Annotated in this window: 94 protein-coding genes and 2 pseudogenes; 47 read left to right on the top strand and 49 right to left on the bottom strand. The window is 57.3% G+C overall.

Annotation, left to right across the window (positions count from 1 at the left end):
- The 12 genes from B347_RS25040 to B347_RS0114050 all read left to right on the top strand — a co-directional run.
- Positions 1–387, top strand: a 387-nt coding sequence (locus B347_RS25040) for an SrfA family protein (protein WP_237719134.1), incomplete at its 5' end; no start/stop codon positions are given.
- 18 nt (positions 388–405) lie between these two features.
- A complete protein-coding gene (locus B347_RS0114100) occupies positions 406–3,453 on the top strand; it encodes a virulence factor SrfB (protein WP_019410340.1) in 3,048 nt (1,015 codons plus the stop codon).
- A complete protein-coding gene (locus B347_RS0114095) occupies positions 3,450–6,200 on the top strand; it encodes a virulence factor SrfC family protein (RefSeq protein WP_019410339.1) in 2,751 nt (916 codons plus the stop codon). The genes B347_RS0114100 and B347_RS0114095 overlap by 4 nt, the downstream gene beginning before the upstream one ends.
- 3 nt (positions 6,201–6,203) lie before the next feature.
- The gene (locus B347_RS0114090; RefSeq protein ID WP_019410338.1) at positions 6,204–7,268 is read left to right on the top strand and encodes a hypothetical protein; all 1,065 of its coding nucleotides are present in this window, start codon (positions 6,204–6,206) and stop codon (positions 7,266–7,268) included.
- Positions 7,269–7,309: 41 nt separating this feature from the next.
- On the top strand, positions 7,310–9,250 hold the full coding sequence (locus B347_RS0114085; protein ID WP_192812378.1) for a vWA domain-containing protein: 1,941 nt from the start codon (positions 7,310–7,312) through the stop codon (positions 9,248–9,250).
- Positions 9,251–9,260: 10 nt separating this feature from the next.
- Entirely contained in the window at positions 9,261–9,980 is a 720-nt protein-coding gene (locus B347_RS0114080; RefSeq protein WP_019410336.1) for an ABC transporter ATP-binding protein, read from the top strand.
- Positions 9,964–11,187: an FtsX-like permease family protein gene (locus tag B347_RS0114075; protein WP_019410335.1), complete on the top strand. Its 1,224-nt coding sequence runs from the start codon at positions 9,964–9,966 to the stop codon at positions 11,185–11,187. Before B347_RS0114080 ends, B347_RS0114075 begins: the two co-directional genes overlap by 17 nt.
- Positions 11,177–12,712: a formylglycine-generating enzyme family protein gene (locus B347_RS0114070; protein WP_019410334.1), complete on the top strand. Its 1,536-nt coding sequence runs from the start codon at positions 11,177–11,179 to the stop codon at positions 12,710–12,712. The genes B347_RS0114075 and B347_RS0114070 overlap by 11 nt, the downstream gene beginning before the upstream one ends.
- A 32-nt stretch (positions 12,713–12,744) precedes the next feature.
- The gene (locus tag B347_RS0114065; protein WP_019410333.1) at positions 12,745–13,479 is read left to right on the top strand and encodes a hypothetical protein; all 735 of its coding nucleotides are present in this window, start codon (positions 12,745–12,747) and stop codon (positions 13,477–13,479) included.
- Positions 13,480–13,483: 4 nt separating this feature from the next.
- Positions 13,484–13,987 (top strand): hypothetical protein, encoded by a 504-nt coding sequence (locus tag B347_RS0114060; protein ID WP_026014192.1) that lies wholly within the window; start codon positions 13,484–13,486, stop codon positions 13,985–13,987.
- A 62-nt stretch (positions 13,988–14,049) separates the two neighbouring features.
- Entirely contained in the window at positions 14,050–15,279 is a 1,230-nt protein-coding gene (locus B347_RS0114055; protein ID WP_019410331.1) for a VWA domain-containing protein, read from the top strand.
- A gap of 104 nt (positions 15,280–15,383) precedes the next feature.
- On the top strand, positions 15,384–16,877 hold the full coding sequence (locus B347_RS0114050; RefSeq protein ID WP_019410330.1) for a YifB family Mg chelatase-like AAA ATPase: 1,494 nt from the start codon (positions 15,384–15,386) through the stop codon (positions 16,875–16,877).
- Positions 16,878–19,226: 2,349 nt separating this feature from the next.
- On the opposite strand, the gene B347_RS0114030 is transcribed toward B347_RS0114050, so the two are convergent.
- The 3 genes from B347_RS0114030 to B347_RS0114020 form a co-directional block, all read right to left on the bottom strand.
- Positions 19,227–19,919 (bottom strand): DUF4225 domain-containing protein, encoded by a 693-nt coding sequence (locus B347_RS0114030; protein ID WP_019410326.1) that lies wholly within the window; start codon positions 19,917–19,919, stop codon positions 19,227–19,229.
- Complete coding sequence (locus B347_RS0114025) at positions 19,916–20,413, bottom strand: Hcp family type VI secretion system effector (protein WP_019410325.1); 498 nt, start codon at positions 20,411–20,413, stop codon at positions 19,916–19,918. Before B347_RS0114025 ends, B347_RS0114030 begins: the two co-directional genes overlap by 4 nt.
- Before the next feature lie 107 nt (positions 20,414–20,520).
- Entirely contained in the window at positions 20,521–21,441 is a 921-nt protein-coding gene (locus B347_RS0114020) for a LysR substrate-binding domain-containing protein (protein ID WP_026014191.1), read from the bottom strand.
- Between the two features lie 149 nt (positions 21,442–21,590).
- On the opposite strand from B347_RS0114020, the gene B347_RS0114015 reads away from it, so the two are divergent.
- Positions 21,591–22,991: a NorM family multidrug efflux MATE transporter gene (locus B347_RS0114015; protein ID WP_019410323.1), complete on the top strand. Its 1,401-nt coding sequence runs from the start codon at positions 21,591–21,593 to the stop codon at positions 22,989–22,991.
- Between the two features lie 164 nt (positions 22,992–23,155).
- Here the strand turns inward: B347_RS0114015 and B347_RS0114010 are convergent, their stop codons facing one another.
- Positions 23,156–24,826, bottom strand: coding sequence for a putative bifunctional diguanylate cyclase/phosphodiesterase (locus B347_RS0114010; RefSeq protein WP_019410322.1), 1,671 nt, complete (start codon positions 24,824–24,826; stop codon positions 23,156–23,158).
- A 262-nt stretch (positions 24,827–25,088) separates the two neighbouring features.
- Between B347_RS0114010 and rep the strand changes: the two genes are divergently transcribed.
- Both rep and B347_RS0114000 read left to right on the top strand, forming a co-directional pair.
- Positions 25,089–27,098 carry a DNA helicase Rep gene (gene rep, locus B347_RS0114005; protein WP_026014190.1) on the top strand — a complete coding sequence of 670 codons (2,010 nt, stop codon included), beginning with the start codon at positions 25,089–25,091 and terminating at the stop codon, positions 27,096–27,098.
- Between the two features lie 56 nt (positions 27,099–27,154).
- Positions 27,155–27,727 (top strand): xanthine phosphoribosyltransferase, encoded by a 573-nt coding sequence (locus tag B347_RS0114000; RefSeq protein WP_019410320.1) that lies wholly within the window; start codon positions 27,155–27,157, stop codon positions 27,725–27,727.
- Between the two features lie 226 nt (positions 27,728–27,953).
- Here B347_RS0114000 and B347_RS0113995 read toward each other — a convergent pair whose 3' ends face one another.
- The 6 genes from B347_RS0113995 to dadA form a co-directional block, all read right to left on the bottom strand.
- A complete protein-coding gene (locus tag B347_RS0113995; RefSeq protein ID WP_019410319.1) occupies positions 27,954–29,876 on the bottom strand; it encodes an acetyl-CoA hydrolase/transferase C-terminal domain-containing protein in 1,923 nt (640 codons plus the stop codon).
- Between the two features lie 168 nt (positions 29,877–30,044).
- Positions 30,045–30,467: a c-type cytochrome gene (locus tag B347_RS0113990; protein WP_026014189.1), complete on the bottom strand. Its 423-nt coding sequence runs from the start codon at positions 30,465–30,467 to the stop codon at positions 30,045–30,047.
- A 168-nt stretch (positions 30,468–30,635) separates the two neighbouring features.
- Positions 30,636–31,184: a cupin domain-containing protein gene (locus B347_RS0113985; RefSeq protein ID WP_019410317.1), complete on the bottom strand. Its 549-nt coding sequence runs from the start codon at positions 31,182–31,184 to the stop codon at positions 30,636–30,638.
- A 127-nt stretch (positions 31,185–31,311) separates the two neighbouring features.
- A complete protein-coding gene (alr, locus tag B347_RS0113980; protein ID WP_019410316.1) occupies positions 31,312–32,385 on the bottom strand; it encodes an alanine racemase in 1,074 nt (357 codons plus the stop codon).
- Between the two features lie 101 nt (positions 32,386–32,486).
- The gene (locus B347_RS0113975; RefSeq protein ID WP_019410315.1) at positions 32,487–32,840 is read right to left on the bottom strand and encodes a RidA family protein; all 354 of its coding nucleotides are present in this window, start codon (positions 32,838–32,840) and stop codon (positions 32,487–32,489) included.
- Positions 32,812–34,113: a D-amino acid dehydrogenase gene (gene dadA / locus B347_RS0113970; RefSeq protein ID WP_019410314.1), complete on the bottom strand. Its 1,302-nt coding sequence runs from the start codon at positions 34,111–34,113 to the stop codon at positions 32,812–32,814. The genes B347_RS0113975 and dadA overlap by 29 nt, the downstream gene beginning before the upstream one ends.
- 156 nt (positions 34,114–34,269) lie before the next feature.
- Here dadA and B347_RS0113965 point away from each other — a divergent pair, with 156 nt between their 5' ends.
- A complete protein-coding gene (locus B347_RS0113965) occupies positions 34,270–34,758 on the top strand; it encodes an Lrp/AsnC ligand binding domain-containing protein (protein WP_003437842.1) in 489 nt (162 codons plus the stop codon).
- Positions 34,759–34,813: 55 nt separating this feature from the next.
- Here B347_RS0113965 and B347_RS0113960 read toward each other — a convergent pair whose 3' ends face one another.
- Complete coding sequence (locus tag B347_RS0113960; RefSeq protein ID WP_019410313.1) at positions 34,814–35,755, bottom strand: alpha/beta hydrolase; 942 nt, start codon at positions 35,753–35,755, stop codon at positions 34,814–34,816.
- A 110-nt stretch (positions 35,756–35,865) separates the two neighbouring features.
- Here B347_RS0113960 and B347_RS0113955 point away from each other — a divergent pair, with 110 nt between their 5' ends.
- Positions 35,866–36,450 (top strand): DUF6436 domain-containing protein, encoded by a 585-nt coding sequence (locus B347_RS0113955; protein WP_019410312.1) that lies wholly within the window; start codon positions 35,866–35,868, stop codon positions 36,448–36,450.
- A 38-nt stretch (positions 36,451–36,488) separates the two neighbouring features.
- Positions 36,489–38,873 carry a penicillin acylase family protein gene (locus B347_RS0113950; RefSeq protein WP_019410311.1) on the top strand — a complete coding sequence of 795 codons (2,385 nt, stop codon included), beginning with the start codon at positions 36,489–36,491 and terminating at the stop codon, positions 38,871–38,873.
- A gap of 85 nt (positions 38,874–38,958) precedes the next feature.
- On the opposite strand, the gene ubiA is transcribed toward B347_RS0113950, so the two are convergent.
- On the bottom strand, positions 38,959–39,849 hold the full coding sequence (gene ubiA, locus B347_RS0113945; RefSeq protein ID WP_019410310.1) for a 4-hydroxybenzoate octaprenyltransferase: 891 nt from the start codon (positions 39,847–39,849) through the stop codon (positions 38,959–38,961).
- Positions 39,849–40,412, bottom strand: coding sequence for a chorismate lyase (locus tag B347_RS0113940; protein ID WP_019410309.1), 564 nt, complete (start codon positions 40,410–40,412; stop codon positions 39,849–39,851). Before B347_RS0113940 ends, ubiA begins: the two co-directional genes overlap by 1 nt.
- A 202-nt stretch (positions 40,413–40,614) precedes the next feature.
- Between B347_RS0113940 and B347_RS0113935 the strand changes: the two genes are divergently transcribed.
- The 4 genes from B347_RS0113935 to B347_RS0113920 all read left to right on the top strand — a co-directional run bounded on the left by B347_RS0113935 (position 40,615) and on the right by B347_RS0113920 (position 43,017).
- Positions 40,615–40,782, top strand: a complete 168-nt coding sequence (locus B347_RS0113935) for a rubredoxin (protein ID WP_019410308.1) — start codon at positions 40,615–40,617, stop codon at positions 40,780–40,782.
- A gap of 38 nt (positions 40,783–40,820) precedes the next feature.
- Positions 40,821–41,969, top strand: coding sequence for an NAD(P)/FAD-dependent oxidoreductase (locus B347_RS0113930; RefSeq protein WP_019410307.1), 1,149 nt, complete (start codon positions 40,821–40,823; stop codon positions 41,967–41,969).
- A 189-nt stretch (positions 41,970–42,158) separates the two neighbouring features.
- The gene (locus tag B347_RS0113925) at positions 42,159–42,434 is read left to right on the top strand and encodes an HU family DNA-binding protein (RefSeq protein ID WP_019410306.1); all 276 of its coding nucleotides are present in this window, start codon (positions 42,159–42,161) and stop codon (positions 42,432–42,434) included.
- 199 nt (positions 42,435–42,633) lie between these two features.
- Positions 42,634–43,017, top strand: coding sequence for a hypothetical protein (locus B347_RS0113920; RefSeq protein ID WP_019410305.1), 384 nt, complete (start codon positions 42,634–42,636; stop codon positions 43,015–43,017).
- A 45-nt stretch (positions 43,018–43,062) separates the two neighbouring features.
- Here the strand turns inward: B347_RS0113920 and B347_RS0113915 are convergent, their stop codons facing one another.
- The 6 genes from B347_RS0113915 to exbB form a co-directional block, all read right to left on the bottom strand.
- Positions 43,063–44,463 carry an HDOD domain-containing protein gene (locus B347_RS0113915; protein ID WP_019410304.1) on the bottom strand — a complete coding sequence of 467 codons (1,401 nt, stop codon included), beginning with the start codon at positions 44,461–44,463 and terminating at the stop codon, positions 43,063–43,065.
- Between the two features lie 79 nt (positions 44,464–44,542).
- Complete coding sequence (recG, locus tag B347_RS0113910; RefSeq protein WP_019410303.1) at positions 44,543–46,618, bottom strand: ATP-dependent DNA helicase RecG; 2,076 nt, start codon at positions 46,616–46,618, stop codon at positions 44,543–44,545.
- Positions 46,619–46,627: 9 nt separating this feature from the next.
- Positions 46,628–47,548: a hydrogen peroxide-inducible genes activator gene (locus tag B347_RS0113905; RefSeq protein ID WP_019410302.1), complete on the bottom strand. Its 921-nt coding sequence runs from the start codon at positions 47,546–47,548 to the stop codon at positions 46,628–46,630.
- 312 nt (positions 47,549–47,860) lie between these two features.
- Positions 47,861–48,607 carry a TonB family protein gene (locus tag B347_RS0113900; RefSeq protein ID WP_019410301.1) on the bottom strand — a complete coding sequence of 249 codons (747 nt, stop codon included), beginning with the start codon at positions 48,605–48,607 and terminating at the stop codon, positions 47,861–47,863.
- On the bottom strand, positions 48,604–49,029 hold the full coding sequence (exbD, locus tag B347_RS0113895; protein ID WP_019410300.1) for a TonB system transport protein ExbD: 426 nt from the start codon (positions 49,027–49,029) through the stop codon (positions 48,604–48,606). The genes B347_RS0113900 and exbD overlap by 4 nt, the downstream gene beginning before the upstream one ends.
- A gap of 6 nt (positions 49,030–49,035) precedes the next feature.
- Positions 49,036–50,019: a tonB-system energizer ExbB gene (gene exbB, locus B347_RS0113890; RefSeq protein WP_019410299.1), complete on the bottom strand. Its 984-nt coding sequence runs from the start codon at positions 50,017–50,019 to the stop codon at positions 49,036–49,038.
- 187 nt (positions 50,020–50,206) lie between these two features.
- Here exbB and B347_RS0113885 point away from each other — a divergent pair, with 187 nt between their 5' ends.
- On the top strand, positions 50,207–51,058 hold the full coding sequence (locus B347_RS0113885) for an SDR family oxidoreductase (protein ID WP_019410298.1): 852 nt from the start codon (positions 50,207–50,209) through the stop codon (positions 51,056–51,058).
- Between the two features lie 89 nt (positions 51,059–51,147).
- Here the strand turns inward: B347_RS0113885 and B347_RS0113880 are convergent, their stop codons facing one another.
- The 6 genes from B347_RS0113880 to B347_RS0113855 all read right to left on the bottom strand — a co-directional run bounded on the left by B347_RS0113880 (position 51,148) and on the right by B347_RS0113855 (position 56,451).
- A complete protein-coding gene (locus B347_RS0113880) occupies positions 51,148–51,891 on the bottom strand; it encodes a hypothetical protein (protein ID WP_019410297.1) in 744 nt (247 codons plus the stop codon).
- Positions 51,892–51,950: 59 nt separating this feature from the next.
- Positions 51,951–52,331, bottom strand: a complete 381-nt coding sequence (locus B347_RS0113875; protein WP_019410296.1) for a RidA family protein — start codon at positions 52,329–52,331, stop codon at positions 51,951–51,953.
- A gap of 24 nt (positions 52,332–52,355) precedes the next feature.
- A complete protein-coding gene (gene spoT, locus B347_RS0113870; protein WP_019410295.1) occupies positions 52,356–54,461 on the bottom strand; it encodes a bifunctional GTP diphosphokinase/guanosine-3',5'-bis pyrophosphate 3'-pyrophosphohydrolase in 2,106 nt (701 codons plus the stop codon).
- Positions 54,462–54,521: 60 nt separating this feature from the next.
- Entirely contained in the window at positions 54,522–54,785 is a 264-nt protein-coding gene (rpoZ, locus tag B347_RS0113865; RefSeq protein ID WP_016782707.1) for a DNA-directed RNA polymerase subunit omega, read from the bottom strand.
- 168 nt (positions 54,786–54,953) lie between these two features.
- Positions 54,954–55,574, bottom strand: coding sequence for a guanylate kinase (gmk, locus tag B347_RS0113860; protein ID WP_019410294.1), 621 nt, complete (start codon positions 55,572–55,574; stop codon positions 54,954–54,956).
- 13 nt (positions 55,575–55,587) lie between these two features.
- Entirely contained in the window at positions 55,588–56,451 is an 864-nt protein-coding gene (locus tag B347_RS0113855; protein ID WP_026014188.1) for a YicC/YloC family endoribonuclease, read from the bottom strand.
- A 202-nt stretch (positions 56,452–56,653) separates the two neighbouring features.
- Between B347_RS0113855 and rph the strand changes: the two genes are divergently transcribed.
- Positions 56,654–57,376, top strand: coding sequence for a ribonuclease PH (rph, locus tag B347_RS0113850; RefSeq protein WP_019410292.1), 723 nt, complete (start codon positions 56,654–56,656; stop codon positions 57,374–57,376).
- A 16-nt stretch (positions 57,377–57,392) separates the two neighbouring features.
- Positions 57,393–57,761 carry a DUF4870 domain-containing protein gene (locus B347_RS0113845; RefSeq protein ID WP_019410291.1) on the top strand — a complete coding sequence of 123 codons (369 nt, stop codon included), beginning with the start codon at positions 57,393–57,395 and terminating at the stop codon, positions 57,759–57,761.
- Positions 57,762–57,831: 70 nt separating this feature from the next.
- Here B347_RS0113845 and B347_RS0113840 read toward each other — a convergent pair whose 3' ends face one another.
- Positions 57,832–58,632, bottom strand: a complete 801-nt coding sequence (locus tag B347_RS0113840; protein ID WP_019410290.1) for an SDR family NAD(P)-dependent oxidoreductase — start codon at positions 58,630–58,632, stop codon at positions 57,832–57,834.
- Positions 58,633–58,741: 109 nt separating this feature from the next.
- Here B347_RS0113840 and B347_RS0113835 point away from each other — a divergent pair, with 109 nt between their 5' ends.
- Positions 58,742–59,680 (top strand): GlxA family transcriptional regulator, encoded by a 939-nt coding sequence (locus tag B347_RS0113835; protein WP_019410289.1) that lies wholly within the window; start codon positions 58,742–58,744, stop codon positions 59,678–59,680.
- 63 nt (positions 59,681–59,743) lie between these two features.
- Here B347_RS0113835 and B347_RS0113830 read toward each other — a convergent pair whose 3' ends face one another.
- Positions 59,744–60,523: an exodeoxyribonuclease III gene (locus tag B347_RS0113830; RefSeq protein ID WP_019410288.1), complete on the bottom strand. Its 780-nt coding sequence runs from the start codon at positions 60,521–60,523 to the stop codon at positions 59,744–59,746.
- Between the two features lie 82 nt (positions 60,524–60,605).
- On the opposite strand from B347_RS0113830, the gene pyrE reads away from it, so the two are divergent.
- Positions 60,606–61,247: an orotate phosphoribosyltransferase gene (gene pyrE, locus B347_RS0113825; protein ID WP_019410287.1), complete on the top strand. Its 642-nt coding sequence runs from the start codon at positions 60,606–60,608 to the stop codon at positions 61,245–61,247.
- A gap of 72 nt (positions 61,248–61,319) precedes the next feature.
- Here pyrE and argB read toward each other — a convergent pair whose 3' ends face one another.
- The 4 genes and pseudogenes from argB to coaBC all read right to left on the bottom strand — a co-directional run bounded on the left by argB (position 61,320) and on the right by coaBC (position 65,624).
- Positions 61,320–62,228: an acetylglutamate kinase gene (argB, locus tag B347_RS0113820; RefSeq protein ID WP_019410286.1), complete on the bottom strand. Its 909-nt coding sequence runs from the start codon at positions 62,226–62,228 to the stop codon at positions 61,320–61,322.
- Between the two features lie 25 nt (positions 62,229–62,253).
- Positions 62,254–63,630 (bottom strand): annotated as a pseudogene (locus B347_RS0113815) (phosphomannomutase/phosphoglucomutase); the annotation flags it as partial.
- Positions 63,631–63,954: 324 nt separating this feature from the next.
- Positions 63,955–64,410 carry a dUTP diphosphatase gene (gene dut, locus B347_RS0113810; RefSeq protein ID WP_019410284.1) on the bottom strand — a complete coding sequence of 152 codons (456 nt, stop codon included), beginning with the start codon at positions 64,408–64,410 and terminating at the stop codon, positions 63,955–63,957.
- Between the two features lie 5 nt (positions 64,411–64,415).
- Positions 64,416–65,624, bottom strand: a complete 1,209-nt coding sequence (gene coaBC, locus B347_RS0113805; protein WP_019410283.1) for a bifunctional phosphopantothenoylcysteine decarboxylase/phosphopantothenate--cysteine ligase CoaBC — start codon at positions 65,622–65,624, stop codon at positions 64,416–64,418.
- Between the two features lie 122 nt (positions 65,625–65,746).
- Here coaBC and radC point away from each other — a divergent pair, with 122 nt between their 5' ends.
- On the top strand, positions 65,747–66,421 hold the full coding sequence (gene radC / locus B347_RS0113800; RefSeq protein ID WP_019410282.1) for a RadC family protein: 675 nt from the start codon (positions 65,747–65,749) through the stop codon (positions 66,419–66,421).
- 3 nt (positions 66,422–66,424) lie between these two features.
- Here the strand turns inward: radC and B347_RS0113795 are convergent, their stop codons facing one another.
- Positions 66,425–68,011 (bottom strand): ABC transporter substrate-binding protein, encoded by a 1,587-nt coding sequence (locus B347_RS0113795; RefSeq protein ID WP_019410281.1) that lies wholly within the window; start codon positions 68,009–68,011, stop codon positions 66,425–66,427.
- A 535-nt stretch (positions 68,012–68,546) separates the two neighbouring features.
- Between B347_RS0113795 and rpmB the strand changes: the two genes are divergently transcribed.
- Entirely contained in the window at positions 68,547–68,780 is a 234-nt protein-coding gene (rpmB, locus tag B347_RS0113790; protein WP_019410280.1) for a 50S ribosomal protein L28, read from the top strand.
- A gap of 11 nt (positions 68,781–68,791) precedes the next feature.
- Positions 68,792–68,947 carry a 50S ribosomal protein L33 gene (gene rpmG / locus B347_RS0113785; RefSeq protein WP_003437824.1) on the top strand — a complete coding sequence of 52 codons (156 nt, stop codon included), beginning with the start codon at positions 68,792–68,794 and terminating at the stop codon, positions 68,945–68,947.
- Positions 68,948–69,026: 79 nt separating this feature from the next.
- Here the strand turns inward: rpmG and B347_RS0113780 are convergent, their stop codons facing one another.
- Positions 69,027–69,323, bottom strand: coding sequence for an I78 family peptidase inhibitor (locus B347_RS0113780; RefSeq protein WP_019410279.1), 297 nt, complete (start codon positions 69,321–69,323; stop codon positions 69,027–69,029).
- Positions 69,324–69,540: 217 nt separating this feature from the next.
- On the bottom strand, positions 69,541–69,903 hold the full coding sequence (locus tag B347_RS0113775; protein ID WP_019410278.1) for a cupin domain-containing protein: 363 nt from the start codon (positions 69,901–69,903) through the stop codon (positions 69,541–69,543).
- A 243-nt stretch (positions 69,904–70,146) separates the two neighbouring features.
- On the opposite strand from B347_RS0113775, the gene B347_RS0113770 reads away from it, so the two are divergent.
- Both B347_RS0113770 and B347_RS0113765 read left to right on the top strand, forming a co-directional pair.
- On the top strand, positions 70,147–71,640 hold the full coding sequence (locus B347_RS0113770) for an aldehyde dehydrogenase (protein WP_019410277.1): 1,494 nt from the start codon (positions 70,147–70,149) through the stop codon (positions 71,638–71,640).
- Between the two features lie 154 nt (positions 71,641–71,794).
- A complete protein-coding gene (locus tag B347_RS0113765) occupies positions 71,795–72,940 on the top strand; it encodes an MFS transporter (protein WP_019410276.1) in 1,146 nt (381 codons plus the stop codon).
- Positions 72,941–72,996: 56 nt separating this feature from the next.
- Here B347_RS0113765 and B347_RS0113760 read toward each other — a convergent pair whose 3' ends face one another.
- Entirely contained in the window at positions 72,997–74,532 is a 1,536-nt protein-coding gene (locus B347_RS0113760) for a phospholipase D family protein (protein WP_019410275.1), read from the bottom strand.
- Positions 74,533–74,562: 30 nt separating this feature from the next.
- The gene (locus B347_RS0113755) at positions 74,563–75,990 is read right to left on the bottom strand and encodes a PLP-dependent aminotransferase family protein (RefSeq protein WP_019410274.1); all 1,428 of its coding nucleotides are present in this window, start codon (positions 75,988–75,990) and stop codon (positions 74,563–74,565) included.
- Between the two features lie 169 nt (positions 75,991–76,159).
- On the opposite strand from B347_RS0113755, the gene B347_RS0113750 reads away from it, so the two are divergent.
- Entirely contained in the window at positions 76,160–76,393 is a 234-nt protein-coding gene (locus tag B347_RS0113750) for a DUF1127 domain-containing protein (RefSeq protein ID WP_019410273.1), read from the top strand.
- Positions 76,394–76,504: 111 nt separating this feature from the next.
- On the opposite strand, the gene B347_RS0113745 is transcribed toward B347_RS0113750, so the two are convergent.
- Positions 76,505–77,806, bottom strand: a complete 1,302-nt coding sequence (locus B347_RS0113745; protein ID WP_019410272.1) for an NAD(P)/FAD-dependent oxidoreductase — start codon at positions 77,804–77,806, stop codon at positions 76,505–76,507.
- 147 nt (positions 77,807–77,953) lie between these two features.
- On the opposite strand from B347_RS0113745, the gene B347_RS0113740 reads away from it, so the two are divergent.
- The gene (locus B347_RS0113740) at positions 77,954–78,307 is read left to right on the top strand and encodes a YkgJ family cysteine cluster protein (protein ID WP_026014186.1); all 354 of its coding nucleotides are present in this window, start codon (positions 77,954–77,956) and stop codon (positions 78,305–78,307) included.
- An 8-nt stretch (positions 78,308–78,315) separates the two neighbouring features.
- Here the strand turns inward: B347_RS0113740 and B347_RS0113735 are convergent, their stop codons facing one another.
- On the bottom strand, positions 78,316–79,068 hold the full coding sequence (locus tag B347_RS0113735) for a DUF2059 domain-containing protein (protein WP_019410270.1): 753 nt from the start codon (positions 79,066–79,068) through the stop codon (positions 78,316–78,318).
- A 151-nt stretch (positions 79,069–79,219) separates the two neighbouring features.
- On the opposite strand from B347_RS0113735, the gene B347_RS0113730 reads away from it, so the two are divergent.
- From B347_RS0113730 to B347_RS0113720, 3 genes are all read left to right on the top strand, one after another.
- Entirely contained in the window at positions 79,220–79,855 is a 636-nt protein-coding gene (locus tag B347_RS0113730) for a 2OG-Fe(II) oxygenase (RefSeq protein WP_019410269.1), read from the top strand.
- Entirely contained in the window at positions 79,852–80,340 is a 489-nt protein-coding gene (locus B347_RS0113725) for a DUF523 domain-containing protein (RefSeq protein WP_019410268.1), read from the top strand. The genes B347_RS0113730 and B347_RS0113725 overlap by 4 nt, the downstream gene beginning before the upstream one ends.
- Positions 80,341–80,462: 122 nt before the next feature.
- A complete protein-coding gene (locus B347_RS0113720) occupies positions 80,463–81,194 on the top strand; it encodes a carbonic anhydrase (RefSeq protein WP_019410267.1) in 732 nt (243 codons plus the stop codon).
- Between the two features lie 117 nt (positions 81,195–81,311).
- Here B347_RS0113720 and B347_RS0113715 read toward each other — a convergent pair whose 3' ends face one another.
- Positions 81,312–81,947 carry a hypothetical protein gene (locus B347_RS0113715; protein ID WP_019410266.1) on the bottom strand — a complete coding sequence of 212 codons (636 nt, stop codon included), beginning with the start codon at positions 81,945–81,947 and terminating at the stop codon, positions 81,312–81,314.
- Between the two features lie 229 nt (positions 81,948–82,176).
- Between B347_RS0113715 and B347_RS0113710 the strand changes: the two genes are divergently transcribed.
- A complete protein-coding gene (locus tag B347_RS0113710) occupies positions 82,177–82,812 on the top strand; it encodes an SCO family protein (protein WP_019410265.1) in 636 nt (211 codons plus the stop codon).
- A gap of 116 nt (positions 82,813–82,928) precedes the next feature.
- Here B347_RS0113710 and B347_RS0113705 read toward each other — a convergent pair whose 3' ends face one another.
- The 3 genes from B347_RS0113705 to B347_RS0113695 form a co-directional block, all read right to left on the bottom strand.
- Positions 82,929–83,699, bottom strand: coding sequence for a MetQ/NlpA family ABC transporter substrate-binding protein (locus B347_RS0113705; protein ID WP_019410264.1), 771 nt, complete (start codon positions 83,697–83,699; stop codon positions 82,929–82,931).
- Between the two features lie 81 nt (positions 83,700–83,780).
- A complete protein-coding gene (locus tag B347_RS0113700; RefSeq protein ID WP_019410263.1) occupies positions 83,781–84,455 on the bottom strand; it encodes a methionine ABC transporter permease in 675 nt (224 codons plus the stop codon).
- Positions 84,455–85,462 carry a methionine ABC transporter ATP-binding protein gene (locus B347_RS0113695; RefSeq protein ID WP_019410262.1) on the bottom strand — a complete coding sequence of 336 codons (1,008 nt, stop codon included), beginning with the start codon at positions 85,460–85,462 and terminating at the stop codon, positions 84,455–84,457. Before B347_RS0113695 ends, B347_RS0113700 begins: the two co-directional genes overlap by 1 nt.
- 201 nt (positions 85,463–85,663) lie before the next feature.
- Here B347_RS0113695 and katE point away from each other — a divergent pair, with 201 nt between their 5' ends.
- Positions 85,664–87,856, top strand: coding sequence for a catalase HPII (katE, locus tag B347_RS0113690; protein ID WP_272942649.1), 2,193 nt, complete (start codon positions 85,664–85,666; stop codon positions 87,854–87,856).
- Between the two features lie 74 nt (positions 87,857–87,930).
- On the opposite strand, the gene B347_RS0113685 is transcribed toward katE, so the two are convergent.
- From B347_RS0113685 to B347_RS0113670, 4 genes are read right to left on the bottom strand one after another with little or no spacing between them, the layout of a single operon-like run.
- Entirely contained in the window at positions 87,931–88,650 is a 720-nt protein-coding gene (locus B347_RS0113685; RefSeq protein WP_019410260.1) for a PA5502 family lipoprotein, read from the bottom strand.
- Positions 88,651–88,687: 37 nt separating this feature from the next.
- Entirely contained in the window at positions 88,688–89,476 is a 789-nt protein-coding gene (znuB, locus tag B347_RS0113680) for a zinc ABC transporter permease subunit ZnuB (RefSeq protein WP_019410259.1), read from the bottom strand.
- Complete coding sequence (znuC, locus tag B347_RS0113675; protein WP_019410258.1) at positions 89,469–90,257, bottom strand: zinc ABC transporter ATP-binding protein ZnuC; 789 nt, start codon at positions 90,255–90,257, stop codon at positions 89,469–89,471. Before znuC ends, znuB begins: the two co-directional genes overlap by 8 nt.
- A complete protein-coding gene (locus B347_RS0113670) occupies positions 90,257–90,739 on the bottom strand; it encodes a Fur family transcriptional regulator (RefSeq protein WP_026014185.1) in 483 nt (160 codons plus the stop codon). The genes znuC and B347_RS0113670 overlap by 1 nt, the downstream gene beginning before the upstream one ends.
- A gap of 57 nt (positions 90,740–90,796) precedes the next feature.
- Between B347_RS0113670 and znuA the strand changes: the two genes are divergently transcribed.
- Positions 90,797–91,729 (top strand): zinc ABC transporter substrate-binding protein ZnuA, encoded by a 933-nt coding sequence (gene znuA / locus B347_RS0113665; RefSeq protein ID WP_423812782.1) that lies wholly within the window; start codon positions 90,797–90,799, stop codon positions 91,727–91,729.
- A gap of 54 nt (positions 91,730–91,783) precedes the next feature.
- On the opposite strand, the gene B347_RS0113660 is transcribed toward znuA, so the two are convergent.
- Both B347_RS0113660 and B347_RS0113655 read right to left on the bottom strand, forming a co-directional pair.
- The gene (locus B347_RS0113660; RefSeq protein ID WP_019410255.1) at positions 91,784–92,734 is read right to left on the bottom strand and encodes a homoserine kinase; all 951 of its coding nucleotides are present in this window, start codon (positions 92,732–92,734) and stop codon (positions 91,784–91,786) included.
- 55 nt (positions 92,735–92,789) lie between these two features.
- On the bottom strand, positions 92,790–93,080 hold the full coding sequence (locus tag B347_RS0113655; RefSeq protein ID WP_019410254.1) for a DUF2782 domain-containing protein: 291 nt from the start codon (positions 93,078–93,080) through the stop codon (positions 92,790–92,792).
- 74 nt (positions 93,081–93,154) lie between these two features.
- Between B347_RS0113655 and polA the strand changes: the two genes are divergently transcribed.
- Complete coding sequence (gene polA, locus B347_RS0113650) at positions 93,155–95,923, top strand: DNA polymerase I (RefSeq protein ID WP_019410253.1); 2,769 nt, start codon at positions 93,155–93,157, stop codon at positions 95,921–95,923.
- Positions 95,924–96,307: 384 nt separating this feature from the next.
- Here the strand turns inward: polA and yihA are convergent, their stop codons facing one another.
- A complete protein-coding gene (yihA, locus tag B347_RS0113645) occupies positions 96,308–96,955 on the bottom strand; it encodes a ribosome biogenesis GTP-binding protein YihA/YsxC (RefSeq protein WP_019410252.1) in 648 nt (215 codons plus the stop codon).
- A gap of 197 nt (positions 96,956–97,152) precedes the next feature.
- Here yihA and B347_RS26950 point away from each other — a divergent pair.
- The 6 genes and pseudogenes from B347_RS26950 to B347_RS0113615 all read left to right on the top strand — a co-directional run bounded on the left by B347_RS26950 (position 97,153) and on the right by B347_RS0113615 (position 102,818).
- Positions 97,153–97,441, top strand: a pseudogene (locus B347_RS26950) (c-type cytochrome).
- Between the two features lie 18 nt (positions 97,442–97,459).
- Positions 97,460–98,080, top strand: a complete 621-nt coding sequence (locus B347_RS0113640) for a c-type cytochrome (protein ID WP_019410251.1) — start codon at positions 97,460–97,462, stop codon at positions 98,078–98,080.
- Between the two features lie 198 nt (positions 98,081–98,278).
- Positions 98,279–98,938 carry a thiol:disulfide interchange protein DsbA/DsbL gene (locus B347_RS0113635; RefSeq protein WP_019410250.1) on the top strand — a complete coding sequence of 220 codons (660 nt, stop codon included), beginning with the start codon at positions 98,279–98,281 and terminating at the stop codon, positions 98,936–98,938.
- Between the two features lie 15 nt (positions 98,939–98,953).
- The gene (locus B347_RS0113630) at positions 98,954–99,829 is read left to right on the top strand and encodes an endonuclease/exonuclease/phosphatase family protein (protein ID WP_019410249.1); all 876 of its coding nucleotides are present in this window, start codon (positions 98,954–98,956) and stop codon (positions 99,827–99,829) included.
- Positions 99,826–101,793 (top strand): diguanylate cyclase, encoded by a 1,968-nt coding sequence (locus tag B347_RS0113625; protein ID WP_019410248.1) that lies wholly within the window; start codon positions 99,826–99,828, stop codon positions 101,791–101,793. The genes B347_RS0113630 and B347_RS0113625 overlap by 4 nt, the downstream gene beginning before the upstream one ends.
- A gap of 245 nt (positions 101,794–102,038) precedes the next feature.
- The gene (locus tag B347_RS0113615) at positions 102,039–102,818 is read left to right on the top strand and encodes an N-acetylmuramoyl-L-alanine amidase (RefSeq protein ID WP_019410246.1); all 780 of its coding nucleotides are present in this window, start codon (positions 102,039–102,041) and stop codon (positions 102,816–102,818) included.
- The last annotated feature ends 18 nt before the right edge of the window (positions 102,819–102,836 follow it).

Below are 102,836 nucleotides of genomic sequence, written 5' to 3'. Positions count from 1 at the left end.
CCCGAGGTGCCCGGCCCGCCGTTGAGCATTCCGTCTGAAGCGGCTGACGGCCAGGCAGACTTCCTCAACGGCCGTTTCCGCGCCGGGGCTGGCATTCAGGATAAAACCACCGGCAAGCCGTTGCGCTTGGAGTACCAGTTCAAAGACGGTAAAGGCGAGGTTGTGGTGCGCAAGCCCGACGGCATCAGTTGCACAGGCCCGGTCACGGCGGCCATGCACGGCGGCAACCTGTCCATCAACAGTCTGGGCCAGGCGGCCTGCGGCGACGGTAGCCGTTACGAAATGCCAAAGGTTGATTGCCGTCAGGGTGCCAAGAGCATTGCTGACTGCAGCGGAATTTATGAAGACAAGCAATTTCCCATCTCCATGCGGCAGATGGGCGAATAAGCACGGGAAGATTTCGACATGTTGCCAGAAGTTACCCAGTTTGAAGACGTTGTAAAACTGGTCAGTGATACGGGCATCCAGTTTATGGATTTCGCCTTCCGTCAGGACCAGATAACGTCCCCCAACGGCGCATTTACGTTGATCGATGGCGACGTGTTGTGCCGTTTGCAGGTGCACACCGACGAGTCGTACTTCTACGAAATTGACCACGAGAAACGGCAACAAGCCGAGCCAGACTTTTGGCTGCCGATCAGCAAGAGCCTCGCCCTGCTGGACGGGGTTTGGCTGCCCTTGCCGTTCTTCCGCTACATGCCGCCCTACACCTTTGATCAAGGCCCGAGCAATTGGGCGCGAATGCGCTTCGTCAAGCTCGCGGAGCCAGACATTGATGGCAACACCTACCGCCTGACGCTGGCCCTCGACACGCGTGTAATCCGCAAAAAAGAAGGCATGGCCTACATGGCGCCCAATGACGAAGACGTCAGCTCCGGGGTGTCGTTTCGCGTCGCTTCCAAACTGGCGCAAATGCGCTGGTTCCAGGATTTGCCGTGGGTCAAGGAGTGGCTGTTGGAAGCGTTCCGTGACGCCAGCATTCGGGTTGACCGCGACTTGCTGCAAGACCAAGAAGATGAAAAGCACCCGCAAGCGCATTACCTGAATCTGCTGAGCCTGCTTGAGCGGGTCGAGCAATTTGGGCCGAACCCGGCACAGCCGGTGATTGTGATGCCAGAGCTGGTGGTGATCGCCAACGGCGAAAAGAGTCAGAACAAACCGATTCCGGTCGACTTGATTCTGGACGTGGGTAACTCCCGCACCTGCGGGATCTTGATTGAGAACCAGGGCGTTGATCGCATGGGCCTCAATAATAATTACGTGCTGGAGTTGCGCGACCTGCTAGCCCCAGAGCATGTCTACAACCAGCCCTTTGAAAGCCGAGTTGAGTTCTCCAAGACCTCGTTTGGCAAAGATCATTGTTCGAGCAAAAGCGGGCGCCACTATGCGTTCCAATGGCCGACCATTGCCCGGGTTGGCAATGAGGCCGGGCGTTTGGCCAGCCTGCGACGTGGCACCGAAGGCTCAACCGGCCTGTCCAGCCCTAAACGCTACCTGTGGGATGAAAACGCCTATGAACATGGTTGGCGCTTCAGCAATACCTACATCAAAAATGACAGTGAGGCACCTGCGACGGCCGCCCCGTTTTCGCACCTGATCAACAACCTTGGTGAGGCGCTGTACAGCCTTCCTGAAGACGATCAAATGCCGGTGTTCAAGGCGCTCTATTCGCGCAGCTCGCTGATGACGTTCATGCTGGCCGAGGTCTTGACCCAAGCGCTGGGACAGATCAACAGCCCGGCCCAGCGTTCGCGCCAAGGCCGAACCGGCATCCCGCGCCAGCTCAACAGCATCACCCTGACCGTGCCGCCAGGCATGCCACAGGCTGAACGCAGCATCCTGGGCAAGCGTATGTCGCAAGCCATTGGCCTGGTCTGGAAAAGCATGGGCTGGCACAACAGCGACAAGGATCCGTACACCGATCAAACGGAGCCCCCAACCACCCCGCTGCCGCTCATCAACATCGACTGGGATGAGGCCTCGTGCGGGCAACTGGTGTACCTCTACACCGAAATTGCCGAGAACTTTGCCGGTCACCCGGAAGAGTTTTTTGCCACCCTGGCCCGCCCTGACAAAGTCGACCGCGATCGCATTACCGTGGCCAGCATTGATATCGGTGGCGGTACCACGGACCTGGTGATTACCGAGTACCGCATTGATCCGGGTGCCCTTGCGGTACACGGGATGAACGTGCACATCGTGCCCAAGCAACTGTTTCGCGACAGCTTCAAGATCGCGGGCGATGACATCCTCTTGGACATGATTCACCGCGTCGTACTGCCGAGCCTGGAGCGCGGCTTTCGCGAGGCCAAGGTCGAGTCGCCGGACTCGTTGCTGTCCCGCCTGTGCGGCAGCGAAACCATCGGCACCCAAAATGAGGTGTTGCGCCAACAACTTAACCTGCAAGTGCTTACCCCGCTGGGGCTAGCGTTGCTCAAGGCGTACGAGCAATTCGACCCGTTGGCACCGGCCGCACCCGTGACCTACACCTACCGGCAATTGCTGACCGAAAGCGACATTAACCCCAGCGTGCTGAACTACGTCAGTGGTGCGGTGCGCCGTGATACGGGTGGTGAAGTCTTCGACCTGCTGGACACCAAAATCACCTTCGACCTGCCCACCCTTCACGGCATGTTCCTGAATAACGGCGTGAACATTGTTAAGCCGCTCAGTGCGCTGTGTGAAGTGATCGGGCATTACCCGTGCGACGTCTTGCTGCTGACCGGTCGGCCTTCGCGCCTGCCCGGCGTGCAGGCGTTTATCCGGCAGAACCTGCCGTTGGTGCCGGGGCGCATCGTACCGATGCAGAGCTACCGCACGGGCGGCTGGTACCCTTTCCACAAAAACGGCTTGATTGACGACCCGAAAAGCACCGCAGCGGTCGGTGCGATGCTCTGCCTGTTGTGCGCCAACCACAGTGTTCACGGCTTTTACTTGCGGGTCGACAAGCTGGTGCCGTACTCGACCATCAAACACATCGGGGTCATCGACCTGGACAACAGCATCCGCGACCGCGGCGTGCTGTTCCGCGATATTCGCACCGAGCGCGGCTGCATCCAATTGGCCGGGGACAGCGAAGAAGAACAGGCGGTGACACCGGCCCTGGCCATGCCTTCGGCCATCCGCCTGGGCTTCCGTCAGTTGAGTGTTGAGCGCTGGGCGGCCTCGCCGCTGTACAGCTTGAGCTTCACCGATGAAGGCAAACGCAAAATGGCCACCGGCACCCGTGATGGCAGCAGCGCCGTGGCCAGCGTGCGCTTCAAGGTTGCGAAGAACCCGGAGACGGCCAACGCCGGCCTGGTCAGCGATCAGTTGGAGGTGCGCAGCGTGACCTCCAACACAGCGGAGCGCCTGGACAAAAATGACGTACACCTGCAGTTCAACACCCTGCTGGTGTCGAAGCTGGGGGACAACACCTATTGGCTCGACAGCGGAACAGTGAAGCACTCATGAACGAACTGACCCCGGAACAAAAAGCCCTGTCTGCTCGTTGGGCAGCCGTTCATGCCGGTGCGACCAGCGCCCTGGACTGGATTGAGCAAACCCGCCCGACAGCGCCGAGCCTGGACGGTCAGGCCGATGATCTGAGCTATGACCTGCACCGCGTGCGCAACGAGGCGGCGAACCATGAGCGTGCTGCCACCCGGCCGATGACCCTCGGCTTTTTTGGTGCCTCGCAAGCAGGCAAGTCGTACTTGATTCTGTCGCTGGCTGTGGGCCAGAACGAGCGCCTGGAAACCATGATGGGCGAGCACCGTGTCGACTTCCTTAAGCACGTCAATCCGCCCGGTGCGGGCAAGGAAGCGACGGGCTTGGTGACGCGCTTCAGTCGGCATGCCAAGCCCTCGGATGACGATCAGTACCCCGTCGAACTCAAGCTGTTGGGTGAAGCCGACCTGATCAAGATTTTGGGTAACTCCTGGTTCAAGGACTTTGATCAGTCGCGGGTCACGTTTCGCATCACCGATGAGGTGATCCAGGCCGCATTGAAACCGTTCGAGGGGCGTGAAAACGGGCCTGTGCTGCCGGGCATCAGCGCCGACGATGTGGTGTCGTTGTGGGACTACTTCCAAACCAGTTTTGCCAACGCTGTCAGCCTGCTCGACCACGCCTATTGGCCGCGCGTGCTCAAGCTCGCGCCACGCCTCACGGTGGCAGAGCGCACGCAGCTGTTTTCGCTGTTGTGGGGCAATGAGCAAGCGCTCAAAGACGTCTACACCTCGCTGGCCGGCAACCTGCACCAGTTGGGACTGCCGGCGACGGTGTTTGCACCGCTGCACGCGTTGTACCGCCGTGATGACAAAGGCCGTGATGCGCAGACCGACAGCATCATGAGCGTGGATATTCTGGCCCGCTTTGGCACCGCCCAAGACCACCCTATCGACGTGCGCCCATTGCTCAACGGGCAATTGCAAACACCGCGCAGCGTGCTGGTGTCGCACTTGGCGGCGCTGACCTCGGAGATGACCTTCCGGCTGGTTGAAACCCCCAAAGACCCGATTGTGAACGAGGTCGACCTGCTCGACTTCCCCGGCTATCGCGGGCGCATGTCGCTCACCGATTTTTCCAAGATCAGTGATCCGGATTTGAGGGAAGGCGACAACCCGGTGTCGCAGCTGATCTTGCGCGGCAAAGTGTCGTACTTGTTCGAGCGTTACACCGACAACCAGGAAATGAACGCTCTGGTGCTGTGCACCAACTCGAACAGAGGCATCGATATCAACGAAATTGGGCCGATCCTGACCCGCTGGATTGAAAACACTCAAGGCGCGACCCCCAAGGAACGCGCCACCCGCAGCAGTGGTTTGATCTGGGCCATGACCATGTTCGACATGCGCCTCAACACACTGATCAATATGGAACCGGGGCTGCGTCCCAAGAGTTGGGGCGGGATGATCCAGGCTGCGATGACCGAGCGTTTTGGCAGTCATGACTGGCTCCATAACTGGGCCGATGGTGTGCCGTTCAACAACACCTACTTGGTGCGTAAGCCCCACCAAGAGCTCATCTGTGTGGGCTACGACAGCAATCGCCTCGAAACCGGCCTACTGCCTGAATATCAACCAGTGCTGGATGACATCGGCAGCGCGTTTGAAGAAGTACCAGAGGCCCATAAGCACTTCAGCCAGCCAGCCGAAGCCTTGCAAGCGGTGCTGGGCGGGGACGGTGGCATGGCACGCATCATCTCGGGCATCCGGGCGGTTGCCAGCTTGGACTTCAAACTCCAGCGTCAGCGTGAACGGCTCGAAGAATTGCTGACTTCATTCACCACCCAAGGCGTGTCCGAATGGCACATGCCCGACGGCGAAGGCGCCATTGAAGCCAAGCGTGCCCAAGCGCAAATGATCTATTCGGGCCTGCGCCTGCACGGTCAGAAACTGGGTGATTTCATCAGCCATCTGCAATTGCCGGTGGCCGCGGTGCGTGAGTTGTACCTCAGCGGTGAGTACGACAACGAGGTGCTCGTCGCCTCGGCCGAGGTCGAGCCAGACGCGGCGCCCGTTGCGCCGATCAACAGTGGTTGGGCGTTCGATGACGGTCATGACGATGAGCCGGTCAGCGGTCAGGTAGTCCAGGCCGATACGCCTTTGGCCAGGCCCCAAGGTCCGCAAAACAGTGCCCAACGTTTCGCCCGTGCTGCGTTCAACATGTGGGTCTCGCACTTGCGCCACTTGAGCAACAACACCGGCTTGCTGGCGCTGCTGGGCTTCGACAAAAAATTGATGGATGCCGTGGTCGCGGAAGTGATCGTGGGGGCCTATCGCGCCCACGTGCTGGAGCAACTGAGCGCGGCTGTCTCCAAGTGCTCTGAAACCAACGCGCGCCGCGAAAGACTGGCCGAACGCCAAGTGCTCGAAGTGCAGATTGTGCTGCGCGACTTTGTGTCTTGGTTTGGTTATTTCACCCAACCGGTCACTGAGCGCCCCGCTAGCCGCGCCCGCCACGGCAACCCTGTATTTGGTTTTTACCCTCCGGTTAACAGCCTTACGCCGCAGGCGTTGTACGAGCCTGAGCCGGAACATTACCTGCCGACGCTGCCTGAAAAAGTCGGCGTGCCCGCCATGACCTTCCTTACAGACTGGATGTCGGCCCTGGCCGCCATGACCGAAGCGAATGCCGGGCATGGCGCTGGTAGTGAAATAACCCCTGAACAAAATGAACGGCTGGGCCAAGTGCTCAAGGCCTACAAGGCGATTTAAGCAATGTCGATTCGAGTCAATTTGCTCGCTTTAGAGCCACACGCCCACGGTTATGCCCGTCTGGTGATCAAAGGTTGGAAGGGCTCGCAGCAGCAGTTGGAGTTCGCCCTCCAGCGCAACAGCGACGACCAATACCTGCATGAAGGTCAGGTATGGAGCAACAACCCGTTCTGGTTCCAGGTGCCGGAGTTCCCGCTGGCTGCCGATGGCAAAAGCCTGGAAGTGCTGGTCGGCCCAAAAATCGTTGATACGCTGCTGGAAGGCAGCGTCGATACCGCGTTCAGTTTCGTGCTCAACGAGCCCGCGACGGGGATCAAGGATTACGGCGTGGTGCTGCCCGGCCGTGACGTGACCTCCAGAGCTGCAGGCGATGAAAAGGCGGCGCCGCCGGTATGGAAAGGCATCATTCTGGCCGATGTGGTGGGCAGCGTGCCCGCGCCCGCCGCGCCCGTTGAAACGCCACCGGTGGTGGTTGCCGACCCTGTCCCTGAGCCAGCCCCGATACCCAAGCCGGTGATCGAACCGGTGGTTGAGCCGGCGCGTGCTGCTCCAGCCCCGGCTGCGCCAAAGCCTGCGGCGGCGGGCAAAAAGAAGGCTTGGCTGATCCCGTTGATCATCGCCCTGCTGGCGATCATCGCCGCCGGGGTCTTTTTCTGGCTGAAGCACTCGGCCACTGATCCCGTGGCAACCTCGGCCCCAACGCCTCCCCCGCCGACGGGCGCCGAAGCCTGCACGCTGGAAAGCATGAGCACGTTGCCTGAGCTGACCTTTGTTCAGACCTGCATCAAAAAGTCGCCGGGCAGCGCTGAGTTGCTGGAAATCATTAACGTGGCCAAGGCCAATAACCATTGCGGCATTGCCCAGCGCCTGTACGCCAACCGTGCGCAAGCCGGGGACCTACTCATCGCGGCCGCCTACGCCCATGAATACGACCCGAAATTCCATAAGGCCAGCCAATGCTTTGCTGAGCCCGATCAAGCGACTGCCGCCTACTGGTACGAAACCATCCTCAGCCAAGACCCTGAAAATGCTGAAGCCAAGGCCCGTTTTGAGGAGTTGAAACCGTGAGCCGTTTTGCATTGGCTGCCAGCACCTTGCTGGCGTTGTTCATGGGCAGTTCGCTGGCCCTCGCGGACGACAAACCGTTGATTCAGGAAGGCAAGAAAACCCTGTTTCAGCGCGTGTTGACCACGCCGGGTTGCACACTCAGCAGCAGCGCTGGCGGTGCGCCGGGTGCCGCGCAGCCGACGTTCAGCCGTTTCTACGTGTACGAACGCGCCCAAGCGGCGAATGCCGAGTGGTTAAAGGTCGGCCCGGACAGCTTTGGTAAAACGGTAGGCTGGCTGCCCGCTGCGTGTACCACTGACTGGAAAATGCAGCTCACGCTGGCCTTCACCAACCCGGCGAACCGCGACCGGCTGATGTTCTTCAAAGACCGCGCCACCTTGGAAGGCATCCTCGATGCGCCAGACCCAGTGAGCAAGGTCGCGCCTCTGCGGGCCAAGCTCAAGCAAGGCACGCTGGCGCCCGGCGTTTTGGCCCAAGAGCCGGAATACTTTGTCGACCTGCACAAGCAGTTCTACTTGCTGCCGGTGCTGAGCGGCGAAGAAGTGATGACTGAAGAAGGCTTTCGCACGCGCCTGCTCAATGTCGCGTCGGTGAGCAAGGCGGACGACAAAGCGTTGCAAACAGGTGCCGCCGCGACGCCCGATGCGGGCGCGACCAAGGCCGGACAGTTGAAGGAATTTAGCGCAGCGGTGGTGTTCGTGATCGATTCCACGATCTCCATGGACCCGTACATCGAGCGCACCCGCGAAGCGATTCGCAAGGTCTACAAACAGATCGAGAGCGAGAACCTAGGCAATCAGGTCAAGTTTGGTCTGGTCGCGTTCCGCTCCAACACTAAGGCCGTGCCGGGCTTGGAGTACGTGAGCAAAATGTACGCTGACCCGAACAAGGTCACCGGCAGCGAAGACTTCCTGGCCAAGGTGGCGGATCTCAAGCAGGCCAAAGTCTCGAGCAAGAGTTTCGATGAGGACGCCTACGCGGGCGTGATGCACAGCATCGACAAAGTCGACTGGTCGCAATTTGGCGCTCGTTACGTGGTGCTGATCACCGACGCGAGTGCGCTGGACGGTGATGACACGCTCAGCAGCACCGGCATGAGCGCCGATCAAGTGCGGCTCGAAGCGGCCAACCCTGGCGTGGCGATTTACACCCTGCACTTGAAAACCCCGGCCGGGATCAAGGATCACGGCAAGGCTGAAGCGCAGTATCAGAATCTGTCGACCTATCCGGGCACCAACACGTCGCTGTACTACCCGGTCAACGCTGGTGACGTGCAGGCGTTTGGTCAAAAAGTAGACGCCTTGGCGAGTGCGATTACCTCGCAGGTCAAAGCCGCCTACATGGGTGAAGACGCCATTGGCAGCGCGCTAAACGCCAAGCAGGACGTGACGCCCAAAGACCCGGCTCAGCAAAAAATGCTCGATGACGCCGCCTTGATCGGCCATGCCATGCAACTGGCGTACTTGGGCGAAAAAACCAACAGCCAGGCGCCTCCGGTGTTTCAGGCATGGATCACCGACCGCGACCTGATCAAGCAAAACATCCCCACTACGGATGTGCGGGTGCTGCTGACTAAGTCGCAACTCAGCGACTTGAGTGACGTGATGAAGCAGATTCTGGATGCCGCCAACGAAGGCCTCATCTCACCGACCGAGATGTTTGATCGCCTGCGTTCGGTGGCCGCGACGATGGGCGCCGATCCCAATCAGTTGAAGCAGAACGGCAACGCCAAACTGGCGCAAATGGGTGTGCTCGGTGAGTACCTCGAAGACCTGCCGTACCAAAGCGAAGTGCTCAACCTGGACGAAGAAACCTGGAAGAGCTGGGACGGTCTGGCGCAAGAGAAATTCATTCGTAACCTGAGCACCAAGCTGCGCCACTACCAGCGTTACAACGCTGACGTGGACCGTTGGGTAGCCTTGGCCAACGACAGCGATGCGCGGGACAACGTGTACCCGGTGCCGCTGGAAATGATGCCTTAACGAGACGCCCATGCTCGATATTCAGGACATGCTCGTGCGCCGTGGCAGCGGCGCTCAGGCGCACAGCGTGCGTTTGCCCGCGTTGCAGGTAAAAGCGGGAGAGATCCTGGCCATTACCGGCGAAAGCGGGTGTGGCAAAAGCACCTTGCTTGAAGCCATCGGTCTGTTATTACAGCCTGTTGAGTTGCGCCAGTTCAGTCTCGGCCCAGGTCGCCATGAACCCCACGCTGCGCCGCTGGATATTGCCCGGTTACTGGCCCGCAATGACCAGCCGGGCTTGTCGGCGGTGCGCTCGCGGCACTTGGGTTTCATTTTGCAAAGTGGTGGCCTGCTGCCGTTTTTGAGCGTGCGCGACAACATCAGTCTGCCCCGGCGTTTGCTCGGGATGCCCGCTGCCAGCGAGCAGGTAGACCGTGCTGTCGACGCGCTGCGCCTCACGGGGTTACTCGGCAAATTACCGCAGGCTTTGTCGATCGGCGAGCGCCAGCGCGTGGCCTGTGTGCGGGCCATCGCCCATGAGCCGCAATTGCTGCTGGCCGATGAGCCCACGGCATCCCTCGACCCGCACAGCGCCAGGCGTTTGTTTGAATTGCTGCTGAGCCTGGTCAACGAATTGGGCTTGAGCGCACTGGTGGTGTCCCACGACTGGGCGCTGGTGCGCGACTTTGGTTTACCGCGACTGGGGGCGATCAGTCGTCAGGGAGAAACACGCTTTGAAGCCATGGATTAGTCGCCTCGGCCTGCTCGGTTCGCTGGCGGTGGAAGACCTCTGGCATGACCGCAAGGTTTCTTTTTGCATCGCCGCGTCGCTGGTGGCGGTGATCGCCCCGCTGTTGCTGCTGTTCGGGCTCAAGCACGGGGTAGTCAGCCAGTTGCAAAACGAGCTGCTCAGCGACCCGCGCAACCTTGAAGTGAAAATGCTCAGCAGCGGCAATTACGACACCGACTGGATCGAGCGCTTGCGCCAACAGCCCGAGGTTGGTTTTGCCATTGGGCAAACCCGTTCGCTGAACACCCAGGCCGACTTGTTAATGGGCCTGCAACGCTTTGTCGAAAACGCCGAAATCATCCCCACGGACGCCCACGATCCGCTGCTGAACCTGGCGCAAAGCCGCCTGAGTGGCAACCAAGTGATCCTCAGCGCCCGCGCTGCGCAACGCTTGCAGGCCGCCGTCGGGGACAGCGTGCGCTTGCGCGCGCCGCGTCGGCTGGACGGCATTAATGAGCGCGGCGAGTTGAATCTGGAGGTGGTGGCGGTACTTGACGCGGCCCGCTTTGGCCGCGCTGCCGGGTTTGTCGCGCCCGCGTTGCTGCTTGAGTTGGAGCGCTTTCGTGATGGTTATCAGGTGCCCGCATTTGGCCTAGACAGCGGTAAACCGCAGGTTGACCTCAAACCGCTGTACGCCCGAGCCCGGGTGTATGCCCGTGACATTGACAGCGTGGCGCCGCTGGAGCGCTGGCTGAACCAGCAGAACATCGAAACCTCTAGCCGTCTGGCGGAGATCGACAACGTGAAAGCCATCAATCATGTGCTGGGGCTGATTTTCGGCGTGATTGCCGGGGCGGCCTTAATCGGTTGCATCGCCTCGATGATCGGCGCGTTTCTGGCCAACATCGACCGCAAGCGCAAAAGCCTCGCGGTGCTGCGCCTGTTGGGCTTCAGCAGCCCGGCTGTGGCCGGTTTTGTCATCGCCCAAGCCATGCTCTTGAGCCTGGTTAGCTATGTCGGCGGGCTGGGATTTTATGGCGTGGGCAGCCTGCTGTTTGATCACCTGCTGGGCAGCAGCCAGGCCACCGGCACTTTTGTCTGTCACATCACGATCTGGCACGGGCTGGCAGCCCTGCTGATCGCCTTGTTGGTCGCTGCATTGGTCGCCGTGATCGGCGCACTGCGGGCCATCAGCATCCAACCTGCGGAGAGTTTGCGTGAGCTATAAACGTGTGCTGTTGCTCGCATCCCTGAGCTGTGGTTTTTGGCTCAACGCGTCTGCGGCGAGCTGGGACGAGAAGTATTACAACCCGGCCCCCGACGCCAATGACGTGGTGCTGCCGATGCCCTGCGATGGCGCGATGGTGTTTCGCAAGGTGTTCATCCCGGTCACCGGGCCGCTGGATGACTACCCGATCAACATCGGCCAGGACAGCGCCGAGTGGGGCTATGTCGAGCAGAAGCGGCCGACGTTTATCGCCGGTAGCTTCACGGGTGCCAAGGGCGACAAGTCGCGTTACTACCTGATGGCCAAGTACGAGATGAGCCAGTTGCAGTATCAGGCGCTGACTGACGAAACCTGCCCTGCGCCGTCGAACAAGTTGCGCTTGCCGCAGGTGGCGATCAGTTGGGTGCAGGCCATCGAGGCGGGCGATAAGTACAACCTGTGGCTGCGCAAAAACGCTGCTGCCAAACTGCCTAAGGAAGACGGCGCGCTGGGCTTTTTGCGCCTGCCGACTGAAACCGAATGGGAGTTCGCCGCCCGTGGCGGGCTGGAAGTGGGCGCGGCGGAATTCAGTGACACGCGCTATCCGATGCCAGAAGGCTTGAACGCCTATGAGTGGTTTGGTGGCGCCCAGTCGTCCAACGGAAAATTGCAACTGAGCGGCCTGCAAAAGCCCAACCCGCTGGGCCTGCACGACATGCTTGGTAACGCCGACGAGATGATGTTCGAGCCGTTTCGCTTGAACAAACTGGACCGCCAGCACGGTCAGGCAGGTGGCTATGTGGTGCGCGGCGGCAACTACCTGACGCCGCAAGCCGACTTGCGCACGTCGTTGCGCAAGGAAGAGCCGTACTACAACGCGGACGGTCAGGTTAAAAATAAAACCACCGGCCTGCGACTGGTGATGGTGTCCCCGACCCTGACCTCGCGTGAGCGGGTGGGCAGCATTGAGCAGAGCTGGAAAAAGCTCGGCAGCGGCCCTCAGGAAGGTGACAAAGGCACCGTGCAAGAGCTCAACACGCTGGCGCAAGGGGTTGAAGACAAAGCCCTTAAAGAGAAGCTGCAAAGCCTGGAAAACCAGTTGCGCGCCAGCAACCAGCAACAGGAAGAAACCCGCGATCAGGCGATTCGCGCAAGCCTCAATTTGGGCGCGTTCCTGTGTACCAAGATGCTCGATGACGGCCAATACCTGGACTTCCTGCAAAAAAATTACGCCCTCAACTGCGAGTCCGAAGACAAGGACCCGAGCTGCGACATGCGCAAAGGCAAGCTCGATGAGCAGAAGGACCGCTTGCACAAGCTCAGCCGTTACTACGCCAGCAGCCTGGTGGAGTCCGCGTCCTTGTACGGCCAGCCGCTGCTGGAGGCGCAAGTGCCGGTGATGGAAGAAATCATCAGCCAGAACAAACAACTGCAAGAACTCAAACCGTATTTGCGCACGCACTGGGCCAATCAGAAGACCTACCTGCAAAAGCAGAAAATCGACACTGATGCTTGGTTGAAGAGCTGCAAATCTGTCACCCCCTAAGCCCACTACATGCTTCAACAAGGAGAAATACGATGATTCGCAGCCTGTTGGCCTCTTCCCGATACATGATGTCTTTCATGCTCATAGCCGGCGTGCTGTTGAGCGGTTGTGCGTCCACGGGCAGCAACTCGCTGGGCATGGGCGCTCCGGCACCGGACCCGCGTTTGACCCAAGGCACGGATGCCCAATTTTTTAGTAAGTCAGGTTATCAGGCGTGCGCGGTGGGCGCGGGCGCAGCGGTGTTGGCCTGTGTGCTGGGTAACCCCAACAACAAAGCGGTGTGCATGATCGCGGCGGGTGTGGCGGCGTGTGGCGTGGCGATGGGCGCTAACTACTACGTGGACCAACGTCGCAGCGAATACGCCGACACCAACCAACGCTTGCAGAAGTACAACAGCGACGTGCAGTCGGACACGCAGAAAGTCGTGATGCGTACTGCGACCGTGCAGCAAGTTATTAATGATGACAAAGCGCAGGTTGAGCAGATCAAGCGCGACTTGGCGAGCAAGAAAATTGACAAAGCTCAGGCGCAAAAACAGATTGCGAGCATCGACAGCAACATCGAACAACTGCGTCTTGAAGTTAAAAACATGCAGGGCAAAGTCACCGGTTATAACGAGGCCATGAAAGTCGAGCGCAGTCAGGGCGCCGGCCCTGAGATCCAGCAAATCGACGCCAACATCGCCAAGATGAACGAGAAAGTCGTCAGTCTGCAAAAAGAAGTTGATGGCTTGTACAGCCAACGCTCCGCGATCACTTTGGGTTGAGACCATGAACGCACGATTAATAGGGGTGTTGGGAGCGTTACTGGCGTTGTCCGGTTGCGCCACCCAGCCGGGCGAGTGTGATGCCGGCAACCGCGACGCAGGGTTGTTCACCAAAGTGAACTGTGACGCGGGCGGTGGTTACAGCGCGCAGATTCGGCAAAACGAAATTGCACTGGCTCAGTCGCAGCAAGAAAACGCGATGTTCCATCAGGTCTACGAGGACATTGCCGCGCAACAAGTCGCCTCCCGGGCCAACGTGCAGGCGCAGCAACAGGCTCAGGCGGCGTTGAACCAGTCACTGAACCAGTTGCTCGGCTCGCTCAAGGCGCGAACGGGCAACAAGGCTCAGGTACAGCAACAGATCGCGGGCCTAGAACAACAGCTCAAGGCGGCGCAGGTCGCGCCTGCGAACACCTCAAGCCCAGAGCAGGTGGCGGCCAAGCAGCAGGAACTCAAAGCGCTGCAAAAGAAGGTTAACCAACTGCAATTCAGCCTCGGTTACGAGTAAGCCGTGCAGGCCAGACCGTCGGCGGCCCTGTGCCGCCGACACTGTTTTCAGGAACCCAAACGATGCAGCGCATTACTCGGGATGAGCACGCCAGCCCCACGGGGTTGGGCGCGCTGGAAGCTAAAATTGCGCTGATCCTTAAGCATTTTCCGCCTTCGGTGGCGAATGTTTATGCGATCCCGCGGATCGGCAGCGGCGACGTGGTTGAGTGGTGGAGTGAGCTGGGTGGTCAGCCTACGCGTTTCCATGATTTGAGCGACGTTCAGCAAGCGGCCTTGCTGGCGCGTTATCACCAGCGCCAAGCCAGCTTGGGGTTATTGGTCGATGAACTGAGCGCTCGCGGCCAGACCGAACAAGCGGCCAGTTTGCGCGCGCTGATTGGCCCGCCAGACCTCAATAATCTGTACAGCATTAACGGCGACCCGGTGGTGGTACGTTGGGGGCTCTCGCCTCGTGCACCCGCACCTGCTGCGCCTCCGGCGCCAAACGCGCGACCCGTGGTGGTGCGGCGGGTGTGGCGTGGCTGGCCGTGGTTGTTGTTTGGGCTGTTGCTGTTGGGGCTGCTGTTGTGGGCGTTGTGGCATTGGCGGTTGCCGCCGATGAACCTGTGGGCGAAATCAAGCAGCTACGCATGCCGGACCACGGCTGCGAGTCATCAGGAGTTACCGCCTGAGTTTGTGGTGATTCTGGACACGTCGGGCTCCATGAACCTCAACATCAACGCGACCAAAGCCGATGAAGACTGGTACTTCGGCACACGGCCGACACCGGACGATGACGACCCGCGCACGGTCAAAATCTTCAGCCCGAACACCCGTCTTGATGTGGCCAAGGCGTCGTTGTCCCGGATGATCAACAACCTGCACCCGGACATCGACACGCGCCTGATGACCTTCGCCGGGTGTTTTCAACAACCCGATCATGGCGTGTTCACCGCGGCTCAGCGGCCACAACTGATTGCAGGTATTCAAGGGTTGCACGCTAACGAAGGCACGCCGTTGGCGGCTAGCCTGAAAAAAGCCGCGCGCAAGGTGGATGGCCGTAACCGGGATGCGGTGATTGTGATGTTCGTCGACGGCGACGATGGCTGCGATCAAAACGTGTGCAAAGTGGCGCAGAACATCGCCATTGAACAGCCGCGCTTGCACGTCAATGTGGTCAATATTGGCGACAGCTCGCTGTCCAACTGCATCGCTGAAAACACCGGCGGGAGCATTTACTCCAGCCGCAACGCCAGTGATTTGGCCGATGCGCTGCAAGCGGCGACGCAAGCGGTATCGGAGTGTGAATAAACGGAGTTGCCGGATGTGTTCAACACATCCGGTATCCATTCCAGCTCAACCCTTGGTCTTCGATTCGCGCAGGATGCGTGCTTTGCGAACTCAAGGAGTGAGTTATGTCACTGGCCATCGTTTACAGCCGCGCTCAAGTGGGCGTAGAGGCACCAACCGTCACGGTCGAAGCGCATCTGGCCAATGGATTGCCGGCGTTCACGTTGGTTGGGCTACCCGAAACAGCCGTCAAGGAAAGCAAGGACCGGGTACGCAGCGCGATTCTTAATTCCACGCTGGATTTCCCCGCGCGGCGTATCACCCTCAATTTGGCGCCCGCCGACCTGCCCAAGGACGGCGGGCGTTTTGATTTGGCCATTGCGCTGGGCATTCTGGCTGCCAGCGGGCAACTGCCGGCCAAGGCGCTGGAGCAGGTGGAGTGTTTGGGGGAGTTGGCGTTGTCCGGCGCCATTCGCTCGGTTCAGGGTGTGTTGCCCGCCGCGTTGGCAGCGCGGGCGGCGGGTCGGGCCTTGGTGGTGCCGCTGGCGAATGCCGAAGAGGCGAGTCTGGCCTCGGGTTTGACAGTGATCGCAGTCGAGCATTTGCTGCAGGTGGTGGCGCACTTTGCGGGGCGCGCGGTGATTGAGCCCTATGCTGCCAGCGGCTTATTGCACGTGAGCAAACCGTACCCCGATTTGAGTGATGTGCAGGGGCAACTTTCGGCCAAGCGGGCGTTATTGATCGCTGCTGCTGGTAGCCACAATCTGCTGTTCACCGGGCCTCCTGGCACTGGCAAAACGCTGCTGGCCAGCCGTTTGCCCGGTTTGCTACCGCCACTCAACGAGCAAGAAGCGCTGGAAGTGGCCGCCATCCAGTCTGTCGCCAGTCATGTGCCGTTAAGTTGCTGGCCGCAACGCCCGTTTCGCCAGCCGCATCACTCAGCCTCAGGCCCGGCCTTGGTGGGCGGTGGTTCCAAACCGCAGCCCGGAGAAATCACCTTGGCGCATCACGGTGTCTTATTTCTCGATGAGTTACCCGAGTTCGACCGCAAAGTGTTGGAGGTGCTCAGAGAACCCATGGAATCTGGATTTATCGTGATCGCCCGTGCACGGGACCGCATGCGATTCCCTGCGCGCTTCCAGTTAGTCGCGGCCATGAACCCCTGCCCTTGCGGCTACTTGGGCGAACCCACAGGTCGCTGCCGCTGCACCCCGGAACAGATCCAGCGTTACCGCAACAAACTCTCCGGCCCTTTGCTTGACCGCATCGACTTGCACCTCACGGTGGCCCGTGAAACCACATCGCTCAACCCTCCCCTCGCGCCGGGTGACACCACCGCCAACGCGGCTGCACGTGTCGCTTGCGCGCGGGAGCGGCAGTTGCAACGTCAGGGATGTGCCAATGCATTTCTCGACCTACCGGGAGTGAGAACTCAGTGCAGGTTGAGTGATGTGGATAACGACTGGCTGGAGGCAGCGTGTGAGCGGATGACCTTGTCACTAAGAGCCGCGCACCGTTTATTAAAAGTAGCGCGAACATTAGCCGACTTGGAACAGGTGGAATGTATAGAACGTAAGCACTTGGCAGAGGCGTTACAGTATCGGCCGGTGGCTGGGTGATTGATGTTACTTGTAGGAAAGTTCTTGTAATTTATACGGTTTATTCTTTAAAGCGCGAAGTCTATATCCCGACAACCGAAATAGCTGGTTTTTTAGTAGAAGAGCCTGAAATAGAGGGGTATATTCGAGTTTTTACCGTTCGCACAAAAATAGTAGCTTAAATGATAGTTATGGTGACTTGTGCTGATTGCATTTTTCTCGTTGATAGTTATTTTGCTGTTCATTCCTGATAAAGGACACGCTGCTACAGTGGTTCGTGTAGCGCTTTTTTGTGTTGTTTTTATAATTGTCTATAGGTCTCACGCTCCAGAAGACCGAAGTATAAATCAATTGAATCATTCTCGCGGAGTGAAGCAATTTATGGTTGTGCGTTACTGGGTGAGTAGAGTGCCCTGGTGGTTATATAAGGCTCTTGCATATATGACTATAGTAATACTAATTTCTTTGGAGCTATTTCCTAGCAAATTACCGGATTAAGGGAGTGTTTAGAGTGTATATATTGACGTCTTGTTCTGCAGGATTTTTTAAAGGGGAGGTGGCAATTAGTGGTGATGATTAAAATTAACAATGAAAATATTAGGCATTGTTTTATGGTGTCGTTATTGGTTTTTGGTTGTGCCATATTTTATACATTGCTTGTTGTCTGGGCGCTTAAAAAAATAATTCTGCTGGAGGGTATTACATTGCAGATTGTATATGTCGTTGTGTATGTGGTTATCGTTTTTTTTGGGTTGAAATTACATATTCCAAGGCTCCGCGGGATTGTGTGAATATAGATACTTGAAGTGGTTGTGAGCTTTAGAAAACTGTGTCTTAAAGGGTTGGCATTTATGAGGGAAAAAATATCTATTCTTGGGCTGTATTTGGTTGTTATAGCGTCATGTGTATTTTACGCTGAACTGATTATATGGGGGGTTGAGGTTTTGACAGGCTCAAGCGGGGTGTACTTCTTTTTCTTGAGGGGTTTTTTGTATAGTGTTCTCGTCTATTTGAGTATCCGTTACAGCGTGCTAGTTTTGCGTAAGATGTGGTAGGTAGAGATTATAGTCTATAAACATTTATAGGAGGATTTGTCTTGAGGGTTGTAATTAATAAGCTAACTGTCAGTTCTTTTTTAGGCCTTATTTTTACCGTGCTAGGTGCCTCTGATTTTTGGACGGCTATTATATTGGGTGCTGTTGATGTGGTGTTTACTGTTAGTGACAAGTATCTTTATTTTTTCGCTGGATGCATATATTTGGTTGTTGCTATTTTTGGGTTTTGATTTTACTTTCCTAGGTGGGATTCGATTTGGCATAGGCGATAGTTGCAAATAAAATATCAAGCTTTTCCTCATGTTTAGGTAGTGCTTGGAGTAGTAATAAGTTGATTTTTCTGCGGTAGGAAAATCTGGGGTAGATGGCTATAGTGACTGCGGTATTTATTACTTTTGGAGTATCTATGCGCTTTGGGTGGGATGTATCTATTGTTAGCGTGTGCTTGGCATTATTTGGTGTGTCAGGGTTTTATACTGCGTTATTACTCGCATTTGCTCGATATATATTCGATTGGGAAGGCAGGCCGCCATTGCTCTTATCAGGCATTTTGTTTTGTATGGTTTTTGGAGCTTTATACTTTTGTCAATTTAAAATATTACGCGAGGTGTGGTTTCAAAAATGAAGATGTGGTTTGCACGAGTTGCTGAGGGTGCAGAATTTAGATTGAGTGTGTTTGCGGTCACTACAACCTATAAATTAGTGATCGTTTTTAATAGGTGTTGATCCTGTCGCCTGTCTTGATTGACGGAAATTTAATATTTGTAAGGAGAGCGATATGAGTTTTAGAGAAAAAATATCAGTACTAGGTATGTATCTGGCTCTTTTAGCTGGATCTATGACCTATTCGGTAATTATTGTTTGGTGCTTCGTTCAGGTAATTCCGCTTGAAGTAGTTCATAGGCGTATTTTGGTGGGTGTCGTATACCTGTTTGTTGTGGTCCTAGCTGTGCGCTTTTATATCCCTAAATTTCGAAAGTACTGGTAAGACGTTAGCTGTGGTTGTGGTTGTGAGTGTCTAGATGTTATGTGTGATCGGAAAATATTAGGCGTTGTTGTGTTGTCTCAGTGGAGAGCGTGACATGAATTTTGAAAACATTAGATATTATTTGGCTGTTATATTTCTCGTGTTAGGCTCGTCACTTTTATACACGGCTATTGTAGTCTGGGCACTGAAAGAGATGTTTTTTTTAGAAGATTTTAACCTGCGCGTAACTTACATTGTGGTGTATGTTGTGATTTCTGTAGTGGGACTGATTTTTTACATCCCAAGGTTACGGGGAGTGGTATGACTGTATGGGTTTTTTGAGAAAATTTAATTTTCTTCGGGATTGTTTTCAGGAGTCATTGATAAGATCGTAACAAAGTTAGCTACTCCCTCAAATATCAAAGCCAGCTTTCCTGACTGTTTATAAGCGTGCTCGAAGTTGATGGGGTCGCGTCTGAACAACTGTATGGATTTTGGTTTGCGCTTAAGAACCATAAGAGAGCCAGCTGACGAAAGAATATCTATTGATCCATATAGTATATTTCCCTCGTTCATCCCTCCCATCAATGTTTGATATCCTAATCTCATAGGGCCTTGCGCATTCAGATATTCTGGGCCGTTGTAAATGTTTACAGATCCTTCGTAAATATTATTTACACCGTGTGAGATTAATAAAGCTCCGAAAGGAGATCCGACGCCTAAGGTTCCTCCCGTTACTGTAACTCCCGCTTTGATTTGCATTGCTCCTGCCGCTGTCGTAATCCCATTAGTCAAATAAAACCCCGCCTTATCCCGCAACGCCTCATGCTCATCCCAAAGCGCCTCAACCCCCTCTGCCGCACTAATAACCCCGTCTTCAATATCTTGATAAACCTCTTCTGCCAAAGCCCTGATTTCACCCAAAAACCCCAGTCGCGCAGCGCCATCATTGATATGCCGGGCGCCGACTTTGCACCCAAGCGCCATCAGTTCTTCGGCGGCTTGGTCGACGTCTTTTAAGGTGCAGAGTGGGGCGTTCATTTCCCCGTCTGCCAGGTCATGCCAGCACTGGTGCGGGCAGCGATATGTTCCAGAATGATGTCGCCGTAGCGAATGGACACGATTTCGACGGGTTGCGAGTCTCCGCGTGACGTCGCGGGCGGCACGCTGAGGGTGATGTGTGCAATGCGGGCTTCGCGTAATTCGATTTTGTAATACTTTTCTTCACCGACAGTCGCTGAGGCTCGGTACAGGTGAATAACGCATTTCACGTATTCACCGTCATCCAGTGCCTTTGCAAGCAGGGGTGATGATTTATCAATGTATTTGGTGATCACCACCGGGGCATGTCTGGCATTGCTGCCGAACTCGCTGGTGGTGTTGCCCGAGAGCAGGCTGTGGTCGACAGACAGCACCATGATTTCGTCAATGTGCGCTGCTTGGCACTTGTTGCCCATGGAATCAGGTGTGGAGCAGCCGGCCGACATGAGCCCGCTGTTGACGCCGCTAAGGGTCATATAGCTGTTATTAGCCATTAACTGCTTTACCTGTTGAGAGAAAAGAAAGCAGTCTATGGCGGGTCGTTTTGGTCGATGTGTAGGGCGATTCTGAATATTGCGAAGAAACTGATAATTCCGCCGATTTACTCCAATCGCTCTACCGCTGGAAGCTCCATCGCAGCGACTTCATTTTGTAAAAAGTCGCTCAAACGACGCAGACGTTCGCCACCGGGCCGGGTTTTTGGCCAGACCAAGTAATAGTTTTCACCGCTGGCCACGGCGCTCGGGAACGGTAGGCTCAAGCGATTTTGGGCTACGTCTTCGGCCACCATCAGCAAGTCCCCCATGGAGATGCCATACCCCCGCGCAGCCGCGATCATGCCCAATTCCAAGGTATCGAACACTTGTCCGCCCTTCAGTGAAATTTGGCCATTGAGGCCCATGCAGTCGAGCCAGCGCCGCCAGTCTCGACGGTCGGGTGTTGGGTGCAGCAGCTCAGTGCCCGCCAAACGTTTTGCATCCCACGGTTGATCGTCCAGCAAGTTGGGCGCACCCACGGGTATCAGCATTTCCGGAAACAGCAGCGTGACCTCCCAGTCGGGTGGAAAGTGGCCGCTGCTCAGCAGTACCGCGCAGTCAAAAGGCTCCAGATTAAAATCCACATGGTCGATGTCCATCCAGGCGCTGGTCAGTTGCACTTCGTTTCCTGCTTGCAGATGGCGAAAACGGCTAAGACGGGCCAATAGCCAGCGCATGGTCAGGGTCGAGGGTGCTTTCATGCGCAGGATGTCATCTTCGGCGCGCAACGTAGTACAGGCGCGTTCGAGTGCGCTAAACCCCTCGCGAACACCGGGTAACAGCAGGCGGGCGGCTTCAGTCAGTTGCAAGGTGCGGCCGTTGCGTTGAAATAAACGGCAGGCGAAATGCGCTTCCAGCGTTTTGATGTGTCGGCTAATGGCGCTCTGAGTGATCGACAGTTCTTCTCCCGCTCGGGTAAATGAGTGGTGACGTGCTGCAGCCTCGAAGGCGCGCAAGGCATAAAGAGGAGGAAGACTACGACTCATGAGGAAAAGTCCGATTGTGCGACGTGAAGGCCATTTAAAACGCTATATAGCATGAGTATTAGTCATGCCAGTAATCGTTTTTATCCTTTTGCTTAATCTACCTAACGCGCCGAGAATCAGCCTTTCAACGCACTTAAGAAATCAAACCAATGACAAAACAGCATCCAGTACGTATCGAGCTCTGGGCCATTCTGCGGCTGGCAGGGCCGCTGATCGCCTCGCAGTTGGCGCACATGCTGATGGTGCTGACCGACACATTAATGATGGCTCGCCTGAGTCCAGAGGCGTTGGCAGGTGGAAGTTTGGGGGCCGCGAGCTACTCATTCGTGTCGATTTTTTGCATCGGCGTGATCGCAGCAGTCGGCACGCTCGTCTCGATTCGCCAAGGCTCTGGCGACATTGAAGGCGCCACCCGTCTGACTCAGGCAGGGTTATGGCTGGCGTGGGCGTTGGCCCTGGTGGGCGCGCTGGTACTGTGGAATATCAAACCGCTGTTGCTGCTATTTGGCCAGACGCCGACCAACGTTGAGACGGCGGGTGAGTTTTTGTTACTGCTGCCACTCGCCTTGCCCGGTTATATGACGTTTATGGCCTTGCGCGGTTTTACCAGCGCCATGGGTCGGGCAACCCCAGTCATGGTGATCAGCCTAATTGGCACCGTGGCCAACTTCCTGCTCAATTACGCGTTGATCACCGGGATGTTCGGTCTGCCAAAACTGGGACTGATGGGCATTGGCTTGGTAACGGCAATTGTCGCAACCTTTATGGCGCTCGGTTTGGCCTGGCATATCCATAAGCACCCGGCTTACGACGCTTATCCGATTCGCCAAGGCCTGTCGCGGATTAACCTGACGTATTTACGCGAACTATGGCGCCTCGGTTTACCGATTGGCGGCACCTACGCCGTCGAAGTCGGGCTGTTTGCATTCGCGGCATTGTGTATGGGCACCATGGGCAGCACGCAGTTAGCTGCGCACCAAATCGCGTTACAGATCGTGTCTGTGGCGTTCATGGTTCCAGCAGGCATGTCGTACGCCATCACCATGCGTATCGGTCAGCATTACGGTGCTGGTGACTTGCTGCGGGCACGCCTAGCGGGCCGGGTGGGAATAGGTTTCGGCGCGGCGGCCATGCTCGGGTTTTCAGTGGTGTTCTGGTTCTGGCCGAACCAGTTGATTGGTCTGTTTCTGGATTACAACGACCCTGCGTTCCGCCCCGTGTTCGAGTTGGCGGTCAGCCTGCTAGCCGTGGCAGCGTGGTTCGAATTGTTTGATGGCACGCAAACCATCGCCATGGGGGCGATTCGTGGACTCAAAGATGCCAAGACCACCTTTCTGGTTGGGCTGTTCTGCTACTGGGTGATTGGCGCGCCGACTGCCTGGCTGATGGCATTCACACTCGGCTGGGGGCCAACGGGCGTGTGGTGGGGCTTGGCCTTGGGCCTGGCCTGCTCGTCAGTCAGTCTCACGTTGGCGTTTGAATGGAAAGTGCGGCGCATGCTCAAGCGTGAGCGCAAGGCGGCGAAGGTAGCGCAACTAGTCGCTGGGTAGTGGTATCTCGTAGCAGTTGCCGAAGGCTACGTCCGGCGGCGTAGCCGTCGTTAGTGGGCTATCACGTTTGATAAATGACACAGGATGCTCAGGATTTACGATCGCTACGCAATCGGACGTAGCCTCGCAGAGCTCGACAACTGCTACGAGTTTTCTAGGCGCTGTTAGTGAGCGTCGAGGGCTACTTTCTGCTGAGCCCCAAGGGTTAAATACTCCACCAGTTCAGTGATCGGCAATGGTTTGCTGATGAGGTAGCCCTGCACCTGATCGCAGGCAAAATCACGCAATAGCGCCAGTTGCTCCGGGGTTTCTACGCCTTCGGCCACGACTTGCAATTGAAGGTTGTGCGCCAGGTTGATCATCGCGTGTACCAGCTTGCGGTTCTCTTCGCGGTCTTCCATGCCGCCGACAAAGCTTTTGTCAATTTTAAGCAGGGTAATGGGCAGGCTATTGAGGTGCACAAAGGATGAAAAACCAGTACCAAAATCATCCAGAGAGAAGCGCACCCCCAGTCGCCCCAGCGCATCCATGGTCTGTTTCACCATGTCACTGCGGCGCATGACTGCCGTTTCAGTCAGCTCAAATTCCAGCCATTGAGCATCAACCCCGTGCTCGGAGATCAAGCGGCTGAGGGTTGAGAGTAACTGGCTGTCTTGGAACTGGCGGAACGACAGGTTAACGGCCATGTGCAGTGCGCTCAGTCCGTGTTCGCGCAGCGCCTGCATATCGCGCAAGGCCCGGGAAATAACCCAGTAGCCCAATGGCACGATTAGCCCGCTTTGCTCAGCCAGCGGCACAAATTCGCTGGGCGCGAGCAGGCCACGTTCGCCGTGGCGCCAACGCACCAGCGCTTCGATCCCCACAATCAAGCCCGAGCTTAGGTCCATACGCGGCTGGTAATGCAGTTCAAGCTCGTCACGGCGCAAGGCCCGGCGCAGTTCGCTCTCTAGATCAGCGAGACAGCGGGCATTGCGATTTATGCGCTCGTCGAATACGTGATACGTGCAGCCCTGCGTGCTTTTGGCCTGCTGCATTGCGATGTGTGCGTGCCACATCAAGGGATCGGCTCCGGCATTGGTGCGGGCGTGGGCGATGCCCAGGCTGCAGCCGATCAGCAAGCTTTCGCCGTCGATCCAATAAGACTCGGCCATGACCTCGGTGATGCGCTCAGCCATCCAGGCGGCGCGCTCAGGGGCGCGGCGGGTGTCGATCAACAGGGCGAACTCGTCGCTGCCCAGACGAGCCACCTGATCGCAGGCTTCGAGTTGGCTTTTGAGGCGTGCCACCACTTGCAGGATCAGGCGGTCGCCAGCCTGATGCCCCAGCGCGTCATTGGCATGGCGGAAGTTGTCCAAGTCCAGATGCCCGAGGGCGATCCCGCGCCCATCGTTTTCGGCCAGGCGCACCGCTAGCAACGTTTGGAAGCCTTGTCGGTTGGCGATGCCGGTCAGCGGGTCTTCTTCGGCCAAGCGTTGCAACGTGTTTTCAAGCACACCGCGTTCATGCACATGGCGCAGGCAGCGGCGCAGCACATCGGTATTCAGGCTGGTGCTGACCAGCCAGTCGCAGGCGTCTTGGGGCGGCATCGCTGGCTCGGCATCCAGCAACAATACAGTGGACAGGCGACAGCGGCCCGCGAGGGGCTGCTGGGCCGGTGTGGTCAGGAGCAGCGCATTTTGATCGTTTTCGAACAAATAGCTCACCGACTCCCAGCTCGGCGCGCACATTAATACGACCGAACTTCCCATAGGCGTCAGACACTCACGCAACAACGCTGCCCAAGACGGCTCTTTGGCCAGTAGCAGCAAACGCAAGGGTTCGACAGGCGTAGACAAGCTAGCTCCCTAGACTCTGCATAAATTCAGGCGATGGGCATTATGGCGTGCTATCGGCTAATGGCAAATGACACCGTTTATCAAATGCACCTAGCTTGCGCATACCGAACGGTAGACGTAAATAGGCCAGGTAGCCTGCGGCAAAGTACCAAAAGCGGCAATTTCAGATCGAGGGCTACGTCACACTGTCGCAGAGTGGCGGCAATATCTGCTCAGCCTGTTAAAATACCCGCCCTTTTCGTCACCGACCCTTATAACCGTCATGTCCCGACTCAATCCCCGGCAGCAAGAAGCCGTGAGCTACGTCGGCGGCCCTCTTTTGGTGCTCGCCGGTGCTGGCTCCGGCAAAACCAGTGTGATTACCCGAAAAATCGCACACCTTATTCAGAACTGTGGCATCCGTGCTCAGTACATCGTCGCCATGACCTTTACCAACAAGGCCGCCCGCGAGATGAAAGAGCGCGTCGGCACGTTGCTCAAAAAAGGTGAAGGTCGAGGCCTGACGGTGAGCACGTTCCATAATTTGGGGCTGAACATCATCCGCAAGGAACACACGAGGCTGGGTTACAAGCCGGGCTTTTCGATCTTTGACGAGGCCGACGTCAAAGCGCTCATGACCGACATCATGCAAAAGGAATACTCGGGTGATGACGGGGTCGATGAAATCAAGAACATGATCGGCTCGTGGAAAAACGACCTGATCCTGCCGCCCCAAGCCCTGGAAAATGCGCGCAACCCCAAGGAGCAGACGGCGGCCATCGTCTACACCCACTACCAGCGCACGCTCAAAGCCTACAACGCGGTGGACTTTGACGACCTGATCCTGCTGCCGGTAAAGCTCTTTGAAGAGCACGCCGACATCCTCGAAAAGTGGCAGAACAAAGTGCGCTACCTGTTGGTGGACGAATACCAGGACACCAACGCCAGCCAGTATTTGCTGGTTAAGTACCTAATCGGCAGCCGCAACCAGTTCACCGTGGTAGGCGATGATGACCAGTCGATCTACGCCTGGCGCGGCGCCCGCCCGGAAAACCTGATGCTGCTCAAGGACGATTACCCGTCCCTCAAAGTGGTGATGCTGGAGCAAAACTATCGCTCCACCAGCCGCATTCTGCGCTGCGCCAACGTGCTGATTTCGAACAACCCGCACGCCTTCGAGAAACAGCTGTGGAGTGAGATGGGCCACGGCGATGAAATTCGCGTCATTCGTTGCCGCAACGAAGACGCCGAGGCCGAGCGCGTCGCGGTCGAGATCCTGACGCTGCACCTGCGCACGGACCGGCCTTATAGCGACTTTGCGATCCTGTACCGCGGCAACTATCAGGCAAAACTGATTGAGCTGAAGTTGCAGCATCATCAGATTCCTTACCGCCTCTCTGGCGGAAACAGCTTCTTCGGCCGTCAAGAAGTGAAAGACCTGATGGCCTACTTCCGGCTGATTGTGAACCCGGATGACGACAACGCTTTCCTGCGGGTGATCAACGTCCCACGGCGTGAGATCGGTTCGACCACGCTGGAAAAGCTGGGTAACTACGCTACTGAGCGCAAAATCTCGATGTACGCGGCGACCGACGAAATCGGTTTGGGCGAGCATCTGGACAGTCGGTTCACCGATCGCCTGGCCCGTTTCAAACGTTTCATGGACCGCGTGCGTGAGCACTGCTCGGGTGAAGACCCGATTGCCGCGCTGCGCAGCATGATCATGGACATCGACTATGAGAACTGGCTGCGCACCAACAGCTCCAGTGAAAAGGCCGCTGACTACCGCATGTCTAACGTTTGGTTCTTGGTCGAGGCGTTGAAAAACACCCTCGAAAAAGACGAAGAAGGCGGTATGACGATTGAGGAGGCCATCGGCAAGCTGGTGTTGCGCGACATGCTCGAGCGCCAGCAAGAAGAGGAAGACGGCGCCGAAGGCGTGCAGATGATGACGCTGCACGCCTCCAAAGGTCTGGAGTTCCCCTACGTGTTCATCATGGGCATGGAGGAAGAGATCCTGCCGCACCGCTCCAGCATCGAAGCCGACACCATCGAAGAAGAACGTCGCCTTGCCTACGTTGGGATTACCCGCGCGCGTGAGACGCTGGCGTTTACCTTTGCGGCCAAGCGCAAGCAGTACGGCGAAATCATTGATTGCGCGCCGAGTCGCTTCCTTGATGAGTTGCCGCCGGACGATCTGGCCTGGGAAGGCAACGACGACACACCTACCGAAGTGAAAGCGGTTCGCGGAAATACGGCATTGGCCGATATACGCGCGATGTTAAAACGCTAAAATCGACTACTTTTTACTCTACCTTCAGCGCATAGGCGCTATTTGAGGACGTTACGTTGGAAGCACTGCACAAGAAAATTCGCGAAGAAGGCATCGTGCTTTCCGATCAGGTTTTGAAGGTTGATGCCTTTTTGAACCACCAGATCGATCCCCAGCTGATGAAAGAAATCGGCGATGAGTTCGCGCGTTTGTTCGCTGATGCGGGCATCACCAAGATCGTCACCATCGAAGCCTCGGGCATTGCTCCGGCCGTGATGACGGGCTTGAACCTCGGTGTTCCGGTGATCTTCGCCCGTAAGCACCAGTCCCTGACCCTGACTGAAAACCTGCTATCGGCCACGGTGTATTCGTTCACCAAGCAAACCGAAAGCACCGTTGCCATCTCCCCGCGTCACCTGAAAAGCACGGATCGCGTGCTGGTCATCGACGACTTCCTGGCCAACGGCAAAGCGTCGCAGGCACTGATTTCGATCATCAAGCAAGCGGGCGCAACTGTCGCTGGCCTGGGTATCGTGATCGAGAAGTCGTTCCAGGGCGGCCGTGCCGAGCTGGACTCGCAAGGCTATCGCGTTGAGTCCCTGGCACGGGTTCAATCCCTGGCCGGTGGCAAAGTAACGTTTATCGAATAACACGGCCTTGCGTAGGAAACTCTGTGGTGTGCCGCAAGCTGATTTCGTAGCAGTTGCCGAGCCTGCGAGGCTACGTCCGATTGCGAAGTGATCGTAAACCCCTAAGTGCAGGGTTTAAGTGACACGCCGCATTGCTTGATTTTACGTCTGCTGCGTCGGCGTGCCGCACCAAGCGGACGCAGCCTCGCAGGCTCGGCAACTGCTACATGTTCGCGGACGATGTTTGTTATTTGCCTGTCGCCTGTAACCCCGCCAGCAGCACGCGCTGATACAGCTCTTCGCGCAGACCGTCCGGGTTGTCGAGGTGCATGCGCGCTAGGTGTTCGGGATACGTCTGCGGTGATGGCGCGTCGAGCGTGGCCTTGCCCAGTTCGTAGAGCTGCGTGAGCTTGAATTTGCTCTTGAGCCAGTTCAACGCGCGTAGCAGGTCTTGCTCCTGTGCACTGAAATCGCTGCCCAGCGGATACTCCGGGAACAAGTGCGGATGGCGTTCGGCAATCGCTTGCAAACGTTCCGGGCTGTTGTCAGCAAAGCGTGGGTTGAGGCAAAAGTCGTTAGGCAGTTTGCCGATTTGTTGTGCCTGCGCGATCAGTTCGGTCTGGAAGCGAGAGTCGGTGATGTTGAGCAGCGCCTCGATCACCTGCTTGTCGGTTTTGCCGCGCAAGTCGGCAATGCCGTACTCGGTTACCACAATGTCGCGCAAATGACGCGGGATCGTACAGTGGCCGTACTCCCACACGATGTTGGAACTCACCTCACCACCGGATTCACGCCAACTGCGCAGGATGATCACTGACCGCGCATCGTGCAGCGCGTGCCCCTGCGCCACGAAGTTGTATTGCCCGCCAACGCCGCTGAGCACGCGGCCATCCTGTAACTGATCCGCCACGCCTGCGCCGAGCAAGGTCATGGTGAAGGCGCTGTTTACAAAGCGCGCATCACGGCGTTGCAGGCGTTTTAAGGCTTCCTGGCCGTAGAGCTCATTGATATAGCTGATGGCGGTCATATTGAATTCGGCGCGCTTGCTGTGAGGCAGTTCGCTCAAACGCTGGTAAAAGTCGCTTGGGCCGAGGATGAAACCGCCGTGAACGCTGATGCCATCGGTGTGCAGACTTTCGTCCAGCGTGCCCGCGTTGGCTTGAGTCTGGCGATCAACATCCGGGTAAACCTTGCGTCGCACGATGCCCGCGTCGACCAAGACCATGAGCCCATACACAAACATCTCGCTGCAACCATACAGGCCTTGGGCAAAGGGCTCGACCCCGCCTTCGCGCTCAATCAGGGTGCGCCACGGCGTGACATCTATGTCGTTGAGCAAGGCACGATAGCCTTCGCTATCAGCTTGGCGTGCCAGCAAGGAAGCCGCCAACGCATCGCCCATCGCCCCAATGCCGATTTGCAGGGTGCCGCCGTCGCGGATCAGGGTGCTGGCGTGGTGGCCAATAAAGTGATCCTGCACATCAACCGGCATATTGGGCGTGGAAAACAGCGTGGTGCGCTCATCGTCGTCGATCAGCAGGTCAAAATCGTCGGCGTTGAGCTCCGAGTCGCCGGGCATGTACGGTAAGTCGCTGTGTACGTGGCCGAGCAGCAGAATGGTCTCGCCCGCCGCACGGCGTTTGGCGATCATCGGTAGCAGGTCGAGTGTGATGTCGGGGTTGCAGCTTAGGCTCAGGCGATTGGCATCCTGCGGGTCGCGGGCAATTAACTGGGCCACCAAATTCAAGCCATTGGCATTGATGTCGCGGGCGGCGTGGCTGTAATTGCTGCTGACGTAATCTTGCTGCGCCGGTGGGCTGTTGAGCAGGCTGCCCGGCTGCATGAAAAACTGCTGGACGTTGATGTTGCCCGGTAGGCTGTCGCGGTGCAGGTCGGCGAGGTAGTCCAACTCGATATAGTCGCCAAAGACGCGCTCTAAAAATGGGGCCAGAAAGCGCTTTTGCAAGCCATCACCCAGCGCGGGGCGGCCCAGGCTTAACGCGGTGTAAATCGTCAGTTGGCGCTCAGGTAACTGTTTGATGCGCTGATACAGTGCGTTCACAAAACGATTGGCCTTGCCCAGGCCCAGCGGCAAACCGAGGTGGATGTGCGTGGGTAGTCGAGCCAGCGCCTCATCGACTGCGTGTTCGATCGAACAGGACTGCACCATCTAAGCCTCCAAAACCATCCGTGATAGAGATGTGACCGAGAGTGGTCGGTTTTGGTTGCAAAGATCAAGGCAATCGAGATGCCCTTTCAAGGAGCGAGCTTGCCTCGCGATCGTTTAAACGATCAAAAGACCGTGAGGCAAGCTCGCTGCTAGAAAGGTGTTGGCTTATTACAGCCCGGACATTTTCTGGATGGCGGCTTTCAGATCGGCATCCGAACATTCCGAACAGGTGCCTTTAGGGGGCATCGCATTGAGCCCGGTGATGGCTTTGGCCAGCAGGCCATCAATACCGCCTTCTTTGTCGGCGCGCACTTTCCAAGCGGCAGTGTCACCAATTTTCGGTGCTTCCAGCAGACCAATGCTGTGGCAAGCGCTGCAGTGTTTGGCAACCACGTCATCAGCGCTCATACCACCACCGCTGCCAACTGCCGCCGTCACGCTCATGCCCGCGCACTCTTGACCCTGAATGCAGACTTTGCCGACAGGTTCGAGGCGTTTTGCGATGTCATCATCAGTCGTTGCTTGAGCGTTGACAGCCCATAGGGCCAGTACTGTTGCTGGTACGGCCAGCATTTTCATAATTAGGTTCACGCGTACACCCTCAATGGTGGCTATTCACGCCCACAACCACGGTTTTGCAGGCGGCGAAAGTATACCGTTTAGCCTGACACACTGAAACAACCCTAGAAACAAAGGGGGAATAGAGCTGGCGAAATGAAATCGCAGGCGCCTCTAGATCTGCGTAGGGCGCCGCTTTGCTTAGAAATTTGCGGGAGTGGCTGCGCTGATTAGTCGCGCCGCGACGTCGAACGGGTTGCGAAAACGGTGCGGTTTTGAACTCTCGAAGTAGTAGCTGTCACCGGCTTCGAGCACGAACGTCTCAAGGCCTACGATTAATTCAAGGCGACCCTCGACAAGAATCCCGGTTTCTTCGCCCTCGTGGGTCAGCATTTCGTCCCCGGTGTCAGCACCCGGTGGATAAATCTCGTTGAGAAATGCAATCGCCCGACTCGGGTGCGCCTTGCCGACCAGTTTCATGGTCACGGCGCCGTCTGAGATGTCTATCAGCTCATTGGCTTTGTAGACAATTTGCGTCGGTTTTTCCTGAAGGATTTCTTCGGAAAAGAACTCGACCATTGACATCGGAATGCCACTCAGCACTTTTCTCAGGGAGCTTATCGACGGGCTCACGCTGTTCTTTTCGATCATCGAAATGGTGCTGTTGGTGACGCCCGCGCGCTTGGCGAGTTCACGCTGTGACAGGCCTTTCAGTTTGCGGATGGATTGCAGTCGTTCACCGACGTCCAATGCGGGAGCCTCCAGGGGATCAGATTCAGGTCAAGAAGCCGCCATCATGGCGATAGCGTTCAGTATTTACAACACTTCGACCTTAAACCTGCGTGCCCTTTAGGCGCCGCCTATTGGATACAACCCATCAACTCCCGGAATAGAGGCGCGGCACTCGTTTCAGGTTACAAAAAATCTGGTAAGGAATGGTTTCAGCTTTTGCTGCGATTTCACTGGCGAGGATGTTTTTGCCCCACAGCTCAACCGTTGAACCGAGGCCTGCCTGTGGTACATCGGTGAGGTCGATGCACAGCATGTCCATGGATATTCGGCCCAGCAACTGACTGCGTTGACCGGCCACCAGAACAGGGGTGCCAGTGGGAGCGTGACGCGGGTAGCCGTCGGCATAACCCATGGCAACCACGCCGATACGCATTGGTTTAGGGGTGACGAACTTCGCGCCGTAACCCACCGGCTCACCGGCGGGCAGTTCACGCACGCAAATCACTTTGGACTCCAAGGTCATCACCGGTTGCAAGCGTGCGGCCAGGGCTTGGTCTTCTTCGAAAGGCGAAGCGCCGTAGAGCATCAAGCCTGGGCGTACCCAGTCGCTCGGCACACTTGGCCAGCCAAGAATGGCGGGTGAGTTGCGCAAGCTGACGTCGGCAGACAAGTTGTCACGGGCAGCCAAGAACACGGCGACCTGCTCGACGCTGCGCAGGCAGTCCAGTTCATCCGCGCGGGCAAAATGGCTCATCAGCACAATCTTCGCGACGTTGCCGCTTGCTTGCAGGCGCTGATAAGCAGTTTTGTACTCGCTTGGGTGCAGGCCCACGCGGTGCATGCCGGTGTCGAGTTTTAGCCACACGTGAATCGGCTTGGCGAGCTTGGCTTGCTCAATAGCATCGAGTTGCCACAGCGAATGCACCACGCACCACAAGTCATGTTCGACGATCAGCGGCAGTTCATCGGCTTCAAAAAAACCTTCGAGCAGCAGCACGGGCGCGCGAATACCCGCGGCGCGTAGTTCCAGTGCTTCTTCGATACAGGCGACGGCAAAGCCATCGGCATCGGCCTCTAGGGCCTGGGCGCAGCGTACGGCACCGTGGCCGTAGGCATCGGCCTTGATCACCGCGAGGGCTTTTGCCCCCGTTACTTCACGGGCCAGTTGGTAGTTATGACGCAGGGCTTGAAGGTCGATCAGGGCACGGGCTGGGCGCATGGCGGCGGGCTTCTAACGGCTGTTGAATAAAAAAGCGGCGCAGGCCCGCGGCGTAAACCGCGTGCCGCACCGCAAGAGGGACTGTGTTTAAAACGGCAACGTTATGGCAGTGCGGCCACAACAGACAGCTCAACCAGAATTTCAGGCTCGCACAGTTTGGCTTCAACCGTGGCACGGGCAGGTTGCACGCCTTTAGGCAGCCACTCATCCCACACGCTGTTCATGCCCGCAAAGTCGGCATCAATGTCTTTGAGGTAGATGGTCACCGACAGAATGTGGCTTTTGTCAGTGCCGGCCAGATCCAGCAAGTGCTCGATGTTTTTCAGGGTCTCGCGAGTTTGCTGCTCAACCCCTGCGTTCATGTCGTCGCCGACCTGACCGGACAGGTAAACAGTCCCGTTATGAGCCACGATCTGGCTCATACGGTTATTGGTGAGCTGGCGCTGGATTGCCATGTTTTGCAGTCTCCTGGTAGTTACCGTAACGAGAAATATCGAGGCCTTCGGTGCTGATCTGAGGGGTCTTTTTGGCCATCACGTCAGCGAGGAAGCGACCAGAGCCGCATGCCATGGTCCAGCCGAGTGTGCCATGGCCGGTGTTCAGGAACAGGTTTTTGAACGGGGTCGCGCCCACAATTGGCGTGCCGTCTGGTGTGGTTGGGCGCAGGCCGGTCCAAAAACTGGCTTGGCTCAAATCGCCGCCCTGAGGATAAAGGTCGTTGACGACCATCTCCAGGGTTTCGCGGCGGCGCGGGTTCAGCGACAGGTCAAAACCGGCGATCTCAGCCATGCCGCCCACACGAATGCGGTTGTCAAAACGGGTGATCGCGATTTTGTAGGTCTCATCCAGAATCGTCGACGTAGGGGCCATGTCTGGGTTGGTGATCGGGATGGTCAGCGAGTAACCCTTGAGCGGGTAAACCGGGGCCTTGATGCCCAGCGGCTTGAGCATTTGTGGCGAGTAGCTGCCCAGCGCCAGTACGTAGCGGTCTGCGGTTTCAAGCTTGCCGTCGATCATCACGCCATTGATGCGATCCCCCGCGTAGTCCAAGTGCTGAATATCTTGGCCGAAGCGGAATTCGACACCCAAGTTCTTGGCCATTTCGGCCAAGCGGGTAGTGAACATCTGACAGTCGCCGGTTTGGTCATTCGGCAGGCGCAAGGCACCGGCCAGAATATCGGTGACGCTGGCCAGCGCCGGCTCAACCCGGGCGATGCCGGCACGGTCCAGCAGCTCAAACGGCACGCCCGATTCTTTGAGTACGGCAATGTCTTTGGCCGCGCCGTCCAGTTGCGCTTGGGTACGGAAAAGTTGGGTGGTGCCTAAGCTGCGAGCCTCGTAGGCAATGCCGGTTTCGGCACGCAGTTCATCGAGGCAATCGCGGCTGTACTCGGACAGACGTACCATGCGCTCTTTGTTCACCGCGTAACGGCTGGCGGTGCAGTTGCGCAGCATTTGCGCCATCCACAGGTATTGGTCGATATTGGTCGTGGCTTTGATCGCCAACGGTGCGTGACGCTCCAACAACCACTTAATAGCCTTGAGCGGTACGCCCGGAGCCGCCCACGGCGAGGCATAACCTGGGGACACCTGGCCGGCGTTGGCAAAGCTGGTTTCCATCGCAACGGCTGGCTGACGGTCTACGACGACCACGTCGAATCCGGCTCGGGCCAGATAATAGGCGCTGGCAGTACCAATCACGCCGCCACCCAATATCATAACGCGCATATTTTTATCCCTCATCGCGGCCAACCGCAGACGTTTATTGTTCAAAGCGAAGATGTGGGCAGTATAAGAAGCATTAGCCAGTGAGTTTCACTGTATAAACGGCTATATTTGGCGACAATTCTCGGCTAAAACGCTTTTGACAAAGGAGAATCTCCTATGCGTACAAATCACCAAACAAAGCGTGAGCTGGACAAGATTGATCGCAACATTTTGCGCATCTTGCAGGCCGATGGCCGTATCTCGTTTACCGAGCTGGGAGAAAAGGTCGGTTTGTCGACCACGCCCTGCACCGAACGGGTACGGAGGCTGGAGCGCGAAGGGATCATCATGGGCTACAACGCTCGGCTCAACCCGCAGCACTTGCAGGGCAGCTTGCTGGTTTTTGTCGAGATCAGCCTCGACTACAAGTCAGGCGACACCTTTGAAGAGTTTCGACGTGCTGTGCTCAAACTGCCCCATGTGTTGGAGTGCCACTTGGTTTCGGGTGACTTCGACTATTTGGTCAAGGCGCGAATTTCCGAGATGGCGTCGTACCGAAAACTGTTGGGCGACATTTTGCTCAAACTACCTCACGTGCGTGAGTCCAAGAGCTACATCGTGATGGAAGAAGTAAAAGAGAGCTTAAACCTGCCGATCCCGGATTAAGGCTGTAGGAGTAATCGAGCGTCGACCGGCTGCTCCTACAGAGGCCGTTTTGCGGTCAGAAGTGCCGATCGAGAAACGCGAAATACTCTTCGCGGATGTCGAGCGTTTCATTGGCCAGGTGGTGTCGGGCTTTGGGAATTAGCAGCACCTGGGGATGGCTGAATTTTGCGTCCAACACCTTGAGGTTGTGTTGCCAGTCCACGGTTTTGTCCGCCTGGCCCTGAATCACCAACGGCTGTCGCGCACTGGCAGGCATTGCTTCGATGCGCGGAATCCAGCGCGCCATGGCACCCACCCACGCGGTGGGCAGGCGCACAGGCTGCAAGGGATCTGCCTGTAAAAAGGGTAAAAAATCGGGGTCGTTGGTGTTTTCGCTAAAACGCCGTTCAATACCTTTAACGAAAGGCCTGAGCAGTAAATAGCTGAGCTTCGACCACTTCCAGTCTTTGGGCCGCACCAGCGGTGCCATCAGTACTGCTTTGCCTTGGGCCGGGCTCTTATCGCCGTAGCGCAGCAAATGATCCAGCACCACCGCGCCGCCGGTACTTTGCCCGATCAAGTGCCACGGGTGCGGCAGCGCCAACGATTGCGCCTCGATAAACAAGCCTTGCAGCGCCTCTTGATACTGCGAGAAGTCATCGATGCTGGCGCGCTCGCCACTCGACAGCCCATGCCCCGGCAAATCGCAGGCGATCACTACAAAGCCGTGGTTCAAGCCCCACTCAATCACATGCCGATACAGCCCCATGTGATCGTAAAAGCCGTGAACCAAAAACAGCGTTGCCACGGGCGTTGACTCGGGCCACCAGACTTGGCTGACGAGGTCATAGCCGCCCGCGCTGAACTGTCCCAGTTGGCGGCGCACTGGCGCTGTACGCTGCGTGAAGTCCAACCCATAAAAATGCTGGTACGCCAAACCCTCCCTCGATAACGGCTGTCCAGCGACCAGAGGCTGCAAGCTGGTGCGCAGTGAATCGGGAGAAAACGCGACGGGCATAAGGGGTTCCAAACAGAAGGGCATGGGGGCAGAACAGTCTTTATAGACCGACGATATTCATCTGTCAGTTCAAGCATGGCAAGCTACGCGCCCCTTAAGGATCATTTTGCATGCCTGCGCCCACCGCTAAACCCTGGCTTACCTGCCTGCTGGTGCTGACCTGCGGCGTAGGATTGTGGGCCGCCTACGACTGGTTCCAAGGCCGTTACATTCGCGTGTTCAGCGACCAAACCGCGCTGTTTGCCGGAGATGTGCTCAGCCTGCCCGCCGAACTCTCCGGGCCGGGACCGATTCGCGTGGTGCATTTTTGGGACCCCGCGTGCCCGTGTAACGTTGGCAATCAGCAGCATCTGAGCGAACTGCTGGCGACTTATGCCCCGCAAGGGGTTGAGTTCTACTCCGTGCAAAAGCCTGGTACACACGGCCAGCTTCCGGCGACCTTGGGCTCGATCAAACCCTTGGCCAGCCTGCCGGGTGCCGAACACCTGAGTGTCAGCCCGGCCGTTGCCATCTGGGACCGGAGCGGCCAACTGGCCTACTTTGGACCCTACAGCGAAGGCGCCACCTGCAACGCCAGCAACAGTTTCATCGAGCCCATTCTGCAGGCCTTGAGCCAGGGGCGTGCGGTGAGAGCCACCCACACCATGGCGGTGGGGTGTTATTGCCCGTGGCAGGATGCTCGCGCCGCCCTGTAATCACGGGCCGGTGCTGACTAAAGGATAAGGAACCCTCCATGAAACGCAGCCTGACCGCCCTCGCCCTTGTTATCGCTGCCGTTGTCGGAGGCAGCGTGTGGTACGTGCAAAGCAAACTGCCCGTGCGACAGGGGCAGGTTGCGCTGAATGGGCTGCAAGGGCCGGTCACGGTGCGGTATGACGAGCGCGGGGTGCCGCATATTCGGGCAGGCAATGAGGCGGATGTGTACCGCGTACTCGGTTACGTGCAGGCGCAAGACCGGTTGTTTCAGATGGAGATCATGCGTCGCCTGGCTCGGGGCGAATTGGCTGAGGTGCTGGGGCCTAAACTGGTCGACACCGACAAGCTGTTTCGCAGCCTGCGCATTCGCGAGCGGGCGGCCAGTTATGTGACCGAGTTGGATCAGCAGTCTCCGGCATTTTTGGCCTTGCAAGCCTATCTGGACGGGATTAATCAGTATCAGGCCACCCACGCCAAACCCGTGGAGTTCGACCTGCTGGGCATCACGCCTAGACCGTTTACAGCGGAGGATACGATCAGCGTCGCCGGTTACATGGCCTACAGCTTTGCTGCTGCCTTTCGTACCGAGCCGCTACTGACTTATGTACGCGACCAACTGGGCGGCGACTACCTGAAAGTCTTCGATCTCGACTGGCAACCTCAAGGTGTTTTAGTCCCGGTCCTTGCGGCCAGCGACTGGAAAACCTCAGGGGCGTTGGCACAGCTCAGCGATCAGGCATTGAGCCACGCGGGTTTGCCGCAGTTTGAAGGCAGTAACGCGTGGGTGGTGTCGGGGAGCCGCACGCAAAGCGGCAAACCGCTGCTGGCGGGCGACCCGCATATCCGTTTTTCGACCCCGTCGGCGTGGTACGAGGCGCAGCTTTCCACGCCGGATTTTGAGCTGTATGGCTACCACCAAGCGCTGGTGCCGTTCGCGTTTCTAGGCAACAACAGTGACTTTGGTTGGAGCCTCACGATGTTCCAGAACGATGACCTGGACCTGATCGCTGAAAAGACCAACCCCGATAACCCCAATCAAGTGTGGTACCACGGCGAGTGGGTCGACATGAGCAGCAGCCAGCAGCAGATCGCCGTGAAAGGTGAAGCGCCGGTTACGTTCACCCTGCGCCAATCCCCGCATGGGCCGATCGTCAACGACGTGCTGGGCGCCACGGCGGGCGCGACACCTATCGCCATGTGGTGGGGTTTTCTGGAGACTAAAAATCCGATCCTTGAAGGCTTCTACCAGCTCAATCGTGCCGACAGCCTGAACAAGGCCCGGGCAGCAGCGACGCACATTCAGGCGCCTGGCTTGAACGTGGTGTGGGCCAACGCCGCAGGCGATATTGGCTGGTGGGCGGCTGCACAACTGCCCAAACGACCTGCGGGGGTCAACCCGGCTTTCATCCTTGATGGCAGCACGAATGAGGCTGACAAAGACGGCTTTTACCCGTTTAGCGATAACCCGCAGGAAGAAAACCCGGCGCGGGGCTACATCGTCTCGGCCAACTTTCAGCCGGTGTCGCCCACCGGCATTCAGATCCCTGGTTACTACAACCTGGCGGATCGCGGCCAGCAGTTAAATCGCCAGCTCAGTGATCCGGGCGTGAAATGGAACCTTAAAAACAGCAAGGCGTTGCAACTGGGCACCACCACTGACTATGGACAGCGCGTGCTCAAGCCATTGTTGCCGGTGTTACGAGACGTGGTCAGCGCTCCAACTGAGCGCAAATTAGTCGAGCAACTGGCGAAATGGCAAGGCGACTACCCGCTGGACTCGACTGCCGCCACCGTGTTCAACCAGTTTTTGTACAGCCTGGCGCAGGCAACGATGCACGACAAACTGGGTGATGCACTGTTTGACACGTTGCTAACTACCCGCGTGATTGACGAGGCCTTGCCGCGCCTTGCTGCGAGCCCTGATTCGCCGTGGTGGGACAACCCCAACACGGCGCACAAAGAGACCCGCGCCGACATCGTCAAATTGGCTTGGCAAAACAGCATCGCCCAGCTCAAGACCAGCTTGGGCGATGACCCTGCGCAATGGCGCTGGGGCAGCGCCCACACCCTGACGCATGAACACCCGCTGGGGCGGCAAAAACCATTGGATTGGTTATTTAACGTGGGGCCTTTTGCGGCGCCTGGCAGTCACGAAGTGCCGAACAACCTCAGCGCCAAACTCGGCAATGCGCCGTGGGCTGTGAGCTATGGCCCGTCGACCCGCCGCGTGATCGACTTTGCCGACCCCGCGCACGGCCTGACCATCAACCCGGTGGGCCAAAGCGGCGTGCCCTTCGACAAACACTACAGTGACCAGGCGCAGGCCTACATCGAAGGCGACTACGACATCACCCATATCGACGACACCGAGATCCAGGCCAACACCCGCAGTACGTTGCGGCTGGTGCCTGTGCTGCGGTGAAATCAAAACCTTCGCTCTTGATCTCAGAGGCAGAGGGCTGCTGCGCACCCCATCGCAGCCTCGTGCCTCGTCAGCGGCTACAGGGTCAGGCCAGCGCGTAATTCAGCACGATGCCCACGAAGATCGCCAAACCGGCCCAGTGGTTGTGCAGGAACGCTTTGAAGCAGCGTTGCGGATCGCGGTTGCGGGTGTACCAAAACTCCCACACAAAGCACGCGGCTGCTGCCAGCAAGCCCAGGTGGAACCAGCCGCCCAAATCAAAGTGCGCTCCCGCCAGCAACAAGCAACCCAGCGCCAAGCCTTGCAGGCTGAGGATGATCACGCGGTCGGCGTCGCCAAACAAAATGGCGGTGGATTTGACGCCTATTTTAAGGTCGTCGTCGCGGTCGGTCATGGCGTAGTAGGTGTCGTAACCCACGGTCCACAGCAGGTTGGCGATGTACAGCAACCACGCCGCCGCCGGCAGACTGCCGGTTTCGGCAGTGAAAGCCATGGGCATGCCCCACGAGAACGCCGCGCCCAGGACCAATTGCGGGTAGTAGGTGTAGCGCTTCATGAACGGGTAGCTAGCGGCCAACGCCAGGCCGCCGAATGACAGCCAGATGGTCGGGGCGTTGGTACACAGCACCAGTAGGAAGCTGATCCCCATGAGCAACGCAAAAAGCACCAACGCTTCTTTGCTGCTGATTTTTCCGCTGACCAAAGGCCGTTGCTCGGTACGTTTGACGTGGCCGTCGACCTTGCGATCAGCAAAATCGTTGATCACGCAGCCACCCGCCCGGGTCAGGATCACGCCGAACACAAAGATCAACAAGTTGCTCAGCGAAGGCACGCCCTTGGCGGCAATCCACAGCGCCCACAACGTCGGCCACAGCAGCAGGTAAATGCCGATGGGTTTGTCCATGCGGGTCAGTTGAATAAAGTCCCAGGCACGCGGGTTCAAGCGATTGAGTGATTTGAGCAAGCTCACGTACATCAGGTGTTCTCCGACCGGGCACTCAGGGCGGCCCACATATTAGGTAAAAAGACTTCGGCCACCAACAGGCTCAGCGAGCCGCGGGTAAAGCGCGAACGTCGCGCCCACAGGCCGTCGGTCTGATTGGCGACCGGTAATCCGGCGCGCGGGTAGCGGCATACCTGCAATGCGCCGCGCTCAAAGGCGTCGTCGCAAAACAGCAACTCGCCCAGCGAGCGAGTCCCCAGTTCGTCCATGTTCAGACCGCCCTCTTGCAGCGCGCTTTTCGCTGCCACGCTGCGAGCAAATACCCACGGCTGCTGATGACCAAGCAAATACACTTCGCGCACCCAGCCTTCACTGTTTTCGGTCAGGCCAAGCGCGGCGCATTCATCGGCACGCAATGTTTGCCAACCCTCGAATAGTGGGAGCACGCTGAAGGCGTCGTTTGAAAGTGCGGTCAGGCGCCGGGTCAGGGAGCCCTGATCGAATAGCCAGTCGAGGGTTAGTTCGTCAGGCAGCGCAGGAAGATGGCGTTGCTCAAGCCAGACGGCGCAGATCAGCGGGGAAGTTATGTGCGGCACGGTGGGTCATAATTGGCAGCCATTGAGGTCGGCGAGCTTATCACGCGGATCCTGGTATGAGCGGCTGAGCGCTTTTGGCAGTAATCGTGCTTGCATCTGTTGGTGCTGATCAGTACAAAACGCCCTGAATTTAACGAGCAACACAGCCGGTCGATAAGAGCCTGTGCCCTCGTCCCAGCCTGAACCTAAGGAAGTAACCCCCATGAAAAAGTGGCAATGCATCGTTTGTGGACTTATTTATGACGAAAAAGAAGGCTGGCCGGATGACGGCATCGCCCCCGGCACTCAATGGCAAGACGTGCCAGAAGACTGGCTGTGCCCGGACTGCGGCGTTGGCAAAATGGATTTCGAGATGATCGAAATCAGCTGAGCCGCCCACTTTTGAATTGATTCACCTTGGAGATTGGAATGAACGCACCTGTCGTGATCGTTGGTACTGGACTGGCTGGCTATAACCTGGCCCGGGAGTTTCGCAAGCTGGACAGCGAAACCCCGCTGTTGCTGATCACGGCCGATGATGGGCGTTCCTACTCCAAGCCGATGCTGTCGACCGGCTTTGGCAAGAATAAAGAAGCTGACGGTTTGAGCATGGCCCTGCCCGGTGCGATGGCCGAACAACTCAAGGCGCAAGTACGCACCCATACGCGGGTCAGCGCGATTGATCCGGGCCACAAGCAGCTGTGGATCGGTGAAGAAGCCGTGCCGTATCGCGACCTTATTCTGGCTTGGGGCGCACAATCGGTGCAGCTGCCGGTAGAAGGTGATGCCCAGGACGCGATCTTCTCGATCAACGACCTCGAAGACTACGCACGCTTTCGTGCCGCCGCTGCGGGCAAGCGTCGGGTTCTGATTTTGGGCGTCGGGCTTATTGGTTGCGAATTTGCCAACGACTTGATTGCAGGGGGTTACGACGTTGATTTGGTGGCGCCCTGCGAGCAAGTCATGCCGACGTTGCTGCACCCTGCCGCTGCGGCAGCGGTGCAGGCGGGTCTCGAAAGTCTGGGCGCGCGTTTGCACTTGGGCCCGGTGCTTACGCGTTTGCAGCGCACTGAAAATGGCCTCGAAGCACACTTGTCCGATGCCAGCGTCATTGCCTGTGATGTGGTTGTGTCGGCCATTGGCTTGCGTCCGCGCACCGACTTGGCTGCGGCTGCGGGCATTCGTATTAACCGCGGGATAGAGGTGGACCGTCACCTCAAAACCTCCCACGACAACATCTTCGCCCTGGGTGACTGCGCGCAGGTTGATGGCCTTAGCCTGCTGTATGTGATGCCACTGATGAGCTGCGCCCGGGCGCTGGCGCAAACCTTGGCCGGCAACCCGACAGCGGTCAGCTACGGGCCGATGCCGATTACCGTTAAAACCCCGGTTTGCCCGTTGGTGGTTTCGCCTGTGCCGCGGGGCTTTGAAGGTGTCTGGACCGTGGAAGGGCAAGGTGCAGACATCAAAGCGCTGTGCCGCGATGCTGACGGAAAACTACTGGGTTACGCCCTCACGGGGGAGGCTGTTCGCGACAAACTGGCGCTGAACAAAGAGCTACCGGCTTTGCTGGCCTGAAAGCGGCACCTTTTGTCGTATATACCATTGCCTTGACTCAACAAACACCCTGCTGAGGGTGGCGCAGGCGTTGGTCGCGTGCCATCCTCACACCGGTCTGCCGCAGAGTAGAGCCTGCGGCGCCGTGGTTGCTGCTCCATAGAAGAGCAGCACGGAATAACAACAAAAAACCGTCAAAGAGGCTTCATCATGCGTAAACCAGATCTCGCCAACGCTATCGCTGAAAAGGCTGACCTTACAAAAGAGCAGGCTAGCCGCGTACTCAATGCAGTGCTCGAAGAAATCACCAACGCCCTGCACCGCAAAGACAGCGTCACGCTGGTCGGCTTCGGCACCTTTATCCAGCGCCATCGCGGTGCGCGTACCGGGCAAAACCCGCAAACCGGCGAGCCGGTCAAAATCAAAGCCAGCAACACCGTAGCGTTCAAGCCGGGAAAATTCCTGAAAGACAGCGTCAACCCGTAAGCCGGGCTTGGCCGCTATGCGAAGCGGCCCTGAAGAACGGGCAAGCTGGCTTGCCCGCTCTTGATGATGACTTGGCCGATCATGCGGCCATAAGTGGTAAAAAATCGTGTATCTGCGTCTAATGCTGCGGATATGTGGTGTTCTTGGTTCAAATCGTTACACTGCGCCGGCTATTTATTATTCCCCCGAGGCCGCGTACATGAAATTTCGTTTTCTGCTCTGGATGCTGGGCTTTTTGATGGGCAAAGCCAGCCGTAAAAACCCTGCTTTTCAGCAGCAATTGGTCGACAAAGACCTGGTTTTCCAGCTGCAAACCCTCGATGGTAAAGTCGCCCGTCACTTCAAGGTCAAAGACCAGCGTATTACCAGCCATTCGGGTTTATACCCGGAGCCTGCCTTTGCGATTGCCTTTAAAGATGCCGCGTATGGTTTTGCCACGATGCAGGCGAAGAACAAGCAACTGGCGTTTATGACGGGGATTCAGGACAAGTCGATCCAGATCAAGGGCAACCCGGCGCAGGTGATTTGGTTTCAGGGCCTGACCAAGTACCTCAAACCGCGTAAAAAGCCGAAGACTTCTTAAAACGTAGTCGCAGCCTTCGTACCTCGGCAGCGACTACAAGCCTAATCAGGTCTGGCTGAACTGGTTCGCCATCTCGCGCAGTAATACCTCGGCCTCCAGCACTTTGCTGACAGCGTCCTCGGCTTTCTCGCGGGGCACGCCCAGGCGCTCGAACAGTGTGTCAGGCAGCGGCGCGTAAGCCCCGTGACCAATCGCACGCTTGCGCAGTAACCCCAACGCTACACACACCAGGTTGGGGTATTGCGCATGAATGCCGGTGTAGTCCGGGTCGTGTTGAGCGCGCAGCGCCGTCACCAGTTCATCCGGCATGCCCCAGTAGCGCATTAACCATGCGCCCATTTGTTCACGGCTAATGCCCAGCAAGTGCTGTTCGATCACGCTGTGGCTGACGTGCGGGTTGACTTCGAGGTGGCGGCAAATCAGTGAGAAGTGCGGCGGGAACACGTGGGCCAGCAACAAGTAACCAAAGTTGTGCAGCAGCCCCGCGAGGTAGGTCAGGCCCACCTCGGGGCGCTGATCGCGTGGCATGGCACGCGTCAGGCCTTCAATTACGGCAGCGGTGTAGATCGACTGTTGCCAGTATGGCGTGCTGGTTTGCGGATGGTCGTTGGGCAAACTCAAGGTTTTGCCCAACGACAGGCTCAACGCCAGGTTGATCACCAAGTCGACCCCAAGCACCCGCACAATGGCGTCTTCAACCGAGCGGATTTTGCTCGGTGCGGCGTAGTACGAGGACGAAGCCCAGCTTATGACTTGTGCCGCCAGCGCCGGGTCGGTTTCGACAACGCTGGTGATTTCATCGATGGTGACGTCAGGGTCGACCCGCAAGCGCATGATTTTGCGCACGCTCTCTGCCAGCGGGGGTATCTCGATGGTAGCTTCGAGCCGTTGCTGGATACGCCGAGCGGTAAAGGCCTGAACCGCGTGGGTGATGGCTTCGCTGTCGTCGTCCGGGCGATTAAGGTTGAGCTTGATCTCGTTCAAGGGCTCGCCAAAGCGCCCGGAGTTGGCGATGCCCAGCAAGCGCTGAAAGTCTTCGCGGGTTATTTCCAGTAGCAGGCCTGGCTCTCCCGCGCTGATCAGTAGCAGCGGTTGCTGTAACAGATGCTCTTCGTACAGGCAGGACGAACGTGTAATAGAGGGCAGGCCCGGCAGTTGGCTCAGGCCATGTTTGTCGAGTAACTCCTTAAGCCGGTCCGCAGCCACGGCGCTCATGCGGCGTCCGATCAGGTCGGCCAAGCGGTTAAGGTCGAGCAATTGGCTCTGCGCGAACAACACCATCAAGGCGCCAGCCGTATCCTCGAGCAGCACGGCCTGTACCTTGCTGTCCGGGCTGACTCCCGGATGATCGTGGACTTCTCGATACGCAATGGCCCGCTCATCGAGCAATTGCTGGATAACAGGCGGCGTACTCGTAACGGCTATGGCGCTGGCGGCATTGGTCATGATCTGTATCCGATTGGTGCAACTCAATTTTGATAACCCGGTACTTGATCGGCCGCTTCTCAAATTACTGTACGAATTTTCACACTTGGCCGTATTGCTGGCCATGTCGTAACCAACGATCCAGGAGTGGGCTGACATGGCTTGGCCACTGCTCAAGCAGTGCCAGTGCGGCATCGCGCACGGCGGGTAGCAGGTCGGCGTCACGCATAAGGTCAGCCACTTTGAACTGTAAAAGGCCGGTTTGCCGGGTGCCGAGCATTTCACCGGGACCGCGCAGTTCGAGGTCTTTCTCGGCGATCACGAAGCCATCATTGGTCTCGCGCATGATGCCCAGGCGCTGGCGTCCGACTTGCGACAGCGGCGGGTGATACAGCAGCACGCAGTGGCTGGCGGCACTGCCCCGGCCGACGCGCCCACGCAACTGATGCAATTGGGACAGGCCAAGGCGCTCTGGGTTTTCGATGATCATCAGGCTGGCATTCGGGACGTCAACGCCGACTTCGATCACCGTGGTTGCGACCAGCAATTGCAGTTCACCGGCTTTGAATTGCGCCATGACGTCGGCTTTTTCCGCGGCTTTCATGCGGCCATGGATCAACCCGACGCGTAATTCCCCCAATGCGCTGGAGAGGTCTTCAAACGTGGTTTCGGCAGCCTGACAGGTCATCTCTTCAGATTCCTCAATCAGTGTGCACACCCAATAGGCTTGCCGCCCTTCGGCGCAGGCGGCCCGTACCCGCTCAATCACTTCGACCCGCCGCGTGTCGACCACTAGCACGGTGTTGACTGGGGTTCGGCCGGGCGGCAGTTCGTCGAGAATCGAGGTGTCGAGGTCGGCGTAGGCGCTCATTGCCAGTGTGCGCGGGATCGGGGTCGCGGTCATGATCAACTGATGCGGGCACATCACCCCGCCTACGCCTTTGTTGCGCAAGGCCAGGCGTTGCTGCACGCCGAAACGGTGCTGCTCGTCGATGATCACTAGCGCCAGGTTTTTAAACTGCACCTGATCTTGGAACAGCGCGTGAGTGCCGACCACCATGGGTGCGCCATTGGCGATTTGCTCCAGTGCCGAGACCCGCGCCTTGCCCTTGAGCTTGCCAGCCAGCCACGCGACTTCAATACCCAGCGGTTCCAGCCAGCGTTTAAAGCTGATGAAGTGCTGCTCGGCGAGGATTTCCGTGGGCGCCATTAATGCAACCTGATAACCGGCTTCAAGCGCCTGTAGCGCGGCGAGGGCTGCGACAACGGTCTTGCCTGCGCCGACGTCGCCCTGGATCAAGCGCAGCATGGGTTCGGGCTGGCTGAGGTCGTAAGCGATTTCGTTGCCAACCCGGACCTGAGCGCCGGTTGGCGGGAACCCCAAGTTGGCGAGAAATTGTTTAGGCAGCTTTTTAGCATGAGGCAACGCTGGGGCTTGCTGAGACCGCAGGCTCTCGCGCAGGCGCTGTTGCGAGAGTTGGTGGGTCAGCAACTCTTCAAACGCCAAACGGTGTTGGGCCCAGTGATGGCCCAGCGCGAGTTCCTCAACATCGGCATCGGCTGGTGGCTGATGCAAATAACGAATTGCCTCGTCCAGCGGAGCCAGTTGGTAATCTTTGGCCAACTGCGGCGGCAACCAGTCAGGCAAGCTGCGTGGCCCTAGCATGCCCAAGCTTTGCAGGCTGAGTTGGCGCAGGCGCTGTTGGGTCAAGCCTTCGGTGGTGGGGTAAATCGGCGTGAGCGTGGTATCAACGGGCGGCGGCTCATCGCCCGTAATGGCGCGGTATTCCGGGTGGTAGATCTCCAGCCCCGAAGCGCCGGGTCGTGCTTCGCCGTAGCAGCGTACTTCGGTGCCGCGCTTGAGGCTTTCTTTTTGCGCATTGCTGAAGTGGTAAAAGCGCAGACTCAACCCGCCGGTGCCATCGTTGATGCGTACTAGCAGGCTGCGGCGTTTACCCATCACCACGTCGATGCCGATCACTCGGCCTTCCACGACGGCGTCTTGCCCTGGGCGCAGGGCACCAATGGGCACGACGCGTGTGCGGTCCTGATAGCGTAATGGCAGGTGGAAAAGCACGTCTTGAACGGTTTCCAACCCCACTTTGGCCAATTTCTCGGCCATGGCCTCACCCACGCCCTTGAGCGCGGTGACCGACACGTTTGACAGCTCGCTCATTTCAGCTTCTTAGGACGCAACAGGTGGTTTGGCCACGGAGCACAGGCGGATTGAGTCCGCGAGGATTTCAATCGCTTTGGGCCGCGGGAAGCTGGCACGCCAGGCAATGGCCACGGTGCGGAACGGCACCGGCGGCGTTAGTGGACGCACCGCTAGAATGCCGGGTGCGTAGTGATGGCTGTCGACCGCCGAGAACGGCAGGATCGAAATGCCCAACCCCGACGCAACCATGTGGCGAATGGTTTCCAGCGAGCTGGATTCCACCGTGGTGTGTTTGGCGCCGTCATTGCCTTTACCCAGCGTTGGGCAGGCTTCAAGCACTTGATCGCGAAAGCAGTGACCTTCGCCCAGCAGCAGCAAGCTTTTGTCATTGAGCAGGCTGGCGTCGATGGTTTCTTTTTTGCTCCACGGGTGTTCGCTCGGCATCAGCACGTAGAACGGCTCGTCGTAGAGCGGCAGTGTCAGAACGTCGGCTTCCTGGAATGGCAGCGCGATGATGATCGCGTCCAGCTCACCGTTGCGTAGTTTGTCGCGCAGCACGTGAGTGAAGTTTTCTTCGATGTACAACGGCATTTGCGGGGCGACCCGGTGCAGTTGTGGAATCAGGTGTGGGAAAAGGTACGGGCCGACGGTGTAAATTGCGCCTACTTTGAGCGGCGCTGTCAGTTGATTCTTACCCGCCTGGGCCAGTTCGCGAATTCCCTGGGCCTGTTCAAGAACCTTTTGGGCCTGGGCAACGATGCCTTCACCAACAGGGGTAAGGCGCACGGCGCTTTTGCTGCGTTCGAATATCAGCACACCGAGTTCGTCTTCCAGTTTTTTCACGCCCACCGACAAGGTCGGTTGGCTGACGTGGCAACGCTCGGCTGCGTGGCCGAAGTGTTGTTCTTGGGCGAGCGTAACGATGTAGCGTAATTCTGTAAGAGTCATAGCGGGCGTCCCTATGTTTGCGGGCCAAGCATAACGGCTGCAATCGATAGACGCACGTTATCACTCATTACCTACGGAACCACAGTGACTGCGGCAGGTATTCATGTTCGATTAACTGCTATGCCTCCCGTAGCAGTTGACTCGCCTTGCGAGGCTACGTCCGATTGCGCTGCGATCGTAAATGCAGGGAGCTGCGATGCCTGGCTATACGACGGCTTCGCCGCCGGGCGTAGCCTCGCGGTGCTCGGCAACTGCTACGTAATAGGGGTATCCAACATGCAAAAAGGGCACCCTGAGGTGCCCTTTCTAGTGTTAACGCCGACGTTTATCGATGGAATAAACGAAAGGAGCCACGATTTCGATGCTGCCATTGGTTAGCATTTCTGGCGGCGGCTTGGGCAATGGCTGTGCCCGGCGGATCATTTCCAGGGTGGCCCGGTCCAGATCAGCATTGCCGGAGCGACCTACCAACTCGTAGGACAGCACCTTGCCTTCAGCATCTACCACGAAGCGCAGACGGTTTAGGCCTTCTTTACCCCGCGATTGAGCTGCAGGCGGGTACTTTTTGTACTTGCCCAAGTGGGCCAGCAATGTTCCTTCCCAACTGGCTTTGGCTGCCAGTTGTTGTGGCGACGGGCCTGGCGCGGGTGCCGCCGATTTCTCGCTCGGTGCCTTGGTCGGCGTTGCGTCGCTTGGTTTCTCTTCTGACGGCTTTTCTTTAATCGGATCAGGTTTTTCCACAGGCTTAGGCGGTTGAGGCTTTTGCTTGGGTTTGACCGGTTTCGGAACAGCAATCTTGGGTTTGGGCGCTTCAGCCAGCTTGGGTATCGGCAACTCTTCCACGGGTGCCGGCGGTTGTGGTGGTGTCACCACTTTCGGCGGTGCAGGCGGTGGTGGCGCTGGCATCGGTGCCAGATCAACCATCATGGCTTGCGGTGGAAGTTCGATAGCCCGTGGGTTGGACCATTGCAGGGCAAGAATCACTGCCACTGCATGGACACCCAACACCACGGCCAAGCTGATTGCGTAACGCGTCATCTTTTGGCGCGCTATGGTCATTTCTTGGCTGCCGTCTCTAGTCCGACCAGACCCACCTTCAAGTAACCGGCTGCGCGCAATGCATCCATAACGCTCATCAAGTCACCGTAGTCCACGCCTTTGTCAGCCTGGAAGAAGATCGTCGTGTCTTTGTTGTTGTGAGTCCTGGCATCCAGGGTCGGGCCTAACGCTTCAACTGAAACAGGTTCTTCGCCCAAGTACAGGCGCTGGTCAGCTTTGACGCTGAGGAACACAGGTTTCTCAGGGCGTGGCGCCGGTTTCGCGGTCGAAGCCGGCAGGTCAACCTTAATGTCCACAGTGGCCAGCGGTGCGGCCACCATGAAGATGATTAGCAGCACCAACATCACGTCAATAAAAGGGGTGACGTTGATTTCATGGTTCTCGGCGAGGTCGTCATCGCCTTCTTTTAAATGCAGGCCCATGGCCGATTACCCCACTTTCACCATATGCGGTTGCGAGCTGCGCTCGGGCGGCAGGTGATCAAGGTCACGGCTAACTAGCAGCAACACTTCTGCTGAAGCGTCCGCCACCTGCGCTTTGTAGCCGGTGATGGAGCGGGCGAAAACGTTGTAGATCACTACCGCAGGAATCGCTGCAACCAGACCCAGTGCAGTGGCCAGCAAGGCCTCGGCAATACCCGGTGCAACGACGGCCAGGTTGGTGGTTTGGGTTTTGGCGATGCCGATGAAGGAGTTCATGATGCCCCACACGGTACCGAACAGGCCCACGAACGGTGCTGTGGAACCGATGGTTGCCAGCACGCCGGTGCCGCTGCTCATGTTCCGACCGCAAGCAGCTACCAGGCGCTCAAGACGGAAGCTCACACGTTCCTTGATGCCTTCTTTCTCGCGGCTATTGGCCGAGAGGCGCATCTCTTCGAGGGCATCCTGCACCAGCATGTGCGCCAGCGTGCCTTCTTTGGCCGCGGTTTCGCTGGCTTCTTTAAGGGTGCGGGCTTTTTTCAGATTGGCGATTTCACCGCGCAGGCGACGCTTGGCGCCCAAGACTTCAAAGCCTTTGGCAATCCAGATGGTCCAGGTGATGATCGAGGCAATGGCCAGGCCGATCATGACGATCTTGACGATAATGTCGGCGTTTTTGTACATGCCCCAAGGCGACAGGTCGTGGGCCATGCCCAGGCTGTTGTCTTCTTCTTCGGCCACGACTTGCGAGGCTTCATCGGCTGGAGCACCAGCGCTTTGCGCCAATGCAGGGTCAGTCGCAATCGGTGTTGCCGCAGGAGCCGGGGCCGCAGCCTCGGTGGCAGATGGTACGGCTGGAGCAGCAGGCTCGTCGGCAAATGCCGCAGCAGGTGCCAGCAAGAAGCTGAACATCAGCGCCGCAAGCCCACGCCACAGGCGTGATGGGCTCGAAAGCTGGGTTGGCGAAGCGGTGGGTTGATTGCGTGTCATGCTAGCCGGACCTGAAGAAGGAAAAGAAGAATTGCCCTACAGCGCGTCTTAAGACCCAGGGCAAATGATGCGTTATTATTGCAAGTAATTCTTGTTAACAAAAGCAATTGCACCTGTTTTTTCGAAAGTCACGACCTTGGTCGTGATCATTCACTCCATTTTGTAACACTTCGTTAGGAGTTTTCAGATGCCCAAAGCCTCAGTTTTGATCGTCGGTTGTGGTGATGTCGGGAGTCGTCTGGCCACTCAGTTGCTCGCCAATGACTGGCAGGTTTATGGATTGCGGCGTTCTATCGAGCGCTTGCCCGCAGGCGTCATTGGTGTCGCGGGAGACCTGTTCAACGAGGCGTGCCCGACGCATTGGCCGACAGGCCCGATTGACTATCTGGTGTATTGCACCGCTGCGACGGATCACGACGAGGCCGGGTATCAGGCGGCGTATGTCGAGGGTTTGAAACACACCCTGAGTTGGCTTAAGCAGCATGGGCAGCAGCCTAAACGCCTGTTGTTTGTGTCCAGCAGCGGCGTTTACGTGCAGCAAGATGGCGAATGGGTGGATGAAACCTCGCCTGCGCAGGCCGTGCGTTATTCCGGGCGGATCATGCTTGAAGCCGAACAGGTTGCGTTGCGCAGCGGCATACCTGCCAGCGTGGTGCGGTTGACCGGTATCTACGGGCCGGGCCGGGAATGGATGTTGGGGCAAGTGCGCAAGGGGTATCGGGTCGCTGTCGACCCGCCGCTGTATGGCAACAGGATTCACGCAGATGATGCGGGCGGGCTTTTAGCGTTCTTGCTTGAGGCTGACCGGCACGGCAAAACCCTAGACGACTGTTATATAGGCGTCGATAACGACCCGGCGCCGTTGGCTGAGGTCGTGGGCTGGTTGCGTGAGCGTCTGGGCGTTACGGAGTGGGACGCCGAGGCAAGTGTGAGGCGAGCGGGTAGCAAGCGTTGCAGCAACGCGCGGGCAAAAGCGTTGGGCTGGGAGCCACGTTACCCGAGTTATCGCGAGGGGTATGCAGCCATTTTGGCTGGCTAACACCTCTTGCCCTGCGGGAGCGAGCTTGTCTCGCGATCTTTTAAAAGATCAAAAGATCAAAAGATCGCGAGACAGGGCAAATTCAGTTGTTAGAGCTGCTTTTCTAACAGCCATTCCAGCTTGCCCGGATAAAACTGGGGCATTTCGTCAGGTTTGGCAGAGTCCAGCGCTTGGAAAATTTCAAGCTGTGAGCCATTACGAACAAAGAGGTGTGCAGCGCCGACTTCGTCCTGTTGCAACCACAGGCTGTCGTATTCACCGCTCATCGATGCGCAATCACCCGCCATGCATAAAGCGTAGGCGTTGTGATTCGGCAGGCCGGTGATTTTGCCATCGGGCAAAAAGGTGACTGTGTTGCCTTGCCCGGTACCGCTGACTACGCGCCACTGACCGCCCAGATAGGCCGATTTGAGCGCGTGTTCGAAATTTGTGCCCAAAGGCGCATCGCTGGCCAAGTGTACAGGCGAGCGAGTAAAGGTTTGCTGTGGGTCAGAGTCGGCGGCGGCTTGTATCAACTGGTCGCCATTCAGGCTCAGATGAGTGGCCGAGCTGCCATAAACGTCGACCTGCCATACCCGATTGTTCTCAGGTAGGAGCTTGCCTTCGACCCATTCAAAGCCATTGGTGTAGCTGGCTTTGGCGTTTTTGGTGTCGATTTTCCATTCAAGGTTCGGCCCGTTGGCCAGCAAGGCCTCGCGTAGGTTGCCGCCGTTGGCAGCTTCATCGATTGCAGCCTGGTTAATCCAAACGCCACTGATATCGCGGGGAGCGGGTTCGCTGGCACAGCCACCCAAAAAAACGGCGAGCAGTGACAAAGCTAGCGCTTTGCGCATAGTGGAATCCTTTTAAAGCGGGGGGTGGCGCAGCAGTAAGCCGCTGCGCCGGGAGAGCATTACTCGAGTACGAGAATGGCATCCATCTCTACCTGCGAACCCTTTGGCAGGGCCGCAACGCCGATGGCTGCGCGGGCTGGGTACGGTTGTTCGAAGTACTTGCCCATGATCTCGTTGACCTTGGCAAAGTGGCTGAGGTCGGTCAGGAAAATGTTCAGTTTGACGATGTCTTTGAACGAGCCACCTGCGGCTTCAGCCACCGATTTCAGGTTTTCGAATACCTGAACGGTCTGGGCTTCAAAACCTTCAACCAGTTCCATGGTTTTTGGGTCCAGCGGGATTTGACCGGACATGTAGACGGTATTGCCAGCTTTGATCGCCTGAGAGTAAGTGCCGATTGCAGCAGGTGCTTTATCGCTGGTGATAACAGTCTTGGACATGGGTGACTCCTTGTAATTAGGTGGCTACGCGCGCATTCGAGTGATGCGGATGACCCCGGTAAGAGCGCGCAGTTTTTTGATCACACGAGCCAGGTGCACACGGTCGTGCACGCTGACCACCAGTTGGACCACGCTGATTCGACCATCGCGTTCGTCCATGCTGATTTTTTCGATGTTGCCGTCGGCGGCGTTGACGCTGCTGGCCAGCAGTGCGATCAGGCCGCGCTGGTGTTCCAGCTCGACGCGCAATTCAACGTTGAATTCGCCTGTAACGTCCTTGGCCCATGACAACTGGACGCATTTTTCGGGGTTATGGCGGATTTCACTGATGTTGCGGCAGTTGTCTAAGTGCACAACCATTCCTTTGCCCGCAGACAAGTGGCCGACAATCGGGTCGCCCGGGATCGGCGTACAGCATTTGGCGTAACTGAGCACCAAACCTTCTGTTCCGCGAATCGCCAGTGGGCCTTCAGGGCTCGGCAGTTGCTCGCCCTCACCCAGTAAGCGTCTGGCGACGACGTAGGCCATGCGGTTGCCCAAGCCAATGTCTTCGAGCAGGTCTTCGATCTGCTCCAGGCGGTATTCCTGGAGCATGGCCTGAACTCGCTCGGCTGGGATCTTGTCCAGCGCGCTGTTGAAGCCGTTGAGCACCTTGTTCAGCAAGCGCTCGCCGAGGTTGATCGACTCGGAGCGGCGTTGCAGCTTTAGGGCATGTCGAATGTGTGTACGGGCCTTGCCGGTGACCACGAAGTTGAGCCAGGCCGGGTTCGGGCGCGCGCCGGGGGCACTGACGATCTCGACCGTGGAGCCACTTTGCAGGGGCTCGGACAGCGGAGCGAGACGGCGATTGATGCGGCACGCAATGCAACTGTTGCCGACGTCGGTGTGTACCGCGTAAGCAAAATCGACCGCTGTGGAGCCTTTAGGCAGCTCCATGATGCGGCCTTTAGGCGTGAAGACGTAGACTTCGTCCGGGAACAGGTCGATTTTTACGCTTTCGATAAACTCAAGGGAGTTACCTGCGCGCTGCTGCATTTCCAGCACGCCTTTGACCCATTGCCGCGCCCGAGCGTGAGTGCCCGTGTGCTGCTCGTCGCCACTGGACTTGTACAACCAGTGCGCAGCGATGCCGTTGTTGGCCATTTCTTCCATTTCACGGGTACGGATCTGAATTTCGATCGGTACGCCGTGCATGCCAAACAGCGTGGTATGCAGTGACTGGTAGCCGTTGGCTTTGGGGATGGCGATGTAGTCTTTGAAGCGCCCCGGCAGGGGTTTGTACAAATTATGTACAGCGCCCAATACGCGGTAGCAGGTATCGACCTTGTCGACGATGATCCTGAACGCATACACGTCCATGATCTCGTTGAAGGCCCGACGCTTGCCGCGCATCTTTTTGTAGATGCCGTAGATGTGCTTTTGCCGACCACTCACTTCACCCTGAATGCCATCAATGGCCAGGCAGTGGCTGAGCGATTCTTCAATTTTGTTGACGATTTCTTTGCGATTGCCCCGGGCGCGTTTCACCGCCTGGTAAATGCGCGCGGAGCGCATCGGGTACATCGCCTTGAAGCCGAGGTCTTCGAATTCGATACGAATGCTGTGCATGCCCAGCCGATTGGCAATGGGCGCGTAGATTTCCAGGGTTTCTTTGGCAATCCGCCGGCGCTTTTCGCCGGACAGCACTTCGAGGGTGCGCATGTTGTGTAAGCGGTCAGCCAGCTTCACCAGAATCACACGAATGTCTCGCGCCATGGCCATGGCCATTTTCTGGAAGTTTTCAGCTTGGGCTTCGGCTTTGGTTTCGAAGTTCATCTGGGTCAGCTTGCTGACGCCATCGACCAGTTCGGCCACGGTTTCACCGAACTGCGCCACAAGCGCTTCTTTGGCTATACCGGTGTCTTCGATCACGTCATGCAGCATGGCCGCCATCAGGCTCTGATGGTCCATATGCATGTCGGCAAGGATGTTTGCCACTGCCAGCGGATGCGTGACATAAGGCTCGCCGCTGCGTCGGCGTTGGCCGTCGTGGGCTTGTTCTGCGTAGAAATACGCTCGTCGGACCAGATTGACCTGGTCCGCACTGAGGTAGGCCGACAAGCGATTGGCGAGGGCGTCTATGCTCGGCATGAGGGAGCCTCCTGCCAAAACTGTGAACCCTTCGCCGTACTACGTCGACCGGGCATAGGCTTAGTTCGCCTCGTTGGACTCGTCCTCGAACGCTGCGAACAGCGGTTCGTCTTCGACGATTTCAGCGTTGGCGATAAACTCGTAGCTCATCAGGCCTTCCGCGATTTCACGTAGGGCAACAACGGTAGGCTTGTCGTTTTCCCACTGAACCAGAGGCTCTTTACCGCCGGTGGCCAGTTGACGGGCACGCTTGGTAGACAGCATGACCAGCTCAAAGCGGTTATCCACGTGTTCTAGACAGTCTTCAACGGTTACGCGGGCCATGGTCTTCCTCGTAGCAAATGCAATATGCGCGCTGCCCGGATGGGCGAGCGGACTCAACAGTTTAAAAAATCACCAGCCATTAGGGAAGCGCTGATTTTTCGTGTGCACTACCCAAAGCCTTGTAAGCGCCAATGTAAAGCGCTTGCAGGGGGTTTGGGAAGTGCTGTTTTAGCCGAGCAGTTCGGCCAGTAATTTACCAAAACGCTGCTGTTGGCGTTTTTGCTGAAGGCGGCTTGCATGGAAAATGGCCTTCAAATCATCCAGTGCCAACGCAAAATCGTCGTTGATGATCAGGTAGTCGTAGTCGACGTAGTGGCTCATTTCACTCACGGCTTCGCGCATACGGCCGTCAATAATCTCGGCACTGTCCTGCCCACGATTATCCAGACGATCACGCAAAGCTTGTTGGCTCGGCGGCAAAATGAAGATTGAGCGCGCTTGAGGCATCAGTTTGCGTACCTGCTCGGCACCTTGCCAGTCGATTTCCAGAATCAGGTCGTGACCTTCATCCAGCGTCTGCTGCAAGTAGCTTTGCGACGTGCCATATAGATTGCCAAACACTTCAGCACGCTCAAGAAAATCACCGTGTTCGATCATTTTCACGAACTCTTCGCGCTCCACGAAGTGATAGTGCACGCCGTTCATTTCACCGGGACGCATGGCCCGGGTGGTGTGCGACACCGAGACGCGGATCTGCGGCTCAATATCGATCAGGGCCTTGACCAAGCTGCTTTTTCCCGCACCTGAAGGGGCGGAAATAATGTAAAGGGTGCCAGTGCTGTGGGTCATATTGGGGTGAACCTTACTCAATATTCTGTACTTGTTCGCGCATCTGCTCGATCAACACTTTGAGGTTGACCGCCGCCTGGGTGCTGCGCGGGTCGAATGCCTTGGAGCCGAGGGTGTTGGCCTCTCGGTTAAGTTCTTGCATCAGGAAATCGAGACGCCGACCGGCGGCACCGCCAGACTTGAGCACGCGGCGCACTTCAAGAATGTGCGTGCTGAGGCGGTCAAGCTCTTCAGCCACGTCGCTTTTTTGCGCGAGCATGACCATTTCTTGCTCAAGGCGCTGCGGATCGAGCTCGGCTTTCATATCAGCAAAGCGATCCAGCACCTTTTGCCGCTGGGTAGCGAGCATTTGCGGGACTAGCACGCGTAAGGTCTCGACGTCGCCTTCAATGGCGGTCAAACGTTCGCTGATCAAGCGGGCCAGCTCTGCGCCTTCGCGCTCGCGGCCATTCTTGAGCTCTTGCAGACCTTGTTTGAACAGTGCCAGTGCTTGATTGTTCAAGGCTTGTGGGTCGCTAGCGTCGGCCACCAGAACCCCGGGCCAGGCCAGTACTTCAAGCGGGTTGAGGGCCGCTGGCTGCTTTATAAGGCTGGCGATGGTTTCGGCAGCGGCGACCAATTGCGCGGCGCGTTCGCGGTCAACCTGCAGCGGTTTGCCGGTGGTTTCTTCGGTAAAGCGCAAGGTGCACTCAAGCTTGCCCCGGGAAATACCCTGGCGCAGCGCTTCACGCACTGCACCTTCGAGGTCCCTGAACGATTCGGGCAAACGCAGGTGCGGCTCCAGGTAACGGCTGTTGACCGAGCGCAGCTCCCAGCTCAGGGTGCCCTGAGCGCCGGCGCTCTCGACGCGGGCAAAGGCGGTCATGCTGTGCACCATGGAGGTACCTCGCGATCTGATGAATTAAGCCGATCGGCTATTAAGGCGGCGGATTGTAACGCAGTGCGACCGGCGCGCCCAAATGGCGTCTGTCGCAAAGGTACTTAAGAGTAGGGGACCGGGGATTGCGTTTTAAATGTGCCCTGATCGGCTGTGGCCTTTATAATGCTCGGCAGTTTTCCGTCCCGTACAGGTATCCCACATGAAACGTCCAAGTGGTCGCGTTGCCGATCAGCTGCGCCCGATCCGCATCACCCGCAACTACACCAAACACGCAGAGGGTTCTGTACTGGTCGAGTTTGGTGACACTAAAGTCATCTGCACCGTCAGCGTCGAGAACGGCGTTCCACGTTTCCTTAAAGGTCAAGGCCAAGGCTGGCTGACAGCCGAATACGGCATGCTGCCGCGCGCTACCGGCGAGCGCAACCAGCGTGAAGCCAGCCGTGGCAAGCAAGGCGGCCGCACCCTCGAAATTCAGCGTTTGATCGGCCGCTCGCTGCGCGCCGCACTGGACATGTCCAAGCTGGGCGACATCACTTTGTACGTTGACTGCGACGTGATCCAGGCTGACGGCGGTACGCGTACCGCGTCGATCACCGGCTCAATGGTTGCACTGGTTGATGCGCTAAAAGTGATCAAAAAGCGTGGCGGCCTCAAAGGCGGCGACCCGATCAAGCAAATGATCGCCGCTGTATCGGTGGGTATGTATCAAGGCGTGCCAGTGCTTGACCTGGACTATCCTGAAGATTCGGCAGCCGAAACCGACTTGAACGTTGTCATGACCAGCAGCGGTGGTTTCATCGAAGTTCAGGGCACCGCCGAAGGCGCGCCGTTCCAGCCGGAAGAACTGAACGCCATGCTGGCGCTGGCACAAAAAGGCATGACCGAAATCTTCGCACTGCAACAGGCCGCTTTGGTTGACTGATCGACGGGAGAACGCCATGACTGAGTCAGACCTTTCAACCCCCAAGCCGAGCCGTGAAGCTCGTCAATGGGCGATGTTCTGTCACTTTGCGGCGTTTCTGGGGATGTGGTTTCCGTTTGGTAACCTGATTGGGCCGCTGATCATTTGGCAGCTTAAGCGCGAGAGCGATCCCTTTATCGACGAACAGGGCAAGGAGTCGCTTAACTTTCAGATCACCGTGGCGATTGCTTCGGCCATTTGCTACGTGCTGATGTTTGTACTGATTGGCTTCGTCTTGCTCGGCCTGCTCTTTATCGGCGCCGTGGTGCTGGTGGTGATTGCCGGGGTCAAAGCCAATGACGGGGTGGCCTACCGCTACCCCTTCACTTGGCGGCCAATCAAGTAAGCCACAGACTGGCCTCGCGATTTTTTAAACGATCAAAAGATCGTGAGGCAAGCTAGCTCCACAGGGTTGGTCAGGCGGCTGTCACGCCGTAGCGGGCTGCGGGTTCACGGCGAGAAAGGTTGGGGACCAGCGCTTTGCGCGCCGCATCAAAGGCCGCCCAATCCGCGCTGTCCGGCAAAGACGGCACGGTCACAGGCTCACCTTGGGCCAAGCCTGCCAACGCGGCATCGACTAGATTTTCTGTGGTCATGACCATCGTCTTCGGTAAGGCATTCACCGATAAGCCGGCCACCTCAAAAAAACCGGTTGCCGTCGCACCCGGCAGAACGACTTGTACGTTTACCCCTTTATCACTGAGTTCATGCTGCAGCGATTCACTGAAGGCCAGCACGTACGCTTTGGTGCCGCCGTATACGCCATTCAATAAGGTTGGCGCCACGGCAACGACTGAGGCGATATTGATGATCGTGCCGCGCCCCTGTTCAACGAAGTTGCCGGCGGCGGCTTTTGCCAGACGCGTCAGCGCCAGCACGTTGAGCAAAATCATCGCGTCCATTGCTTCAGCAGAAGACTCCAGCAACGTGGCCCCCGCCCCCACACCCGCGTTGTTAACCAACAGGCTGATGCGCTTGTCGTCTTGCAAAAGGGCGGCGACACGCGCCAAATCATGCGGCTGGTTAAGGTCAGCGACCACCACCTGAACATCGCGCCGGGTTTGCGAGATCAACCGGGCTGCCAAACCTTCCAGACGCTGCTCGTTACGGGCTACTAGAATCAGGTCATAGCCTTGCTGCGCCAAACGATCGGCATACACCGCACCAATCCCCGAGGAAGCGCCCGTAATCAGCGCATAGCCTTTGTGTTCACTCATAACGCTTGCTCCAAAATGGCCGTGTAAGGAGTCGGCCTTGTTAGGATTCAGGTTATGAGCCTATGGTGCTGGCTTCAACGCCATATATCCCACCTTTCAGGACATGCTCATGGTCACCATCGGTATTCTCCTCTCGCCTGGCTTTCAGATGCTTTGCCTGTCCAACAGCACTGTCTTTGAGTTTGCCAACCTGTTTAGCGGGCAATCGTTCTATCGAGTGGATTTGATCTCTGAGCATGGCGGCTTGGTACCAAGCTCCATGGGGTTTAGCGTCGAGACGCAAGCATTTGGGCAGCGCAGCTACGACACGGTGCTGGTGCTGGGCGATAACGAATTGATAAAGCCCACGCCGGGGTTGATCCCTTTTTTGCAGAGCGCCCTGACCACGTCGCGCCGCCTGGCCTCAGCCTGTACCGGGTCATTTCTGCTGGCTGCCGCAGGTTTGCTGGATGGCCGCAAAGCAACCACGCATTGGTTTCACGCCCGCACCTTTCGCGAGGCTTTTCCCAGGGTTAAGTTGGAAGAAGACTGCATCTTCACGGTAGACGGCAAGCTGTGGACCAGCGCGGGCATGACGGCCAGTATTGATTTGGCATTGGCCTTAGTTGAGCAGGATTTGGGCGTGGAAGTGGCGCGCGCTGTAGCCAGAAAACTGGTGGTCTACCATCGCCGTGCGGGTGGGCAATCGCAGTTCTCCGCCTTATTGGAACTTGCGCCAAAGTCTGACCGCGTGCAAACAGCGCTGGCCTACGCCAAGGAGCACTTGCGCGAAGAGTTGTCAGTCGAGCAATTGGCCGAGGTCGCCCATTTGAGCCCTCGCCAATTCAGTCGTTTATTTCGCACCGAGACGGGCCAGTCCCCGGCCAAAGCCATCGAAAACCTGCGCCTTGAGGTGGCTCGCATGATGCTTGAATCGGGTGCCCACAGCATCGACAGCGTGGCGCGCGAGAGCGGCTTCGGCGACCCGGAGCGCATGCGTCGAGCCTTCATACGCGCCTTTGGCCAGCCACCCCAAATGCTGCGCCGGGCACTGCATTTGCAGGCTTAGCCGCCGCAAAAAAAATGCCCGTATCGTGGGATACGGGCATTTTTTATAACTACGAAAAAACACTTAGATAGTCAGTGTCCAGTCGTAGTCCACGATCAACGGCGCATGTTGCGAGAAACGTGGCTGACGCGGCAAGCGAGCGCTGCGTACAAAGCGGCGCAAGCCCGGGGTCAACAATTGGTAGTCGAAACGCCAGCCCAGATTCAGCATCTCGGCCTGTTCGTTGTCCGGCCACCAGCTGTACTGATCGCCCTCACGACTAACTTCACGCAGGGCATCGACATAGCCCATGCTGCCGACGATCTCATCCATCCAGGCCCGCTCAGGCGCCAGGAAACCAGGAGATTGCTGGCTGTCACGCCAGTTTTTAATGTCGAGTTTTTGCTGCGCCACATACAAAGAGCCGCAGTAAATGTACTCGCGACGCTTGCGACGCTGCTTATCCAGGTAGCGTGCAAAATCGTCCATTAGCTTGAACTTCTGGTTCAAGTCTTCATCGCCATTCTGCCCCGAAGGGAGCAGTAAGGTCGCGATGCTTACCTTATCGAAATCGGCTTGCAGGTAGCGCCCGTAGCGATCGGCCGTCTCGAAGCCCAGCCCAGTGATGACTGCTTTCGGTTGCAACCGCGAGTACAAAGCCACGCCGCCTTGGGCAGGGACTTCAGCTTCGCAGGCATAAAGAAAGTAGCCATCCAGCTGGTAGGCTGGATCGTCCAGTTCAAAGGCGGAGGCGCGGGTGTCCTGCAGGCAGATAACGTCGGCATTCTGAGCTTGCAGCCAACTGAGCAAACCGCGCTCGACTGCCGTCTGAATACCATTGACGTTCACACTGATGATCCGCATAAATGGCCCCAAAAATCACGTGCGTGTATGATACACGCCGTCTTACTATTTAGCTAAATCCGTGGTATCTGGGGCCTTTTTCATGCAAGCGTATCAGCGCGACTTCATCCGTTTTGCCATCGATCGCGGCGTTTTGCGCTTCGGTGAGTTCACCCTGAAGTCCGGGCGTACAAGTCCTTACTTCTTCAATGCCGGTCTGTTCAACACAGGCTCTGCGCTGGCTCAGTTGGGGCGTTTCTACGCTGCCGCCATCGTCGACAGCGGCATTCCTTTCGACGTGCTGTTTGGCCCTGCTTACAAAGGTATTCCTTTGGCCGCGACCACAGCTGTTGCGCTGGCTGAACACCATGAGCGCGATGTGCCGTGGTGCTTTAACCGCAAAGAAGCCAAGGCTCACGGCGAAGGTGGCAGCCTGGTGGGTTCGCCACTCGAAGGTGAGATTTTGATCATCGACGACGTGATCACTGCTGGCACGGCCATCCGTGAAGTCATGCAGATCATTCAGGCCCAGAGCGCAAAAGCTGCAGGCGTGCTGATTGCCTTGAACCGCCAAGAGCGCGGCAATGGCGAGCTGTCGGCTATTCAAGAAGTGGAGCGCGATTTCGGTATTCCGGTGGTCAGCATCGTGTCCTTGAACCAAGTACTGCAATTCTTGGCCGAAGACGACACGCTAAAGCAGTACCTGCCTGCCGTTGAAGCCTATCGGGCGCAATACGGGATTTAACACCCCGTAAAGAAGGCCTAAAAAAAAGATCCCGCCCGGAAGCTCCGGGCGGGATCTTTTTTTGGAGTCGGCTTAAGCAGCCGGTTTGCTGTTGGTAATCAGCGTGCCGACACCGGTGTCCGTGAAGATTTCGAGCAGCACAGCGTTCGGCACACGTCCGTCGACAATATGCGCAGTGGTCACGCCACCTTGCACGGCCTCGAGTGCGCAACGAATTTTCGGCAGCATGCCGCCGTAAATAGTGCCGTCTTCAATCAGCGCGTCGACCTGTGCCGTGGTCAGACCGGTCAGCACCTTGCCCTGTTTGTCCATCAACCCGGCAATGTTGGTCAGCAGCATCAGCTTTTCGGCTTTCAGCGCTTCAGCCACTTTACCCGCCACAAAATCAGCGTTGATGTTGTACGACTCACCATTCGGGCCTACACCAATCGGCGCGATGACCGGGATGAAGTCGCCTTTGGTCAACATGTTCAACAGATCAGTGTTGATGCCGGTGACTTCGCCCACATGACCGAAGTCGATGATTTCCGGTGTGGTCATTTCAGGCGTCTGGCGTGTGACAACCATTTTCTTGGCCCGGATCAGCGCGGCATCTTTACCGGTCAGGCCGATAGCGCTGCCGCCGTGGCGGTTGATCAGGTTGACGATTTCTTTGTTCACATGGCCGCCGAGCACCATCTCAACCACGTCCATGGTTTGCGAGTCGGTCACACGCATGCCGTCGATAAAATGACTCTCGATGGACAAACGCTTGAGTAGATCGCCGATTTGCGGGCCGCCACCGTGTACCACGACCGGGTGGATACCCACCGCCTTCATCAACACGATGTCGCGCGCAAAACCGGTTTTCAGGTCATCATTTTCCATCGCGTTGCCGCCGTACTTGATGACCAGCGTCTTGCCGACATAGCGGCGAATGTAGGGCAGCGCTTCGGACAAAACCTTGGCGACGTTAGAGGCGGCATCACGTTCGAGGGTCATTCAGGGCTCCGGTAAAACAAGTCGATCAAAACGGTAGTTGGAGATCAGGTGCCACACGCTTGAGTTGAGCGTGGAAGACATCCTTGATGCGTTGCAGTTCGGCCTCGGTGTCAGCCTCGAATCGCAGCACCAGCACCGGTGTGGTGTTGGATGCGCGAACTAGGCCCCAGCCATGTGGATAGTCGACGCGCACGCCGTCAATCGACGTCAGCTCGGCGGTCTCACCCCATTGGGCGTCGTGCAGAGCGTCAATGATGCTGAATTTGCTCTCATCCGTCACATCGATATTGATCTCTGGCGTAGAAATATCGTTCGGGAAGGTCTCAAACAGCTCTTCAGCAGTTTGCTGCTGCTTGCTGAGGATTTCCAGCAGGCGTGCAGCGCTGTAAATGCCGTCATCAAAACCGAACCAGCGCTCTTTGAAAAAGATATGCCCGCTCATTTCACCGGCCAGCAAGGCACCGGTTTCTTTCATTTTCTTCTTGATTAACGAATGACCGGTCTTCCACATCAATGGGCGGCCACCGTATTCCTTGATCAGTGGGGTCAGGCGGCGGGTGCACTTCACATCGAAGATGATCTCGGCGGCCGGGTTGCGCACCAGTACGTCCTGGGCGAACAGCATCAGCAAGCGGTCCGGGAATACCATGGTGCCGGTGTTGGTTACCACGCCTACGCGGTCGCCGTCGCCGTCGAAAGCCAGGCCCAGGTCGGCGTTGGTTTCTTTGACCTTGGCGATCAGGTCTACCAGGTTTTCAGGTTTGCCCGGATCCGGGTGGTGGTTCGGGAAGTTGCCATCCACCTCGCAGAACAACGGAATCACCTCACAACCCAGTGCTTCAAGCAGTTGCGGTGCAATCACACCGGCAGCGCCGTTACCGCAGTCGACCACTACCTTGAGCTTCTTGGCCAGGGTGATGTCTTTGATAATTTCATCGGCGTAGCGCGACAAAATATCAACGCGCTCGATGCTGCCTTCGCCCCACGTCAGGTCATTGGTTTTGAGGCGCGTGTGCAGCGCCTGAATCTGCTCGTTGGCCAGGGTGTCACCGGCGATCACGATTTTGAAACCGTTGTAGTTCGACGGGTTATGGCTACCGGTGAGCATCACGCCCGACTTGCCCGCCAACACGTTGGCTGCGTAATACAGCGCAGGGGTTGGCACCAAGCCCACATCGCTGACCTGACAACCGCTGTCGGCAACGCCTTGGATCAAGCGCTCAACCAGCGCCGGGCCTGACAAACGGCCGTCGCGGCCCACCGATACATGGGGCTCGCCCTTGGCCAGGCTTTCGGAGCCAATGGCGCGGCCAATCCAGTAAGCGGTTTCAGCGGTCAAGGTTTCCGGCACAACGCCGCGAATGTCATAGGCGCGAAAAATGGTGTCAGGGAATTTGGGTGCGACCGAAGCTGGGCTGCTCATTACAGGGGGGACTCCACTCTCAAGGATTTTAGGGGACGGGCTGACGCGGTCACGCACACGAAAATTGACGTTGGCCTAGGGCAAACAATCACCGATCGAGGGGCTGCGGTCGAGTACAAATTGAGCGTTTGGACGGTATTTAGACGTGCGAGTTCGTGAGGCCAACTGGCATCAGCGAACATACGGCGTAAGGCCGCTATCGGTTTAGACGAAGAAAGGGGTAGAAACATTTGCGCGAGCTTCATCCTGAATTACCACGCTAACGGTTTAGGTCAGGCAGGGCGCCTGACCTGATGCTGCCAATCAGAGACTGCCGGAGTGACCGAAACCACCAGCGCCACGCTGGCTTTCGTCGAACGTTTCAACCAGCTCAAAGTGCGCTTGCACCACGGGTACCAGCACCAACTGAGCAATGCGCTCGCCGATGGTGATGTTGAATGCGGTTTGGCCACGGTTCCAGCACGACACCATCAACTCGCCCTGGTAATCGGAGTCGATCAGGCCGACCAGATTGCCCAGCACGATCCCGTGCTTATGGCCCAGGCCCGAACGCGGCAGGATCAGTGCGGCAAGGCCCGGATCGCCGATGTACACCGACAGACCGGTCGGGATCAGCACGGTTTGGCCTGGCTCAAGAACGGTGTCTTCTTTCAGCATGGCGCGCAGGTCAAGGCCCGCGGAGCCGGGTGTGGCGTATTGCGGCAGCGGGAATTCGCTGCCAATGCGTGGATCAAGGATTTTGGCTTGCAAAGCGTGCATACGAGTTAAACCTGGTTCAGACGTTCGGCGATAAAAGTGATCAACTGGCGGGCAATCTTGCCCTTGCTGGTCTGGGCAAATACGGTGGCGTGCAGGTCGCGGTCAATCACGCTGCACGCATTCTCTTCGCTGTTGAAACCGATGCTGGGGTTAGCCACATCGTTGGCCACAATCAGGTCGAGGTTTTTATCTTTGAGTTTGCGCGCCGCGTAATCGAGCAAGTGCTCGGTCTCTGCGGCAAAGCCGACACTAAAAGGACGGTCTGGGCGCGTAGCAATGGTGGCCAGAATGTCTGGGTTACGGACCATTTGTAGCAACAAGCCGTCTCCCTTGGTCGGGTCTTTCTTGAGCTTTTGTGGCGCAACGACTTCCGGGCGGTAATCCGCAACCGCTGCCGAAGCAATAAAGATGTCACACGGAATCGCCGCTTCACACGCGGCGAGCATGTCGCGGGCGCTGACCACGTCGATACGGCTTACACGGTCTGGCGTCGGCAAATGCACGGGGCCGGTAATCAAGGTCACACGGGCGCCCGCTTCAACCGCCGCTTCGGCCAGAGCAAAGCCCATTTTCCCGGAACTGTGGTTGGTGATGTAGCGCACCGGGTCGATGTTTTCTTGGGTCGGCCCCGCGGTGATTAGCACGTGTTTGCCGGTCAATACCTGACGCTGGAAACACTCGGCAGCACACTGCACCAAATCATTGGCTTCGAGCATGCGACCCAAGCCCACGTCGCCACAGGCCTGGCTGCCGGAGGCCGGGCCAAAGACCTTGAGGCCACGGCTTTCGAGTAATTGTGTGTTGGCTTGAGTGGCCGGGTCCCGCCACATGGCCTGGTTCATGGCGGGCGCAATGGCGACCGTCGCGTCCGTGGCCAACACCAGCGTGGTCAGCAAATCATTAGCCAGGCCTTGGGCTAGGCGGGCGATCAAGTCAGCGGTCGCAGGTGCAATCAGCACCAGGTCGGCCCACTTGGCCAGCTCAATGTGGCCCATGGCCGCTTCGGCTGCCGGGTCGAGCAAATCCAGATGAACGGGGTGCCCCGACAACGCTTGCATGGTCAGAGGGGTGATGAACTCACTGCCGCCCCGAGTCATGACAACGCGTACTTCAGCGCCTTGGTCCAGCAGACGGCGAACCAGCTCTGCACTCTTATAAGCAGCAATGCCGCCGCCGACGCCCAAAACAATGCGTTTTCGATACAGCCGCTGCATAGGCCTGCCTTCTAGTTCGATGATGACTGCGCGGAAAATGGCCAAATGCCACGCAAAAATGATGGGCTAAGATAACACAGCGCTTGCTACGGAACAGCGGCGCACCCACACACGGAGGTGTTATGAGTATCAGAGATTGGCCCGCGGCCGAGCGACCGCGCGAGAAACTTTTAGAGCAGGGATCGGCCAGTCTTTCAGATGCCGAGCTGTTGGCGATCTTCCTGCGCACGGGCGTTTCAGGCAAGAGTGCCGTCGATTTGGCGCGGCATTTACTGGCTGAGTTCGGGAGCCTTAGGGCCTTGTTGGAAGCCGATTTGAATGCGTTTTGCGGCCAACTCGGACTGGGCCCTGCCAAGTTCAGTCAACTGCAAGCGGTGCTAGAAATGGGGCGCCGTCACTTGGCCGAGCGTTTGCGTCGAGACTCCGCGCTAGAGAGCCCGCAAGCGGTTCGCGACTATCTGAAATCGCTGCTGCGCCACGAGCCGCACGAGGTGTTTGGTTGCCTTTTTATGGACTCCAAACATCGAATGCTGGCCTTTGAAGTGCTGTTCCGGGGCTCTATCGACAGCGCCAGTGTTTACCCTCGGCAAGTGGTCAAGCGCGCCCTCGCGCACAACGCCGCCGCAGTTATTTTTTGTCACAACCATCCTTCAGGCATTACTGAACCCAGCCAGGCCGACCGCACCCTGACCCAGCGCCTCATCGAGGCGCTGGACTTGATAGAAGTGCGGGTGCTGGATCACTTTATCGTGGGTGATGGCGAACCACTGTCAATGGTCGAATACGGCTGGATGTGACGCTTAAGGCTTAACGCTGACCGTCGAAAAATCCTGGCGTCCAAACGGGCTTACCTGATAACCCTGTACGTCTTTACCGGTCAGTGCGTAGGCCGTTGGATGAGCCAGAGGTAGCCACAACGCCTGCTGCTGAATCAACTCTTGAGCTTTTTGATACAGCGCGCTGCGTTTGTTTTGATCGGTGATGGTCTTGCCTTGGCTTATCAGGCTGTCGAGGGTCTTGTCGCAGTAACGCGCAAAGTTGGTCCCGGATTTAACCGCCGCGCACGAAAACTGCGGGGTGAGGAAGTTGTCCGGGTCGCCGTTATCCCCTGCCCAGCCCATAAACAGCAGGTCGTGCTCGCCCGCTTTGGCGCGACGAATCAACTCGCCCCACTCAATCACCCTAATCTCGGCCTGTACCCCGATCTTCGCCAAGTCAGCTTGTAGCAATTGTGCGCCCAAGCTTGGATTTGGGTTCAGCACGCTGCCCGTGGGCCGCGTCCAAATGGTGGTTTTAAAGCCGTCTTTTAGGCCAGCCTTGGCCAGCAGTTCGCGGGCTTTTTGCGGGTCGTGGGCATAGCCTGGCAAATCTTTGGCGTAACCCCAAGTGTTGGCTGGGTAAATACCGTTGGCGGGCTGTGCGCTGTTTTCAAACACGGCCTTGAGGTAAGTGTCTTTGTCGAAGGCCAGATTGATCGCCTGACGCACCTCTGGCTTGTCCAGCGGCGGGTGTTGAGAGTTGATCGCTACAAATGCGGTCATAAAGGCTGGGGTTTGAGCGACCTTAAGCGTCGAGTCCTTGAGCGCCGCATCGACGTCCAGCGGCTTGGGTGAAAGCGCGATCTGGCATTCGTTGCGACGCAGCTTTTGCAGGCGCACGTTGGCGTCAGGGGTGATGGCAAAAATCAGCCCGTCAACGTTCGGCTTGCCCGCGAAGTAGTCCGGGTTGGCCTTGTAGCGCACTACGGCGTCTTTCTGGAAGCGTGTGAAGACAAAGGGGCCGGTGCCGATCGGCTGGCTGTTCATCAGCTCGGGTGTGCCGGCCTTGAGCAGTTTGTCGGCATACTCAGCTGAATAGATTGACGCAAAGCCCATGCTCAACGCGGGCAGGAACGTTGAGTCCGGGTGGCTGAGGGTGAAACGTACTGTCAGCGGGTCGGGGGTTTCGATTTTTTTGATCAGTTCGGGCAGTTGCAGAGACTGCGCATGTGGGAAGCCGCTTTGCGCAACCTTGTGCCACGGGTTGGCCGGGTCAAGCATGCGCTCGAAGCTGAAACGCACGTCATCGGCGTTTAATTCACGGCTGGGCGCGAAGTACGGGGTACTGTGAAACTTGACCCCAGGGCGCAATTTGAAATCGTACACAAGGCCGTCAGGTGACACTGACCAGCTTTGCGCCAAGCTAGGCACCAGCTTGGCGGTTTGGGCGTCAAAGTCCACCAAGCGATTCATCAGCACATCAGCCGAGGCATTAGTGGTGGTGAGCGAGTTGTACTGCACTACATCGAACCCTTCAGGGCTTGCCTCGGTGCACACACTCAAGGTGGCCGCTTGAACCAGCGGGCTTAGGCACAAAGTGAGCAAAAAGGGGGCAGCAGCGAGGCGCATATTCTGTGTCCTTTGCAAGTCGTTGGCCCATCTGCAAGTGCAGTCTGGAAAAGTCCTACCCTAGTGATCTACTGGCCAAATGACCACTTTTTAATAACACCCCATCCCCTATAGTCGCTGCCGAAGGCTGCGAAGGGTTGCGTAGCAACCCGTTTTTTGAAGCCTCTGCGGTCTTTTAGAGGTCCTTTGGAGTTTATCGCAGCCTGCGGCAGCGACTACAAGGACAAGTGGGTCGATCTAAATCGCACTGAAACCTTTCATCTCGCGACGAGCGGTTGAACCCCTTCGGGCATAGGCTTTCACGCGGTTTGTCGTTAGAATGCCGCCTTTATTAATCAAGGCAAACCACACTGCTTGTTGTTGCGCTTTAGTCTTTCTGGTATAAAGCAGCGCTCTTTTCTAGGGGCCCGGTTCCTTCGTTTGTAGGTGTAGCCGGTAAGACCCTTAAAGAAACGCGGCGCCTAGCGCCAAATGACTGAGAGATTAAGCGGCCAACCCATGCCGGGTTGGGCATGTGGTTTTAGAGGGCTGAGGCATGTCGAGAGTCTGTCAAGTTACCGGTAAGGGTCCGGTGACTGGGAATAACATTTCCCACGCAAATAACAAAACCCGTCGTCGTTTCCTGCCGAACCTGCAGCATCACCGCTTCTGGGTTGAAGAAGAGAAACGTTTCGTGCGTCTGCGCGTATCTGCCAAAGGCATGCGTATTATCGACAAGCGTGGCATTACTGTCGTGCTGGCCGAAATCCGTCGCGCTGGCAAGATCTAAGGGAGCTAATCATGCGTGAATTGATCCGTTTGGTGTCGAGCGCTGGTACAGGCCATTTCTACACCACAGATAAGAACAAGCGCACCACTCCGGACAAAATCGAAATCAAAAAATTCGATCCGCGGGTTCGCAAGCACGTTATCTACAAAGAAGCCAAAATCAAGTAATTGGTTTTTCTTCTACAAAAAAGGCCCGCATCTCACGATACGGGCCTTTTTTGTTGCTTACAGAACTGCCAATGCGGGCTTAACCGCAGATCTGGCTACCCACTCGGTTTTGGTCATCGACCAGCACGCGCAGGCGGTATGCGTTGAACTCTTTGGTGTACCCCTTGCCCGGATGCTCGACACGAACGTCTTTGGCACCGTAGCTGGTCCGCAAGAACTCGACGACCTGAGGCGTCGCTTCAGGAGGGACCAGATAGTTGATCGCCAGATTGGTGTTGCATTTGCCGTTTTCACCCGCCACTGCGGTTAAAGACACTGCACCCAAAATAACAGCGCCCGCCAGCAGAACACCTTTTGTCGTTGTAAAAGTAGTCATAATTATTCCTTACCTAATGAGTGTGAAAGGTGAAATCACCCGTCACGGCGTGCTCATTCCGTGAGCCGCCTTGGCTTCCAAAGATTGGCTCAGATTAATCAGGACGCACGCACTCAGCTGTTTCAGGATTTGTGCGCAGGCGGCACTCAGACCACACCTAAAAAAGCCCCGCCACACAATGGAGGCAGGGCTTTTAAAGTCGTCTAAATCGGTGTTATCAGGCTTTCTGTTCAAACGCTACGTACATTTTCCGGCAAGGCTCAAGCACTTCCCAAGTACCTTTGAAACCGGCCGGGATGACAAAGCGATCACCGGCTCGCAGGGTCTTGGCGTTACCTTCTCTGTCACGCAAAACCGAAACCCCCTGCAAGATCTCGCAGTACTCGTGCTCGGTGAAATTCACGTCCCATTGGCCAACCTCGCTTTCCCACATGCCAGCGTTCAACTGACCACACGGACTGGCGTAATGGTTATGCAGAATGTGCTCGGGATTACCCTTGAGGACCTTTTCCGGGGTCAGATGGTAGCGTTCGGCTTGGGTGTTGGCAGTGTTGAAGTCGACGACGTTTTTGATGCTCATTATTTTTATCCCCCCGAAATTGCGGCATGAGTGGCCAGAAAAGCCAAAGTCTATGTTTATTAAAACGAACAAGCCATGCCGTTTGCGACCTCAGTGTCAAATATATTGAAAGTCCCTGGGGCACTGGTTTAGGGTGGTGCATGCCTCGTGCCGATCACTCTAGAGGATTGGACAGCATTCCTGACACGCCGCGCTAAAAAATGCCGTGGCGAATGTATTTCAACAATAGAGGAGGACACTCGAATGACCACCCTGACGCGTGCTGACTGGGAACAACGGGCCCAACAGCTGAAAATCGAAGGTCGCGCCTACATCAACGGTGAATACACCGACGCGGTCTCCAATGAAACATTCGAGTGCCTCAGTCCGGTCGATGGCCGTTTGCTGGGCAAGGTTGCCAGTTGCGATGCTGCGGACGCCCAGCGCGCCGTAGAAAATGCGCGCGCGACCTTCGAATCGGGTATCTGGTCGCGTCTTGCGCCGGCCAAGCGTAAAGACACCATGATCCGCTTCGCCGGTTTGCTCAAGCAAAACGCCGAAGAGCTGGCCCTGCTGGAAACCCTGGACATGGGCAAGCCCATCAACGATTCCCTGCACATCGACGTGCCAGGTGCCGCCGGTGCCCTTAGATGGAGCGGCGAGGCCATCGACAAAATTTACGATGAAGTCGCAGCTACCCCGCACGACCAACTGGGTCTGGTGACCCGTGAAGCGGTCGGCGTCGTTGCTGCCATCGTGCCGTGGAACTTCCCGTTGATGATGGCCTGCTGGAAACTTGGCCCTGCGCTGTCGACCGGTAACTCTGTCATCCTCAAGCCGTCCGAAAAATCTCCGCTGACTGCCATCCGCATCGCTGCACTGGCGGTTGAAGCCGGTATTCCAGCAGGCGTGTTGAACGTACTGCCGGGCTACGGCCACACCGTTGGTAAAGCCCTGGCCTTGCACATGGACGTCGACACGCTGGTGTTTACCGGTTCGACGAAAATCGCCAAGCAATTGATGATTTACTCGGGCGAATCCAACATGAAACGCATCTGGCTCGAAGCCGGTGGCAAGAGCCCGAACATCGTCTTCGCTGATGCTCCCGACCTGCAAGCTGCTGCCAAATCGGCTGCTAGCGCCATCGCCTTTAACCAGGGCGAAGTCTGCACCGCGGGTTCGCGTCTGCTGGTCGAGCGTTCGATTAAAGACACGTTCTTGCCTCTGGTCATCGAGGCACTCAAAGGCTGGAAGCCTGGCAATCCGCTGGACCCTTCCACCACCGTGGGCGCACTGGTCGATACGCAGCAAATGAACAACGTGCTGTCGTACATCAAGTCTGGCCACAGCGAAGGCGCGAAACTGGTCGCTGGCGGGAACCAAATCCTGCAGGAAACCGGCGGCACCTACGTTGAGCCGACCATTTTCGACGGCGTCAGCAATGCCATGAAAATCGCCCAAGAAGAAATCTTCGGACCTGTGCTGTCGGTGATTACCTTCGACACTGCTGCTGAAGCGATCCAGATTGCCAACGACACGCCGTACGGCCTGGCTGCTGCGGTCTGGACCGCCGATATTTCCAAGGCTCACCTGACCGCCAAAGCCCTGCGCGCTGGCAGCGTTTGGGTCAACCAATACGATGGCGGCGACATGACCGCTCCATTTGGTGGCTTCAAGCAGTCGGGTAACGGCCGTGATAAATCGTTGCACGCCTTCGACAAATACACCGAGCTGAAATCTACTTGGATCAAGCTCTAATACCGTAAACGCAACACCCTACTGTGGGAGCGGGCTTGCCCGCGATGAAGGTGCCTCCGTCTGTCCATCAGGCTTTGGCGCCGGATTCGCGGACAAGCCCGTTCCCACAGTGGTTTTTAGAACAATAAGATTCGTTATCCACAGGAGCACACACATGCGTTGGGCGACTTATTTCGCCGTGCTAGCCTCGGTGCTTAGCGTCGGCCTGGCGCTGGGCGTGAGCATGCCACTGGTGTCATTTCGGCTCGAAAGTTGGGGCTACGGCGGGTTCGCGATTGGCGTGATGGCAGCCATGCCCGCCATTGGCGTGCTGGTCGGGGCCAGTGTGGCCAGCAAGCTTGCGGCGCGCTTTGGCACGCCCGGCCTGATGCGTTTGTGCCTGTGGTGCGGAGCACTGTCCATTGGGTTGTTGGCGCTATTGCCCAACTACCCAGTTTGGCTGGTATTACGGCTGCTGATCGGCGTCGTGCTCACGGTTATTTTTATTCTCGGCGAGAGTTGGATCAACCAACTGGTGGTCGAGCAATGGCGCGGTCGGTTGGTGGCGCTGTATGGCTGCGCGTATGCCTTGAGCCAACTGTCCGGGCCGCTGCTGCTGGGTGTCGTGGGTTCGCAGGACGACTACGGTTTCTGGATCGGCGTGTCCCTGCTCACCCTGGCGCCCCTGCTGTTGCTGGGGCGCGACGGCGCACCGGTCACCGAAGCGTACCGCGTGACCTTCAAGGATTTGCTGGAGTTTTGTCGAGGGCTGCCCGCTATTGCGTGGGCGGTGGCGCTATTTGCTGCTTTTGAGGCGATGATTCTGACATTACTGCCTATCTACTGCCTGCGCCAAGGGTTCACCGCTGACATCGCACTGGCGATGGTCAGCACCGTGGTGGTGGGGGATGCCTTGCTGCAACTGCCGATTGGCGCGCTGGCCGATCGGCTGTCTCGGCGCTCACTGTTTACCGGCTGCGCCGTGCTGCTGATGCTGTCGAGCCTGGCGGTGCCGTTCTTGCTCAACACCCTGTTGATCTGGCCGTTGTGGGTGATCTTCGGTGCCAGCGCGGGCGGCTTGTTCACCTTATCGTTGATTCTGATTGGCGAACGCTACCGCGACGACGCACTGGTGCGAGCCAACGCGCACGTGGCGCAGTTGTGGGGCATTGGTTGCCTGATCGGGCCATTGGCCGCAGGCGCGGGCAGCCAGTGGATAAGTGGGCATGCCTTGCCATTGTTTATGGCCGCGGGAGCCTTTGGTTTGGTGATATTGGTGCTGCGCCAGGGTGCATTTGGCGCCGAGCAAACTGCAGCCTAGTCCCTGATAGGTGCGAGCTAGTCAGAGGGTTTGTGGCCGCGCCAAAAACAGGTTGGCTACAACATCTTCTCCAGCCCAACGCGCTTGCTGACCCAGGCGTTCAGCCGACGCCACCAATTGCCCGGCTCGCGGGTCAGGGTGTGCATCTGGCCGTTGTCTTCGGTCACCCACACGATCTTCCCCTCTTCCAGTTTTGGCTCATAACTCAATGCCGGGGCCATGCCTTGCAGGGCAAGCTTGCGCGCTTCTGCGGCCAGTTCTGGGCTGTCCACCAGCACCCCGACTTCGGTGTTCCACAAGCCCGAGCGCGGGTCGAAGTTGAACGAGCCGATAAACGATTTTTGCTGATCGAAGATCATCGCCTTGCTGTGCAAGCTTGAGTCCGAACTCATGCCCGGATGAAACAGGTGTAACCCGCTGCCACCCGTGCTGCCAGGCTGGCGACGCAGTTCATAGAGCTTGACCCCATGCTCCAGCAGCGCCTTGCGGTACGGTGCATAGCCGCCATGCACCGCAGGCACGTCGGTGGCTTCCAGCGAATTGGTCAGCAAGCGCACATCGACCCCGGCATCTGCGCGGCCTGTCAGGTATACCAGCCCGGTTTTGCCGGGCACAAAATACGCCGAAATCAATATCAGCTCTTTGCTGACGCCCGTGAGGTCGGGGGCCAGTTGGGTGGTCAGTAGCAGATGCGGGTCGGGCTCGTCCTTGGCCAGCACTTTGCTCGGTGCATCCCACAGCGCTTGGTTCCAGGCCCATATCAGCTCTTTGCGCCACACCTCCATCTGTGGGTGGGTTTCATAGGCTGCCAGTTGCTGGAACAACGCTTGGTGGGCCAGTTTCGACTTTTGGAGCGACGCTTCCAGCGCAATGCGTGCTTGGGACAGCTCTCGATGCGACAGGCGTGAAGACACAAAATCACCAATCGGCTGGCTCAGCGCACTGTTCCAATATTGGTCGAAGCTGTGCCCCAATTGCTCGGCCACAGGACCGACACTGAGCAGGTCGATGTCGGTGAAGTTCAAATCAGGCTGGGCATCGAAATACTCATCGCCCAAGTTGCGCCCGCCGACAATCGCTGCGCTGTTATCAGCCAGCCAGAGCTTGTTATGCATGCGCCGGTGCTGGCGCGAAAGGTTGAACAGCCGGCCCATGGCGCGGGTCACGCCAGTGCTGCGCCCCAACTGTAGGGGGTTGAACAGACGGATTTGGATGTTGGGATGGGCCGCGAGGGTTGCCAAAATGTCGTCCAGGCCGTCGCTGGCAGTGTCGTCGAGCAGGATGCGTACCCGAACGCCGCGATCAGCTGCCTTGAGTAATTCATCCACCAGCATGCGGGTACTCAAACCGTCATGGACGATGTAGTACTGCAAGTCGAGGCTGGTTTGCGCATTGCGAATCAGCTCGGCACGCGCCCTGAACGCTTCGCTGCTGTTGGGCAGCAAGCGAAACCCGGAACGGCCTTGATACGCCGCAGCCTGTTCTTGAATAGAGCGGCCAAAGGCTGAGTCTGAGGCGGGCAGCGACTGGCTCGGTGCGCGGTTTACTTCCAACGAGCTACAACCCCCTAGGCACAACGCGAACAGCAACATGCACAGTGATTTCAACGTGTGGGGCCCCGTTTAGTGATCCGCGGTTTCAGCCAATAGCATGCAGGCCGTCGCACCGACTTTGCGCACCGCGTCTTCAATCTGTTGCGTAGGTTTGGCAGCGTAGTTCATTCGCAAGCAGTTACGGTATTTGCCTGAGGCTGAAAAGATACTGCCCACAGCAATTTGTACCCCTTGCCCCAGCAGTGCGCGGTTGAGGCGCAAGCTGTCAAAGCCCTCCGGCAGCTCAAGCCACAGCAGAAAGCTGCCTTGAGGACGGCTGGCGCGGGTGCCGGATGGAAAATAGCGACTGACCCAACCCAGCATCAAGTCGCGATTGCGCTGGTATTGGGTGCGTAACTTACGCAAATGCGGTTCGAAATGGCCATTTTTCAAGAAATCGGCAACGGCCAGTTGTGGCTGTGGTGCCGAAGAGCCGGTGCTGATGTATTTCATGTGCAGCACCCGCTCCAGATAGCGGCCCGGCGCGACCCATCCGACCCGCAAGCCAGGCGCCAGTGTCTTGGAAAACGAGCTGCACAGTAGCACCCTGCCATCGTCGTCGAATGACTTGATGGTGCGCGGGCGCGGGTAGGTGTAGGCCAGTTCGCCATACACATCGTCTTCGATGATCGCCACGTCGAAGCGCTGCGCCAACGTTACCAGCGCACGCTTGCGTGACTCCGGCATGATGTAGCCCAACGGGTTGTTGCAACTGGGCGTGAGCTGAATAGCCTTGATCGGCCACTGCTCCAACGCCAATTCCAGGGCTTCGAGGCTGATGCCGGTCAGCGGGTCAGTGGGAATCTCCAGCGCCTTCATGCCCAGCCCCTTGAGGGTTTGCATGGCGCCATGAAAACTCGGTGAGTCGACCGCCACAATGTCGCCCGGCTCACACACCGCCCGAATGCTGCACGACAACGCTTCATGGCAGCCAGTGGTAATCACTAGGTCGTCTGGCCCTAACTGACAGCCTGAGTCGAGCAACAAACGGCCCAGTTGCTCACGCAGGGCCAGTACCCCGTAAACGTTGTCGTAATACAGGCCGGGCATGTCTAGGCGGCGGCTGATCTGCGCTAGGCTGCGCAACAGCGGCTTGAGGGTGGGCGTGCTCACGTCCGGCATGCCCCGCCCCAACTGAATCACGTCTTTGTGCGGCACAGAGCGCACCAGTTCCAGCACCTGTTCCCATTGCGAAATCTCAACCGGCCGTTGCGCCGGTTTGCCCATACCCGGTAAGGCTGGCAGCTCACGGTCCATCGGTACAAAGTAGCCCGATTTTGGGCGCGGTGAGGCGAGGCCGTTGTCTTCCAGTAGGCGATACGCTTGCTGCACCGTGCTTAAACTCACGCCGTGCTCGGCGCTTAACGCACGCACCGATGGCAGGCGGTCGCCCGGTCGATAAAAGCCCTGTTCGATGCGTGTGCCAAGCAAGTCGGCGAGATTAACGTAAAGGGTCATAGCGGTGCTCTCTAAGGGGCGACCAGTACAGATGGGGCAAAAACGGAGCATTCAGCCCGTATGAACTGTTATCTGTATGCAGGTAAAAGCGTATTGCTGAATCTGTCATGGTTTTTGGCGCAGGGCCATCATGCTGACTCCAAGCAATGGAGTCAAAAGGAGCTGCGTGATGAATGGTTTGAGCGATGCACGTCTAACACTGCACGGCCCGCAATTACAGGCCGAGCATGAAGCCCGTCAAATCGTCAGGACGCCGACCGGCCTGGGTCGTTGGGGTTTGTATTGGCACCGCGCCCTTACCCGCCGTACCTTGCTCACGCTGGACGCGCAGCAACTGCGTGACGTGGGATTGAGTGCCGAAATGGCTCGGCACGAAGGCTGCAAACCGTTTTGGCGTCCGTGATATGCCCCACATTTGTAGCCGCTGCCGCAGGCTGCGATAAGGCCCGCAGGGCCTTTGCTTTAAGCGGGGCAGCTGCGCAGCCCATCGCAGCCTGCGGCAGCGGCTACAGGCTCAACCCAGTTCTTTGAGGCGGTGCCACAGCATGCCCAGCGCCAATAAGGGTGAGCGCAGGTATTTGCCGCCGGGGAAGGTGATGTGCGGGACGTTGGCAAACAGGTCGAACCCGGTGCTGTGCTGGCCACTGATAGCCTCGGCCAGTAGCTTGCCCGCCAAGTGCGTGGCATTCACCCCGTGGCCTGAGTACGCCTGTGCGTAATACACGTTGGGTTGATCGCTCAGGCGACCAATCTGTGGCAAGCGGTTGGCACCAATGCCGATCATGCCGCCCCATTGGTAATCAATTCGCACGTCTTTAAGGTGTGGGAACACGTCCAGCATCTTGGGCCGCATATAGGCGGCAATGTCTTGCGGGTCACGGCCCGAGTAATGGCACGCGCCGCCGAACAGTAAGCGGCGGTCAGCTGACAGTCGGTAGTAATCCAGCGCCACGCGCTGATCGCACACCGCCATGTTCTGCGGGAGCAAGGCGTGAGCCTGAGCTTCGCTCAAGGGCTCAGTGGCGATGATGTAACTGCCCGCTGGCAGTACCTTGCCACTGAGTTGCGGGTTCAAGTCTTTGAGGTAAGCATTGCAGCCCAGCACCAGGCTTTTGGCCCGCACCGACCCTTGGGCGGTGTGTACGCGTATTTCTGGGCCGTAATCGATGCGCGTAACGGTAGAGTTTTCAAACAACCTCACGCCCAGTTGCGCGGCGGCGGTGGCTTCGCCCAATGCGAGGTTGAGCGGGTGCAGATGGCCTGAGCCCATGTCGATAAAGCCGCCGACATAGCGGTCCGAGCCCACCACGCTGCGCACTTCGTTGGCTTGCAGCAGGCGGGTTTCATGGCGATAGCCCAAACCGCGCAGCTCTTCGGCCTCTTCGGCAAAGCCTTCAAGGTCGCGGGGTTTGTTGGCCAGGTCGCAGTAACCCCAGGTCAGGTCGCAGGCAATATTGAAACGCTCGACGCGCTGGCGAACGATTTCCACCGCCTCCAGCCCCATCAGTTTCATCTGCCTTACGCCCTCTTTGCCGATCACCCCTTCAAACTGATCCAGGCCATGACCCACGCCGCGAATCAGTTGCCCGCCGTTGCGCCCGCTGGCGCCCCAGCCAATTTTGTGGGCTTCGAGTAGCACGACACTCATGCCGCGCTCGGCCAGCTCCAGCGCAGTGTTGAGCCCGGAAAACCCACCGCCGACCACGCACACGTCAGCCACCAACTCACCTTGCAACACCGGATGGTCGGGCTGCGGCAGGCTGCTGGCGGCGTAATAAGAAGCGGTGTGCTGGCTGCGCTGATCCGGGGCGCTCATGTGCGTAATCCTGATTGTTTATGTTTGGAAAATTTTACGGAGCATAAGCCGTGCCAATCCCGAGGGGCAAGAACAGCCGTACGGTGCTGTCTAGGGCGGGGATTTTCAGGCAGACTCTGTGCCCTTTTCAAAGCTGGGAAGCCGTGGATGAGCTGTAACAGTCACAAAATTCGCTTTCTTAGGCAGCAAATCCCTTCGTTTGATTGCGTGCCGGGTTGCCATGATTGCTGTGGGCCTGTGACCACGTCATCTGAAGAAATGGCCCGCCTGCCGCGCAAGACGGCTGCCGAGCAAGAGGCGGCGATGGACGAGTTGAACTGTGTGCACCTGGGGCCAAACGGTTGCACGGTGTATGAAGAGCGGCCGCTAATCTGTCGTCTGTTTGGCACCACACCGACTCTGCCCTGCCCTAATGGCCGCCGCCCGGTGGAGCTGATTCACCCCAGCGCCGAGAAGTTGGTGCATGAATACATCGCCAGTACGCGACAAGTGCTGGTTTAACGCGCAGGTTATTGGGTCAGGCTAGACGTGCTTTGGCCCACTGCCAGCCCTGCCCGGATCGCTGCCAGCGCTGCTTGGTAGTAGGTTCTGCCGTCAGGCGACTCTGCGAAGGTGGAAAATTCTTCCAGCTCTGGATCAGACAAGTTGCGGTACACAAAGAGCAACGTGTTATCCAGTTCGCCTGCAATTTGTTCCATCAGCCTCTCGCGCTGGCCATTCAACATGCTTTGAGATTGGCCGCTGCCCAGCAGTCCGGGAATCATCGCGCTCAAACTGTCCGCGGCGACCCCAGCAATAGCCAGTGTGACTTCCGCGCCCGCTTCCCTCGCAGGTAAGGCATTGGATAAATGGTTGATCAACAACTGACGGGTGGCGCTGGCTTCAGTGCGCGGCAGGCCTTGCGCGTGTTTGGCCAACTGGTCACGCCGGGTGGCCAAGAGCTCGGCCGCCACAATTTTTCGCCCCAGCGGGGACTGGAAAAAAATCAGTGCCGCGGTGGGGTTGGGCAGGTGCTTACGCATCTGCGCCTTGGCCCGTCGATCCATCGCGTCGGCAGCGAAGCGCTGGCTGCTGTTAATCACCAGTGCTTGATAAACCGCAGGTGGCAAGTTGTTACGGTAGCGTTCTTGGGCAGCAGTTAGTGCGTCATTGAAATGCGCGCGTTGTTCGGGCCAGCCAGCGACGGTGAACAGGTCATCGAGGTTGTCTGCCCATGCGGGTAACGTACAAAACATCATTAACAGTAAAAACAAGCGGCGCATGAAGGACTCCTGTCAGCAGGGCGCTATTGTCCGGGTGTGGCGTAGGACTTGTCGAGAATTCGTCTTGCGCCAAGGGCTTTAAATGACCAGTTGAAATATTTCGACGTGGCCAGCTAGACGGAGCTGTTAGATTTTAAGGGGTGTCGATATTATGCGCGGCATGCAAATACCCACTGATCACCCACTGTTGCTACGCATCGTCGACGACCTGTACGCACAGGGTTGGTCACAGCAAAACATCTTTCTGCCCGAGGCTTTGACCCTCGAACTGGCGGCTGAGTGCCATAAACGTTCCGCCCAGGGTGAATTGACCCCGGCTGCGGTGGGCCGTGGCCCGGCGCAAGAGGTCCGAGAGGGCATCCGCGGCGACCATATTCAATGGCTGGAACCGGGAGAGGCTTTAGCCTGCGACAGTTATCTAGGGTTAATGGAAAGCCTGCGAATCGCCATGAATCGCAGGCTTTTTTTGGGCCTGGAGGACTTTGAAAGTCACTTCGCGCTCTACCCGCCCGGTGCCTTCTACCTCAAGCACTTGGACCGTTTTCGCGACGATGACCGACGCATGGTGTCGGCGGTGGTGTACCTCAATCAGGGCTGGTTGCCCGAGCACGGCGGTCACTTGCGCATGTACCTTGAGGGTGGCGTCGATTATGACGTGCTGCCAACGGGTGGTTGCCTGGTGGTCTTTCTCTCGGGCGAAATCCCCCATGAAGTGATGCCCGCCACACGAGACCGTCTGTCGTTGACCGGCTGGTTCCGTCGACGAGCCACCGAGGTACTTATATGAGTTCTAAGGTGCTGGTCAGTCGTTGCTTGTTGGGCCATCGCGTGCGTTATGACGGGGGGGCTAGCGGCCCTTATGACCTGCTAGCTCAATGGCAGGACGAAGGGCGTGTAATAGCGCTGTGCCCAGAGGTTGCTGGTGGCTTGCCCACACCGCGTGCGGCGGCTGAAATTCCCGGTGGCCAAGGGTTTGATGTGCTCAACGGCCGTGCTCCGGTGATGACCACCGAGGGTGAAGACGTGACCGAGGCGTTTGTGTCGGGTGCTAATCAGGCGCTGGCGTTGGTCAAGCAACACAACATTCGCATTGCTGTCCTCAAGGCCAACAGCCCTTCTTGCGGCAATCGGTTGACCTATGACGGCACGTTCAGCGGTACCAAGATTGAAGGCCAGGGCGTGACGGCTGCGATGCTCAGTGCGGCCGGAATTCAGGTATTCAATGAATTGGAGTTGGTTGAAGCTGCCAAGGCGCTGGCCGCGTTGGGATAACACTCTTTGCAGGCGCGGCTTGCCTCGCGATCTTTTGATCTTTTAAAAAACGCGAGCTGGCTCGCACCTACATCGGGTGTTGTTCAGGTAATATCCGGTGCCACTTTGCCCAGGGGATTCATATGAGCGACAAGCAGAAACCACAACCCACTGCCTCTACCGCCAGCCCTTCACCCGCCGAAAGCGCCGATGCAGCCTTGCACCATATCGTTGATGGTTTTTTACATTTCCATCACGAAATCTTCCCTGAACAAGAAGCCTTCTTCAAAAAACTTGCCACGGCGCAAAGCCCTCGCGCGATGTTTATTGCCTGCGCTGACTCGCGCATTGTCCCCGAGCTGATCACCCAAAGTGCCCCCGGCGATTTATTCGTGACGCGTAACGTCGGCAACGTCGTACCGCCTTACGGGCAGATGAACGGTGGCGTTTCGACCGCCATTGAGTACGCGGTGCTGGCACTCGGCGTGCAACACATCATCATTTGCGGGCATTCGGATTGTGGCGCGATGCGTGCTGTACTCAACCCCGGCAGCCTGAAAAAGATGCCGACGGTTAAAGCCTGGCTACACCATGTTGAAGTCGCGAAAACCATGGTGCAGGACAACTGCAACTGCGCCAATGAGTCTGAAAGCATGCACGTGCTGACGGAAGAGAACGTCATCGCCCAACTGCAACACTTGCGCACTCACCCATCCGTGGCGTCGCGCATGGCCAGCGGGCATTTGTTCATTCATGGTTGGGTCTACGACATCGAGACCAGCGAGATCAAAGCTTACGACGCAGATAAAGGCAGTTTCCTGCCGTTGGACGGGACCAATCCGATCCCGAGTGCGACGCCTAAAGCGCGGTTTTAACACCAGCAAAATGCTGTAGCCGCTGGCAAAGGCTGCGATGGCGTGCCAGCGACCTTCGTTTTAAGACCCTTTGGGCCTTATCGCAGCGTGCCGCAGCGGCTACATAGGCTGGACTGGTTACAGCGTCAGTTCGACGCCCAGCTGCTTGGATAGGCATGGCCAGCGTTTCCACGCGGCACCCGTTTGCGGGCTGGTAAGGCGCTCGCGGTAGGCTTCGACCGACTCCAGAGCAAAGCTTTCATCGTCGAGCATCTGCTCGACGGCGTGGTGCACCGCTTCGTCGAGCTGGTTGGCAAAATCTTCACCAATCAACTGGTGCGCAATTAAGTTGGCCACGGTCATGTCCAACGGAATCAGCGGCTGGCTAAAGTGCTTGATGTAGAGATCGTTCACTTCTTCGACCAGCCGGTGTGCCAGGTAGGCCTCATCCAGCAGGCCTTCGAGCCCATCGTGACCGTTCAACAGCTCGAGCGGCTGAACAAAAAAATGTTCAGCAATTTTCAGCACGGGTTTGATTTGTGATTCGATACCGGCTTCGCGAGCGACTTCATTGGCGGCATCCAGCAAGTCAGGCACCTGCTCAATATAGGCGCTGACAAAGCGGGTCAGCACTGCGTTCTTTTCCACTTCAGGCACGTGAATCGCCTTATGAAGATGGGGAAGTTGAACAGTCAGATGCTTGGTAAGCAGGCCTGTTTCGGCCTCAAGGTCTTGGGCACGCAGGATCTGCGCGCGGATGGCGGCGGTGTTCATGGGAACTCCAGGGGGTGCGCTGAACCAGAGGAAAGCTTCAAAATAGCCCTCAAAAAAGGAAGGCCTTTTTTTCAGGGGGCGTATTGTTATTCATTTTGTGACCGGGCAGTGAGTGCCATTTGTCGCTGGAGTCAGGTTTTGCCGTGTCACTGCGCCGCATACAGCGATCAACGTCTTCACGTACGCTGTATTTCACGTTGTTTATCAACCACTACGTAGTGTTGAGCTTATGACCAGAACTCAAAAAACTGTTTTCATTTTAGTTGCGCTGTTGGCGTTGATCATGGGGGTGGTGTTCAACAGCCTCATGTCGAGCAAAAACCAGGGCAATAACACCGCACTGATTGATGCCGGGATTATTCTGCTGCCGCAAAGCCGCCACTTGCCGGACGTGAAGATGACCAATCAAGACGGCCAGCCGGTGCTCATGAATGAGCTGAAAGACAAGTGGAGCCTGCTGTTTTTTGGTTACACCTTTTGCCCTGACATTTGCCCAACCACCCTCGCCCAACTGCGTCAGATCAAAAGCGAGCTGCCGAAAGAGGTGCAGGACAAACTACAAATCGTGCTGGTCAGTGTCGACCCGAACCGCGATACCCCCAAGCAACTTAAGCAGTATCTGGGCTATTTTGACCCGCAGTTTGTGGGCCTGACGCCGGGTTCAGTCGAAGAGCTGCAAACGTTGGCTAACGCCGTGAGCATTCCGTTCATCCCAGCCGATACCAGCAAGCCCAATTACACCGTTGATCACAGCGGTAACTTGGCCTTGATCGGTCCGGACGGTACTCAGCGAGGTTTTATCCGCGCCCCGTTCAACAATCAGAAAATGATTGCCCAACTGCCGGGGTTGGTCGAGAGGAAGTAAGGTGGGTAAAACACTGTAGCCGCTGCCGCACGCTGCGATGGGTTGCGTAGCGACCCCCGAAATATGAAGGTCCTACGGCCCTTATCGCAGCCTGCGGCAACGGCTACAGAGAGTGCTTAGAACGCCGGAACGATGGCGCCTTTGTACTTCTCAAGAATGAAGGCTTTCACTTCTGGCGTGTGCAAGGCAGCCACCAGTTTCTTCATGTCTTCGGAGTTTTGGTCGTCCGGACGTGCCACCAGGATGTTCACGTAAGGCGAGTCGCTGCCTTCGATGAACAGCGCGTCTTTTTCTGGGTTGAGCTTGGCTTCCAGCGCGTAGTTGGTGTTGATCAGTGCCAGATCAACCTGAGTCAGCACGCGCGGAATAGTTGCTGCTTCCAGTTCGCGGAATTTAAGGTTTTTCTTGTTTTCAACGATGTCTTTTGGTGTCGACAGGATGTTGGTTGAGTCCTTGAGCTTGATCAGGCCTGCCTTGTCCAACAGCAATAGCGCACGGCCGCCGTTGGTGGCGTCGTTCGGTATCACCACGGTGGCGCCGTCTTTAAGCTCATCAAGCTTTTTGTATTTGCTGGAGTAAGCGCCCAGCGGCTCAAGGTGAACGGCCGCAACGCTGACCAGATTCGTGCCCTTGGCTTTGTTGAATTCATCCAGGTACGGCTGGTGTTGGAAGAAGTTAGCGTCAAGACGCTTTTCGGCCACCTGCACGTTGGGCTGGATGTAGTCGGTGAAGACTTTGACCTTGAGGTTTACACCTTCTTTGGCCAGCGCAGGTTTCACGAACTCGAGGATTTCTGCGTGAGGCACTGGGGTCGCCGCAACTGACAGATCGCCTGCGTGAGCCGAAAATGCCGCAACAGCGGCCACAGCAGCAAATAACTTCTTCATTCAGCCACTCCTTGTTAACACCTGAGTCCAGGTGTTTGCCAGCGCGTGCTGGCGGTTACGTTTATTAACGAGAGGTCGAGCTTACTTGCGCGAAAAGTGCACCACCAGCCGATCGCCAACGGTTTGCAGAATTTGCACCAGAATCAGTAACAGCACCACCGTGACAATCATCACGTCGGTTTGGAAGCGTTGATAACCGAAACGAATCGCCAGGTCACCCAGGCCGCCCGCGCCCACCACACCGGCCATGGCGGTGTAGGACACCAGCGTAATGGCAGTCACGGTAATCGCAGCAAAGATGCCCGGTCGCGCTTCTGGCAGCAAAGCGCTGGTAATAATCTGACGCGTGCTGGCGCCCATCGCCTGCGTGGCTTCGATGATGCCGCGATCGACTTCGCGCAGGGCGGTTTCCACCAAGCGGGCGAAGAACGGCGTAGCACCCACCACCAGCGGTGGAATGGCGCCTGCGACGCCCAGCGAGGTGCCGGTAATCAGAACGGTGAGCGGGATCATCACAATCAGCAAAATGATGAAAGGCAGCGAACGCAGAATGTTCACCAGCAGCGACAGCAGGGCGTAGACGGCTTTCTGCTCGAACAGTTGACGCGGGCTGCACAAGAACAGCAGCACCCCCAGCGGCAGACCGAGCAGGATGGTGAACAGCAGCGAACCACCCAGCATCATCATGGTGTCGCCAGTGGCCAGCCAGATTTCAAACCAGTCTATGTTGGCGAAAAAGCTCACTAAAGTGTCCATTAGCGCAGCACCTCCATATGTACGTCAGCCGCTGTGAAGCGGGCGAAAGCCGCCTCCATGTCGCCACCGGTAATGGCGAGGGTCAGTTGCCCGTAAGGGGTGTCTTTGATGCGGTCGATACGGCCAGCCAAGATGCTGTAGTCCACACCTGTTTCGCGGGCGATGGTGCCCAGCAACGGCGCGTAGGTCGCTTCGCCTTGGAAGGTCAGGCGTACGATGCGGCCCGGCACATGGGCGAACACGTCGCGTTGTTCGCTTTCGTCAATCTGCTCATCTTCCTGCACGAAACGCTTGGTGGTCGGGTGCGTCGGGTGCAAGAACACCTGTGATACCGGGCCTTGCTCGACGATGACACCGGCATCCATCACGGCCACCTCGTCGCACACACGGCGGATCACATCCATCTCGTGAGTGATCAGGACAATAGTGAGCTTCAGTTCGCGGTTAATTTCAGCCAGCAATTGCAACACCGACGCCGTTGTTTGCGGGTCTAGGGCGCTGGTTGCCTCGTCGCACAACAATACTTTGGGCTTGGTGGCCAACGCACGGGCAATGCCGACGCGTTGCTTTTGGCCGCCTGAAAGCTGCGCCGGGTATTTTTTGGCGTGATCTGACAGGCCCACGCGTGCCAACAATTCGGCAACACGTTGGTCGATTTCACTGCGGGACAATTCACCTGCCAGTGTCAGAGGCATCGCTACGTTGTCGGCAACGGTCTTGGACGCCAACAGGTTGAAGTGCTGGAAGATCATCCCGACTTGCTGACGAAAACGCCGAAGGCCATTGGCATCCATAGCCGTCACGTCTTCGTTGTCGACGATGATCTGCCCGCCGCTCGGGGTTTCGAGTCGGTTGATCAGGCGCAGCAATGTACTTTTGCCCGCACCGGAATGGCCGATCAGGCCAAAAACCTGGCCGCTCTCAACACGCAAACTGGTGGAGTGCAGCGCGGGAATGTCCTTACCGGCAACCCGGTAAGTTTTATGAACGTTATGAAACTCAATCACGTAGCGGACCTTGTGGGGCGCGTAAATAGAAGATCAGCGGTTAGCCGGGCGGGCATTTTAGCCTGTCCGTATAGAGGTTCTTAGCATTTATTTGAGCAAAGACCTTTGATTTGGCAATAAGACGACTGATGGTCAGAAATAAGGAACGACCGCCGAGGGCTCAAGTCAGTACTAACAGCACCTCACATCCTGCAATGGGATATTTGTCCAAGAAGCCCTAGCCGTGGGGCTTTCATCAACAAGGAGCTTAGTCTGATGAGTACTAAAAAGCCGTCTTCAAGCAAGAGCCAGATGGCTGGCACCGACACCTTGGATCGTGGCAACACGAACGTCAAATTGGAAACGCTCGAAGCATTCCGTGACGACGCCACCGATCAGGCATTGCGTACCAATCAAGGGGTGAAGATTGCTGACAATCAAAACACCTTAAAAGCGGGGGCTCGAGGGCCGTCATTGTTGGAAGACTTCATCATGCGTGAAAAAATCACGCATTTTGACCATGAGCGAATTCCAGAGCGGATTGTGCATGCTCGAGGCACGGGTGCTCATGGCTATTTCCAGACCTACAAAGCCCACAGCGACTTGACCAAGGCCGGTTTTCTGCAAGATCCCGATAAAAAAACGCCAGTTTTCGTGCGGTTTTCTACCGTTCAGGGGCCGCGTGGCTCAGGTGATACGGTACGAGATGTGCGTGGCTTCGCCGTTAAGTTCTTTACCGATGAGGGTAACTTCGACCTGGTCGGTAACAACATGCCGGTGTTCTTCATTCAGGACGCGATCAAGTTTCCTGACTTCGTACACGCGGTTAAGCCCGAACCTCACAACGAAATTCCTACAGGTGGTTCGGCCCATGACACCTTCTGGGACTTTGTTTCGTTGGTGCCAGAGTCTGCGCACATGGTCATTTGGGCCATGTCTGATCGTGCAATACCGAAGAGCCTGCGCAGCATGCAAGGCTTTGGGGTGCATACCTTTCGCTTGATCAACGCTGAGGGCACATCCAACTTTGTGAAGTTTCACTGGCGTCCCAGCGTTGGCACGTGCTCTCTGGTGTGGGATGAAGCGCAAAAGCTGGCGGGCAAAGACACTGATTACCATCGCCGAGATCTCTGGGAGTCGATTGAAACTGGCGATTACCCTGAGTGGGAATTCGGGGTGCAGATTATCTCGGAAGAAGACGAGCATAAATTTGAGTTCGATATTCTTGACCCCACCAAGCTGATCCCGGAAGAACTGGTGCCTATCACCCCGCTGGGCAAGATGGTGCTGAATCGCAATCCCGATAATTTCTTCGCCGAGACTGAGCAAGTCGCTTTCTGCCCAGGGCATATCGTGCCGGGCATCGACTTCTCTAACGATCCACTCCTGCAAGGTCGCTTGTTTTCTTACACCGACACTCAGATCAGCCGACTGGGTGGTCCGAACTTTCATGAAATTCCGATCAACCGGCCTGTGGCGCCGTTCCACAATAACCAGCGTGATGCCCAGCATCGCAGCACTATTCATAAGGGTCGAGCTGCTTACGAGCCCAATTCCATAGATGGAGGTTGGCCGAAAGAAACCCCGCCTGCGGCTAAAGATGGCGGATTTGAGTCCTATCCGGAGCGAATTGACGCCAACAAGATACGTCAGCGCAGTGATTCATTCAGCGACCACTTTTCTCAAGCTCGGCTGTTTTTTCACAGCATGAGCAAGCATGAGCAAGAGCACATCATCGCGGCCTACAGCTTTGAGTTGGGCAAGGTTGAGCGCGAGCATATTCGGGCGCGGCAGGTGAATGAGATTCTGGCCAATATCGACCTTGAACTGGCTAAGCGCGTGGCCACTAACCTGGGGTTGCCAGCACCTAAGGCAGCCACCGTGGCGGCGCGCAAAACCAGCGTCAGTCAGTCGCCGGCTTTGAGTCAGGTTAATTTGCTGCCCGGTGACATCAAGACCCGCAAAGTGGCCATTTTGGCTGCTGATGGCGTTGATGGTAAGGCGATTGATGCGCTCAAGCAGGCGCTTGAGGCCGAGGGTGCGCATGCCAAATTACTGGGACCAACCTCTGCGCCGGTGAAAACCGCCGACGGAAAGTCATTGCCAGTGGATGCCTCAATGGAAGGGATGCCATCGGTGGCTTTTGACGCTGTTTTTGTACCGGGCGGCGCGGCGTCGATCAAGGCGTTGAGCGGCGATGGGGTCGCTCTGCATTACGTGCTTGAAGCCTATAAGCACCTCAAGGCAATTGCGCTGCATGGCCAAGCACAAGCGTTGCTGGATGTTCTGCATCTGCAAGAGGATGAAGGATTGTTGGTGCTTAAGGACGCCAAGGAGTTGAAGGCGTTCTTTGCGGCTATCGCCCAGCACCGAGTGTGGGCGCGGGAGCCCAAGGCTAAGGCTATTCCGGCTTAATGCGGGGCTAGAACGGTAATCGCAAGGCTGGCTGCGATAAGGAACATGACACCCTTATCGCAGCCTAGATCTGATTATTCCGGCTTGCTTGGAATCAATACGATTTGTGCCGGCACACGGCGAATCAGTTGCCGCTCCAGTTTCAGGTCAAACCCTGGGTCGAGCTTTTTCACGCGCTTGCTCACCAAGGTGGCTAGCCACGGGTAGTCTGCTGTGCGCGGAACCTGCAAGATCACAGTGCATTGATAATTGACGATGTCTTGCGCGATCAAATCCAGTTGATGGCGAAGTTTCGCACTGTCGGTGATGTTCAGTGCGACGGTGGTGTGTTCCGCTGTCGGATCAATAACCTTGGCTGCGGGGCGGGCTTCAGCCGCTTTCAGCGCCTCCTCGGCTTTCTCCAGTTCGGCCTTACGCGCCTGAGCGATGGCGCTGTTGACGCCGCCTGTGAGGGCTGGCGCCTTAGGCATCAGGGCACGGGCACGACTCAGCGCCGTCGCGGCTGCGTTGACATCGCCCTTTTGCAGCACAATTTGGCTGCGTTGCAGGTAGGCCTCTGCCAATTGGCGCTGGTATTGCACCAATTGCGGGTCATCTGGCGTTTGGGCTTGCAAGGCGGCCAATTCATCTTCGGCGGTCGCAAGCTCGCTACTGGCCAGGTTTTGCTCCAGCTGTGCAATGGCCGTAGCACGCGTCTGGTCGACTTCATTGTCGACCGAAGGTGTGCTTTGGCAGGCGCCCAGCAGCAAGCAAACTGCGGCCAGGAGCAAATAACGGGAGTTAAACAGCTTCATTCCTGCGGCTCTCTAAGTGCGCAAAAAACGAGCAAGTCTACACCCCTCGACGGGGCAGAACAAAACTCAGCAGAAACAGTGCAGCGGCACACACCACAATCGATGGTCCGGCAGGCGTGTCCTTGAACCAAGACAGCGCCAGGCCACCACACACGGCCAGCATTCCTAGCAACGTCGCACCCAATGCCATTTGCTCCGGGGAGCGGGCGTGGCGTTGAGCGGCAGCGGCTGGGATGATCAGCAGCGAGGTTATGAGTAGCACACCGACAATCTTCATCGCTACCGCAATCACTACGGCGATCAACAGCATCAGCGTCATGCGCAGCGCAGCGACCGGCAAGCCTTCGACGGTGGCCAACTCCTCATGCACGGTAATCGCCAGCAGAGGCCGCCACAGCGCCACTAACAATGCCAGTACCACTGCGCTGCCGCCCATGATCCACATCAAATCAGTCGGGCTGATCGCCAACAGATCGCCAAACAAGTAGGCCATCAGGTCGATTCGTACTTCATGCATGAAGCTTAGTACCACCAGCCCGAGGGACAAGGTGCTGGGTGCGAGAATTCCGAGCAGCGTGTCGGAAGCCAGTGGTTGGCGCTGCTGCAACGTGACCAGCAGCACCGCCAGCAACAGGCAGCCCACGGTCACGGCAATCGCCGGGCTGACATCCAGTAAGAAGCCCATGGCCACGCCGAGCAAGGCGGCGTGGGACAAGGTGTCGCCGAAATAAGCCATTCGTCGCCACACCACAAATGAACCCAGAGGCCCTGCAACCACCGCCAAAGACAGGCCTGCCAACAGGGCGTAAAACAGAAAATCAGCCATGCTTGCAGCCTTCTCCATGAACGTGGGTGTGCGCCGTTGGGGCGTCTTCGCTGACCACCGAGCCATGCAGATCATGGGCGTGATCGTGATGGTGGTGATAAATCGCCAGACTTTGTGCGTTTTTTCCAAACAGTTCGACGAATGCCGGATCGCCGCTGACCTGCTCCGGGTGGCCCGAGCAGCACACGTGGCGATTGAGGCAGACCACCTGATCGGTGGTACTCATGACCAGATGCAAATCGTGGGACACCATCAGCACGCCGCAGCCGTGACGGTCGCGCAGACGGGTGATCAAGCTGTAAAGCTCGGCCTGCCCCGCCACGTCGACGCCTTGCACCGGTTCATCAAGTACCAGCAACTCGGGCTTACGCAACAGGGCGCGGGCCAGCAGGACACGCTGCATTTCGCCGCCGGAAACGCTTTGCACCGGGCTATCGATGACCTTTTCGGCGCCGACTTCTTTAAGTGCAGCGAGGGCTTGGGCCCGGTCCACACCTGGTACCAGACGCAAAAAGCGCAACACCGAAAGCGGCAGTGTTGGATCAACGTGCAGTTTTTGCGGCATGTAGCCCACGCGCAGCTTGGGTTTGCGCCATACGCTGCCGCTGGTGGGTTTGAGCAGGCCGAGTACAGCCTTGACCAGCGTGGTTTTGCCCGCGCCGTTGGGGCCGATCAGGGTGACGATCTGGCCCGGCTCGACGTTGAGCTCAATGTTGTCGAGCACGTTTTGCCCGGCAAACGTCACGCAGACCTCGCTAAGACGAATCAGTGCAGCGCTCATCAAGCCTCCCGGCAGCCCGAACACAAACCGACGACTTCGACGGTTTGCCCTTCAACAGTAAAGCCCACGCCCTGCGCGCTGCTGATAATTGCATCGCTGATGGTTTTTTGTTCAAGCTCGATGGCCGCGTGGCAGGTGCGGCAGATCAGGAACTGGCCCTGATGCGCGTGTTCGGGGTGGCTGCACCCGATAAAGGCGTTGAGCGAGGCAATGCGGTGCACTAGGCCGTTATCGAGTAGGAAGTCCAGTGCCCGGTAAACAGTCGGCGGCGCGGCGCGGCGACCATCTTGCTCGCTGAGCACGGCCAGAATGTCATAAGCGCCCAGCGGCTTGTGGCTTTGCCACACCAGCTCAAGCACCCGACGACGCAACGCCGTTAGGCGCAAGCCCTTTTGCGCGCACAAGACATCGGCCTCAGAGAGCGCGCTGTGGACACAATGGGAGTGGTCATGGGGACGGCTAGCAAGCGGTGTTATAGGCATGGGCGGCGACGATTTCCGAGAGAGACGTTATTATGTTACCCGTTTAAGCCACCCTGAGTGCTCATCGTGCCCCGTATTTTTGCGATTTTTATTGCTTTGTCCGCCAGTTTGTTGGTGATTAGCCAGGCCCAGGCCGAGGTTAACGTGCTGACCAGCATCAAGCCTTTGCAGCTAATTGCCGCAGCCGTACAGGACGGCGTGGGCCAGCCCGAGGTGCTTTTGCCGCCGAATGCATCGCCGCATAACTATGCATTGCGCCCATCCGACGTACGGCGTGTTCAGTCTGCGGACTTGTTGTACTGGATTGGCCCGGACATGGAAGGTTTTCTGCCGCGGGTGATTAAAACCCGTACCTTGCCGTCAGTGACCGTGCAAACGTTGCCGGGTTTGAAGCTGCGCCATTTCACGCAAGACAGTCATTCCCATGACGAGGGCGATGGCGCCGAGCATGATCACGATCATCGCCCCGGCACGTTGGACGCGCACTTGTGGCTGGCGCCTGACAACGCACGCGTGATTGCGGCAAAAATGGCGGCAGATTTGAGTGAGAAAGACCCGGCTAATGCGCCGAAATACCAAAGCAACCTCAAGGCCTTCAATGAGCGTCTGGATGCGTTGGATGCGCGCCTCAAAACGCGTATGGCGGCCATTGCGAGCAAGCCGTTCTTTGTGTTCCATGAAGGCTACGACTACTTCGAAAGCGCCTACGGCCTCAAGCACACGGGCGTGTTCAGCGTGGCGTCAGAAGTCCAGCCGGGTGCCCAGCACGTTGCGGCGATGCGCCAGCGTTTGCAGGAAGTGGGCAAGACCTGCGTATTCAGTGATCCGCCGCTACGCCCGCGCCTAGCGGACACGCTGACGGCGGGTTTGCCGGTCAAATTGGCTGAGCTGGATCCGCTGGGCGGCTTTACCAAAGCTACAGCGCAAGGTTACGAGCAACTGCTGGAAAAACTGGGCAATGACCTAGCGAGCTGCTTGGAAAGTTTGTAATCCAACCCGACCTGTAGGAGCAGCCGGTCGACGCTCCTACAGGGGGTTAACGGGTTACAACGCGAACGGCAGTTGGACGGTGATGCTTTGGCGCAATGCCAGGCGGCGTTCGAACTCGCCCGGATCGTGGATCAACACGTCCTGACCCGCAAATGTGTGGGCCGCAATCAAGCGCGACAACCAGAATCGTACGCAGGCGACCCGCAGCAGGGTCGGCCACAACTCAGCTTCGCTGGCGGTAAAGGGGCGCAGTGCGGCGTAGGCGCCGAGCAGTGCACGGGCACGCGGGCCGTCAAGCTGGCCATCTTCGTCAGCACACCAGTCGTTCAGGGCAATCGCCACGTCGTACAGCATCGGGCCTGAGCAGGCATTGTAAAAGTCGATCAGCCCCGTCAGATGCGTACCTTCAAACATCGCGTTATCGCGGAACAGGTCGCCATGCAGGTTGGCCCGTGGCAGCGCCAGAATCTGTGCTTTGCGTGCGGTGATTTCATCCAGCGCCTTTTGCAGCAAATCAGCCGCTTCAGGCGACAAATCAGCCATTAATGCTGGCCCTTCTGCAAGCATCCAGTCCAGGCCACGGTCCGTTTTGCGTTCTAGCACGTTGTCACGCGTGGCGACGTGCAAGTGGCCGAGCAGTTCGCCGACCTGCGCGCAATGCTGGGCATTAGCCTCGCGAATGTGCTTACCGGCCAAGCGCGGTTGCAGCAGCGCTGGCTTGCCTTTGAGTTCGCGCAGGGCTTGGCCGTCGACGGTGCGCAGTGCAAAAGGCACCGGCAGATCAGCGTCGTGCAGCACATCCAGCAGCTCGATAAAGAAGGGCATTTCTTTGATCGGGCCGCGTTCTACCAAGGTCAGGACAAACTCGCCCTGCTCTAAGCTGATGAAATAGTTGGTGTTTTCGCTGCCCGCGGCAATCCCCTGGAAATCGAGCAAACGGCCGAGTTCGTAAGGCGCAAGAAAAGTCTCCAACTCCGGGCGAGTCAGTGGGGTGAATACAGACATGGTTTAAATTGCCAGTGCGGGCGCCGCCGTGGCGGCGCCAATTAAAGTTAAGACGCTATTTCCACTCGAAGATTTTCCACGAAGGAATCAGCATATCCGGCTGGTCGGAACGGATGAAGTTGGCATCAGTGCCATCAGCGCGCACTAAAAAGTACGGCGGCGCTCCTTTTGGGGTCACCTTGATGGCATAGAGGAACCCGTTTTGACGGTATTCCTGAATGGTTTTATCGCCTTCCGTGCGAATGGTTACTTCTGGATCACCGATAGATGAGCTGTCAGCCGCAAAGGTTACCAGCGGAGTGATTGCAAACAAGCCGGTCAGCAACAGGCGATTGAGTGTACGCATGATAACCTTGTCCCTTTGTCGTCATTGGTCCGGACATTCTAGCGCCGGACTCGCCGAAAAGGTTGATCCTGCTCATGAGCCAAGCTCCCCTCGTCCTGGTGGACGGTTCTTCATATCTGTACCGCGCTTTCCACGCGCTGCCGCCGCTGACTACCTCCAAGGGCCTACCGACAGGCGCTGTGAAGGGTGTGTTGAACATGCTGAAGAGTCTGCGTAAGCAGTACCCGGACAGCCCGTTTGCGGTAGTTTTCGACGCTAAGGGCGGGACATTTCGCGATGACATGTACGCCGAATACAAGGCCAATCGCCCGAGCATGCCTGATGACATGCGGGTGCAAATCGAGCCATTGCACGCCAGCGTAATCGCTCTGGGCTTCCCTTTGCTGTGTGTCGAAGGCGTTGAAGCAGACGATGTGATCGGCACACTGGCGCGTAGCAGCGCGGCTGCGGACCGACCAGTGGTCATCTCGACCGGCGATAAAGACATGGCGCAACTGGTTGATGGCCACATCACGCTGGTCAATACCATGACCGGCAGCACCATGGATATCGAAGGCGTTAAAGAGAAATTTGGCGTTTCGCCTGAGCAGATCATTGACTACCTCGCGCTCATGGGCGATTCGTCCGACAACATTCCAGGCGTTCCGGGCATTGGTCCTAAAACCGCTTCTGGTTTGTTGGTAGGCGTAGGCGGCGGTCTGGTCGACCTGTATGAAAAGCTCGATATCGTGCCAACCTTGCCGATTCGCGGTGCTAAGAACTTACCCGCGAAGCTCGAAGAACACCGCGAAATGGCGTTTTTGTCGTACCAGTTGGCCACGATCAAAGTCGATGTGCCGTTGGATATCGGTCTAGAAGACCTGCACCTCAAAGCGCCTGACTGCGAAAAGCTGATTGAGCTGTACACCGAGTTGGAGTTCAAAAGCTGGATTGCCGACGTCGAGCGTGAAGCCAAGCGTGCCGGTCAGGTGATCGTGCATGAAGAGCCTGTTGCTGCGTCGACCGAAGAGCAGCAATACGTCACCATCCTCGATCAAGCCCTGTTCGATGTGTGGCTGAAAAAGCTCAACGACGCTACGTTGATTGCCTTTGACACGGAAACCACCGGCCTGGATGCGCAGCAAGCGCAATTGGTCGGCCTGTCGTTTTCGGTCAAGCCCGGCGAAGCGGCTTACATTCCGTTGACCCACTCCTACATGGGCGTGCCGGAACAACTGGACCGCGACACGGTGCTGCGAGCACTCAAGCCGCTGCTCGAAGACCCGAACAAGGCCAAAGTCGGTCAGCATGCCAAGTTCGACATGAACATTCTGGCCAACTGCGCCATCGGCGGCGATCAGACCAACGGCATCATGGTGCAGGGCGTTGCCTTCGACACCATGCTTGAGTCCTACGTGCTGGATTCCACGGCCACCCGCCATGACATGGATAGCCTGGCGCTCAAGTACTTGGGCCACAGCACCACCAGTTTCCAGGATATTGCCGGCAAAGGCGTCAAACAGCTGACATTTGACCAAATCTCGCTGGAACAGGCCGGGCCGTACGCAGCCGAAGATGCTGATGTAACCCTGCGTTTGCACCACGTGCTGAATGAAAAGCTGCAAGCGATTCCAAGCCTGAACAGTGTGCTGACGGATATTGAGATGCCGCTGGTACCGGTTCTGGCGCGCATAGAGCGCCAAGGCGCGCTGGTGGACGCCAAGCTGCTGGGCGTACAGAGCGTTGAGTTGGGCGACAAGATGGTTGCCCTTGAACGTGAGGCTTTTGCCATCGCCGGTGAAGAATTCAACCTCAGCTCACCCAAGCAACTGGGCGTGATCCTGTACGAAAAACTCGGCCTGCCGATCATCAGCAAAACCGCCAAAGGTCAGGCTTCGACCGCTGAGGCGGTATTGGCAGAGTTGGCTGAGCAGGATTTCCCACTGCCAAAAGTGTTGATGCAGTACCGTTCGATGAGCAAGCTGAAAAGCACCTACACCGATCGCTTGCCAGAGCAAATTAACCCGCGTACCGGGCGCATTCATACCTCTTACCATCAGGCCGTCACGGCGACCGGGCGTTTGTCGTCCAGCGATCCAAACCTGCAAAACATCCCGATCCGCACCGCCGAAGGCCGCCGGATTCGTCAGGCGTTCGTGGCGCCTAAAGGTTACAAACTGCTGGCGGCGGACTATTCGCAGATCGAATTGCGGATCATGGCGCACCTGGCCAAGGACGAAGGGCTGCTAAACGCTTTTCGCAACGACTTGGACGTGCACAGCGCCACGGCGGCCGAGGTGTTTGGCGTCGATCTGAGTGACGTCACCACGGATCAGCGTCGCAGCGCCAAGGCGATCAACTTCGGCCTGATTTATGGCATGAGCGCTTTTGGCCTGGCCAAGCAGATCGGCGTAGACCGTAAGCAATCGCAGGCCTATATCGATCGCTACTTTGCGCGTTACCCGGGTGTGCTGGACTACATGGAGCGCACGCGCGCCCAGGCGGCCGAACAAGGGTATGTCGAGACTATTTTCGGCCGTCGCCTGTACCTGCCGGAGATCAACGCGAAAAACCCGGCGCTGCGTAAAGGCGCAGAGCGCACGGCAATCAACGCCCCGATGCAGGGCACGGCGGCAGACATCATCAAGAAAGCCATGGTGGCTGTGGATAACTGGTTGACGGCTTCAGGCCTCGATGCCCGCGTCATCTTGCAAGTGCACGATGAATTGGTACTTGAGGTGCGTGAAGACCTGGTGGACCAGGTGCGCGACGAATTGCGTGTGCACATGAGTGAGGCGGCCACGCTTGACGTACCGCTGGTGGTCGAAGTGGGTGTGGGCAATAACTGGGACGAGGCGCACTAACAGGCATCCTTGCTTCGCGTAGCAGTTGCCGAGTTACGCGAGGCTACGTTCGATTGCGAAGCGATCGTAATTGCGGATAACTGGGTTGGTCTGGCACACCGGGGACTCAGAATTTGCGGCGGCTCCGCCCCCCGGACGTAGCCTGCGGCAACTGCTACGGTCCGGTGTTGCTGGGAGATTTATGCCAAATAGTTTTTTTGAGGCGCCGGAACTAATCCGGCTTAACACGACTCAGATTCTCAGAATGGCTTAGGTGAAGCCCTTCAATGCTCCTAATGTTGTGTTAAGTGTTGGCAGAACTCTGGACCCCGCCCTAGCGGTCCAGTACTTGAGCCCCGAACTTCCCTCCCCCATATGAAGTCCGGGGTTTTTTTTGCCTGCGATTTATGACTCGGCGCTTTCTTCTTCGCCTTTGTTCGGCAGCTCCAGCCAGCGAGCCAGCACGGTGTACGCCTCTTCCAAGCCCAATCGTTTTGGGGTGGAGAACAGCTGAATGGTGACGCTGTCGCCCCATTTCTTGCGAATGTCAGACTGAATCTTGAGCAGCGTGTTTTTGGCTGCGCCGTACGTCAGTTTGTCGGCTTTTGTCAGCAAAATATGCATCGGCATGCCGCTGGAGACGGTCCAGTCCAGCATTAAAACGTCGAAATCGGTCATTGGATGACGAATATCCATCATCAAAATCACGCCTTTGAGGCTTTCGCGGCTGCCGAAATATGCTTCTAGGTGGCGCTGCCAGTGCATTTTTAGCGGGATCGGCACCTTGGCGTAGCCATAACCCGGCAGGTCGACTAGGCGACGATCTTCGTCCAATTGGAAGAAGTTCAGCAACTGAGTACGGCCTGGTGTTTTCGACGTGCGGGCCAGGCTGGCGTGGGTCAAGGTGTTGAGTGCGCTGGACTTGCCTGCGTTGGAGCGCCCGGCGAATGCGACTTCAAAGCCTTCGTCATCGGGGCATTGGTCAACTTTGGCTGCGCTGAGCATGAAGGTAGCCTGTTGGCACAGACCGAGAATGGGGTTCTTGAGTTGCATGGGATATCCGATGTGAGCGGCGCCAGGAATGGACGCGGCGAGCGTGTCGTTTCCGTTTCAGTGGCGCCAGTATATAATGCCGCAGATTTTGTGTGTGCTTTGTCCCAGCGTAGGACGAAGTACGCGGGAGCTGTAGACCTAGGTTGCGCATTAGAACGCAACAAGCTCCAACCCTGAAAGAATCGTTTTATGACGAGATGGCTGCTGCCGGTGTCTTGATACCGCTTGTACAGCGTTCAGGCTACACAGGATCCGGAAGCCGTGTACAACCGCGTTTGTATTGCCTGCCATGAAGGTCAGCGATTCATAACACCGAAATCGGGTGTAAAGGCCAAAGGTAAGTTAAGCAGGCGTTGGTGCAACACGTGACCCAGGGTGTAAAGGCGATGCCGCCGCGTGGTTTGTGCACGGACTGCAGTGTCGAGGTTTACCAGCCAATCATCCAGTGGATGAATGAGTAAGCCCGGCCATAACTTTAACCCTTAGCCGTAGTTGGATTAGCTGATGAACAAACTATTCGTGAGTCTGCTGTTGACCTTGGGCGTTAGTGGTATCGCTCAGGCCGCAGGTACCACCCTTGTAGGTGATGCCGCAGCAGGTCAGGCAAAAACCGCTGTATGTGGCGCTTGTCACGGTCCTGACGGCAATAGCATGGCCCCTAATTTCCCAAAACTGGCCGGGCAAGGTGATCGTTACCTGCTCAAGCAACTGCATGAAATCAAGGACGGCAAGCGCCAGGTTCTTGAAATGACCGGTTTGCTGGCCAACCTGAATGATCAGGATCTCGCGGATATCGCCGCTTACTACTCCAGCCAAAAGAGCTCCGTCGGTGCTGCTGACCCTGCACTGGTTGCACGGGGTGAGGCGCTGTTTCGTGGCGGTGACCTCTCAAAAGGCATGCCGGCCTGTACCGGTTGCCACTCACCCGATGGCCAAGGGCTGGCCACTGCGGGTTTCCCGCATCTGGGTGGCCAGCACGCCAGTTACATTGAGAAACAGCTTACCGACTTCCGTGAAGGCGAGCGTACCAACGACGGCGACTCGATGATCATGCGCGGCATTGCTGCCAAGCTGAGCAACAAGGACATCAAGGCCTTGGCCAGCTACATTCAAGGCTTGCACTAGAGTTTGTGCCATCGGCGCAACCAGTCCTGAAGGGGCTGTTTGACGTTAACAATCGTTTAATCTTTGAATGTAAGTGTGAAAGGGCAGCTGAGGCTGCCCTTTTTCATGTTATCTGCCGCTACACTATCGAACTCAAAGCTGCACGGATCTGTCTGAAACAGGTCACGTCAGGCGACCTTATTTGTCCAGGAGTAAAGCATGCGTAATCTGATTCTCAGCGCCGCTCTCGTTACTGCCACTCTGTTTGGCATGACGGCTCAAGCTGCTGATGTACCGCTAGAAGCCGGCAAAACCTATGTACAACTGTCAAACCCTGTTCCGGTTGCGGTGCCTGGCAAGATCGAAGTGGTTGAGATGTTCTGGTACGGCTGCCCGCATTGCTTCGCGTTTGAGCCTGTGATCAATCCTTGGGCAGAGAAACTGCCTGCCGACGTGCACTTTGTTCGTATCCCGGCCCTGTTTGGCGGTCCTTGGGATGCTCACGGTCAGTTGTTCATCACCCTCGACACCATGGGTGTAGAGAACAAGGTTCACGCAGCCGTCTTCAACGCCATCCAGAAAGAACATAAAAACCTGATCAAGCCAGAAGATATGGCTGATTTCGTGGCCACTCAGGGTGTCGACAAAACAAAGTTCCTTGAAACGTTCAACTCCTTCGCCGTCAAAGGCAAACTGGCCCAGTACAAAGAGCTGGCCAAAAAGTACGAGATTTCAGGTGTACCGACCATGATTGTTAATGGTAAGTACCGCTTCGACATCGGTTCCACAGGCGGCCCTGAGCAAGCATTGAACGTTGCTGACCAACTGATCGCCAAAGAGCGAGCAGAAGAGAAAGCGGCGCCAGCAGCCAAAAACTAAGCGGCGGCCCTTTCTATGCGGCGCTGGAAGAGCGAACGAATAGTTGGCCTGCATGAACCGCAGGTCAACGAAGATCATTTGGCAGGCAGTGGCATGCCGGATGATCGGCGTTTGCGCTTGCTCAGTTTCAATATCCAGGTCGGTAACAGTACGCACAGTTACCGCCACTACCTGACCCGCAGTTGGCAGCACTTGCTGCCACACAAAGGGCGGGCGGGTAACTTGGAGAAAATAGGCGACTTGTTGAGTGACTTCGACCTAGTCGCCTTACAGGAAGCCGATGGCGGCAGCCATCGATCCGGCTACGTCAATCAGGTCAAATACTTGGCCCAACAGGGCGAATTTCCCTACTGGTATCAACAACTCAATCGCAACCTTGGGCGTCTGGCCCAGCACAGCAATGGCGTGCTCAGCCGCCTGCGTCCAACGGCGATTGAAGATCACCCCTTGCCCGGCCCTGCTGGCCGTGGCGCAATTTTAGTGCGTTTCGGGGATGGCCCCGATGCGCTGGTCGTGGTGGTCATGCACCTGGCATTAGGCACAAAAACCCGCACCCTGCAGTTGGCGTACATTCGCGAGCTGATTGGCGGCTATCAGCACCAGGTTTTGATGGGCGACATGAACACCCACGCCAACGACCTGCTGCAAGCATCCCCTTTGCGCGACCTTGGTTTGCTGGCGCCACAAATGGAAGCGACCTTCCCCAGCTGGCGCCCGCAACGTTGCCTTGATCACATTTTGCTCAGCCCGGCCCTGACTCTTGAGCGCGTACAAGTCTTGGATCAGCCTATTTCTGATCACTTGCCGGTGGCGGTTGAAATCCGTTTGCCGGGCTCTGTCGGTGTCGACTCATTGCCCGTGTTGAGTACTGCGCGTGAGCCACTGGCATGACTGCTGACGACGCCAAACGCTGGAAAGAGAAATACCTGAAGAGTGTCGAGCAACAAGACAAGCTCGAACGCCGCTGGAACGCGCGTCTCGATCTGTTACGCCGCGGCCTAGTGCGAAGCACGTTGGCGGCAGAAGGCACGGACCGGACCGTTGACCAGTGCATGAAAGAAATGCGCGAAGCCGTGCGCACCGATGACATGGACGCGCCCTTGGCGGCCTTGCTGCCACGCCTCGAAAAAGCCGTACTCGATTCCGAACAGCGCCGCGAAACGCGCATTGATCAAATGAGCGTCGCCCTCAATGCGCTCGTGACTCAACTGCAAGCCCTGCCCCTACCCCGCGAGGTCAGCAAGCCTCTTAAGACATTCGCCAGGCAGCTCGATAACCGAGTGACCCAGGCCCGCGAAATACCGTTATTGCTCAGTGAACTGAGCAACTTGCAGGGCTTAGCACTGGCGCCTCAGCTCAATGAAGCAGAGCCATCGAAACCTAACCTTTTGCAGCGGCTGTTTGGCGCTCACGACGCCGATAAGGCCGCTCCGCGAGACTGTGAGCCCCAGCAGGTCCAGGCACCCAATGTTGTGGCGCCATTGCCTGCATCGAAACCGGTTACGGCGCCTTCTCCTCAAGCTATAGCCCCACAGCCCGATCTCCCGACTCCCGATCAAGAGGCGCCTGAGACGCTCTCAGCGCCTGTGCCCGAAGCGCTCACTGAAGACGCCTCGAGCGGCGCCCTTGAGTCGGTGGTGGCGCTGGTGGATGCTGAAAATACGCGTTCGAATCAACCCTTTGAGGCGCCTGAGCCTGATCAGGACGCGCTCGATCAGTCTGAGCCCGAGTTGGAGCTAGAGGTCGAGCCTGAACCAGTGGTCGTCGACACGGCGTATGCCCTCCCGGAAAGCCCCGAGCCCACCTACAGCTCGGTCGCGGAGCACATTGAATCGACCTTGCTAGGTTTGCTGAACGATCTGTCGCTGCCCGAACATCATTGGCCACAAGCCGAGTCCATGCGTCGTCGGCTCGAAAAAGGTCTCAATTGGTACGAACTACTGCCGATTCTCGACGATCTGGCTGTTTTGATGCTGGCCATCACCGACGGCGGCCAGCATGAATTTGAGACCTACCTCAAACAGCTCAATGAGCGACTCGAATCGTTTCAAAACAACCTACAAGCCGCCAGTGACGGCCATGCCCAAGGGCGATCGGCTGCGGCTGAGTTGGACAGCCAGTTGCGTGAGCACGTCGATGGCTTGCAGAACAGTGTGCAAGACGCCGTCGACCTCAATAGTCTCAAGCACATCCTTGAAGCCCGGCTTGAAGGTCTGCTGGGCACGATGGACCAGCACCAGCAACAGCGTGATGCCCGTGAGCAAGAACTCTCCCGCCGCTTGCAAGGGTTGGCCGAGCGTGTGGCCTTCATGGAGCAGGAGGCCCAAGGCTATCGCGAACACCTCGAAGAACAGCGTCTCAAAGCCCTTATCGATCCTTTGACCGGTTTGCCCAATCGAGCGGCCTGGGGCGAACGTCTGGCTCATGAAGTTGAACAGTGGCAAGCACACGGAAATCCGTTACTCATCGCCATGCTCGACCTTGATCACTTCAAGCGCATCAATGATGGCTATGGCCATCTGGCGGGCGACAAAGTGCTCAAAATTGTAGCGGCACAACTTCGCAAGCACTTGCGGCCTAATGACTTTGTCGCCCGATTTGGTGGTGAAGAGTTTGTCTTGTTGATCCCCGATACAACCCTGGCAGCGGGTTTGCAGGTTCTCGAAAAACTACGTTCTGCCATCGCGGCCTGCCCGTTCCATTTCAAGGGCGAGCCTGTAACCCTCACCTGCTCTATTGGTCTGGCGCCCTTCAAACTCGCAGATCGTAGTGAACAGGTACTTAAGCGGGCGGACGAAGCGTTATACCGAGCCAAAGATAATGGCCGCAACCGCATAGAATGCAGCCGGGTTTAAGTGTGAGTGCAGGTTGGTGTTCATGGCATCGCCACGTTACCGAGTAAACCGCCCCGTGAAGAACTCGATGTTGTTGCTGTACTGCTTGGGCTTGATCGGCCATCTCCTATAGACACAATCGTTGCGCTGCCTATAGCACCCCTTATTAACGTGGGCCAACGTCATGAGGCCGAGGCTACGTGCAGATACAGACATGAGCAGTAAGGTATGCTGGCGCATTAATTGCTCTTGTGCGGCCTCTGCCCATGAAATTTCCTATTCTTGTTTTGTCTCTTGCGCTGCTGGCGGGTTGTGCCAATGGCCTGCGGATGGATACCAGCCATCCTTCGGTCAACTATGACAGTCGCGTGCAGTTTGTGGTGCTTCACTACACGTCAACCTCACTTGAACGCTCGTTGCAGCTACTGACGAGCGGGCCTGTCAGTAGCCATTACCTGATTGGTGATACGCCGCCGACCATCTACAAGCTGGTCGATGAAAATCAGCGCGCGTGGCATGCCGGTGAAAGCCAATGGAAAGGCCGTACCTGGCTCAACTCAAGCTCCATTGGCATCGAAATCGTAAATCCGGGCTTCCGTGATACCCCGACAGGGCGTGTCTGGTATCCCTACACCGAAGGTCAGGTCGAGTCAGTGATCGCGTTGCTAAAAGATATCTCGACGCGCTACAAGATCGACCCGCACAACATCATCGGCCATAGCGACATAGCACCGTTGCGCAAACTTGATCCAGGCCCATTGTTCCCTTGGAAACGCCTGGCGCAAGCAGGCTTCGGCATCTGGCCCAACGCCCAGGCTGTTGCGCATGAGCAGGCACAGTTTGCTAACGACCTGCCGAGCATTACCTGGTTTCAGCAGGAGCTAGCGCTACTGGGTTACGAGACGCCACAAACTGGCGAACTCGACGTTGCCACGCGGCATGTATTGACAGCGTTTCAGATGCATTTTCGGCCATCGCGTTTCGACGGCACGCCGGATGCTGAAAGCGCGGCCATATTGAAAGTGCTCAACACACAGAAAAACTGATCCCCGCAGGGGGGGGGG

Origin of the sequence: Pseudomonas psychrophila HA-4 (assembly GCF_000282975.1) — a bacterium.
GTDB classification, from domain to species: Bacteria; Pseudomonadota; Gammaproteobacteria; order Pseudomonadales; family Pseudomonadaceae; genus Aquipseudomonas; species Aquipseudomonas psychrophila_A.
The sequence above is the reverse complement of the archived record's forward strand: the minus strand, read 5'-3'. Positions and strand labels throughout refer to the sequence as shown.

Coding starts and splice junctions, on each gene's coding strand:
- rpoZ (WP_016782707.1), bottom strand. CDS start 54,785: ATGGCCCGCGTAACCGTTGAAGACTGTCTAGAACACGTGGATAACCGC.
- B347_RS0113725 (WP_019410268.1), top strand. CDS start 79,852: ATGAGTTCTAAGGTGCTGGTCAGTCGTTGCTTGTTGGGCCATCGCGTG.
- B347_RS0114095 (WP_019410339.1), top strand. CDS start 3,450: ATGAACGAACTGACCCCGGAACAAAAAGCCCTGTCTGCTCGTTGGGCA.
- gmk (WP_019410294.1), bottom strand. CDS start 55,574: ATGACCCACAGCACTGGCACCCTTTACATTATTTCCGCCCCTTCAGGT.
- rpmB (WP_019410280.1), top strand. CDS start 68,547: ATGTCGAGAGTCTGTCAAGTTACCGGTAAGGGTCCGGTGACTGGGAAT.
- B347_RS0113640 (WP_019410251.1), top strand. CDS start 97,460: ATGAACAAACTATTCGTGAGTCTGCTGTTGACCTTGGGCGTTAGTGGT.
- B347_RS0113775 (WP_019410278.1), bottom strand. CDS start 69,903: ATGAGCATCAAAAACGTCGTCGACTTCAACACTGCCAACACCCAAGCC.
- B347_RS0113660 (WP_019410255.1), bottom strand. CDS start 92,734: ATGTCTGTATTCACCCCACTGACTCGCCCGGAGTTGGAGACTTTTCTT.
- polA (WP_019410253.1), top strand. CDS start 93,155: ATGAGCCAAGCTCCCCTCGTCCTGGTGGACGGTTCTTCATATCTGTAC.
- B347_RS0114080 (WP_019410336.1), top strand. CDS start 9,261: ATGCTCGATATTCAGGACATGCTCGTGCGCCGTGGCAGCGGCGCTCAG.
- B347_RS0113960 (WP_019410313.1), bottom strand. CDS start 35,755: ATGCCCGTCGCGTTTTCTCCCGATTCACTGCGCACCAGCTTGCAGCCT.
- B347_RS0114090 (WP_019410338.1), top strand. CDS start 6,204: ATGTCGATTCGAGTCAATTTGCTCGCTTTAGAGCCACACGCCCACGGT.
- rph (WP_019410292.1), top strand. CDS start 56,654: ATGAAACGTCCAAGTGGTCGCGTTGCCGATCAGCTGCGCCCGATCCGC.
- B347_RS0113930 (WP_019410307.1), top strand. CDS start 40,821: ATGAACGCACCTGTCGTGATCGTTGGTACTGGACTGGCTGGCTATAAC.
- dut (WP_019410284.1), bottom strand. CDS start 64,410: ATGCACGCTTTGCAAGCCAAAATCCTTGATCCACGCATTGGCAGCGAA.
- recG (WP_019410303.1), bottom strand. CDS start 46,618: ATGAGCGAGCTGTCAAACGTGTCGGTCACCGCGCTCAAGGGCGTGGGT.
- znuB (WP_019410259.1), bottom strand. CDS start 89,476: ATGGCTGATTTTCTGTTTTACGCCCTGTTGGCAGGCCTGTCTTTGGCG.
- B347_RS0114030 (WP_019410326.1), bottom strand. CDS start 19,919: ATGAACGCCCCACTCTGCACCTTAAAAGACGTCGACCAAGCCGCCGAA.
- B347_RS0113740 (WP_026014186.1), top strand. CDS start 77,954: ATGAGCTGTAACAGTCACAAAATTCGCTTTCTTAGGCAGCAAATCCCT.
- B347_RS0113745 (WP_019410272.1), bottom strand. CDS start 77,806: ATGAGCGCCCCGGATCAGCGCAGCCAGCACACCGCTTCTTATTACGCC.
- B347_RS0113920 (WP_019410305.1), top strand. CDS start 42,634: ATGAAATTTCGTTTTCTGCTCTGGATGCTGGGCTTTTTGATGGGCAAA.
- alr (WP_019410316.1), bottom strand. CDS start 32,385: ATGCGCCCAGCCCGTGCCCTGATCGACCTTCAAGCCCTGCGTCATAAC.
- coaBC (WP_019410283.1), bottom strand. CDS start 65,624: ATGCAGCGGCTGTATCGAAAACGCATTGTTTTGGGCGTCGGCGGCGGC.
- B347_RS0113835 (WP_019410289.1), top strand. CDS start 58,742: ATGGTCACCATCGGTATTCTCCTCTCGCCTGGCTTTCAGATGCTTTGC.
- B347_RS0113950 (WP_019410311.1), top strand. CDS start 36,489: ATGAAACGCAGCCTGACCGCCCTCGCCCTTGTTATCGCTGCCGTTGTC.
- B347_RS0113670 (WP_026014185.1), bottom strand. CDS start 90,739: ATGCCTATAACACCGCTTGCTAGCCGTCCCCATGACCACTCCCATTGT.
- B347_RS0113655 (WP_019410254.1), bottom strand. CDS start 93,080: ATGCGTACACTCAATCGCCTGTTGCTGACCGGCTTGTTTGCAATCACT.
- B347_RS0113735 (WP_019410270.1), bottom strand. CDS start 79,068: ATGCGCCGCTTGTTTTTACTGTTAATGATGTTTTGTACGTTACCCGCA.
- B347_RS0113795 (WP_019410281.1), bottom strand. CDS start 68,011: ATGCGCCTCGCTGCTGCCCCCTTTTTGCTCACTTTGTGCCTAAGCCCG.
- B347_RS0113685 (WP_019410260.1), bottom strand. CDS start 88,650: ATGAAGCTGTTTAACTCCCGTTATTTGCTCCTGGCCGCAGTTTGCTTG.
- ubiA (WP_019410310.1), bottom strand. CDS start 39,849: ATGTACGTGAGCTTGCTCAAATCACTCAATCGCTTGAACCCGCGTGCC.
- B347_RS0113955 (WP_019410312.1), top strand. CDS start 35,866: ATGCCTGCGCCCACCGCTAAACCCTGGCTTACCTGCCTGCTGGTGCTG.
- B347_RS0113755 (WP_019410274.1), bottom strand. CDS start 75,990: ATGACCCTTTACGTTAATCTCGCCGACTTGCTTGGCACACGCATCGAA.
- znuC (WP_019410258.1), bottom strand. CDS start 90,257: ATGAGCGCTGCACTGATTCGTCTTAGCGAGGTCTGCGTGACGTTTGCC.
- B347_RS0114100 (WP_019410340.1), top strand. CDS start 406: ATGTTGCCAGAAGTTACCCAGTTTGAAGACGTTGTAAAACTGGTCAGT.
- B347_RS0114085 (WP_192812378.1), top strand. CDS start 7,310: ATGGGCAGTTCGCTGGCCCTCGCGGACGACAAACCGTTGATTCAGGAA.
- B347_RS0113630 (WP_019410249.1), top strand. CDS start 98,954: ATGCGGCGCTGGAAGAGCGAACGAATAGTTGGCCTGCATGAACCGCAG.
- B347_RS0113765 (WP_019410276.1), top strand. CDS start 71,795: ATGCGTTGGGCGACTTATTTCGCCGTGCTAGCCTCGGTGCTTAGCGTC.
- B347_RS0113770 (WP_019410277.1), top strand. CDS start 70,147: ATGACCACCCTGACGCGTGCTGACTGGGAACAACGGGCCCAACAGCTG.
- B347_RS0114055 (WP_019410331.1), top strand. CDS start 14,050: ATGCAGCGCATTACTCGGGATGAGCACGCCAGCCCCACGGGGTTGGGC.
- B347_RS0114050 (WP_019410330.1), top strand. CDS start 15,384: ATGTCACTGGCCATCGTTTACAGCCGCGCTCAAGTGGGCGTAGAGGCA.
- rep (WP_026014190.1), top strand. CDS start 25,089: ATGTCCCGACTCAATCCCCGGCAGCAAGAAGCCGTGAGCTACGTCGGC.
- B347_RS0113705 (WP_019410264.1), bottom strand. CDS start 83,699: ATGAAGAAGTTATTTGCTGCTGTGGCCGCTGTTGCGGCATTTTCGGCT.
- B347_RS0113880 (WP_019410297.1), bottom strand. CDS start 51,891: ATGCGCAAAGCGCTAGCTTTGTCACTGCTCGCCGTTTTTTTGGGTGGC.
- B347_RS0113915 (WP_019410304.1), bottom strand. CDS start 44,463: ATGACCAATGCCGCCAGCGCCATAGCCGTTACGAGTACGCCGCCTGTT.
- B347_RS0113995 (WP_019410319.1), bottom strand. CDS start 29,876: ATGGTGCAGTCCTGTTCGATCGAACACGCAGTCGATGAGGCGCTGGCT.
- dadA (WP_019410314.1), bottom strand. CDS start 34,113: ATGCGCGTTATGATATTGGGTGGCGGCGTGATTGGTACTGCCAGCGCC.
- B347_RS0114065 (WP_019410333.1), top strand. CDS start 12,745: ATGATTCGCAGCCTGTTGGCCTCTTCCCGATACATGATGTCTTTCATG.
- B347_RS0113625 (WP_019410248.1), top strand. CDS start 99,826: ATGACTGCTGACGACGCCAAACGCTGGAAAGAGAAATACCTGAAGAGT.
- B347_RS0113715 (WP_019410266.1), bottom strand. CDS start 81,947: ATGAACACCGCCGCCATCCGCGCGCAGATCCTGCGTGCCCAAGACCTT.
- B347_RS0113935 (WP_019410308.1), top strand. CDS start 40,615: ATGAAAAAGTGGCAATGCATCGTTTGTGGACTTATTTATGACGAAAAA.
- B347_RS0113780 (WP_019410279.1), bottom strand. CDS start 69,323: ATGACTACTTTTACAACGACAAAAGGTGTTCTGCTGGCGGGCGCTGTT.
- exbD (WP_019410300.1), bottom strand. CDS start 49,029: ATGGGCCTGCATTTAAAAGAAGGCGATGACGACCTCGCCGAGAACCAT.
- B347_RS0114020 (WP_026014191.1), bottom strand. CDS start 21,441: ATGAGTCGTAGTCTTCCTCCTCTTTATGCCTTGCGCGCCTTCGAGGCT.
- pyrE (WP_019410287.1), top strand. CDS start 60,606: ATGCAAGCGTATCAGCGCGACTTCATCCGTTTTGCCATCGATCGCGGC.
- radC (WP_019410282.1), top strand. CDS start 65,747: ATGAGTATCAGAGATTGGCCCGCGGCCGAGCGACCGCGCGAGAAACTT.
- B347_RS0113885 (WP_019410298.1), top strand. CDS start 50,207: ATGCCCAAAGCCTCAGTTTTGATCGTCGGTTGTGGTGATGTCGGGAGT.
- B347_RS0113875 (WP_019410296.1), bottom strand. CDS start 52,331: ATGTCCAAGACTGTTATCACCAGCGATAAAGCACCTGCTGCAATCGGC.
- B347_RS0113730 (WP_019410269.1), top strand. CDS start 79,220: ATGCGCGGCATGCAAATACCCACTGATCACCCACTGTTGCTACGCATC.
- B347_RS0113830 (WP_019410288.1), bottom strand. CDS start 60,523: ATGCGGATCATCAGTGTGAACGTCAATGGTATTCAGACGGCAGTCGAG.
- B347_RS0113905 (WP_019410302.1), bottom strand. CDS start 47,548: ATGACTCTTACAGAATTACGCTACATCGTTACGCTCGCCCAAGAACAA.
- B347_RS0113720 (WP_019410267.1), top strand. CDS start 80,463: ATGAGCGACAAGCAGAAACCACAACCCACTGCCTCTACCGCCAGCCCT.
- yihA (WP_019410252.1), bottom strand. CDS start 96,955: ATGCAACTCAAGAACCCCATTCTCGGTCTGTGCCAACAGGCTACCTTC.
- B347_RS0113925 (WP_019410306.1), top strand. CDS start 42,159: ATGCGTAAACCAGATCTCGCCAACGCTATCGCTGAAAAGGCTGACCTT.
- argB (WP_019410286.1), bottom strand. CDS start 62,228: ATGACCCTCGAACGTGATGCCGCCTCTAACGTCGCCAAGGTTTTGTCC.
- spoT (WP_019410295.1), bottom strand. CDS start 54,461: ATGCCGAGCATAGACGCCCTCGCCAATCGCTTGTCGGCCTACCTCAGT.
- rpmG (WP_003437824.1), top strand. CDS start 68,792: ATGCGTGAATTGATCCGTTTGGTGTCGAGCGCTGGTACAGGCCATTTC.
- B347_RS0113700 (WP_019410263.1), bottom strand. CDS start 84,455: ATGGACACTTTAGTGAGCTTTTTCGCCAACATAGACTGGTTTGAAATC.
- B347_RS0113750 (WP_019410273.1), top strand. CDS start 76,160: ATGAATGGTTTGAGCGATGCACGTCTAACACTGCACGGCCCGCAATTA.
- B347_RS0113760 (WP_019410275.1), bottom strand. CDS start 74,532: ATGTTGCTGTTCGCGTTGTGCCTAGGGGGTTGTAGCTCGTTGGAAGTA.
- B347_RS0113975 (WP_019410315.1), bottom strand. CDS start 32,840: ATGGCAATCCAGCGCCAGCTCACCAATAACCGTATGAGCCAGATCGTG.
- B347_RS0114015 (WP_019410323.1), top strand. CDS start 21,591: ATGACAAAACAGCATCCAGTACGTATCGAGCTCTGGGCCATTCTGCGG.
- B347_RS0113710 (WP_019410265.1), top strand. CDS start 82,177: ATGACCAGAACTCAAAAAACTGTTTTCATTTTAGTTGCGCTGTTGGCG.
- exbB (WP_019410299.1), bottom strand. CDS start 50,019: ATGACACGCAATCAACCCACCGCTTCGCCAACCCAGCTTTCGAGCCCA.
- B347_RS0113615 (WP_019410246.1), top strand. CDS start 102,039: ATGAAATTTCCTATTCTTGTTTTGTCTCTTGCGCTGCTGGCGGGTTGT.
- B347_RS0113845 (WP_019410291.1), top strand. CDS start 57,393: ATGACTGAGTCAGACCTTTCAACCCCCAAGCCGAGCCGTGAAGCTCGT.
- B347_RS0114025 (WP_019410325.1), bottom strand. CDS start 20,413: ATGGCTAATAACAGCTATATGACCCTTAGCGGCGTCAACAGCGGGCTC.
- B347_RS0113840 (WP_019410290.1), bottom strand. CDS start 58,632: ATGAGTGAACACAAAGGCTATGCGCTGATTACGGGCGCTTCCTCGGGG.
- B347_RS0113965 (WP_003437842.1), top strand. CDS start 34,270: ATGCGTACAAATCACCAAACAAAGCGTGAGCTGGACAAGATTGATCGC.
- B347_RS0113855 (WP_026014188.1), bottom strand. CDS start 56,451: ATGGTGCACAGCATGACCGCCTTTGCCCGCGTCGAGAGCGCCGGCGCT.
- B347_RS0113900 (WP_019410301.1), bottom strand. CDS start 48,607: ATGACCATAGCGCGCCAAAAGATGACGCGTTACGCAATCAGCTTGGCC.
- B347_RS0113635 (WP_019410250.1), top strand. CDS start 98,279: ATGCGTAATCTGATTCTCAGCGCCGCTCTCGTTACTGCCACTCTGTTT.
- B347_RS0114060 (WP_026014192.1), top strand. CDS start 13,484: ATGAACGCACGATTAATAGGGGTGTTGGGAGCGTTACTGGCGTTGTCC.